General features: G+C 74.0%; 116 protein-coding genes, 1 other RNA gene, 1 pseudogene and 1 riboswitch (1 of these 119 running past the window's edge). Of the genes and pseudogenes, 67 read left to right on the top strand and 51 right to left on the bottom strand.

All coding sequences use genetic code 11. The features are described 5' to 3' along the window. Nucleotides 1-53 precede the first annotated feature (53 nt). From WCD41_RS21445 to WCD41_RS21455, 3 genes are all read right to left on the bottom strand, one after another. The gene (locus tag WCD41_RS21445; RefSeq protein ID WP_337716211.1) at nt 54-1112 is read right to left on the bottom strand and encodes a C40 family peptidase; all 1059 of its coding nucleotides are present in this window, start codon (nt 1110-1112) and stop codon (nt 54-56) included. Between the two features lie 301 nt (nt 1113-1413). Beyond that, nucleotides 1414-1713, bottom strand: coding sequence for a hypothetical protein (locus WCD41_RS21450; RefSeq protein ID WP_337716213.1), 300 nt, complete (start codon nt 1711-1713; stop codon nt 1414-1416). Between the two features lie 109 nt (nt 1714-1822). Next, complete coding sequence (locus WCD41_RS21455; protein ID WP_337716216.1) at nt 1823-3226, bottom strand: NYN domain-containing protein; 1404 nt, start codon at nt 3224-3226, stop codon at nt 1823-1825. Nucleotides 3227-3393: 167 nt separating this feature from the next. Here WCD41_RS21455 and WCD41_RS21460 point away from each other — a divergent pair, with 167 nt between their 5' ends. Further along, entirely contained in the window at nt 3394-5136 is a 1743-nt protein-coding gene (locus WCD41_RS21460; RefSeq protein WP_337716218.1) for a DEDD exonuclease domain-containing protein, read from the top strand. A 40-nt stretch (nt 5137-5176) separates the two neighbouring features. Beyond that, nucleotides 5177-5455 carry an Lrp/AsnC family transcriptional regulator gene (locus WCD41_RS21465; protein ID WP_337716219.1) on the top strand — a complete coding sequence of 93 codons (279 nt, stop codon included), beginning with the start codon at nt 5177-5179 and terminating at the stop codon, nt 5453-5455. Nucleotides 5456-5525: 70 nt separating this feature from the next. On the opposite strand, the gene trpD is transcribed toward WCD41_RS21465, so the two are convergent. Together trpD and WCD41_RS21475 are read right to left on the bottom strand one after the other, a co-directional pair. After that, on the bottom strand, nt 5526-6608 hold the full coding sequence (gene trpD / locus WCD41_RS21470; RefSeq protein WP_337716221.1) for an anthranilate phosphoribosyltransferase: 1083 nt from the start codon (nt 6606-6608) through the stop codon (nt 5526-5528). Further along, nucleotides 6605-7021, bottom strand: coding sequence for a response regulator (locus WCD41_RS21475; RefSeq protein ID WP_337716223.1), 417 nt, complete (start codon nt 7019-7021; stop codon nt 6605-6607). Before WCD41_RS21475 ends, trpD begins: the two co-directional genes overlap by 4 nt. Before the next feature lie 288 nt (nt 7022-7309). On the opposite strand from WCD41_RS21475, the gene ctaE reads away from it, so the two are divergent. From ctaE to qcrB, 4 genes are all read left to right on the top strand, one after another. Further along, nucleotides 7310-7933, top strand: coding sequence for an aa3-type cytochrome oxidase subunit III (gene ctaE, locus WCD41_RS21480; RefSeq protein WP_337716225.1), 624 nt, complete (start codon nt 7310-7312; stop codon nt 7931-7933). Between the two features lie 83 nt (nt 7934-8016). Next, nucleotides 8017-8838, top strand: a complete 822-nt coding sequence (gene qcrC, locus WCD41_RS21485; RefSeq protein WP_337716227.1) for a cytochrome bc1 complex diheme cytochrome c subunit — start codon at nt 8017-8019, stop codon at nt 8836-8838. After that, nucleotides 8835-10082 carry a cytochrome bc1 complex Rieske iron-sulfur subunit gene (gene qcrA / locus WCD41_RS21490; RefSeq protein ID WP_373695174.1) on the top strand — a complete coding sequence of 416 codons (1248 nt, stop codon included), beginning with the start codon at nt 8835-8837 and terminating at the stop codon, nt 10080-10082. Before qcrC ends, qcrA begins: the two co-directional genes overlap by 4 nt. Beyond that, on the top strand, nt 10079-11755 hold the full coding sequence (gene qcrB, locus WCD41_RS21495; RefSeq protein ID WP_337716229.1) for a cytochrome bc1 complex cytochrome b subunit: 1677 nt from the start codon (nt 10079-10081) through the stop codon (nt 11753-11755). Before qcrA ends, qcrB begins: the two co-directional genes overlap by 4 nt. A gap of 676 nt (nt 11756-12431) precedes the next feature. Here qcrB and WCD41_RS21500 read toward each other — a convergent pair. Continuing rightward, entirely contained in the window at nt 12432-12830 is a 399-nt protein-coding gene (locus WCD41_RS21500) for a cytochrome c oxidase subunit 4 (RefSeq protein ID WP_337716231.1), read from the bottom strand. Between the two features lie 40 nt (nt 12831-12870). Continuing rightward, nucleotides 12871-13815 (bottom strand): aa3-type cytochrome oxidase subunit II, encoded by a 945-nt coding sequence (ctaC, locus tag WCD41_RS21505; RefSeq protein ID WP_337716233.1) that lies wholly within the window; start codon nt 13813-13815, stop codon nt 12871-12873. 277 nt (nt 13816-14092) lie between these two features. Between ctaC and asnB the strand changes: the two genes are divergently transcribed. Both asnB and WCD41_RS21515 read left to right on the top strand, forming a co-directional pair. Continuing rightward, nucleotides 14093-16000, top strand: a complete 1908-nt coding sequence (asnB, locus tag WCD41_RS21510) for an asparagine synthase (glutamine-hydrolyzing) (protein ID WP_337716235.1) — start codon at nt 14093-14095, stop codon at nt 15998-16000. Nucleotides 16001-16090: 90 nt separating this feature from the next. Beyond that, the gene (locus WCD41_RS21515) at nt 16091-17077 is read left to right on the top strand and encodes an adenosine kinase (RefSeq protein WP_337716237.1); all 987 of its coding nucleotides are present in this window, start codon (nt 16091-16093) and stop codon (nt 17075-17077) included. A 66-nt stretch (nt 17078-17143) separates the two neighbouring features. On the opposite strand, the gene WCD41_RS21520 is transcribed toward WCD41_RS21515, so the two are convergent. Together WCD41_RS21520 and WCD41_RS21525 are read right to left on the bottom strand one after the other, a co-directional pair. Continuing rightward, a complete protein-coding gene (locus tag WCD41_RS21520) occupies nt 17144-17515 on the bottom strand; it encodes a HesB/IscA family protein (RefSeq protein ID WP_337703043.1) in 372 nt (123 codons plus the stop codon). 130 nt (nt 17516-17645) lie between these two features. Further along, the gene (locus tag WCD41_RS21525) at nt 17646-18833 is read right to left on the bottom strand and encodes a glycerate kinase family protein (RefSeq protein ID WP_337716239.1); all 1188 of its coding nucleotides are present in this window, start codon (nt 18831-18833) and stop codon (nt 17646-17648) included. Nucleotides 18834-18878: 45 nt separating this feature from the next. On the opposite strand from WCD41_RS21525, the gene WCD41_RS21530 reads away from it, so the two are divergent. From WCD41_RS21530 to WCD41_RS21545, 4 genes are read left to right on the top strand one after another with little or no spacing between them, the layout of a single operon-like run. Continuing rightward, nucleotides 18879-19535, top strand: a complete 657-nt coding sequence (locus tag WCD41_RS21530) for a DUF3043 domain-containing protein (RefSeq protein WP_337716241.1) — start codon at nt 18879-18881, stop codon at nt 19533-19535. Nucleotides 19536-19543: 8 nt separating this feature from the next. Beyond that, entirely contained in the window at nt 19544-20071 is a 528-nt protein-coding gene (gene cobU, locus WCD41_RS21535; RefSeq protein WP_337717004.1) for a bifunctional adenosylcobinamide kinase/adenosylcobinamide-phosphate guanylyltransferase, read from the top strand. A 23-nt stretch (nt 20072-20094) separates the two neighbouring features. Further along, nucleotides 20095-21093, top strand: coding sequence for a nicotinate-nucleotide--dimethylbenzimidazole phosphoribosyltransferase (locus WCD41_RS21540; protein WP_337716243.1), 999 nt, complete (start codon nt 20095-20097; stop codon nt 21091-21093). Further along, nucleotides 21090-21845, top strand: coding sequence for an adenosylcobinamide-GDP ribazoletransferase (locus WCD41_RS21545; protein WP_337716245.1), 756 nt, complete (start codon nt 21090-21092; stop codon nt 21843-21845). The genes WCD41_RS21540 and WCD41_RS21545 overlap by 4 nt, the downstream gene beginning before the upstream one ends. A 65-nt stretch (nt 21846-21910) precedes the next feature. Here the strand turns inward: WCD41_RS21545 and WCD41_RS21550 are convergent, their stop codons facing one another. Next, nucleotides 21911-23011: a branched-chain amino acid aminotransferase gene (locus WCD41_RS21550; RefSeq protein ID WP_337716247.1), complete on the bottom strand. Its 1101-nt coding sequence runs from the start codon at nt 23009-23011 to the stop codon at nt 21911-21913. A 9-nt stretch (nt 23012-23020) separates the two neighbouring features. Beyond that, complete coding sequence (locus WCD41_RS21555) at nt 23021-24370, bottom strand: PLP-dependent cysteine synthase family protein (protein WP_337716249.1); 1350 nt, start codon at nt 24368-24370, stop codon at nt 23021-23023. Between the two features lie 29 nt (nt 24371-24399). Here WCD41_RS21555 and WCD41_RS21560 point away from each other — a divergent pair, with 29 nt between their 5' ends. Then, entirely contained in the window at nt 24400-25065 is a 666-nt protein-coding gene (locus WCD41_RS21560; RefSeq protein ID WP_337716251.1) for a DUF2461 domain-containing protein, read from the top strand. A 32-nt stretch (nt 25066-25097) separates the two neighbouring features. Here the strand turns inward: WCD41_RS21560 and WCD41_RS21565 are convergent, their stop codons facing one another. Both WCD41_RS21565 and gcvT read right to left on the bottom strand, forming a co-directional pair. Then, nucleotides 25098-25586 carry a cupin domain-containing protein gene (locus WCD41_RS21565; RefSeq protein ID WP_337716253.1) on the bottom strand — a complete coding sequence of 163 codons (489 nt, stop codon included), beginning with the start codon at nt 25584-25586 and terminating at the stop codon, nt 25098-25100. Nucleotides 25587-25596: 10 nt separating this feature from the next. Next, nucleotides 25597-26718 (bottom strand): glycine cleavage system aminomethyltransferase GcvT, encoded by a 1122-nt coding sequence (gene gcvT, locus WCD41_RS21570; protein ID WP_337716255.1) that lies wholly within the window; start codon nt 26716-26718, stop codon nt 25597-25599. Between the two features lie 73 nt (nt 26719-26791). On the opposite strand from gcvT, the gene WCD41_RS21575 reads away from it, so the two are divergent. The 6 genes from WCD41_RS21575 (at nt 26792) to lipB (ending at nt 34883) form a co-directional block, all read left to right on the top strand. Further along, nucleotides 26792-28309 carry a leucyl aminopeptidase gene (locus tag WCD41_RS21575; protein WP_337716257.1) on the top strand — a complete coding sequence of 506 codons (1518 nt, stop codon included), beginning with the start codon at nt 26792-26794 and terminating at the stop codon, nt 28307-28309. Nucleotides 28310-28438: 129 nt separating this feature from the next. Then, entirely contained in the window at nt 28439-29815 is a 1377-nt protein-coding gene (gene lpdA, locus WCD41_RS21580; RefSeq protein ID WP_337716260.1) for a dihydrolipoyl dehydrogenase, read from the top strand. A gap of 33 nt (nt 29816-29848) precedes the next feature. Next, the gene (gene sucB, locus WCD41_RS21585) at nt 29849-31774 is read left to right on the top strand and encodes a 2-oxoglutarate dehydrogenase, E2 component, dihydrolipoamide succinyltransferase (RefSeq protein WP_337716262.1); all 1926 of its coding nucleotides are present in this window, start codon (nt 29849-29851) and stop codon (nt 31772-31774) included. A gap of 201 nt (nt 31775-31975) precedes the next feature. After that, nucleotides 31976-32869, top strand: coding sequence for a TIGR01777 family oxidoreductase (locus WCD41_RS21590; RefSeq protein ID WP_337716264.1), 894 nt, complete (start codon nt 31976-31978; stop codon nt 32867-32869). Continuing rightward, nucleotides 32866-34134 carry an NAD(P)/FAD-dependent oxidoreductase gene (locus tag WCD41_RS21595; RefSeq protein WP_337716266.1) on the top strand — a complete coding sequence of 423 codons (1269 nt, stop codon included), beginning with the start codon at nt 32866-32868 and terminating at the stop codon, nt 34132-34134. The genes WCD41_RS21590 and WCD41_RS21595 overlap by 4 nt, the downstream gene beginning before the upstream one ends. Beyond that, a complete protein-coding gene (gene lipB, locus WCD41_RS21600) occupies nt 34131-34883 on the top strand; it encodes a lipoyl(octanoyl) transferase LipB (RefSeq protein ID WP_337716268.1) in 753 nt (250 codons plus the stop codon). The genes WCD41_RS21595 and lipB overlap by 4 nt, the downstream gene beginning before the upstream one ends. Nucleotides 34884-34983: 100 nt before the next feature. Here the strand turns inward: lipB and WCD41_RS21605 are convergent, their stop codons facing one another. Continuing rightward, on the bottom strand, nt 34984-35631 hold the full coding sequence (locus WCD41_RS21605) for a TetR/AcrR family transcriptional regulator (RefSeq protein ID WP_337716270.1): 648 nt from the start codon (nt 35629-35631) through the stop codon (nt 34984-34986). A gap of 102 nt (nt 35632-35733) precedes the next feature. On the opposite strand from WCD41_RS21605, the gene WCD41_RS21610 reads away from it, so the two are divergent. Then, a complete protein-coding gene (locus WCD41_RS21610) occupies nt 35734-36390 on the top strand; it encodes a cysteine hydrolase family protein (RefSeq protein WP_337716273.1) in 657 nt (218 codons plus the stop codon). A 99-nt stretch (nt 36391-36489) separates the two neighbouring features. Continuing rightward, complete coding sequence (locus tag WCD41_RS21615) at nt 36490-37482, top strand: LLM class flavin-dependent oxidoreductase (RefSeq protein ID WP_337716275.1); 993 nt, start codon at nt 36490-36492, stop codon at nt 37480-37482. Between the two features lie 85 nt (nt 37483-37567). Here the strand turns inward: WCD41_RS21615 and WCD41_RS21620 are convergent, their stop codons facing one another. After that, a complete protein-coding gene (locus tag WCD41_RS21620) occupies nt 37568-38500 on the bottom strand; it encodes an LLM class F420-dependent oxidoreductase (protein ID WP_337716277.1) in 933 nt (310 codons plus the stop codon). Nucleotides 38501-38592: 92 nt separating this feature from the next. On the opposite strand from WCD41_RS21620, the gene lipA reads away from it, so the two are divergent. Continuing rightward, complete coding sequence (gene lipA / locus WCD41_RS21625) at nt 38593-39615, top strand: lipoyl synthase (RefSeq protein ID WP_337716280.1); 1023 nt, start codon at nt 38593-38595, stop codon at nt 39613-39615. A 16-nt stretch (nt 39616-39631) separates the two neighbouring features. Here lipA and WCD41_RS21630 read toward each other — a convergent pair whose 3' ends face one another. Further along, nucleotides 39632-40297, bottom strand: a complete 666-nt coding sequence (locus WCD41_RS21630) for a hypothetical protein (RefSeq protein WP_337716282.1) — start codon at nt 40295-40297, stop codon at nt 39632-39634. Between the two features lie 152 nt (nt 40298-40449). Here WCD41_RS21630 and WCD41_RS21635 point away from each other — a divergent pair, with 152 nt between their 5' ends. Then, on the top strand, nt 40450-41196 hold the full coding sequence (locus tag WCD41_RS21635) for a DUF4191 domain-containing protein (RefSeq protein WP_337716283.1): 747 nt from the start codon (nt 40450-40452) through the stop codon (nt 41194-41196). A gap of 6 nt (nt 41197-41202) precedes the next feature. On the opposite strand, the gene WCD41_RS21640 is transcribed toward WCD41_RS21635, so the two are convergent. Beyond that, nucleotides 41203-41709, bottom strand: coding sequence for an RDD family protein (locus WCD41_RS21640; RefSeq protein WP_337716285.1), 507 nt, complete (start codon nt 41707-41709; stop codon nt 41203-41205). A gap of 230 nt (nt 41710-41939) precedes the next feature. Between WCD41_RS21640 and glnA (WCD41_RS21645) the strand changes: the two genes are divergently transcribed. Continuing rightward, nucleotides 41940-43361 carry a type I glutamate--ammonia ligase gene (gene glnA / locus WCD41_RS21645; RefSeq protein WP_337716287.1) on the top strand — a complete coding sequence of 474 codons (1422 nt, stop codon included), beginning with the start codon at nt 41940-41942 and terminating at the stop codon, nt 43359-43361. Between the two features lie 71 nt (nt 43362-43432). On the opposite strand, the gene WCD41_RS21650 is transcribed toward glnA (WCD41_RS21645), so the two are convergent. Both WCD41_RS21650 and WCD41_RS21655 read right to left on the bottom strand, forming a co-directional pair. Continuing rightward, entirely contained in the window at nt 43433-43630 is a 198-nt protein-coding gene (locus WCD41_RS21650; protein ID WP_337716289.1) for a hypothetical protein, read from the bottom strand. Between the two features lie 25 nt (nt 43631-43655). Next, nucleotides 43656-44000 (bottom strand): hypothetical protein, encoded by a 345-nt coding sequence (locus tag WCD41_RS21655; protein ID WP_337716291.1) that lies wholly within the window; start codon nt 43998-44000, stop codon nt 43656-43658. 200 nt (nt 44001-44200) lie between these two features. Between WCD41_RS21655 and WCD41_RS21660 the strand changes: the two genes are divergently transcribed. Then, nucleotides 44201-45586 carry a S1 family peptidase gene (locus WCD41_RS21660; protein ID WP_337716293.1) on the top strand — a complete coding sequence of 462 codons (1386 nt, stop codon included), beginning with the start codon at nt 44201-44203 and terminating at the stop codon, nt 45584-45586. Between the two features lie 172 nt (nt 45587-45758). Here the strand turns inward: WCD41_RS21660 and WCD41_RS21665 are convergent, their stop codons facing one another. Beyond that, complete coding sequence (locus WCD41_RS21665; RefSeq protein WP_337716295.1) at nt 45759-48851, bottom strand: bifunctional [glutamine synthetase] adenylyltransferase/[glutamine synthetase]-adenylyl-L-tyrosine phosphorylase; 3093 nt, start codon at nt 48849-48851, stop codon at nt 45759-45761. Nucleotides 48852-48908: 57 nt separating this feature from the next. On the opposite strand from WCD41_RS21665, the gene WCD41_RS21670 reads away from it, so the two are divergent. Beyond that, nucleotides 48909-49118, top strand: coding sequence for a DUF4177 domain-containing protein (locus WCD41_RS21670; protein ID WP_337716298.1), 210 nt, complete (start codon nt 48909-48911; stop codon nt 49116-49118). On the opposite strand, the gene glnA (WCD41_RS21675) is transcribed toward WCD41_RS21670, so the two are convergent. After that, a complete protein-coding gene (gene glnA / locus WCD41_RS21675) occupies nt 49115-50458 on the bottom strand; it encodes a type I glutamate--ammonia ligase (RefSeq protein WP_337716300.1) in 1344 nt (447 codons plus the stop codon). The two genes, WCD41_RS21670 and glnA (WCD41_RS21675), sit on opposite strands and share 4 nt — an antisense overlap. A gap of 47 nt (nt 50459-50505) precedes the next feature. Next, a complete protein-coding gene (locus WCD41_RS21680) occupies nt 50506-52107 on the bottom strand; it encodes an alpha/beta hydrolase (protein WP_337716302.1) in 1602 nt (533 codons plus the stop codon). A gap of 197 nt (nt 52108-52304) precedes the next feature. On the opposite strand from WCD41_RS21680, the gene panB reads away from it, so the two are divergent. Both panB and WCD41_RS21690 read left to right on the top strand, forming a co-directional pair. Continuing rightward, complete coding sequence (panB, locus tag WCD41_RS21685; RefSeq protein WP_337716304.1) at nt 52305-53153, top strand: 3-methyl-2-oxobutanoate hydroxymethyltransferase; 849 nt, start codon at nt 52305-52307, stop codon at nt 53151-53153. Nucleotides 53154-53255: 102 nt separating this feature from the next. After that, complete coding sequence (locus tag WCD41_RS21690; RefSeq protein WP_337716306.1) at nt 53256-53594, top strand: DUF3140 domain-containing protein; 339 nt, start codon at nt 53256-53258, stop codon at nt 53592-53594. Nucleotides 53595-53665: 71 nt separating this feature from the next. Here the strand turns inward: WCD41_RS21690 and npdG are convergent, their stop codons facing one another. Together npdG and WCD41_RS21700 are read right to left on the bottom strand one after the other, a co-directional pair. After that, on the bottom strand, nt 53666-54370 hold the full coding sequence (gene npdG / locus WCD41_RS21695) for an NADPH-dependent F420 reductase (RefSeq protein ID WP_337716308.1): 705 nt from the start codon (nt 54368-54370) through the stop codon (nt 53666-53668). Between the two features lie 51 nt (nt 54371-54421). Continuing rightward, entirely contained in the window at nt 54422-55372 is a 951-nt protein-coding gene (locus WCD41_RS21700) for an alpha/beta hydrolase (protein WP_337716310.1), read from the bottom strand. A gap of 274 nt (nt 55373-55646) precedes the next feature. Here WCD41_RS21700 and WCD41_RS21705 point away from each other — a divergent pair, with 274 nt between their 5' ends. From WCD41_RS21705 to WCD41_RS21735, 7 genes are all read left to right on the top strand, one after another. Beyond that, complete coding sequence (locus WCD41_RS21705) at nt 55647-55952, top strand: hypothetical protein (RefSeq protein ID WP_337716312.1); 306 nt, start codon at nt 55647-55649, stop codon at nt 55950-55952. A 94-nt stretch (nt 55953-56046) separates the two neighbouring features. Then, the gene (locus WCD41_RS21710) at nt 56047-56631 is read left to right on the top strand and encodes a hypothetical protein (RefSeq protein ID WP_337716314.1); all 585 of its coding nucleotides are present in this window, start codon (nt 56047-56049) and stop codon (nt 56629-56631) included. Between the two features lie 488 nt (nt 56632-57119). Then, nucleotides 57120-58280 (top strand): alpha/beta fold hydrolase, encoded by a 1161-nt coding sequence (locus WCD41_RS21715; protein WP_337716316.1) that lies wholly within the window; start codon nt 57120-57122, stop codon nt 58278-58280. Between the two features lie 110 nt (nt 58281-58390). Then, nucleotides 58391-58840 carry a DUF6918 family protein gene (locus WCD41_RS21720; protein ID WP_337716319.1) on the top strand — a complete coding sequence of 150 codons (450 nt, stop codon included), beginning with the start codon at nt 58391-58393 and terminating at the stop codon, nt 58838-58840. Between the two features lie 92 nt (nt 58841-58932). After that, entirely contained in the window at nt 58933-59232 is a 300-nt protein-coding gene (locus WCD41_RS21725; protein ID WP_337716321.1) for an EthD family reductase, read from the top strand. A gap of 2 nt (nt 59233-59234) precedes the next feature. Next, nucleotides 59235-59822: a hypothetical protein gene (locus WCD41_RS21730; protein WP_337716323.1), complete on the top strand. Its 588-nt coding sequence runs from the start codon at nt 59235-59237 to the stop codon at nt 59820-59822. A gap of 73 nt (nt 59823-59895) precedes the next feature. Further along, entirely contained in the window at nt 59896-60525 is a 630-nt protein-coding gene (locus WCD41_RS21735) for a class I SAM-dependent methyltransferase (protein ID WP_337716324.1), read from the top strand. A 1-nt stretch (nt 60526) separates the two neighbouring features. On the opposite strand, the gene WCD41_RS21740 is transcribed toward WCD41_RS21735, so the two are convergent. Then, nucleotides 60527-61192: a biliverdin-producing heme oxygenase gene (locus tag WCD41_RS21740; RefSeq protein WP_337716326.1), complete on the bottom strand. Its 666-nt coding sequence runs from the start codon at nt 61190-61192 to the stop codon at nt 60527-60529. A gap of 122 nt (nt 61193-61314) precedes the next feature. On the opposite strand from WCD41_RS21740, the gene WCD41_RS21745 reads away from it, so the two are divergent. From WCD41_RS21745 to WCD41_RS21755, 3 genes are read left to right on the top strand one after another with little or no spacing between them, the layout of a single operon-like run. Next, nucleotides 61315-62181, top strand: a complete 867-nt coding sequence (locus WCD41_RS21745; protein ID WP_337716328.1) for an NAD-dependent epimerase/dehydratase family protein — start codon at nt 61315-61317, stop codon at nt 62179-62181. Between the two features lie 35 nt (nt 62182-62216). Further along, nucleotides 62217-62504, top strand: coding sequence for a putative quinol monooxygenase (locus WCD41_RS21750; protein ID WP_337716330.1), 288 nt, complete (start codon nt 62217-62219; stop codon nt 62502-62504). 36 nt (nt 62505-62540) lie between these two features. Beyond that, the gene (locus tag WCD41_RS21755) at nt 62541-63032 is read left to right on the top strand and encodes a pyridoxamine 5'-phosphate oxidase family protein (protein ID WP_337716332.1); all 492 of its coding nucleotides are present in this window, start codon (nt 62541-62543) and stop codon (nt 63030-63032) included. A 17-nt stretch (nt 63033-63049) separates the two neighbouring features. On the opposite strand, the gene WCD41_RS21760 is transcribed toward WCD41_RS21755, so the two are convergent. Then, nucleotides 63050-63910, bottom strand: coding sequence for a polysaccharide deacetylase family protein (locus tag WCD41_RS21760; RefSeq protein ID WP_337716334.1), 861 nt, complete (start codon nt 63908-63910; stop codon nt 63050-63052). A gap of 231 nt (nt 63911-64141) precedes the next feature. Between WCD41_RS21760 and WCD41_RS21765 the strand changes: the two genes are divergently transcribed. Genes WCD41_RS21765 through WCD41_RS21775 form a run of 3 tightly spaced genes read left to right on the top strand, consistent with a single transcriptional unit; the run spans nt 64142 to nt 65742 of the window. Beyond that, nucleotides 64142-65011, top strand: a complete 870-nt coding sequence (locus tag WCD41_RS21765; RefSeq protein ID WP_337716336.1) for an intradiol ring-cleavage dioxygenase — start codon at nt 64142-64144, stop codon at nt 65009-65011. 39 nt (nt 65012-65050) lie between these two features. After that, nucleotides 65051-65509, top strand: coding sequence for a DUF2975 domain-containing protein (locus tag WCD41_RS21770; RefSeq protein ID WP_337716338.1), 459 nt, complete (start codon nt 65051-65053; stop codon nt 65507-65509). Beyond that, nucleotides 65506-65742, top strand: coding sequence for a helix-turn-helix domain-containing protein (locus WCD41_RS21775; protein WP_337717006.1), 237 nt, complete (start codon nt 65506-65508; stop codon nt 65740-65742). Before WCD41_RS21770 ends, WCD41_RS21775 begins: the two co-directional genes overlap by 4 nt. On the opposite strand, the gene WCD41_RS21780 is transcribed toward WCD41_RS21775, so the two are convergent. The 4 genes from WCD41_RS21780 to WCD41_RS21795 all read right to left on the bottom strand — a co-directional run bounded on the left by WCD41_RS21780 (nt 65726) and on the right by WCD41_RS21795 (nt 67310). Further along, a complete protein-coding gene (locus WCD41_RS21780) occupies nt 65726-66040 on the bottom strand; it encodes a DMT family transporter (RefSeq protein ID WP_337716340.1) in 315 nt (104 codons plus the stop codon). The two genes, WCD41_RS21775 and WCD41_RS21780, sit on opposite strands and share 17 nt — an antisense overlap. A gap of 12 nt (nt 66041-66052) precedes the next feature. Further along, nucleotides 66053-66122, bottom strand: a riboswitch (guanidine-III (ykkC-III) riboswitch). Nucleotides 66123-66234: 112 nt separating this feature from the next. Continuing rightward, on the bottom strand, nt 66235-66588 hold the full coding sequence (locus WCD41_RS21785) for a VOC family protein (RefSeq protein ID WP_337716342.1): 354 nt from the start codon (nt 66586-66588) through the stop codon (nt 66235-66237). A 48-nt stretch (nt 66589-66636) separates the two neighbouring features. Continuing rightward, nucleotides 66637-66915, bottom strand: a complete 279-nt coding sequence (locus tag WCD41_RS21790; RefSeq protein WP_337716344.1) for a hypothetical protein — start codon at nt 66913-66915, stop codon at nt 66637-66639. A 122-nt stretch (nt 66916-67037) separates the two neighbouring features. Next, a complete protein-coding gene (locus WCD41_RS21795; protein WP_337716346.1) occupies nt 67038-67310 on the bottom strand; it encodes a hypothetical protein in 273 nt (90 codons plus the stop codon). Nucleotides 67311-67436: 126 nt separating this feature from the next. Here WCD41_RS21795 and WCD41_RS21800 point away from each other — a divergent pair, with 126 nt between their 5' ends. Together WCD41_RS21800 and WCD41_RS21805 are read left to right on the top strand one after the other, a co-directional pair. Continuing rightward, entirely contained in the window at nt 67437-67673 is a 237-nt protein-coding gene (locus WCD41_RS21800; protein WP_337716348.1) for a hypothetical protein, read from the top strand. A 187-nt stretch (nt 67674-67860) separates the two neighbouring features. Next, complete coding sequence (locus tag WCD41_RS21805) at nt 67861-69351, top strand: DUF222 domain-containing protein (protein ID WP_337716350.1); 1491 nt, start codon at nt 67861-67863, stop codon at nt 69349-69351. Nucleotides 69352-69359: 8 nt separating this feature from the next. Here the strand turns inward: WCD41_RS21805 and WCD41_RS21815 are convergent. Continuing rightward, nucleotides 69360-70546 (bottom strand): annotated as a pseudogene (locus WCD41_RS21815) (FAD-dependent monooxygenase). Nucleotides 70547-70611: 65 nt separating this feature from the next. Here WCD41_RS21815 and WCD41_RS21820 point away from each other — a divergent pair. Beyond that, a complete protein-coding gene (locus WCD41_RS21820; protein WP_337716354.1) occupies nt 70612-71442 on the top strand; it encodes an alpha/beta fold hydrolase in 831 nt (276 codons plus the stop codon). A 151-nt stretch (nt 71443-71593) separates the two neighbouring features. On the opposite strand, the gene rnpB is transcribed toward WCD41_RS21820, so the two are convergent. Next, nucleotides 71594-71993, bottom strand: an RNA gene (gene rnpB / locus WCD41_RS21825) — RNase P RNA component class A. A gap of 70 nt (nt 71994-72063) precedes the next feature. On the opposite strand from rnpB, the gene WCD41_RS21830 reads away from it, so the two are divergent. Together WCD41_RS21830 and WCD41_RS21835 are read left to right on the top strand one after the other, a co-directional pair. Continuing rightward, nucleotides 72064-72822 (top strand): sulfite exporter TauE/SafE family protein, encoded by a 759-nt coding sequence (locus WCD41_RS21830; protein WP_337716356.1) that lies wholly within the window; start codon nt 72064-72066, stop codon nt 72820-72822. Then, on the top strand, nt 72819-74051 hold the full coding sequence (locus WCD41_RS21835) for an ArsB/NhaD family transporter (protein WP_337716358.1): 1233 nt from the start codon (nt 72819-72821) through the stop codon (nt 74049-74051). The genes WCD41_RS21830 and WCD41_RS21835 overlap by 4 nt, the downstream gene beginning before the upstream one ends. 4 nt (nt 74052-74055) lie before the next feature. Here the strand turns inward: WCD41_RS21835 and WCD41_RS21840 are convergent, their stop codons facing one another. Both WCD41_RS21840 and WCD41_RS21845 read right to left on the bottom strand, forming a co-directional pair. Then, on the bottom strand, nt 74056-74457 hold the full coding sequence (locus WCD41_RS21840) for a nuclear transport factor 2 family protein (RefSeq protein WP_337716361.1): 402 nt from the start codon (nt 74455-74457) through the stop codon (nt 74056-74058). Nucleotides 74458-74534: 77 nt separating this feature from the next. Further along, a complete protein-coding gene (locus tag WCD41_RS21845; RefSeq protein ID WP_337716363.1) occupies nt 74535-75386 on the bottom strand; it encodes a helix-turn-helix domain-containing protein in 852 nt (283 codons plus the stop codon). Between the two features lie 101 nt (nt 75387-75487). Between WCD41_RS21845 and WCD41_RS21850 the strand changes: the two genes are divergently transcribed. After that, entirely contained in the window at nt 75488-76342 is an 855-nt protein-coding gene (locus WCD41_RS21850) for an oxidoreductase (RefSeq protein WP_337716365.1), read from the top strand. Nucleotides 76343-76393: 51 nt separating this feature from the next. Continuing rightward, complete coding sequence (locus tag WCD41_RS21855; protein WP_337716367.1) at nt 76394-77512, top strand: DUF2332 family protein; 1119 nt, start codon at nt 76394-76396, stop codon at nt 77510-77512. Here the strand turns inward: WCD41_RS21855 and WCD41_RS21860 are convergent. Beyond that, nucleotides 77418-78767: an MFS transporter gene (locus tag WCD41_RS21860; RefSeq protein ID WP_337716370.1), complete on the bottom strand. Its 1350-nt coding sequence runs from the start codon at nt 78765-78767 to the stop codon at nt 77418-77420. The two genes, WCD41_RS21855 and WCD41_RS21860, sit on opposite strands and share 95 nt — an antisense overlap. 155 nt (nt 78768-78922) lie before the next feature. On the opposite strand from WCD41_RS21860, the gene WCD41_RS21865 reads away from it, so the two are divergent. Continuing rightward, complete coding sequence (locus WCD41_RS21865) at nt 78923-79654, top strand: helix-turn-helix domain-containing protein (RefSeq protein WP_337716372.1); 732 nt, start codon at nt 78923-78925, stop codon at nt 79652-79654. 1 nt (nt 79655) lies between these two features. On the opposite strand, the gene WCD41_RS21870 is transcribed toward WCD41_RS21865, so the two are convergent. The 3 genes from WCD41_RS21870 to WCD41_RS21880 are packed head-to-tail and all read right to left on the bottom strand — an operon-like array spanning nt 79656 to nt 81885. Then, a complete protein-coding gene (locus tag WCD41_RS21870; protein WP_373695175.1) occupies nt 79656-80321 on the bottom strand; it encodes a histidine phosphatase family protein in 666 nt (221 codons plus the stop codon). Further along, entirely contained in the window at nt 80318-81052 is a 735-nt protein-coding gene (locus tag WCD41_RS21875) for a zinc ribbon domain-containing protein (protein ID WP_337716373.1), read from the bottom strand. Before WCD41_RS21875 ends, WCD41_RS21870 begins: the two co-directional genes overlap by 4 nt. Beyond that, on the bottom strand, nt 81049-81885 hold the full coding sequence (locus WCD41_RS21880) for a Nif3-like dinuclear metal center hexameric protein (protein WP_337716375.1): 837 nt from the start codon (nt 81883-81885) through the stop codon (nt 81049-81051). The genes WCD41_RS21875 and WCD41_RS21880 overlap by 4 nt, the downstream gene beginning before the upstream one ends. A gap of 166 nt (nt 81886-82051) precedes the next feature. On the opposite strand from WCD41_RS21880, the gene WCD41_RS21885 reads away from it, so the two are divergent. Genes WCD41_RS21885 through WCD41_RS21895 form a run of 3 tightly spaced genes read left to right on the top strand, consistent with a single transcriptional unit; the run spans nt 82052 to nt 84142 of the window. Continuing rightward, nucleotides 82052-82504 carry a low molecular weight protein-tyrosine-phosphatase gene (locus WCD41_RS21885; protein WP_337716378.1) on the top strand — a complete coding sequence of 151 codons (453 nt, stop codon included), beginning with the start codon at nt 82052-82054 and terminating at the stop codon, nt 82502-82504. Between the two features lie 41 nt (nt 82505-82545). Next, nucleotides 82546-83292: a fructosamine kinase family protein gene (locus WCD41_RS21890; protein ID WP_337717008.1), complete on the top strand. Its 747-nt coding sequence runs from the start codon at nt 82546-82548 to the stop codon at nt 83290-83292. Nucleotides 83293-83296: 4 nt separating this feature from the next. Continuing rightward, on the top strand, nt 83297-84142 hold the full coding sequence (locus WCD41_RS21895) for an SURF1 family cytochrome oxidase biogenesis protein (RefSeq protein WP_337716379.1): 846 nt from the start codon (nt 83297-83299) through the stop codon (nt 84140-84142). Here WCD41_RS21895 and WCD41_RS21900 read toward each other — a convergent pair. Continuing rightward, nucleotides 84127-85089, bottom strand: coding sequence for a cobalamin biosynthesis protein (locus WCD41_RS21900; protein WP_337716381.1), 963 nt, complete (start codon nt 85087-85089; stop codon nt 84127-84129). The two genes, WCD41_RS21895 and WCD41_RS21900, sit on opposite strands and share 16 nt — an antisense overlap. A gap of 150 nt (nt 85090-85239) precedes the next feature. On the opposite strand from WCD41_RS21900, the gene tenA reads away from it, so the two are divergent. Beyond that, nucleotides 85240-85896, top strand: a complete 657-nt coding sequence (gene tenA, locus WCD41_RS21905; RefSeq protein ID WP_337716383.1) for a thiaminase II — start codon at nt 85240-85242, stop codon at nt 85894-85896. Here tenA and WCD41_RS21910 read toward each other — a convergent pair. Both WCD41_RS21910 and WCD41_RS21915 read right to left on the bottom strand, forming a co-directional pair. Beyond that, nucleotides 85893-86225, bottom strand: coding sequence for a hypothetical protein (locus WCD41_RS21910; RefSeq protein ID WP_337716385.1), 333 nt, complete (start codon nt 86223-86225; stop codon nt 85893-85895). The genes tenA and WCD41_RS21910 overlap by 4 nt on opposite strands. A gap of 16 nt (nt 86226-86241) precedes the next feature. Further along, a complete protein-coding gene (locus tag WCD41_RS21915; protein WP_337716387.1) occupies nt 86242-86637 on the bottom strand; it encodes a hypothetical protein in 396 nt (131 codons plus the stop codon). 129 nt (nt 86638-86766) lie between these two features. Between WCD41_RS21915 and WCD41_RS21920 the strand changes: the two genes are divergently transcribed. Further along, nucleotides 86767-87006, top strand: a complete 240-nt coding sequence (locus WCD41_RS21920) for a hypothetical protein (RefSeq protein ID WP_337716388.1) — start codon at nt 86767-86769, stop codon at nt 87004-87006. 63 nt (nt 87007-87069) lie between these two features. After that, nucleotides 87070-87609 (top strand): GNAT family N-acetyltransferase, encoded by a 540-nt coding sequence (locus tag WCD41_RS21925; protein ID WP_337716390.1) that lies wholly within the window; start codon nt 87070-87072, stop codon nt 87607-87609. Between the two features lie 72 nt (nt 87610-87681). Here the strand turns inward: WCD41_RS21925 and WCD41_RS21930 are convergent, their stop codons facing one another. Continuing rightward, nucleotides 87682-87807, bottom strand: coding sequence for a hypothetical protein (locus WCD41_RS21930; protein ID WP_337716392.1), 126 nt, complete (start codon nt 87805-87807; stop codon nt 87682-87684). A gap of 321 nt (nt 87808-88128) precedes the next feature. Here WCD41_RS21930 and WCD41_RS21935 point away from each other — a divergent pair, with 321 nt between their 5' ends. Both WCD41_RS21935 and WCD41_RS21940 read left to right on the top strand, forming a co-directional pair. Then, the gene (locus tag WCD41_RS21935; RefSeq protein WP_337716394.1) at nt 88129-89544 is read left to right on the top strand and encodes an MFS transporter; all 1416 of its coding nucleotides are present in this window, start codon (nt 88129-88131) and stop codon (nt 89542-89544) included. A gap of 57 nt (nt 89545-89601) precedes the next feature. Then, complete coding sequence (locus WCD41_RS21940; protein ID WP_337716396.1) at nt 89602-91026, top strand: glucose-6-phosphate dehydrogenase; 1425 nt, start codon at nt 89602-89604, stop codon at nt 91024-91026. A 50-nt stretch (nt 91027-91076) separates the two neighbouring features. Here the strand turns inward: WCD41_RS21940 and WCD41_RS21945 are convergent, their stop codons facing one another. Beyond that, a complete protein-coding gene (locus tag WCD41_RS21945) occupies nt 91077-91847 on the bottom strand; it encodes a bestrophin-like domain (RefSeq protein ID WP_337716398.1) in 771 nt (256 codons plus the stop codon). A gap of 60 nt (nt 91848-91907) precedes the next feature. Continuing rightward, the gene (locus WCD41_RS21950; RefSeq protein WP_337716400.1) at nt 91908-94283 is read right to left on the bottom strand and encodes a xanthine dehydrogenase family protein molybdopterin-binding subunit; all 2376 of its coding nucleotides are present in this window, start codon (nt 94281-94283) and stop codon (nt 91908-91910) included. 138 nt (nt 94284-94421) lie between these two features. Between WCD41_RS21950 and WCD41_RS21955 the strand changes: the two genes are divergently transcribed. Then, nucleotides 94422-95330 (top strand): SCO6745 family protein, encoded by a 909-nt coding sequence (locus WCD41_RS21955; RefSeq protein ID WP_337716402.1) that lies wholly within the window; start codon nt 94422-94424, stop codon nt 95328-95330. A gap of 1 nt (nt 95331) precedes the next feature. Here WCD41_RS21955 and WCD41_RS21960 read toward each other — a convergent pair whose 3' ends face one another. Beyond that, nucleotides 95332-97374, bottom strand: coding sequence for an NAD(+) synthase (locus WCD41_RS21960; protein WP_337716404.1), 2043 nt, complete (start codon nt 97372-97374; stop codon nt 95332-95334). A gap of 66 nt (nt 97375-97440) precedes the next feature. Further along, entirely contained in the window at nt 97441-97728 is a 288-nt protein-coding gene (locus WCD41_RS21965; protein ID WP_337716406.1) for a PspC domain-containing protein, read from the bottom strand. Between the two features lie 273 nt (nt 97729-98001). Between WCD41_RS21965 and WCD41_RS21970 the strand changes: the two genes are divergently transcribed. The 3 genes from WCD41_RS21970 (at nt 98002) to WCD41_RS21980 (ending at nt 100409) form a co-directional block, all read left to right on the top strand. Continuing rightward, the gene (locus tag WCD41_RS21970) at nt 98002-98454 is read left to right on the top strand and encodes a hypothetical protein (RefSeq protein ID WP_337716407.1); all 453 of its coding nucleotides are present in this window, start codon (nt 98002-98004) and stop codon (nt 98452-98454) included. A gap of 16 nt (nt 98455-98470) precedes the next feature. Further along, nucleotides 98471-99982, top strand: a complete 1512-nt coding sequence (locus WCD41_RS21975) for a multicopper oxidase family protein (RefSeq protein ID WP_337716409.1) — start codon at nt 98471-98473, stop codon at nt 99980-99982. Between the two features lie 100 nt (nt 99983-100082). Then, nucleotides 100083-100409, top strand: a complete 327-nt coding sequence (locus WCD41_RS21980; protein ID WP_337716410.1) for a hypothetical protein — start codon at nt 100083-100085, stop codon at nt 100407-100409. Nucleotides 100410-100798: 389 nt separating this feature from the next. On the opposite strand, the gene WCD41_RS21985 is transcribed toward WCD41_RS21980, so the two are convergent. Further along, on the bottom strand, nt 100799-102316 hold the full coding sequence (locus tag WCD41_RS21985) for a serine/threonine-protein kinase (RefSeq protein WP_337716412.1): 1518 nt from the start codon (nt 102314-102316) through the stop codon (nt 100799-100801). A gap of 287 nt (nt 102317-102603) precedes the next feature. Here WCD41_RS21985 and WCD41_RS21990 point away from each other — a divergent pair, with 287 nt between their 5' ends. Then, complete coding sequence (locus tag WCD41_RS21990; RefSeq protein ID WP_337716414.1) at nt 102604-103791, top strand: fatty acid desaturase family protein; 1188 nt, start codon at nt 102604-102606, stop codon at nt 103789-103791. Between the two features lie 50 nt (nt 103792-103841). On the opposite strand, the gene WCD41_RS21995 is transcribed toward WCD41_RS21990, so the two are convergent. Together WCD41_RS21995 and WCD41_RS22000 are read right to left on the bottom strand one after the other, a co-directional pair. Further along, the gene (locus tag WCD41_RS21995; RefSeq protein ID WP_337716416.1) at nt 103842-104858 is read right to left on the bottom strand and encodes an NAD-dependent formate dehydrogenase; all 1017 of its coding nucleotides are present in this window, start codon (nt 104856-104858) and stop codon (nt 103842-103844) included. 78 nt (nt 104859-104936) lie between these two features. Next, nucleotides 104937-105449 carry a hypothetical protein gene (locus tag WCD41_RS22000; protein ID WP_337716418.1) on the bottom strand — a complete coding sequence of 171 codons (513 nt, stop codon included), beginning with the start codon at nt 105447-105449 and terminating at the stop codon, nt 104937-104939. 228 nt (nt 105450-105677) lie between these two features. Here WCD41_RS22000 and WCD41_RS22005 point away from each other — a divergent pair, with 228 nt between their 5' ends. The 5 genes from WCD41_RS22005 to WCD41_RS22025 all read left to right on the top strand — a co-directional run bounded on the left by WCD41_RS22005 (nt 105678) and on the right by WCD41_RS22025 (nt 111487). After that, nucleotides 105678-107621: a molybdopterin oxidoreductase family protein gene (locus WCD41_RS22005; RefSeq protein WP_337716420.1), complete on the top strand. Its 1944-nt coding sequence runs from the start codon at nt 105678-105680 to the stop codon at nt 107619-107621. A gap of 3 nt (nt 107622-107624) precedes the next feature. Further along, entirely contained in the window at nt 107625-109526 is a 1902-nt protein-coding gene (locus WCD41_RS22010; RefSeq protein ID WP_337716422.1) for an NAD(P)H-dependent oxidoreductase subunit E, read from the top strand. Further along, nucleotides 109523-110704 carry a 2Fe-2S iron-sulfur cluster-binding protein gene (locus WCD41_RS22015; protein ID WP_337716424.1) on the top strand — a complete coding sequence of 394 codons (1182 nt, stop codon included), beginning with the start codon at nt 109523-109525 and terminating at the stop codon, nt 110702-110704. Before WCD41_RS22010 ends, WCD41_RS22015 begins: the two co-directional genes overlap by 4 nt. Nucleotides 110705-110831: 127 nt before the next feature. After that, the gene (locus WCD41_RS22020; protein WP_337716427.1) at nt 110832-111071 is read left to right on the top strand and encodes a hypothetical protein; all 240 of its coding nucleotides are present in this window, start codon (nt 110832-110834) and stop codon (nt 111069-111071) included. Further along, nucleotides 111068-111487 carry a hypothetical protein gene (locus tag WCD41_RS22025; RefSeq protein ID WP_337716429.1) on the top strand — a complete coding sequence of 140 codons (420 nt, stop codon included), beginning with the start codon at nt 111068-111070 and terminating at the stop codon, nt 111485-111487. The genes WCD41_RS22020 and WCD41_RS22025 overlap by 4 nt, the downstream gene beginning before the upstream one ends. A 23-nt stretch (nt 111488-111510) precedes the next feature. Here the strand turns inward: WCD41_RS22025 and WCD41_RS22030 are convergent, their stop codons facing one another. Both WCD41_RS22030 and WCD41_RS22035 read right to left on the bottom strand, forming a co-directional pair. Next, nucleotides 111511-112131 carry a DUF8453 domain-containing protein gene (locus tag WCD41_RS22030; RefSeq protein ID WP_337716431.1) on the bottom strand — a complete coding sequence of 207 codons (621 nt, stop codon included), beginning with the start codon at nt 112129-112131 and terminating at the stop codon, nt 111511-111513. A gap of 87 nt (nt 112132-112218) precedes the next feature. Further along, nucleotides 112219-112496, bottom strand: the end of a protein-coding gene (locus WCD41_RS22035; protein ID WP_337716433.1) for a ferritin-like domain-containing protein. 691 nt of this gene lie beyond the right edge of the window; only the last 278 of its 969 coding nucleotides appear in the window; its start codon lies off the right edge, out of view — the gene reads right to left on this strand; its stop codon occupies nt 112219-112221.

Consider the following 112496-nt stretch of genomic DNA (forward strand, 5'->3'; position numbering starts at 1 on the left):
GTGGACCACGCCGGTGTCAATCGGGTGATCCGGACACGGTCCCGGGCACCGCCTCAGAGCACGACCCGCCGGACCCCGCTGAGGCTGGAGCGGACCTCGGAGACCTTGACGACGTCGCCGGACTGCGGCGCTTCGAGGAACTTGTTGTCGCCGACGTAGAACCCGACGTGGGTGACCGGCTCGTTGAAGAACAGCAGGTCACCGGGGCGGGCGTCGGACATCGCGACCGGGATGCCGATCAGGGCCTGCTGGCGGCTGACCCGCGGCAGCCCGACCCCGACCTGGCGGTAGGCCCACTGCACCAGCCCCGAGCAGTCGTAGGTGGACGGGCCGGTGGCGCCCCACAGGTAGGGCTTGCCCTGCTGGGTCAGCGCCACCCGCAGCGCCTCGATCGCGATCCCGGAGCCGGGGATGTTCGTCGGGAAGTCGGTGGTGCCTCCGCGGCGTAGTGCGGCCAGGGTGGCCGGGTCGGCGTCGGCGAGGGCGTCCTCGGCCGCGGCGACCTCGCGGTCGGCGTCGTCCTGGCGGCGGGCGGCGTCGTCGGCGGTGCGCTGGGCGTCGGAGGCAGAGCGTTCGGCGTCCAGGGTGCGCGCGGCCGCGTCGCGCTCGGCGTTCTCCGCGGCGGCGGTGGCGTCGAGGAAGCGCTGGACGAACGCGCGGTTCTCGGTGGAGATGGTGTCGAGCAGGGTGGTGCGCTCGAGGTAGGCCTGCGGGGACTCCGAGCCGAGCACCGCGGCCAGCGCGTCGAGCTGCCCGCCCTGGAACGCGGCACGGGAGATCGCGTCGACGTCGACGAACGCCCGGTCGCGTTCGGCCCTGGCCTCGTCGGCGACCTCGCGGGCGGCACGCTCCTCGCGACGGGTGCGCTCGGCCTCGCCGCGGCGCACCCGCAGCTGCTCCTCCGCGTCCAGCGACGCCTCCGTGGCGTCGGCCGCGCGGGCGTTGGCCTGGGCGAGGGCCGTGACGGCGTCGGAGGCTCCGGGCGGGACGATGGGGTCAGCCGCGGCGGGGGCGGCGGGCGCGAGCCCGGTCGCGAGGAGTGCCGCCGCGAGGGCGGCGACGACGGTCGCCCCGGCACCGCGTCGTGCCCGCCGCCGTCCGCCGGCACGCACGCACTCGCCACGGCACGCCCTGTCACGGGGGGACGCCACGATCTCGTCGGGTCCTCTCTGCGCTGCTCGGCGCCACCGCGCACCCGGCACGGGCGGACCTCACGGGCCACCCCGGTGCCGGACACCTCGGCCCCCGACGGCCACGGTCCGGAGCTCGCGACGGCACCGCGGGCGCCTCGCGAACGGGCGAACCCTACCGAGGCGTAACGGACGTCCCGCACCGGCCGTGGCCGCCCGGCGGGCGCCCTGGCGGCGGGCGGTCCGGCGCGCGATCCGGCGCGCTGGCGGCGCAGCCGGCGGATCACCCGACGCCCCGGGCCCGACGAGACGCCGACCGCTCCGGGGACGGGCGCGGCGGGGCCTCCGGCGCGGGCGGCACGAGCCGCAACCGCGGGATGAGCCCGTGGTCGGCCAGGACCTCGAGCGCCCGCTGCTCGACGGGCCCGAACTCGAGGGGCAGCGGCCCGCCGGGCGGGGCGTCGGACGGGCGGACCGTCCCGTCGCCGGCGGCCGGGACCGTGGGCGTGCCCAGGAGCACGCCCACGACGCAGTCGTGGCAGGCGACGTCGCGGACGGCGCAGGTGTCGCAGTCGATCAGCACGGGAGCCTCCGTGGCTCGCTCCCCGGCCGGTCCGGGGTGTTGACGCGAACGGTAGGAGCGACCCCCGACAACGCCGGGCGCGCGAGGCGCTGACCAGGTCAGATGGGCGTCAGATACGGGCCAGACGGGTCAGCAGCACGCTCGACGGGACCGGGTGGGCGCCCTGCCGGCGCACCGAGTCGACGACCGCCCGGTCCGAGGTCACGACCACCAGGGGCCGCCCCTCCGGCTCCGCCCCGACGAGCGAGCGGATGAGGTCGTCGGCGATCACGCCGGGGTCGCTGAACAGCACCCGCACGCCGCGGACCGAGTGCGTCGGCACCCCGGTGATCCCGGCCCCGTCGAACACGAGCGTCGTCTCCGCACCCGTCCGCGCGGTCAGCGGGGCGACCGCCGCGACGAGCCGCTCGCGCTGCGCGGCCAGGGACAGCTCCGGCCAGCCGGTCTTCGTGACGTTGTAGCCGTCGACGACCAGGTGCACCTCGGGCAGCGCGAGCAACCGGTCCAGCGCGGCGGGGTCGGTGACGCGGGCCTTGGGCGTCGTGCCCGAGCCGGCGCCGACGAGCTCGGCGGGCCGGGCCCCGGTGTCCCCGGCGCGCAGGCCGAGCTCCTGGCGCAGGCCCTCCGCGGCGCCCGCGACGGTGTCGACGAGCAGCGCGAGCCGGGCGTCGTCGGCACGCCGGGCGTCGACCGCGGCGCGGCGCGCGTTCGTGAGGTCGGCCGCTGCCCGTCGAGCCCGGTCCTCGGCGGCCGCCGCGTGCTCGCGCTGACGGTCGCGGTCGCGGCGCAGCTCCTCCAGCTCGGCGCGCAGGCCGCCGTCCCCCGCCTCGCGGGCGGCGCGCAGCTCGGCGGCCTCGTCCTCGGCGCGCCGGACACGGGTGCCCTGCTCGCGCAGCCGGGCGCGGAGCTTGGCGATCTCGTCACGGCTCTCCGCCGCGGCGGCGTCCACCGCGGCGCGGGCTTCGTCGCGCTCGCCCGTCAGACGGTGCACCTCGGCCTCCAGGCGCTCGACCCGTGCCAGTGCGGCGTCGCGCTCGGCGCGGGCCTTCCCGGCGTCGGCGCGCTCCCCGACGTCGCGGACCAGCCCCGACCCGTCCTCCCGCCCCTCGAGCACGGCCACGGCCGCGGCGTGCACCGGGTCGGGCGCCGGGGGCCGCCAGTCCGCGGGCCGCTCCTCGGCCCACCAGTCGACGACGAGCGTCGCGAAGCCCGTGGCGCTGCCGAGGGCGCCGAGGAGGGGCCCCGCGCCGACCCGGGCGCGCTTGGCGGGCGCGAACCGCGCGACCGGCCGGACCGGCGGCGGGAGCTCCGTGACGGGCAGGTTCCCGACGGCCACGGCGACGAGCTCGGCGACCTTGGCGCGCACCGCCTCGGGCGCGGACTCCAGCAGGCGCACCCGGACCGCGGAACGGGCGGCCGGGTCGTCGGCGTCGAGGGCGGCGTCGGGGGCGGCGTCCGGATCGTCCGGGCACGGCGCAGCCGGCTGCCCCGGCTCGGCGTCGCCCTCCCCCATGACCGGTCAGGCTAGACCCGCCCCAGGTGCCGGGGCCGCCCTCGCCGCGAGCGTGTGGCGTCGCGGACGTCCAGTGTCTGCGGTGGCCCACCGCCGACACGCGACACGCCCCGCGACGCGCCGACGCGGGCGGGGTTGTCGGGGGTCGGTCCTAGCGTCCGCCGGCGATGGACGCTCCCGCCCGTCCGGTCACCGGTCCGGACCCCCAGCTCTCGTTCGGCGAGCTCGGCACGCCGCTCTCGGCGGTCACGTTCGTCGTCGTCGACCTGGAGACCACGGGCGGGCCGCCCGACTCCGACGCCATCACCGAGATCGGGGCGGTCAAGGTCCGCGCGGGCGAGGTCGTCGGCGAGTTCGCGACGCTCGTCGACCCCGGGGTCGCGGTGCCCCCGCAGATCGTCTCGCTCACCGGGATCACCACGGCGATGGTCCGCGACGCCCCGAAGCTGCCGGCGGTGCTGGGCGCGTTCCTGGAGTTCTGCGCGGGCGCCGTCCTCGTGGCCCACAACGCCCCGTTCGACATCGGCCACCTCCGGGCGGCGTGCCGGCGCCACGGCCCGTCGTGGGCGCGGCCCGCCGTCGTCTGCACGGCGCGGCTGGGCCGCCGCGTCCTGTCCCGCGACGAGGCCCCGTCGTGCCGGCTCTCGGCCCTGGCGACGCTGTTCCACGCGCGGACACGGCCGATCCACCGGGCCCTGGACGACGCGAAGGCCACCGTCGACGTCCTGCACGGCCTGCTCGAACGCGTCGGCGGGCGGGGCGTCTCGACGCTCGAGGACCTGCTGGCCCTGCAGGTCGAGGTCAGCCCGGCCCAGCGCGCCAAGCGCCACCTCGCCGACGCCGTCCCCGAGGAGCCCGGGGTGTACCTCTTCCGCGGGCCGGGTGACGAGGTGCTCTACGTCGGCACCAGCATCGACCTGCGCCGGCGGGTGCGCTCCTACTTCACCGGCGGCGACAGGCGGGCGCGCATGAAGGAGATGATCGGCCTCGTCGAGCGGGTCGACTGGGTGGTCTGCGCGACGTCGCTCGAGGCGGAGGTCCGCGAGCTGCGCCTCCTCGCGGGGCACGCCCCCCGGTACAACCGGCGCTCGCGCTTCCCCCACCGCGGCTGGTGGGTCGCGCTGACCGACGAGCCCTTCCCCCGCCTCTCCGTCGTGCGGACGCCGCGCGCCGACGCCGTCGGGCCGTTCGGGCGCCGCGCCGACGCCGTCGCCGCCGTCCAGGCCCTGCAGGACGCGGTGCCGCTGCGCCCGTGCACCCAGCGGATCCCGGCCCGGGGCGCGTCGGGCACGCCGTGCGCGCTGTACGAGATGGACCGCTGCGCGGCCCCGTGCGCGGGGCACGTGGACGTCGAGGCCTACCGGCCCGTGGTCGTCGACGCCCGGGCCCTGGTGCGCGGGGCCGACGACGCCGGGCTGCGCAGGCTCTCCGCGACGGTCGGCGCGCTCGCGGACGCGGAACGGTTCGAGGACGCGGCCGCCCACCGTGACCGTCTGGCCGACCTGGCCGCCGCGCTGGGCCGGGTGCAGCGCCTGTCCTCGGTCGCCGCGGCGCCCGAGATGATCGCCGCGCGGCCCGACGGCGCCCGCGGCTGGGATCTCGCCGTCGTCCGGCACGGGCGCCTGGCGTCGGCGGGCCGGGCGCGGCGCGGGGTGCCGCCGATGCCGGTGGTCGAGGCCCTGGTGGCCTCCGCGGAGACGGTGATCCCGGGCGACGGGCCGCTGCGGGGCGCGCCGCCCGAGGAGGTCGCGGTGGTCACGCGGTGGCTCGAGCGACCCGGCACGCGCATGGTGCGCACCACCACGCCCTGGGCCATGCCCGCCGCGGGGGCCGGGGCGTGGGCCGACTGGGTGGGACGCGCCCGCGAGGCACGCCGCGAGCCCGCGAGGGTGCCGGGCGACTCGCCCTAGACTCCGCGGGCGACACCACCCCGAGCGACGAGGAGCACCCGTGATCACGGCCTTCGTGCTGGTCAACGCCGACGCCGACCGCATACCCGAGACCGCCCAGGCCATCGCGGACCTCGACGGCGTCGCGGAGGTCTACTCCTGCGCGGGCGACGTCGACCTCGTCGCCGTGGTCCGGGTCAAGGAGCACGAGGACCTCGCCGACGCCATCGCCGGCGGCCTGTCGAAGGTCGAGGGCGTGCAGACGACGACCACGCACATCGCCTTCCGCTCCTACTCCTCGCGCGACGACGCGTCCGCCTTCTCCGTCGGGCTGGACTGAGCGCCGGCCGACGGAGCGGCGATACGGACACTCATCGTCAGCGGAGCCACTCCGCTGACACCGCCACACGCTAGCCGCGGACGGCGTGCGCCACGGCGGACCAGCGCTCCAGCAGGGCCGCGGCCGCGCCCGAGTCGACGGCCTCGGCGGCCCGTCGCCGGCCGGCGGCGACGCCCTCGTGCAGGTCGGTCATCGCCGCCCCGCTGACGGTTTCCTCGTAGGCGGCCAGCGCGGCACCGGCGTTCAGCAGCACGGCGTCGCGGACCGGGCCGCGCTCGCCGGCGAACACCGCGCGGGCCACGCTGGCGTTGTGCGCGGCGTCCCCGCCACGCAGGTCGCCCGGCCCCGAGACGGGCACACCGAGGGTCGCCGGGTCGAGGGTCTCGACGCGCACGCCGCCGGGGCCGGCGTGCCAGATGGTGGTCGTCGTCGCGGTGGTGATCTCGTCGAGCCCGTCGTCGCCCCGCACCACGACGGCGCGGTCGCCGCGCGCGGCGAGCACCTCGGCGAGGATCGGCGCGAACCGCACGTCGGCGCACCCGATGAGCGCCGCACCGGGCCGGGCCGGGTTGGTGAGCGGGCCGAGCAGGTTGAACGCGGTGGGCACGCCGAGCTGTCCCCGGACGGGCCCGGCGTGGCGCATCGCCGGGTGGAAGACCTGGGCGAAGCAGAAGCCGATGCCGACCTCCGCGACGCACCGCGCGACGGCGTCGGGACCGAGGTCGACCGGGACGCCGAGCGCCTCGAGGACGTCCACCGACCCGCTCTGCGACGACGCCGCGCGCCCCCCGTGCTTCACCACGCGGGCCCCCGCCGCGGCCATCACCACCGAGGCCATGGTCGAGATGTTGACGGTGTGCGCGCCGTCGCCGCCGGTGCCCACGATGTCGACCACGGGCCCCGCGACGTCCACGGGCCGCGCGTGGGCGAGCATCGCGGTGGCGAGCCCGGCGATCTCCGGGGCCGTCTCCCCCTTCGCGCGCAGCGCCACGACGAAGCCGGCCACCTGCGCGGGCGACGCCTCGCCGGACATCACCTGGTCCATCGCCCACTCGGTGTCGTCCGCGGCGAGGTCGTGGCCAGCGAGCAGGCGCCCGAGCAGCCCGGGCCAGCTCGGCGCCGTCGCTGTGCTCCCGTCCGCCCGCGCGGTCACCCGCGGACGGCCGGACGCGCCCGCTCGCGCAGGACGGTGGCGACGGTCTCGGCCGCGGTCAGCGGGTCGAGCGGCTGCACGAGCACGGCGTCGGCCTGCGACCAGGTCGCGAGCCAGTGGTCGTCGCGACGGCGCACGACGACGATCACGGGCGGCGGGTCGTCGCTCTCGTTCTTGAGCTGGCGGCACACGCCCATCCCGCCGGTGGGCTGCGCCTCGCCGTCGAGCACGGCCAGGTCGATCTCGCCGGCGTCGGCCGCGCCCAGCACCTCGGCGACGTTGCCCGCCTCGACGAAGCGCAGACGCGGCAGGTCGGGCGCGGGCCGGCGCCCGACGGCCCCCGCGATCGCCTCGCGGACCTCCGGACGGTGGCTCATCACGACGACCGTGAGCGTCGGGGTCAGTGCCGTCATCGGACGCTGCACCCCGTGTCCGTGTCGAACGGTCCAGCTCCGCTGCGCTGCGTGTCCTGCATACGCCGGATGCTAGCGGGCGGCCCCGACGACGACGACCGCCTGCCGACGCACCCGCCGACCGGTACGACGACCCGACGTACGACGACGGGTAGGAGAACACGCAGGTGAGAGGCGGTGCAGGTCGGCGCGGGTGCGGGGCTCGCCGCCGGAGGGAGCGCGGGGCGACACCGCGACGACACATCGAGGCCTCGCCCCGACGGGCTGCTGTCGGCCGGAGGTGTCATCATGACGCCCGTGACGACCGCCCAGGGTGCGCCGGCGCCTTCCTTCAGCGCGAGGATTCACTCCCTCAACCGGCCCAACGTCGTGAGCGTGGGGACCATCATCTGGCTCTCGAGCGAGCTGATGTTCTTCGCCGGGCTGTTCGCCATGTACTTCGTCGCCCGGGCGAACGCGACCGAGGGCTGGCCTCCGGAGCCGACCGAGCTCGACGTCCCGTACGCGCTGGTCAACACGATCATCCTGGTGGCGTCGTCGTTCACCTGCCAGTACGGCGTGTTCGCCGCCGAGCGCGGCGACGTGTTCGGGCTGCGCCGCTGGTACGCGATCACGTTCGCGATGGGCACGATCTTCGTGCTCGGGCAGGTGCTCGAGTACCACACGCTCGTCACGGAGCACGCCACGACGATCTCGAGCAGCTCGTACGGCTCGGTCTTCTACATCACGACCGGGTTCCACGCGCTGCACGTCACGGGCGGTCTGATCGCGTTCATCCTGCTGATCGCCCGCACGTTCCTCAGTCGGTTCACGCCGGCGCAGGCGACGGCGGCGATCGTCGTCTCGTACTACTGGCACTTCGTCGACGTCGTCTGGATCGGCCTGTTCGCCGTCATCTACTTCATCCGCTGACGATGGCCGCGACACCGGACGACACCCCGCACGACCGCCAGGACCACCACCCACGGCGAGGAGAGCTCGAGGTTGGGCACCCCATGAGTGACGAGAAGCCGCGACCCGCCCGCCGGGCACGGCGCGGGTCGAAGATGCGCCGGCGCCTCTCCGGGCTGCTCGCCCTGGGCGTGGCCCTGGTGGCCGTCGGCGGCCTCTACACGGTGTTCACCCCGGAGCCGGACCAGGCGATCGCCGCCGACCCGGCCATCGTGCGCGAGGGCCAGCAGATCTACGACAACTCCTGCATCACCTGCCACGGCAGCAACCTGCAGGGCGTCGAGGGTCGCGGCCCGAGCCTCGTCGGCGTCGGCGAGGCCTCGGTCTACTACCAGGTCTCCACCGGCCGGATGCCGCTCGCGGCCCAGGGCGCGGCCGCGGAGCGCAAGCCCCCGCGCTACGACGAGGCCCAGATCGACGCCCTCGGCGCCTTCATCCAGGCCAACGGCGGCGGTCCGGTGCTGCCGGCGGACCGCGGCGAGGCCCTGCGCGGCGAGGAGCTCGGGCGCGGCGGCGAGCTGTTCCGCCTCAACTGCGCCTCCTGCCACAACTTCACCGGCCGTGGCGGCGCCCTGTCGCAGGGCAAGTTCGCGCCGAACCTCGACCCCGCGAACGAGGAGCAGATCTACGCCGCGATGCTGTCGGGGCCGGCCAACATGCCGACCTTCGCCGACTCGCAGCTCTCCCCCGAGGAGAAGCGCGACATCATCGGCTACATCAAGTCGGTCTCCAGCAACAACACCGGTGCGAACCCGGGCGGCAACGGTCTCGGCGGCTTCGGCCCGGTGCCCGAGGGCATCGTGGCGTTCTTCGTCGGCCTCGCGGCCCTCATCGGTATCTCCCTCTGGATCGGAAGCCGCCAGTGAGCACCCGTCCCGCCGACCGCGGCGCCAACGCGCCCAGCGAGCCCCACCCGTCGGACGCCACGCCGCGCATCCCGTCGGACGACGAGCTCGCGCAGATGTCCACCGACGACCTCGTCCGTCTGGGCAACCAGATCGACGACATCGAGGTCGTCTCGTCCCGCGACCGCTTCCCGGTGCCCGGCACGCGGGCCGAGAAGCGCGCCGAGCGCCAGGTCGCGGGCTGGTTCGTCCTCGCGGCGATCTCCGGGCTCGCGTTCATCGTCGCGTTCATCGCGTGGCCCTGGGAGTACCGGTCGCCCACCGAGGAGGGCGCGTGGGTCTACGCGCTCTACACGCCGATCATCGGTGTGACCTTCGGGCTCGCCGTCTTCGCGGTCGGCATGGGCGTCATCGCCTACTCCAAGAAGCTGCTGCCCGAGGACCTGACCATCCAGCAGCGCCACGACGGGCGCTCCTCCGAGGTCGACCGGCGCACCGCGGCCGCGCGGCTCGTCCAGACCGGGCAGCAGAGCGGCCTGTCCCGCCGCAAGCTGATCTACCGGTCCGTCGGCGCCGCGGGCGGCGTCCTGGGCATCGGCGTCCTCGTCGCCGCGTTCGGCGGCCTGGTGAAGAACCCGTGGAAGGAGGGGCCGAACTCGCCGCTCCTCGTCACGGACTGGAAGTCGAAGGGCGGCGAGCGGGTCTACGTCCGCAAGTTCAACGGGAACGCCCGCGACATCGTCCTCGTGCGGGCCGGCGACCTCGAGCCCGGCGCCATGGAGACGGTCTTCCCGTTCCACGCGAGCGAGGTCAAGGACCCCGCCGTGTTCGAGGAGTTCCTGCGGGCCGGTGCGACCGGTGGGCAGGCGGTCCTCAACGAGGAGGACCTCGTCGACCCCGAGCACGTCGCCGAGACCGTCCGCTCGTCCGACTCGCCGGTCATGCTGATCCGCCTGCGCCCGAACGTCGCCGTCATCAAGCGCGCGGGTCAGGAGGACTTCAACTACGGCACGCTGTTCGCCTACTCGAAGATCTGCAGCCACATGGGGTGCCCCACGTCGCTGTACGAGGACCAGACGAACCGCATCCTCTGCCCCTGCCACCAGTCGCAGTTCCAGGCGAACGAGTACGCGAAGCCGGTCTTCGGCCCGGCGACCCGTCCACTGGCGCAACTGCCGATCGCGGTGGACGATCTGGGGTATCTGTACGCACGCAGTGACTTCATCGAACCGGTGGGTCCGGCGTTCTGGGAGCGCAACTCATGAGCTCGATCACCACACCCACGCGTAAGGGTGGCGGCCTGGCGATGAAGCTCGCCGGCACCGCCGCCGACGAGGTCGACAGCCGCATCCACCCCGCGGGCGGCATCCGTCGGCAGATCAACAAGGTCTTCCCGACCCACTGGTCGTTCATGCTCGGCGAAGTCGCGATGTACAGCTTCATCGTGCTGCTGATCTCGGGCACCTGGCTGGCGATCTTCTACGACCCGTCCATGGCGGAGACCACCTACGAGGGCGTCTACCCCGGCCTCCGGGGCGTCACGGTCTCGATGGCCTACGAGTCGACCGTGAACATCTCGATGGACGTGCGCGGCGGGCTGTTCATCCGCCAGGTCCACCACTGGGCGGCGCTGCTCTTCGTCGCCGCGATGATCGCGCACATGATGCGGACGTTCTTCACCGGAGCGTTCCGCCGCCCGCGCGAGACCAACTGGATCCTCGGCGTCGTCCTGCTGCTCACGGGCATGATCGAGGGCTTCCTCGGCTACTCGCTGCCGGACGACCTGCTCTCCGGCACGGGCCTGCGCACGGGCCTGTCGGCGATCGTCATGTCGATCCCCGTCATCGGCACGTGGCTGCACTGGGCGATCCTCGGGGGCGAGTTCCCCGGGACGATCATCATCCCGCGCCTCTACATCGTCCACGTGTTCCTCCTGCCCGGGCTCATCACCGCGGTCATCGCGATCCACGTGGCGCTGGTGTGGTTCCAGAAGCACACCCAGTTCCCCGGCCCGGGGCGCACCGAGCGCAACGTGGTCGGCGTCCGCATCCTGCCGACGTTCGCGACGAAGGCCGGCGGCTTCATGGTCGTCTCGGTCGGCGCCATGGCGATGATGTCGGGCATGTTCCAGATCAACCCGATCTGGAAGCTCGGCCCGTACGACCCGACACAGGTCTCGGCCGGCTCGCAGCCCGACTGGTACATGGCGGTGTTCGACGGCGCGGTCCGGCTGTGGCCGTCGTGGGAGATGTACCTGTTCGGCCGGTACACGATCCCGGCGATCTTCTTCCCGGCCGTGATCGGGATGGGCATCCTCACCACGCTGCTGGCGCTCTACCCGATGATCGAGCGCAAGCTGACCGGCGACGAGGCCCACCACAACCTGCTGCAGCGCCCGCGCGACGTCCCCGTCCGCACCGCGACCGGCATGATGGCCATGGCCTTCTACTTCTGGCTGGTCCTGGCCTGCGGCAACGACATCTTCGCCTACACGTTCGACGTCTCCCTGAACGTGATGACGTGGATCGGGCGCATCGGCCTGCTCGTGCTGCCGCCGATCGTGTACTTCGCGACCTACCGGATCTGCCTGGGTCTCCAGCGCAGCGACCGCGAGGTCCTCGAGCACGGCATCGAGACCGGGCACATCAAGCGGCTGCCGCACGGCGAGTTCATCGAGGTGCACCAGCCCCTCGGCGGCGTCGACGAGCACGGTCACGCCGTCCCGCTCGCCTACCAGGGCGCCAAGGTGCCCAAGCGCATGAACGACCTCGGCTCGGCGGGCCAGCCCCTCAAGGGCGGCTGGTTCCGTCCCGACCCGGCCGACGAGCAGGACACCGCCCTCCACGGCGGCACCGACCCGCTCCAGGTCGAGCCGGGCGAGACCCGCGAGCTCGCGGGCCGTCCCGACGCCGGGCGTCCGCGCGACATCCAGGAGTAGCACCGAGCAGCACGACCACGACGGGCCGGGAGCGTCACCGACGCTCCCGGCCCGTCGTCGTCGTGCGCACGGCTTCCGTGCGTGGGTGGGTCGTGCGAGGAATGCGGCTTTCCTGGCGTGTGACGCCAGGATCGCCACAGCCTCGCCGGCGCGACACGCCGAGCTCGCGACGCACGGGGTGTGTCAGCGTGGCTGCCACGCTGACGTCAGACGTCAGAGAATCCGCCGGCTCGAGCGACTTCCGACGTCCCGCAGCGGCACTCCGTGATCACGCGCCGGGACCGTGGGAAGCAGCCGCAGGGGTGTCACCGTGCCTCATCGAGGCACCCGTCCTACCCGGCGCCGAGAGGCACCTTCGGCATGATCCACAGCCCTGCCGACCTGCAGAACGTGCTGCTCGTGGACGCCGCGCGCCGACGTCGCCCCGGCTCGACGGCGCGAACGCGGCGTTCGCGCGCATAGAAGCAGCGAACAGCACGTTCGCTGCACGGGGCTCCTGGGCTCCAGGGCTCCAGGGCTCCTGGGTTCCGGGGCTCGTGGGGGCGGGGTCCTCCCATGGGAGCCACACGGTCCCGAGCCCCGCAGGACGCCACTCAGCCCCGGGAACGCCTGCCCCGGACACACCGCGGCCCCGCTCCGAAAGTGCGGAGCGGGGCCGTGGGGCGAGCGGGAGGTGTCAGTGCGCCTCGGGGCCCGCGTGGTACTCGAACACCAGGCCGCAGATGGCGATGATCAGACCGATGCCGGCGAGGACGATCAGCCACCACTGCCACAGGGCGATGCCCAGGCCGGTCATGGCGGTGCCGCCGGCGACGGCGATGGGCCAATAGCTGCCCGGGCTGAAGAAGCCCAGGTCGCCGGCGCCGTCGGAGATCTCGGCCTCGGGGTTGTCCTCGGGGCGCTCCTCGAGGCGGCGGGCCACGAAGCGGAAGTACGTCCCGACGATCAGGGTGAGGCCACCGGTCAGCGTCAGGGCGACGATGCCGACCTCCTCACCGGAGAGGATCCCGTAGACGATCGCGCAGACGAAGCAGAAGACCGTGAGGATCTCGAAGATGCGGGATTCGACTCTCATCGGGTCCTCGCTCTGGGATGGGTGGGGCGGGCGCGCACGGTCACTTGACGGCGAGCTGGGACGTCGGGCTCTGGTCGTACGGCGGCGTCGTGATCGACAGCGGGGCGCACAGCTCGCCGCAGTTCATCGCCGCCAGGGCCCCGGCCGTGGTGTAGCCCTGACCGGTCTGCGGGTCGACCTGGCCGCGGAGCCTCAGGAACTGGTCGAACTGGGCCGGCGGGAGGGCGCGGACCTCGAAGTTCATCATCGAGTGGTACGCGCCGCAGAACTCGGCGCAGCGACCGACGAAGGCCCCGGGGCGCTCGATCCGGTCGATCACCCAGGTGTTCTTCTGGTCGTTCGCCTCGGGGTTCGGCATGACGTCCCGCTTGAAGAGGAACTCCGGCACCCAGAACGAGTGGATGACGTCCTGCGAGCGCTGGGTGAAGGCGATCGGGCGGTCGGTCGGCAGCACGAGCAGCGGCACCTCGGTGGTGGTGCCGACGACCGAGGCCGGCTCCCCGTTGGGCGCGCGCGTCTCGGGGTAGCTGAACTCCCAGTTCCACTGGAACCCGACGACCTCGATCTGCAGCTCGTCACCGGTGGCGCTGCGGTCGACGACGTTCTGCACGACGACGGTGAAGTAGAAGAGCACCGCGACGATGACCAGCGGCACCACCGTGAGCACCAGCTCGAGCGGCAGGTTGTACTGGAACTGACGCGGCAGGTCGGACGCGCCGGCCTTCTTGCGGTGGAAGGCGACCGTCCAGGCCGTCAGGCCCCACACGATCACGCCGACGACGAGGGCGGCGACCGCGGCCCAGGTCCACAGGGTGCGCATCTGCGTGGCCTCGGGCGTCACGCCGACGGGCCAGCCGAAGCGCAGGACCTCGTCGACGGAGCAGCCGGAGGTGGTCACGGCCACGGCGACGGCCGCCACGGCGAGGCCCACGGCCCGGCGCGCGCGACCGGTGCGGCTCCGGACCGGCGTCCCATCTCGGCGCACTGCTGGCTGCCTTCCTTCTCGGGCGGTGCTCCCCACGTCGGCGCTGGTCATGCGACCTGCCGTCGGCGTGGTGAGCGGCCCGGCGGACCCGGGCCCCGACGTCGGTGCGGAGACTAGCCGAGCCAGCCACTACGCGCTGTCGGAGGGGCGCGGCGGGTCGTCCCGACCAGCGGCCCGGGGCGTCACCGGATCGACCCCGCGGCCTCGTCATACTGGGGCCGACCCGGCTCGTCCGGGTCGGGACGGCGACCCCGCAACCGGAGGTGTCAGCGGACGCGTGTGCGGCCTGATGGGATTGATCACGCCCGGCGGTGAGGCCCCGGCCCGCGCCGGGGCGGTGCGGGAGAGCCTCACCTGCATGCGCCACCGCGGACCGGACGAGTCCGGCGAGTGGCACGACGACGACGTGGTGCTCGGGTTCAACCGGCTCTCCATCATCGACGTCGAGGGCTCGCACCAGCCGCTGACGTACGCGAGCGACCGCTACCGGATCGTGTTCAACGGCGAGATCTACAACTACCTCGAGCTGCGCGAGGAGCTGGCCCGCGACCACGGCGCGCAGTTCGTCACCGACGGCGACACCGAGGCCATCGTCGCCGCGTACGACGTCTGGGGTGCCGACGCGGTCCGCCGGCTGCGCGGGATGTTCGCGTTCCTCATCTGGGACACCCGGGAGCAGGTGCTCTTCGGCGCGCGCGACCCGTTCGGCATCAAGCCCCTCTTCGTCTCCGCCGGCCCGCACGGGGTCGCGTTCGCGAGCGAGAAGAAGAGCCTGCTCGAGCTCGCGAAGGCCCTCGGCGAGCCCACCACGGCGCCCGACCCCACCGCGCTGCAGCACTACCTGCAGCTGCAGTACGTCCCCGAGCCGCTGACGCTGCACCGCTCCATCCGCCGCGTCGAGTCCGGGACGAGCTTCACGGTCTCCCCCGGCGAGCCGATGACGGCACAGCGGTACTTCGTGCCGACGTTCGACGAGAAGCCGGTCGACGACGAGGCGCGGTTGCACGGCGAGATCACCGAGGTCCTGCGCGACTCGGTGGCCAAGCACATGCGCGCCGACGTCACCGTGGGCGCGTTCCTCTCCGGCGGCATCGACTCCACCGCCATCGCCGCGCTCGCCCGCGAGCACAACCCGGACCTCATCACCTTCACCACGGGCTTCGAGCGCGAGGGCTACTCCGAGGTCGACGTCGCCCGCGAGTCCGCCGAGGCCATCGGGGTGCGCCACGTCGTCCGCACGGTCGACGCCCAGGAGATGATGGACGCGCTGCCGCTGATCGTCTGGTACCTCGACGACCCGGTGGCCGACCCCGCGCTCGTGCCGCTGTGGTTCGTGGCGCGCGAGGCCCGCAAGCACGTCAAGGTCGTGCTGTCGGGCGAGGGCGCCGACGAGCTCTTCGGCGGCTACACGATCTACAAGGAGCCGCTCTCGCTCGCGCCGTTCGAGAAGCTGCCCGGGGCCGTGCGCAAGCTCGCCGGGGCACTCTCGACACGGCTGCCCGACGGCATGCGCGGCAAGGACCTGCTGCGCCGCGGCGCGCTCCCCCTCGAGGAGCGCTACTACGGCAACGCCCGCATCTTCCGCACCGACCAGCTCGCCGCGGTCCTGCGCGGCCACGACCCCGAGCTCTCGCACGTCGACGTCACGGCGCCCCTCTACGCCGACTCTGGCAGCTGGGACCCGGTGGCGCGGATGCAGCACGTCGACCTGTTCACGTGGCTGCGCGGCGACATCCTCGTCAAGGCCGACAAGATGACGATGGCCAACTCGCTCGAGCTGCGCGTGCCGTTCCTCGACCGCGAGGTGTTCGAGGTCGCCTCCCACCTGCCCACCGAGCAGAAGGTCGCCCACGGCACCACGAAGTACGCGCTGCGCCGGGCGATCGACGGCATCGTGCCCCCGCACGTGCTGAACCGCCGCAAGCTCGGGTTCCCGGTCCCGATCCGCCACTGGCTCGCGAACGACATGCTCGACTGGGCGCGGCAGATCGTGCGCGACTCGCAGACCGACGCGATCCTCGACAAGGCGGCCGTGCTGCGGTTGATCGACGAGCACCGAGCCGGTCCGGTCGACCACTCGCGGCGCATCTGGACACTGCTCGTGTTCATGATCTGGCACGGCATCTTCGTCGAGCAGCGCATCCGCCCGGAGATCCCCGAGCCCAACTACCCGGTGTATGCGTGAACGTGCGCCACGCAACGGTCCGGTCCCGGTCGCGCTGAGTTTCCCCTACGGTCGCCAGGTCCGGAGGACGTAGCGATACGAGAGGTAGGCATGGACGTACTGGGGATCGGCAACGCCATCGTCGACGTGCTGTTCCGCACGGACGACGACACCATCCGTGCGCACGAGCTGCCCAAGGGCGGCATGACGCTCATCGACGAGGCCCAGGCCGAGAAGCTGTACACCGAGGCCGGCGACACGACGGAGCGCTCGGGCGGCAGCGTCGCCAACACCATCGCCATCGCGGCCGCGCTCGGCGCCGACGCCGGCTACGTCGGCAAGGTCTCCGACGACCGGCTGGGCTCCTCGTTCACCGAGTCCATCCGCTCGCACGGCGTGCACTTCACGACGCCCGCGCTGTCGGGCAGCCCGGCGACGGCGCGCTGCCTGGTCATGGTGACCGCCGACGGCGAGCGCACCATGAGCACCTTCCTCGGCGCCTGCACCGCGCTGGGTCCCGACGACATCCAGCAGGACGACGTCGCCGGGTCGAAGGTCAGCCTCATCGAGGGCTACCTGGCCGACACCGAGCAGGCCCGCGCGACGATCGGCAAGGTCGTGGACGCCGCGTCCAAGAGCGAGGCCCGGGTGGGTCTGACGCTCTCGGACGCCGGCTGCGTCGAGCGCCACCGCGAGTACTTCCGCGAGCTGCTGCGGGAGAACGTCGAGATCCTGATCGCCGACGAGGACGAGGTCGCCGCGCTGGTCGGCTCCGACGACATCACCTCGTTGCTGCGCGGCCACGGTGGCAACGCCGAGGTCGTCGTCGTCACCCACGGGCCGGAGGGCTCGACGGTCTACGACGCCGACGGCACCGTCGAGCAGGTCGGCGTGCGCGAGGCCGACGAGCTCGTCGACACCACCGGCGCGGGCGACGCCTACGCCGGCGGCTTCCTCTACGGCTGGACCCGCGGGCTCGACCACGCGACCTCGGGGCGCATCGGCGCCGTCGCCGCGTCGCACGTCGTCGCCCAGCTCGGCGCCCAGCCCCCGCAGGACCTGCGCGCGAAGGTCGCCGCCGAGGTCGACGGCCTGTAGGACCCCGGACGCACGTCGGCCCCGGACCTCGTCGAGGTCCGGGGCCGTGTGTCGTCTACGGGGCGATCAGTTGAAGCTGTCGCCGCAGGCGCACGAGCCACCCGCGTTGGGGTTGTCGATCGTGAACCCCTGCTTCTCGATCGTGTCGACGAAGTCGATGACGGCACCCTGCAGGTACGGGGCGCTCATGCGGTCGACCGCGACGGTGAGGCCGTTGAAGTCGCGCTCGAGGTCGCCGTCCAGGCTGCGGTCGTCGAAGAACAGCTGGTATCGCAGGCCCGCGCAGCCACCGGGCTGCACGGCGATGCGCAGCGACATGTCGTTGCGGCCCTCCTGGTCGAGCAGGGCCTTCGCCTTCCCGGCCGCCTGGTCGGTCAGCTCGACGCCGTGCGGCTTGAGCTCGGCCTCGGTCGGCGCGGCAGGGTTCTCGACGGTCATGGTTCTCCCTTGAGCTCCCGGGACGCAGTGCACTCACCCGGCACAACTCGTCGCGGTGCCGTGTATTCCCGCGGCACCGGAGTACCCGGTCCGCGGCCTCCCACCATGCTCGCACACGTGCGGCGATGCCTCATGCGTGCGCGGGATCACCCGCGTCACCCGGTGGGCGGTTCCCCCACCGGCGGGCCACGCCCTCGGCGAGGTCCGCCAGCCGGGCCGCCGGCTCCGCGAGCGCGGCCTCGGCTGATCCGGCGTCCGCGGCCACCGAGTACGCGCCGTCCAGCCCGGCCTCGAGGGCCTCGCCCGTCGACATCTCCACCTGCCCGGCGAGGGCGATGCACGGCACGCCGTGCTCGCGGGCCCGCGCGGCGACGACCGAGACGAGCTTGCCGTGCAGCGACTGCCCGTCGAGGCGCCCCTCCCCCGTCACGACGAGGTCGGCCCGCTCCATCGCCGCGTCGAGGCCCGCGACGTCGCGGACGAGCTCGCCGCCCGGCACGCGCTCGGCGCCGAGTGCCGCCAGCGCCGCCCCGAGCCCGCCCGCCGCACCCGCGCCCGGCTGCGCGGCGAGGCCGGGGAGCCCGCACTCCTCCCCCAGCACGCCGCCCCACGCCGCGAGCGCCGCGTCGAGCGCCGCGACGGTGTCCGCGTCGGCACCCTTCTGCGGCCCGAACACGGCGGCGGCGCCCTCGGGGCCGGTGAGGACGTGGTCGACGTCCGCCGCGACGACGACCGCGACCCCCGCCAGGCGCTCCCGGACCTCGGGGAGCCCGACGAGCCGCACGACACCCGCCAGCGGACCGCCGCCGTCGGGCAGGGGGTCGCCGCGGGCGTCGAGGGCGACGGCCCCGAGCGCGGCGAGCATCCCGGCCCCGCCGTCGGTGCACGCCGACCCGCCCAGGCCGACGACGATGCGGGCCGGGCCGCGCCCGAGGGCGGCGGCGACCAGCTCCCCGACGCCCCGGCTCGTCGCGGCCGCCGCCGTGTCCGGGGTGCGCTCGGGGACGAGGTGCAGGCCGCACGCCGACGCGGACTCCACGTAGGCGGTCGAGCTCCGCCCGCCGTCCCCCGGCCCGTCGAGCTCCAGCCACGTCGCCGTCGTCGGCTCCCCCAGCGGCCCGGTGACCTCGACGTCGTGACGGGTGCCGCCGCGGGCGGTGTGCAGGACCTCCACGAACCCCGTGCCGCCGTCGGCGAGGGGCAACAGGACGGTCCGGTCGTGGGGATGGGTGCGCGCCCAGCCCTCCGCGATCGCCGTCGCGGCCTCGGCGGCGGTCAGGCTGCCGCCGAAGGAGTCGGGGGCGAGCAGTACGCGCATGCCGATCACGGTAGGGGGTCGGGCCCTTGCCCTATCCTGGTCGGCGTGAAGTTCCTGCGCCGCGGCACCGCCTCCTCCGAGTCAGCTGACGTCCCCGCGTCGGACGCGACCGAGGACCGTGAGTCCGTGGTGGTGGGCGAGCGTGTCCGCTCGCAGACCGCGGGCAAGGGCCGCCCGACGCCGTCGCGCCGCGACGCGGAGGGCAAGAAGCGCGGCCCCGTCGCGCCGGCCCCCAAGACCCAGCGCGAGGCGATCAAGCGGGCGCGCTCGCTGCGCGGCACGAAGGACGACCGCCGCCAGGCCGCCGCCGACCGCCGCAAGCGGATGATGGCCGGCGACGACGCGGTGCTCATGCCCCGCGACCGCGGCCCCGCCCGCGCCTACGCCCGCGACCTCGTCGACGGCCGGCGCAACCTCATGGGCCTGTTCATGCCGCTCGCCGTGGTCATCTTCGTGACGGTCGTCGTCCCGGTGCCGGCGGTGCAGACGGCGGGAAGCCTGGTCTGCCTGGTCATGCTCGTGATGATGGCGCTCGAGGGCGTCATGCTCGGGCGCTACGTCGTGACGCGCGTGCGGTCGAAGTTCCCCGACGAGCAGGTCGGCGGTCTGTCGTACGGCTGGTACGCCTTCACCCGCGCCACCCAGATCCGCAAGCTGCGGATGCCGGCGCCGCGGGTGGCGCGCGGCACGGCCGTCGACTGAGTGGTCGACTGATCCGCCGCGTCCTCGTCCTCGGCGGCACACGCTCGGGCAAGTCCGCCCACGCCGAGGGGATGCTCGACGCCGACGCGTCCGCCCTCTACGTGGCGACCGCGCGCGGCGTCGACCCTGCCGCCGACCCGGAGTGGGCCGACCGCGTCGCCACCCACCGGGCCCGGCGGCCCGTGGGGTGGCGCACGGTCGAGGACGCCGATCTGCCCGCCGTGCTCCGGGGCGCGCCGGACGAGCCCGTCCTCGTGGACGACCTCGCCACCTGGGTGACCGGCCTGCTCGACGACGCCGGCTGGGCCCGCGAGGCGCCGTCGGTGGCGGCCGCGCGCGCCGACCTGGTCGCCGCCGTCGCCGGGTTCGCCGGCACGCTCGTGCTGGTCTCGGCCGAGGTCGGGCTCGGCGTCGTCCCGTCGACGAGCGCGGGGCGGCGCTTCCGCGACGAGCTGGGCGCGCTGAACCAGGAGCTGGCGGCCGTCTGCGACGAGGTGTGGCTGCTGGTGGCCGGGGTGCCGCTGCGCCTGCGGTGAGACCTCTGGATACCGTCGGCGGCGTGCAGCCCGCGATCTCGAGCGCCTCGACGAACGCCGTCGCTCCGCCCGACGACACGGCACGCCGCGAGGCCCTCGCGGCGCTGCCCGGCGGCAGCTACGGGCGTCTCGAGGAGCTCGCGGCGTGGCTCGCCGCCTGCCAGGGGCGGGCGCCCGCGCGGGCCCCGCAGCGCGTGCGGGCGGTGCTCTTCGCCGCCGACCACGGGATCGCGGCCGCCGGGGTGTCCGCGCACGCCCCCGAGGAGACGGCTGCGCGGGTCGCCGCCGTCCGCGACGGCAGCGCGACGGTCTGCCGGTTCGCCGAGACCGCCGGGGCCGGGGTGCGGGTCGTCGACGTGGGGCTCGCGGTGCCCGCGCCGGGCGACGCCCGCGACGACCGGGCGGCCGTGCGGGGCGGCGGCCGCCTCGACCGGGAGGACGTGCTGACCGCCGAGCAGGCCGCCGCCGCGGTGCGCGCGGGCCGCGAGGTGGCCGACGAGGAGGTCGACGAGGGCGCCGACCTGCTGGTGGCCGGCGAGCTGGCCGTGGGCGTCAGCACCCCGACCGCGGTGCTGGCCGCGGCGATGACGGGCCGCGAGCCGGTGGCCGTCGTGGGGCGCGGCAGCGGCATCGACGACCGGGTGTGGATGGTGAAGGCCGCGGCGGTGCGCGACGGCCTGTGGCGCGCCCGCGCGGTGGGCCGCGATCCCCAGGGCCTCCTGCGCGTCACCGGCGGGGCGGACCTCGCGGCACTCGTGGGCTTCCTCGCCCAGGCGGCGCGGCGGCGGACGCCGGTGCTGCTCGACGGGGTGGCGACGGCCGTGGCCGCGCTGCTCGCCGACGCCGAGGCGCCCGGCGCGCGGGCCTGGTGGGTCGCGGGGTCGCGGTGCACCGAGCCCGCCCAGGCCCTCGCGCTCGACGTGCTCGGCCTCGAGCCGCTGCTCGACCTGCGGATGCGCGCCGGCCAGGGCACCGGCGCGCTCACGGCGGTCGGGCTGGTGCGCGCCGCCACCTCGGTGTGAGCGCCCTCCGCGCGGGGGTCGCGCTCGCGATCGCGATGTTCACGGTCGTGCCGCTCCGCGCGTCGCGGATCGACCGCCCGGCGGCGGGGGTGGCGCTGGCCGTCGTCCCGCTGGTCGGCGTCGCGCTGGGCGGCCTGCTCGGGGCGGCCGCGGCGGGCCTCGTCATTCTCGGGGCGCCCGCGCTGCTCGGCGGCCTCGTCGCCGTCGGGGTGGGGGCGCTCGCGACCCGGGGCCTGCACCTCGACGGGCTCGCCGACCTCGCCGACGGCCTCGGCAGCCACGGCGACCCCGCCCGCACGCTGGCCGTGATGCGCGACCCGGGCACCGGGGCGTTCGCGGTCGTGTGGCTGGTCGTGGTGATCGGGGTGCAGGCCGCGGCCCTGGGTGCGCTCGCCGAGCGAGGTCTGCTCGTCGCGGCCGTCGGCGGGGCGCTGGCCCTGGGGCTGGGGCGGGCGGCCTTCGCGTGGGTCGCCCGTCGGGGGGTGCCGGCGGCGTCGCCGGACGGGCTCGGCGCCCTCGTCGCCGGGACCCAGCCGGCGTGGGTCGCGCCGCTGTGGGCGGTGGTGCTCGCGGCGGGCGCGTTCCCGGTGCTGGGTTGGCGCGCCCCCGTCGCGGCGGTGCTCGCGGCGGTCGTCGTCGTGCTCGTGGCCGCCCACGCGCGCCGACGCCTCGGCGGCGTCTCGGGCGACGTGTTCGGGGCGTGCGCGGAGCTCGCCGCCACCGCCGCCCTGATCGTCCTCGCGACCGCCTGATCGGCGATTACTGGCTGGTATCCCTCGCTGAGCGAGCGATACCAGCCAGTACCCTCCTGTGACGGTCAGGCGAGCTGCGTCATCCACCCGCGGGTGTCGGGTGCCGCGCCGCGCTGGATGGCGGTGAGGCGGTCGCGCAGGCGGTGGGTCATCGGGCCGGGGGTGCCGTCGCCGATGTCGTACTGCCCGCCCTCGTGCTTGACGGTGCCCACGGGCGTGATCACCGCAGCGGTGCCGCAGGCGAACACCTCGGTGAGGTGGCCCGCGGCGACCTCCTTCTCCATCTCGTCGGTGGAGATCCGCCGCTCGCTCACCGTGGCGCCCTCCTCCTGCGCGAGCTCGAGCAGGGAGCGGCGGGTGACGCCGGGGAGCAGCGAGCCCGAGAGCTCCGGGGTGACGACCTCGACGGCGCCGGACGGGTCGGTGAACACGAAGAAGAGGTTCATGCCCCCCATCTCCTCGATCCACCGGTGCTCGAGCGCGTCGAGCCACACCACCTGGTCGCACCCCTGGGCCGACGCCTGGGCCTGGGCCGCGAGCGAGGCCGCGTAGTTGCCGCCGCACTTCGCCTCGCCGGTGCCGCCGGGCACGGCGCGGACGTAGTCGGTGGACAGCCACACGGTGACCGGGGCGAGGCCGCGCGGGAAGTAGGCGCCCGCCGGGGAGGCGATGAGCAGGTAGAGGTACTCCTCGCTGGGTCGCACGCCGAGCCCCGTCGACGACCCGATCATGAACGGGCGCAGGTACAGCGAGTCCTCGCCGCCCGCGGCCGGCACCCAGCGGTGGTCGACGGTGATGAGCTCGCGCAGCGAGCCCAGGAACAGGTCCTCGGGCAGCGGGGGCATCGCGAGCCGCTCGGCGGAGCGGGCCATCCGGTCCGCGTTGGCCGCCGGGCGGAAGGCGTGCACCGAGTCGTCGGCCCAGCGGTACGCCTTGAGCCCCTCGAAGATCGTCTGGCTGTAGTGCAGCACGACGGAGGCGGGGTCCATCGAGAGCGGCTGGTACGGGCCGACGGTGGCGTCGTGCCAGCCGCGCGCGGCGTCCCACGAGATCGTGACCATGTGGTCGGTGAAGAACTTCCCGAACCCGGGCGCGGCCAGTACCTCCGCCACACGCTCCGCGGTCGCCGGGGCGGGGTGCGGGGTGTGGGCGAAGGTCGTACTCATGAGGCCAGCCTAGACCGTGGGGGGAAGCCCCAGCGCGGAGCGCGTCACGAGCCCCGTGACCCGCCCGTCCCGCACCACCCACGCCGCGTCGGCGTCGCCGATGATCGCCCGGGCGGCCTCGACCCCCTCCCCCGCCCCGACGCTCGGCGCCGCCGGGCGCGCGTGGGTGACGACGGCGTCGCCGTCGGGCCGACCGTCGAGGTCACGGGCCGCCACGGCTCCGAGGATCTCCGACGGCGCGGCGGCCCCGGCGTCGCGGTCGCGGGACACGGGCACCGGTCCGGGGACGTCGACGAGGACCTCCCGGGCCCGGGCGACGGTCCACGACGCGCGGAGCACCGGGACGTCGACCGCCAGCACACCGACCGATCCGGGCTCCTCGTCGGTGAACCCGAGCCGGCCGAGCCAGCCGTCGTCGTAGTACTTCGAGAGGTAGGCGCGGCCCGAGTCGGGCGCGATGACCACGACGACGTCGTCGGGCCCGAGGTCGCGGGCCACGCGCAGCGCTCCGGCCACGGCCGTCGCCGACGATCCGCCCAGCAGCAGGCCCTCCTCGCGGGCCAGGCGGCGGGCGGTGAGCATCGTCGTGCGGTCGTCGACACGCACGATCTCGTCGGCGACCGCGCGGTCCCAGTTGGCCGGCCAGGGGTCGTCGACGGTGTCGGGGTGGCGGTAGTGCCCGATGGCCTCGACGTAGTACGGGCTGCCGTCCCCGCCGCCGTAGGCCGAGGTCTCCGGGTCGACGCCGACGACCCGCACCGGGCCGCGCTCCTTGAGCGCCGCCCCCGTCCCGGAGATCGTGCCGCCGGTGCCGATGCCGGCGACGAGGCACGTCACCGCGCCGCCGGTCTGCTCCCAGATCTCGGGCGCGGTGGTGTCGCGGTGGGCCTGGGGGTTGGCGGGGTTGCCGTACTGGTCGGCGAGCCACCCGCCCGGGGTCTCGGCGGCGATCCGCGCGGCGAGGTTGGTGACGTGACGCGGATCCTCGCGGGTCAGTCCGCCCGGCGTCGGCACGACCTCGGCGCCGTAGGCCCGCAGCGCCGCGATCTTCTCGGCCGCCGTGGTGTCCGGCACGACGATCACCGTGCGGTACCCCAGCACGCCGCCGACGAGCGCGAGCCCGATCCCGGTGTTGCCCGACGTGCCCTCGACGATCACCCCGCCGGCGGCCAGCGCCCCGGACCGTTCGGCGGCGCGCACCATCGCCAGCGCCGCGCGGTCCTTGACGCTGCCGCCGGCGTTCTGCCACTCGGCCTTCAGGTAGATCCGCGGCGCCAGCCCGTCGGCGAGCCTGCGCAGGCGGATCAGGGGCGTGGCACCGATGGCGTCGAGTACCGACTCGTGAACCGCTCCGGACACGGCTCGTGTCTACACGCCAGGATGGGCGCGTGACGTTCCCGGGCTTCGGCGAGGCGGTGGTCGACTTCTACGAGGGTCTCGAGGCCGACAACACCAAGGCGTACTGGACCGACAACAAGGCGGTCTACGACGAGCAGGTGCGGGCGCCGATGCTCGCGCTGCTCGCGGACCTCGAGTCGGAGTTCGGCGCGGGCAAGGTGTTCCGGCCCTACCGCGACGTGCGGTTCGCGGCCGACAAGACGCCCTACAAGGTCCAGTGCGGCGCGACCGCCGGGCCGCACTACGTGCAGGTCTCCGCCGACGGGCTGATGGCGGCGGGCGGGTACTACCGGATGACCTCGGGGCAGGTCGCCCGGTTCCGGGCGGCGGTCGACGACGAGCGCCACGGCCCCGCGCTCGAGGAGATCGTCGAGGGGCTGCGCGCCGACGGGTTCACCGTCGGCGGGGAGCGGCTGAAGTCCCGCCCCCGCGGCGTCGACCCGGAGCACCCGCGCCTGGACCTGCTGCGCCACAAGAGCCTGTTCGCCTGGTGCTCGTGGCCGCCGTCGGACGAGCTGCACGAGCCTGCGCTCGCCGACCGCGTGGCGGCCACCTGGCGCCGCCTCGCGCCGCTGGGGAAGTGGCTCGACGAGCACGTCGGCGTCGACCTCGACGACGCCGCCGAACGCCCGGGCGGCCGCCGGTCCCGTACGTGAGTGAACTTCGGGCCTATAGGCCCGAAGTTCGCTCACATGGGGACGGGCTCGTGGGGCCAGTCGCGCAGGTTGACCTGGTCGCAGGTGAGGGCGAAGGCGTCGATCTCCTCGGGCGTGGCGCCGCGGGCGAAGAGCTCCGCGAGGCCGCGGAAGTAGTGCTCCCGCGGGGCGCCGGGCACGAAGAGGATGAGGAACCGCGCGACGTCGTCGCCGACCGCGTGGAACCCGTGCACGCCGTTGACCGGCACGTGCGCGAAGTCCCCGCTGCCGAGGACCCGCCACCCCGTCCCGCTCATCACGCCGAGGCGCCCCGAGATCACCCAGAACGACTCGGAGAAGCCCTGGTGGTAGTGCGGGATCGCGCCCCACCGGCCGGGCACCGCCGCGCTCTCGAACAGCCCGAAACCGCCGCCGACGACGTCGGACGGCGCGATGAACCGCGCGGGGCCGGCCTGCTCGGCGTCGGCGCGGAAGCGGTAGACGCCGGGGCCGGCCTCGGGGAGGTCCGTCGGGAAGCTCACCGGGGCATCCTCACCGCACGTGCGAGGCCACGAAAGGTGGTTTGACGATCTCGCACTCGAGCGCCCGGCCGCGTACGTCGATGGCCACGACGTCGCCCTCGTCGAGCCCGGCCGCGGTGTCGAGCAGCGCGAGCGCGATGCCGGTCTTCAGGGTCGGCGAGAACGTGCCCGACGTGGTCTCGCCGACCTGCTCATCGCCCCGGCGCACGGCCATGTGCCCGCGCGGCACCCCGCGTCCGGTGGCCTTCAGGCCCCACGAGCGACGGCGGGGTCCGGCCGCGCGCTCGGCGGCCAGGGCCTCGCGACCCCAGAAGGCGTCCTTCTTCCAGCCCACCGCGAACCCGCAGCGCGCCTGCAGCGGCGTGATGTCCGGGCCGAGGTCCTGACCGTGCAGCGGCAGCCCCGCCTCGGTGCGCAACGTGTCCCGGGCGCCGAGGCCGGCAGGCAGGCCGCCCCGCTCGCCGACCGCGGCGGCCAGGGCGTCCCACAGCTCACCGGCGCCGTCGGCGGGGGCGATCAGCTCGTAACCGCGCTCGCCGGTGTAGCCCGTGCGGCAGACCCGCACCGGGCGTCCGGACCACTCGGCGTCGACGAACGCCATGTAGTCCTCGACGGCGGGCAGGCCGAGCGCGTCGAGCACCGCCGGCGACGACGGCCCCTGGACCGCCAGCACGACGTGGGCGTCGTGCTCGTCGGCGACCGTGACCCCGTCCGGCGCGACGTCCGCGAGCTGGCGTCCCACCCCCGCCGAGTTGGCGGCGTTGGGGACGGCGAAGACCTCGTCGGGGCCGACCAGGTAGAGGATGAGGTCGTCGATCACCCCGCCGTCGGCGGCGCAGCACAGCGTGTACTGCGCCTGCCCCGGGCCGATCCGCGCGAGGTCGTTGGTCAGGCACGCGTCGACGAAGGCCGCCGCGCCCGGGCCGCTGATGCGGACCTTGCCCAGGTGGCTGACGTCGAAGAGACCGACGGCCTCCCGGGTGGCGGTGTGCTCGGCCACCGTGCCCCCACGACCGTCACGGCTGTACTGGACGGGCATCTCCCAGCCGCCGAAGGGCGCGAACGAGGCCCCGAGGGCGACGTGACGGTCGTGCAGCGGGCTACGTCTCGGGTCGGTCACGGTGTCGGACACCCGCGGCACGGTAACCGAGCCGCTCCGGTCCTAGCATGTGATCGACACCGCCGACCTGGGGAGAAGACCCGCCGTGAGCAGCACCCCCGCCCTCGAGCTCCTCGGCGCCACGCCGGGCGCCGACACCCTCACCGACGTCGACGCGCTCGTCGTCGGCGTCCGTCCCGGTGAGGGGGGCGCGGACCCCGTCGTGGCCGGCGACTCGGCCGTCCTCGGCGACCTGGCGGGCGAGCTGCCCGGCCTCGTGGCCCTCCTCGGCGGCAGCGGGAAGGCCGAGGAGGTCACCCGGGTGCCGACGCGCGGGGCGATCGGGGCGCCGCTGGTGCTCGCCGTGGGGCTGGGCGCGGAGAGCCCCACCGGGTCGGCCGGCGAGGCGCCCGACGTCGCCGAGCAGGTCCGCCGCGCCGCCGGCGCCGCCGCGCGCGCCCTGCACGGGCACGCCGCGCACGTCGTCACCACGCTCTCGACGCTCGACCTCGCCGCGACCGTCGAGGGCACGCTGCTCGGCGACTACGCCTTCACCGACTACAAGAAGACGCCCGAGAAGGAGCCCACCGAGCTGGCCCGCCTCGGGCTCGTCGGCGACGGGGACGAGGCCACGGCCACCCGCGCGGCGACGATCGCCCGGGCGGTGCGCCACGCCCGCGACCTCGTCAACACCCCGCCCAACGACCTCTACCCCGACGCCTTCGCGCAGCGGGCGAAGGCCCTCGCCGAGGCCGCGGGCCTCACCGTCGAGATCCTCGACGAGAGCCGGCTCGCCGAGGGCGGCTTCGGCGGCGTCCTCGGCGTCGGCGGCGGGTCCTCGCGGCCGCCGCGGCTGGTCCGCCTGACCCACCGGCCCGAGAACGCGAGCAAGAAGGTCGCCCTCGTCGGCAAGGGCATCACGTTCGACACCGGCGGCATCTCGATCAAGCCGGCCGCGAACATGGACCACATGACCTCGGACATGTCCGGGGCCGCCGGCGTCGTCGCCGCCGTGTGTCTGGCCGCCGACCTCGGTCTGGACGTCGAGGTCGTCGCCACCGTGCCGATGGCCGAGAACATGCCCTCGGGCACCGCGTACCGCCCCGGCGACGTGCTGACGATGTACGGCGGCACCACCGTCGAGGTCCTCAACACCGACGCCGAGGGCCGGCTCGTGCTCGGCGACGCCATCGCGCGCGCCTGCGAGGACTCCCCCGACTACCTGCTCGAGACCTCCACGCTGACCGGCGCCCAGCTCGTCGCCCTCGGCGCGCGTACCCCCGGCGTCATGGGCACCGACGAGTTCCGCGACCGCGTCGCCGCCCACGCCGTGGCCGCGGGCGACGGCGGCTGGGCCATGCCGCTGCCCGAGGAGCTCCGCTCCGACCTCGACTCGCGCGTCGCCGACCTCGCCAACGTCACCAACCACCGCTTCGGCGGGATGCTCGTCGGCGGGATCTTCCTGCGCGAGTTCGTGGCCGACGGCGTGCCGTGGGTGCACCTCGACATCGCGGGCCCCGCGTTCAACACCGGCGGCCCGCACGGCTACACGCCCAAGGGCGGCACCGGCGTCCCCGTCCGGACCATCGCGGCGGTGCTCGACGACATCGCCCGTCGTGGCTGACAGCACGGCTGATCGGCCCCGACGTGGGTCGGGACGAAGTGGAAGGATGAGCCCCGACATCGCCTCCCCGGGGTCACCAGCCCCGGCCGGGGCCGCCGCACGCCACACGCCGACGCGGGAGTAGCAGCAGTGAGCGACACGTACGACGTCATCATCCTGGGAGCGGGTTCGGGCGGCTACGCCTGCGCGTTCCGGGCCGCCGAGCTCGGCCTGTCGGTCGCGCTGGTGGAGAAGGACAAGGTCGGCGGCACCTGTCTGCACCGCGGCTGCATCCCGACCAAGGCCCTGCTGCACGCCGCCGAGGTGGCCGACTCGGCGCGCGAGGGCGAGCAGTTCGGCGTGAAGAGCTCGCTGTCGGGCATCGACATGAGCGGCGTCAACTCCTACAAGGACAACGTCGTCGCCCGCCTCTACAAGGGCCTGCAGGGCCTGGTGAAGGCCAACAAGGTCACGCTCATCGAGGGCGCGGGCAAGCTCGTCGGGCAGGACACCGTCGAGGTCGACGGGCAGCGCTACCAGGGCCGCAACATCGTGCTGGCCTCCGGCTCGTACTCGAAGACGCTGCCCGGCCTCGAGCTGGGCGGGCGGGTGCTCACGTCCACCGAGGCCATCAACCTCGACTTCGTGCCCGAGCGGGTCGTCGTGCTCGGCGGCGGCGTCATCGGCGTCGAGTTCGCCAGCGTGTGGAAGAGCTTCGGCGCCGAGGTGACCATCGTCGAGGCGCTGCCGAACCTGGTGCCCAACGAGGACGAGTTCCTCTCCAAGCAGCTCGAGCGCCAGTTCCGCAAGCGCAAGATCGCGTTCAAGACCGGCACGAAGTTCACGGGCGTCTCGCAGACCTCCGACTCGGTGACGATCTCGCTGGAGACCGGCGAGCAGATCGAGGCCGACCTGCTGCTCGTGGCCGTCGGCCGCGGCCCGAACACCGCCGACCTCGGCTACGAGGAGAACGGCGTCACCCTCGACCGCGGCTTCGTCCCCACCAACGACCGGCTGCACACCGGCGTCGGCAACATCTACGCCGTCGGCGACATCGTGCCCGGCCTGCAGCTGGCCCACCGCGGCTTCCAGCAGGGCATCTTCGTCGCCGAGGAGATCGCCGGGCTGAACCCGCCGGTGATCGACGAGAAGGGCATCCCGCGGGTCACCTACTGCGAGCCCGAGGTCGCGTCGGTGGGGCTCACCGAGGCGCAGGCCAAGGAGCTCTACGGCGACGTGGCCACGCAGGTCTACGACCTCGCCGGCAACGGCAAGTCGCAGATCCTCAAGACCGCCGGGGCGATCAAGCTCGTCAAGGGCGGCACGGCCGCGGACGCCCCGGTGGTGGGCGTCCACATGATCGGCACGCGGATGGGCGAGCAGGTCGGCGAGGCGCAGCTGATCTACAACTGGGAGGCGCTGCCCGACGACGTCGCCAACCTGATCCACGCGCACCCCACGCAGAACGAGGCCCTCGGGGAGGCGCACCTCGCGCTCGCCGGCAAGCCGCTCCACAGCCACAGCTGACCCCGAGAAGACCGAGCGAGGAGTTCGAGCACGATGGCCCACTCCGTCCAGATGCCTGCTCTCGGGGAGAGCGTCACCGAGGGCACCATCACCCGGTGGCTCAAGCAGCAGGGTGACCACGTCGACGTCGACGAGCCCCTGCTCGAGGTGTCCACCGACAAGGTCGACACCGAGATCCCGTCGCCGGTCGCCGGCACGGTCCTCGAGCTCAAGGCCGGCGAGGACGACACCGTCGAGGTCGGCGGCGAGCTGGCCGTGATCGGCGAGGAGGGCGAGGCGACCGGTGGCGGCGCCGCGCAGGCCGCGCCGGAGCCGCAGCAGTCCGCACCCGAGCCGCAACAGTCCGCACCGGAGCCGCAGCAGTCCGAGCCGGAGCCCGCTCCTTCCCAGCCGGCGGAGCCCGCCCCGGCCGCGGCGTCCTCCGGGGGTTCCTCCGGCGGCACCACCGTCGAGATGCCCGCGCTCGGCGAGTCGGTCACCGAGGGCACGGTGACGCGCTGGCTCAAGCAGGTCGGCGACTCCGTCGACGTCGACGAGCCCCTGCTCGAGGTGTCCACCGACAAGGTCGACACCGAGATCCCGTCGCCGGTGGCCGGCACGGTCCTCGAGCTCAAGGCCGGCGAGGACGACACCGTCGAGGTCGGGGGTGCGCTCGCCGTCATCGGCGACGCGTCCCAGGCGTCCGGAGGTGCCTCGGCGGCCCCGTCCGCGCCCGCCGAGCCGGCACAGCCGAGCCAGCCGAGCCAGCCCGAGCCGTCGCAGCCGGCACCGTCGCAGCCGTCCCAGCCGAGCCAGCCGGCCCAGCCCTCTGAGCCGGTGGCCGCCTCGGGTGCCGACGACTACGTCTCCCACGAGACCGAGCAGCCGACCACGGCGAGCGGCCCCGCCAACGCGGGCGCGCTCCAGCCGCGGGAGAGCACCCCGTCGAACGGGACCTCCGCCCCGGCCGGCGAGCAGCAGACGGGCGCGCCGTACGTGACGCCGCTCGTCCGCAAGCTCGCGGCCGAGCGCGGCGTCGACCTGTCGTCGCTGACCGGCACGGGCGTCGGTGGACGCATCCGCAAGCAGGACGTCGTCAAGGCCGCCGACGAGCAGGAGCAGGCGGCGGCACCGGCGGCCGCGGCCACCCCCTCGGGCGGCTCGGGCGGCGGGACGGTGCACGGCGGCGAGGTGCAGAAGCCGTCGGCCTCCGGTGCGCGCGGCTCGTCGGGGGCGCCCGCGCCGGACACCTCCGGGCTGCGTGGCACGACGCAGAAGATGTCGCGGCGCCGGCAGACGATCGCGAAGCGCATGGTGGAGTCGCTGCAGGTCTCCGCCCAGCTCACGACCGTCGTGGAGGCCGACGTCACGCGCATCGCCCGCCTGCGCGACCGCGTCAAGGGCGAGTTCCAGAAGCGTGAGGGCGTCAAGCTCTCGTTCCTGCCGTTCATGGCGCTGGCCACGGTCGAGGCCCTGAAGGCCCACCCCGCGGTGAACGCCTCGATCGACACCGAGAAGAGCGAGGTCACCTACCACGGCGCCGAGCACCTGGGCATCGCGGTGGACTCGCCGGCCGGCCTGATCGTGCCGGTGATCCACGACGCCGGGGACCTCAACCTGGCCGGCCTCGCCCGCAAGATCTCCGACGTGGCCGAGCGGACGCGCACGAACAAGATCACGCCGGACGAGCTCTCGGGCGGCACGTTCACGATCACCAACACCGGCTCGCGCGGCGCGCTGATCGACACGCCGATCATCAACCAGCCCCAGGTCGGCATCCTGGGCACGGGCGCCGTCGTCAAGAAGCCGGTCGTGCTGCAGGACGACTCGGGCGGCGACGTCATCGCGGTCCGGTCGACGGCGTACCTGTGCCTGTCGTACGACCACCGGATCGTCGACGGCGCCGACGCGGCCCGCTTCCTCACCACGGTGAAGGAGCGCCTCGAGGGCGGCGCCTTCGAGGGCGAGCTGGGGCTGTAGCGCGCACCGCCCCGTTCTGACCGAAGGGCACCTTCGCTCGATCCATCCGAGCGAAGGTGCCCTTCGATCGTTCCGGAGTGATCGGCGAGGTTCCGGCGGTCGGCGCCCCTCGCCCGTCTATCCGAGCGAAGGTGCCCTTCGCTCACCACGGACCGACGGCCCCGGGTCGCGGCGGGCCGGACACTCCGCGACGATCACCCCATGCGCGTCGTCATCGCCGGGTCCTCCGGGCTCATCGGCTCCGCCCTGGTCCCCCGCCTGCGGGAAGGCGGCCACGACGTCGTCCGCCTGGTGCGGCGGACCCCGCAGGCGCCCGACGAGCGGGGCTGGGACCCCGCGGCCGGTCACGTCGCGCCGGGCGCCCTGGAGGGTGCCGACGCCGTGGTCAACCTGTGCGGCGCGGGCATCGGCGACAAGCGCTGGACCGGGGCGCGCAAGCAGGAGCTGCGCGACAGCCGCATGATCCCCACCGACGTGCTCGCCCGGGCCGTCGCCGAGCACGGGATCCCGACGATGATCAGCGGGTCGGCGGTCGGCTGGTACGGCGACACCGGCGCGATGGCCGTCGACGAGACCTCGCGCCGCGGCCAGGGGTTCCTCGCCGACCTGTGTCGCGACTGGGAGGCGGCCACCGCCCCGGCGTCCGAGGCCGGCGCCCGGGTCGTGCTGGTGCGCACCGGGCTCGTGCTCTCGCCCTCGGGCGGGCTGATGGGGCGGATCAAGCCGCTGTTCCAGTTCGGGCTCGGCGGGCGGCTGGGGTCCGGGTCGCAGTTCTGGCCGTGGATCTCCCTGGACGACGAGGTCGGCGCGATCGTGTTCGCGCTCGAGCACGACACCGTGGTCGGCCCGATGAACGCGACCGGGCCGGACCCGGTGAGCAACGACGAGTTCACCCGCGTCCTGTCCGCGCAGATGCACCGCCCCGCCCCGTGGGTCGTGCCGGGGATCGCGATGCGCACGGTGCTCGGGGAGTTCGCCGACGAGGGCGTGCTGGTCAGCCAGCGGGTGATGCCCGCGGTGCTCGAGCGCGAGGGCTTCACGTTCCGCCACGGCACGCTCACCGAGGCGCTGTCGGCCGTCCTCGACGGCTCATGACCGGCCTGCCCGACGCCGTCGACGTCGTCGTGGTCGGCGCCGGGCTCGCGGGGCTGCGGGCGGCGCAGACGGTCGCGCGGGCGGGGCGCTCGGTGGTCGTCTGCGAGGCGGGCGACGGGGTCGGCGGCCGGGTGCGCACCGACGTCGTCGACGGCTTCCTCGTCGACCGCGGGTTCCAGATCCTCAACACGTCCTACCCGGCGCTGCGGGCCGCCGTCGATCTCGACGCCCTCGACCTGCGCCGTTTCGTGCCGGGCGCGGCGGTCCGCGACGCCGACGGGCGCCTGCACCGCCTCGCCGACCCGCGCCGCGTCCCGACCTGGGCGCCGCGTACCGCGCTCGACGCCCTGCTCGGGCCCGGCGACAAGGCCCGGATCGGGGCGGTGACACTGCGGTCGCTGCTGGTGCCGCCATCGCGCCAGGCCCAGGCCGCGGAGCGCTCCACCGCCGACGAGCTGGCGCGCTGGGGCCTCGGCGGCACACCGACCGACACCTTCCTGCGGCCCTTCCTCGCCGGGGTGCTCGGCGACCGCGACCTGGAGACCTCGTCGCGGGTGTTCTCGTTGTTCTGGCGCAGCTTCGCGCTCGGCGACCTGACGCTGCCCTCGCGCGGCATCGGTGCGGTGCCCGCGCAGCTCGCGGCCCGCCTGCCGGCCGGGACCGTGCACCTCGACACACCCGCCGAGCAGGTCACCCCGGGCGTGGTGCGGACCCCGCGGGGCGCCGTCCGCGCCGGAGCGGTGATCGTCGCGACCGAGGGCCCGTCGGCGTCGGCGCTGCTCGCCGGGCGCGTCCCGCCGCCGCGCTCGTTCGCGCTGACCACCCGGTACCACGTCGTGACCGAGCCGCCGACGCGCCAGGCGCTGCTGCACCTCGACGGGGCCGGAGGGCCGGTCGTCAACACCGTCGTGCTCACCGCGGCCGCACCGTCCTACTCCCCCGACCACCGCCACCTCGTCGCGAGCACCGTCCTCGGCGTCGAGCCTCTGCCCGAGCCGGAGCTGCGGGGCGAGCTGGCGCGGATCTGGGGCACGCCGGTCGGGGCGTGGGACGAGCTCGCGACCGTGCGCATCCCCCACGCCCTGCCCGCGGCGGTGCCGCCCACGCCGGCGGGGCTGCGCCGGCCGGTGGACGTGGGTGACGGCCTCTTCGTCGCCGGCGACCACCGGGACACCCCCTCGACCCAGGGTGCGCTGGTCAGCGGGCGGCGGACGGCACAGGAGGCCCTGCGCCACCTCGCGAGCGGGGTAGCGTCGCGGGCGTGAGTCGCTCCAGTCGCGCCGCCGGCGAGCCCGTCGAGGTCCACGAGCTCGGCACCGTGGACTACCTCGAGGCGTGGGATCGCCAGCGCACGTTCGCCGACGCCCGCGTGGCCGGCACCGGCGGGGACGTCCTGCTGCTGCTCGAGCACCCGTCGGTCTACACCGCGGGACGCCGGACGCTGCCCGAGGAGAAGCCGCTCGACGGTACGCCGGTGATCGACGTCGACCGCGGCGGGAAGATCACCTGGCACGGCCCGGGCCAGCTCGTCGGCTACCCGATCATCCGGCTCGCCGAGCCCGTCGACGTCGTCGAGCACGTGCGGCGTCTCGAGCAGGCGCTGATCGCCGTCTGCGACGGCTACGGCCTGACGGTCGGGCGCATCGACGGTCGCAGTGGCGTCTGGCTGCCCGCCGACGACCGGGGCCCCGCGCGCAAGATCGCCGCGATCGGCGTGCGCGTGGCCCGCGGGGTGACGCTGCACGGGTTCGCGCTCAACGCCGACCCGGACCTCGCCGCGTTCGGGGCGATCGTGCCGTGCGGCATCCGCGACGCGGGCGTCACGAGCCTGACCGCCGAGCTCGGGCGCCACGTGGGTGTCGACGAGGTCCGCGACGACGTCCGCGAGGCCGTGCTGGCGGCGCTCGACGGCACGCTGGAGATCACCGACCGGTCGCTGCCGGTGCCCGCGGGCGCCGAGGCGCAGGACGTCACCGTCGGCGGCCTGACCGTGCGTGTGGGCGCCGCTCGCTGAGTGTCAGCGGAGTGGCTCCGCAGACGTTGAGTGTCCGTAGCTCCACCCTGATCACGCGTCGCCGGCCGGCGCGACCTGGTCCCGCACCACGGACGCCGGGTCAGGGGTCGAGCAGGAGCCGGGTCAGGCTGTCGGTGAGCCACGCCTGGAAGTCGTCCGCGCTCCAGCCGTGCTCGACGGTCAGCAGCGCGAACGTGCTCGGGTTCGCCATTGCCGAGTAGGTCGCCCCGGCCTGCTCGGCGGTCAGGCCGGCGCGGATCGGGCCCCGGGCGAGCAGCATGTCGATGTACACCGCCTGGACCTCGCGCCGCCGGGCGCGATCCCGGCGTTGCAGCTCCGCCGCGCCGGGGTCGACGGCGGCCGCGAGTGCGAGGATGTGCTGGACCGGAGCGGTGCGTTCGAGCAAGGTCCTGGAGAACTCCGCGAGCAGCCGGACCTGCTCCCGATGGTCGGCGCAGTCGCGGATCACCGCGATCGCGGGCAGCTCGAGGATGTCGAGCCCCTGGTCGTTGCCGACCACCGCGGGTTCCAACACCGCGTTCAGGACACCCGCCTTGTTCCGGAAGCGGGAGTAGACCGTCTCGACCGCGACATCGGCCCGGTCGGCGATCGCGGTGATCGTGGTGGCGGCGTACCCCGGGTCGCCGAACAGCTCGGTCGCGGCCCCCACGATCCGGTCGCGGGTCTCGGCGGCTTGCTGCTCTCTCCGGGTACGCGGTGGGCGCTGCCCCTTGACCGGCGGTGCCATCTCAATACAGTAGCACTGTATTGAGACAGTATCGCTGCACGGGGTGACGCGGCCGCTGATCGACGGCCCCGCCGGGCAGCACGAATCCTCAGGGAGGCACCCATGTCCGACCTCGTCCCGCCCCGGAGCGAGCTCGTGATCGACCCCACGCGCACGGCCGTCGTCAACGTGGACGTGCAGCGATGCTTCGTGGAGAACACTCCACTGGCCGCCCCCGACGGACCGGACGTGCTCCGTCGGATCAACGAGCTCGTCGGCGCCTGTCGCGCGGCGGGAGCTCTCGTCGTGCACACCCGCAGCTGGATGCGTCCGGACCGGACCGACGTCGGGGCGGTCATGGACCGGCTCGTGCCGCCCTTCATCGTCGCGCTCTACACCGCCGGTGCCGAGAGCGCCGAACTGCACCCGGACCTCGACGTCGACGAGCGCGACATCGTGCTCGACAAGCCCCGCTACGGCGCCTTTCACGCCACCGAGCTCGAACTGGTGCTGCGCCATCGCGGTATCGACACGGTGATCGTCACGGGGATCGCCACCTCGATCTGCTGCGAGACCACGGCCCGGGAGGCCGCCGTCCGCGACTTCCACGTCCTCTTCGCCGACGACGCCACCGGCACCCAGGACATGGCCGGGGTCGACGCCGCCACGCTGCACCGCGCGACCTGCGCGAGCCTGAGCATGGTCTTCGCACGCATCGTCTCCACCGACGAGGTCATCCGGACCGTGAGCGACGACGCCAGGGCACTCGCCGCCCGGTAGCCGCCCCCCGAGCCAGCCCTCCCCCGGCGGCGCCTTGACACGCCCGACACGGCGACGCGACGGTGATCGCGATCACACCGTCGTCGCGAGGAGATCGCCGTGGACGTATCCGTCGCCTTCCCGACCGCGCTGAGCTCGCCCGACGACATCGCCCTCGCCGAGGAGCTCGGCTACGCCCGGGCCTGGGTCTACGACACGCCGCAGCAGAGCCCCGACGTCTGGATGACCCTCGCGCTCGCGGCCGAGCGCACCGAGCGGATCGGGCTCGGGCCGGGCGTGCTCGTCCCCACGCTGCGCCATCCGATGACCAACGCCGCCGCCACCGCGACCCTCGCCGCGCTCGCGCCGGGACGTGTCGCCGTCGCGTTCGGCACCGGGTTCACCGGGCGGCGCGCGATGGGCTACCGCGCGATCCCGTGGTCGTTCATGGATGCCTACATCCGCACCTACCGCGCCCTGCTGCGCGGCGAGGTCGTCGAGTGGGAGGGCGCGCAGATGCAGATGCTGCACCCCGACGGGCACGCGCCCGCCCGGCCCGTCGACGTCCCCGTGCTGGTCGGTGCGCTCGGCCCCAAGGGTGACGCCGTGGCGCGCGAGCTCGGCGACGGGCTGTACGTCACCCTCGCGCAGCCGGAGTTCATGACGGCGTACTCCTGGGTGCCGTACCTGGCGTGGGGCACGGTGCTCGACGAGGACGAGGCCCAGGACTCCGAGCACGCGAAGGTCGCCGCGGGGCCCGGCTGGGCGCTGGCGTACCACGGCGCCTACGAGTTCGGCGGGCCCGACGCGGTCCGCGAGCTGGTCGGCGGCGACGCCTGGATGGACACCGTCGAGAAGGCCCCCGAGGGCCGCCGGCACCTCGCCGTCCACGTCGGGCACTGCGTGGAGCTCAACGACGCCGACCGCGCCGCCTGGGACGCCGGGGGGCACGCGATGCTGCGGGACGCGACGCTCAGCGGGACGGGCGGCGAGGTCCGGGACCGGCTGGACCAGCTCGCCGAGCAGGGCGTCACCGAGATCGTCTTCCAGCCGTGCGGGCCCGACACCCGCCGCGAGCTCGAACGCTTCCACGACGCCGCGACCTCGCGCTGAGCCGGCGCGTGGGAGTGGAGATACGGACACTCAACGTCTGCGGAGCCCCTCTCGGCGTGCTCCCCTCGATGCTGACACGGCGACGCTAGAGCTGCGGGACGACCTCGGACGCGACGAGGTCGAGGTGGTCGAGATCCGAGAGGTCCAGCACCTGCAGGTAGAGCCGGCCCAGACCCGCCCGCTCGGTGAAGGTGCCGATCTTGTCGACGAGCTCGGCCGGGGTGCCCGCGATGCCGCTGGCGCGCAGCTCGCCCGGGTCGCGGCCGATGGCGGCGGCACGGCGGGCGACCTCGGCGTCGTCGCGCCCGGCGCACAGCACCTGGGCGCTCGAGCGGGCCAGCGTCGCCGGGTCGCGGCCCAGCTCGCGGCAGGCGGCCTCGACGCGCTCCTGTCCGGCGACGACGTCGTCGAGGCCCGCGAAGGGCATGTTGAACTCGTCGGCGAAGGCCGCGGCGAGCCGGGGCGTGCGGCGGGGCCCGTTGCCGCCGACGATGATCGGCGGGTGGGGGGTCTGCGCCGGCTTGGGCAGGCCCGGGCTGTCGTCGAACGTGTAGTGCTCGCCGTGGTGGGTGAACTTCACGCCCACCGGCGTCCGCCACGACCCCGTGAGGATCTCCAGCTGCTCGGTGAGGATCGAGAACCGCTCGGGCAGCGGCGGGAACGGGATGCCGTAGGCGCGGTGCTCGGCCTCGTACCACCCGGTGCCGATCCCGAGCTCGACGCGCCCGCCCGACATCTGGTCGACCTGCGCCACGGTGACGCCGAGCGGACCGGGGAGCCGGAAGGTGGCCGCGCTCATGAGCGTGCCGAGCCGGATGGTGCGGGTCTCGCGGGCCAGTGCGGCGAGGGTCACCCACGCGTCGGTCGGCCCCGGCAGGCCGTTCGCCTCGCCCATGGCCAGGTAGTGGTCGGAGCGGAAGAAGGCGTCGAACCCGGCGTCCTCGGACGCCCGCGCCACGCGGAGCAGGTCATCGTACGACGCGCCCTGCTGCGGCTCGGTGAAGATCCGGAGGTCCACACGATCAGGGTAGTCATCTCGTCACGTCCCGAACCGTCCCCCCGGGTCTCGTCCGGCGGACGGCGTACACCGAGCGGCGTAGGCTCGCGCTCGTGACGGTCGCCCCCGAAGGACGGAAGATGTTGCGGCTCGAGGTCCGCAACGCCCAGACGCCCATCGAGCGCAAGCCGGAGTGGATCCGCACGCGCGTGGCCACCGGACCGAACTTCACCGAGCTCAAGGGCCTGGTGAAGGGCTCGGGCCTCGCCACGGTGTGCGAGGAGGCCGGCTGCCCCAACATCTTCGAGTGCTGGGAGGACCGCGAGGCCACCTTCCTCATCGGCGGCGAGCAGTGCACCCGCCGGTGCGACTTCTGCCAGATCGACACCGGCAAGCCCTCCCCGCTCGACACCCTCGAGCCGCGCAAGGTCGCCGAGTCGGTCCGCCAGATGGGTCTGCGGTACTCCACGATCACCGGCGTCGCCCGCGACGACCTCGACGACGGCGGCTCCTGGCTCTACGCCGAGACCGTGCGGCAGGTGCACGAGCTCAACCCGGGCACCGGCGTCGAGCTGCTCATCCCCGACTTCGACGGTCGTCCCGACCAGCTCAGGCCGGTCTTCGACGCGGCGCCCGAGGTGCTCGCGCACAACCTCGAGACCGTCCCGCGCATCTTCCGCCGCATCCGGCCGGGGTTCCGCTACGAGCGCTCCCTCGACGTCATCCGCCAGGCGCGCGCCGCCGGGCTGGTGACCAAGTCGAACCTCATCCTCGGCATGGGCGAGACCCCCGAGGAGGTCACCGCCGCGATGCGCGACCTCGTCGACGCCGGGTGCGAGCTGCTCACGCTCACCCAGTACCTGCGCCCGAGCGTGCGCCACCACCCCGTGGAGCGCTGGGTCAAGCCCGAGGAGTTCGTCGAGCACCGCGACGCCGCGCTCGCCATGGGGTTCCCCGGCGTGATGGCCGGCCCGCTCGTGCGCTCGTCCTACCGGGCGGGGCGTCTCTACGCGCAGGCCAAGCTGGCCCGCGGCGAGGAGCTGCCCGCGGGCATGGCCGAGCTCGCCGAGGAGGGCCCCGCCCGCCAGGAGGTCGGCGAGGTGCTGGCCCGCGCGCGGCACTCCGAGGCCGGCTAGATCCGGCTGGCTCCGGCTAGCTCCGACGGCGGGACCAGCACACCCCGGCGAGCACGAGGGACCACAGCCACGCCGCCGCGGTGAACGGCACGATGACCGCGAAGTCGACGATCACCGCGCCGGTCAGCCAGCCGAGCCCGGCCGCGAGTCCCACCGGGCCGAGCCATCGCGGGAAGCGACGGTCGAGGGCCAGGGTCAGTCCGTGCAGCGCGATCGCCGCGCCGAGCAGCGCCTGCGCGGTGAACGCGACCGCGCCGAGCACGATCATGGCGGCGGCCGTCCGCTCGACGACGAGAGCGGCCGGCACCGCGCCGGCGACGAGCTCCGCGGCCGGGACGGCCAGCCAGGCGTGCAGGCCGAAGTAGACCGCGAACACCGCGGTCGCGACCGTCATGGTCAGCGCCGCGACCCGTCCGACGTCACCGGCCGGGCGGGGTCCGGCCCCGCGTGCGAGCGCGTTGAGGCAGGCGGCCCAGAGCACGATCGCGGCGACGGCGAGCAGGTGCACCGGGCGCCAGCTCGGGCGCTCGGCGATCCATCGCAGGGTCAGCTCGGCCGACTCGATGGGCGGGTTGCCGTGCACGGCGGTCGGCACGATCGTCGCGACGACGGCGAGCACCAGACCCGCGGGGATCCACCGTCCCGTGCTCGCCGGGGCCGGGGGTGCTTCGACGTTCGACATGACCGTGAGCGTCGTCACCGGGCCCGCACCGGACATCCGGGACGACCCCGACATCTCCCCCGAGACCTTCGGCGCCCCGTACGTCGGTGGGCCGACGTCGGGGCGCCCGCCAGAGGCGAACCGTGACGTGCCCGTAGGGCAGAATGTCGGCCATGGCGAAGCAGGGCTCCGGCGCGGCGAGCAAGGAAGAGAAGAAGGCCGCCAAGCAGGCCGCGAAGGTGGCGCGCCGCGAGCGCTTCAGCCAGATCTGGCAGGCGTTCCAGATGCAGCGCCGCGAGGACAAGCTGCTGCTCCCGTTGATGATCGGCGCGGTCGTGGTCACCGCGCTCGTGCTGTTCGGCATCGGCCTGCTGATCGGCCAGCAGTGGTTCCTTCTGCCGACCGGCATCCTGCTCGGCGTCCTCCTCGCAGTGATCATCTTCGGGCGTCGGGTGCAGAAGAACGTCTACTCCAAGGCCACCGGCCAGCCCGGCGCGGCCGGCTGGGCGCTCGACAACATGCGCGGCCAGTGGCGCGTCACCCAGGCCGTCGCGGGCACCACCCAGCTCGACGCCGTCCACCGCGTGATCGGCCGGCCGGGCGTCGTGCTCGTCGCCGAGGGCGCGCCGCACCGCACCAAGAGCCTGGTCAGCCAGGAGAAGAAGCGCGTCTCGCGCATCATCGGCCAGGTGCCGATCTACGAGGTCTCCGTCGGCGAGGAGGAGGGCCAGGTGCCCCTGGCCAAGCTGCAGCGCCACATGACGAAGCTGCCGCGCAACATCGACAAGTCCCAGATGGACACCGTCGAGAAGCGCCTCGCCGCGCTCGCCAACCGGAGCGGGCCCGCCGTACCCAAGGGCCCGATGCCGCGCAACGCCCAGCAGCTCAAGGGCATGCAGCGCACGGCCCGCCGCCGCTAGGGCGAGTCAGCGGACCTTCACCACCACCGTCCGGCTCACGCGGTCCTGGATGCCGCGCGAGTCGCGGTCGACGATGAGCGCCGGGATCACGAAGAACAGCGACGCCGTGCGCACCACCGTCCAGAGCAGGCCGACACCCGGGCGCTCGGGACGGTCGAGCCGCACGATGCGCAGGCCCAGCAGGACCATGGCGGGCGTCGCGCCGACCACCGCCACCGGCACGATCATGAGGATCGCCCAGGTCAGCAGGCTCCAGTTCTGCGGGAGCGCCGGGTAGGTGAACAGCCCGGCCAGCACGCCCGCGAGCACCGCGTCGAGCAGGAACTGGGCACCGCGCCGACCGAGCGTCGCGACCGAGCCGGGCCCGTCCTCGGGCAGCCCGAAGCGCTCGCCGGGGTAGCCCTCCTCGGTGATCTCCGGTGGCGGTGTGCGCTGCGTCTCGGGCGCCTGCGGCGTGACCGCCGCCCGCCCCTCACCGCTCGAGCCCTCGAGCCATTCCCGAAACCACGCCACCGTGACAGGCTACGGCGGCCGAGCGCGGGGGCAGTGAGTCGCCGCACGACCACCCAGCGCTCGTTAACTGCTGTGAAACATGCCGGTGACGGCCGAGCAACAGCGTCGACCTAGCGTCAGGATCACCAGGATCGGTCACGGTCGACCCACCCGATCAGTGGGTACCGTGCGACCCGCTGACGACACCGACCCCCGTCGTCCCCGGCAAGCGTGTGAAGGAGCCACCGAGGGTGTTCAACAACCAGGACGAGGTCTTCAAGTACATCTCCGACGAGGGGGTGAAGTACGTCGACGTCCGTTTCTGCGACCTGCCGGGGCAGATGCAGCACTTCACCGTGCCGGCGTCGGAGTTCAGCGAGGACGTGTTCACCACCGGCCTCGCCTTCGACGGCTCGTCGATCACCGGCTTCCAGAGCATCAACGAGTCGGACATGACGCTGCTGCCCGACGTGGCGACGTCGCGGATCGACCCGTTCCGGGCGCAGAAGACGCTGAACGTCAACTTCTTCGTGCACGACCCGCTGACCCTCGAGGCCTACAGCCGCGACCCGCGCAACGTCGCCCGCAAGGCCGAGAAGTTCCTCTCGACCGTCGACGTCGCCGACACGTGCTTCTTCGGCCCCGAGGCCGAGTTCTACATCTTCGACTCGGTCCGCTACGAGTCGAAGGCGAACGGCACCTCCTACGAGGTCGACTCGATCGAGGGCCACTGGAACACCGGCCGCGACGAGGTCGGCGGCAACAAGGGCTACAAGGTCAGCATGAAGGGCGGGTACTTCCCCGTCGAGCCGACCGACCAGAGCTCCGACCTGCGCGCCGCCATCGGCACCAACCTCATCAACTCCGGCTTCGAGCTCGAGAAGCTGCACCACGAGGTCGGCACCGGCGGCCAGGCCGAGATCAACTACAAGTTCAACACGCTGCTGCACGCCGCGGACGACCTGCAGCTGTTCAAGTACATCGTCAAGAACACGGCGTGGCAGGCGGGCAAGACCGTCACCTTCATGCCGAAGCCGCTCGCCGGCGACAACGGCTCGGGCATGCACTGCCACCAGTCGCTGTTCAAGGGCGGCGAGCCCCTGTTCTACGACGCCAACGGCTACGCGGGCCTGTCGGACCTGGGCCGCCACTACATCGGCGGCATCCTGCACCACGCCCCGAGCCTGGTCGCGTTCACCAACGCCACCGCGAACTCGTACCACCGCCTGGTGCCCGGGTTCGAGGCCCCGATCAACCTGGTCTACTCGAACCGCAACCGCTCGGCGTGCGTCCGCATCCCGATCACCGGCGACAACCCGAAGGCCAAGCGCCTCGAGTTCCGCTGCCCCGACTCGTCGGGCAACCCGTACCTGTCCTTCGCGGCCATGATGATGGCCGGCCTCGACGGCATCCGGAACAAGATCGAGCCGCCGACGCCGGTCGACAAGGACCTCTACGAGCTGCCCCCGGAGGAGGCCGCCGAGATCGCGCAGGTCCCGGCCAGCCTCGACGCGGCGATCAACAACCTCGAGGCCGACCACGACTACCTGCTCGAGGGCGGCGTGTTCACCTCGGACCTCATCGAGAAGTGGATCGAGCTCAAGCGCGACGACGTCACGGGCCTGCGACTGCGTCCGCACCCGTACGAGTTCGAGCTGTACTACAACTGCTGAGCCCCTGAGCAGCACACGGCCCGGTCACCCCTCGCGGGTGGCCGGGCCGTCGTGCTGTTCCGGCCGTGCGCTCAGCCCGTCTGCTTGCGCACCCGCAGCACCGCGAGGGTGACGAGCACGATGCCGACGACCCCGAGGGCGAAGAGCACGATCCCGGGCACCGGGTTCGGCGTGAACGTGAAGAGGAGGCCGGCGACCAGGAGCACGGCGCTGATCACCCAGCCGATCACACAGCCGCGCATCGTGGTGAGACCGAGAGCCGAGAACATGCCCGCCATGCTGGCACGGAACCCGTCACCGCCTGGGTGGCCCGTCGTGTGATCTCTTGTCCGGCACGTCGTCGCGCGGGGACAGGGCGGCCGCCACGACGTACTGGTAGACGTAGCGGATCTCCTCGCCCCGCCGCACGGGCAGGCACACCCAGCCCACCCACTCCCCCGTCGTCGTGCGCCGCCAGGCCAGCAGCTCGCCGGGGACGCGGCTCTGGAGGTCGACGCCCTCGGGCATCGGGCGGACGGGCCGCTCCTGCGGGCGCGGGTAGGCGATCGCGAGGTCGACCCAGACCCGCTTGACCTCGTCGCGCTGCAGCGCGCCGGAGCGGTCGTTGCGGCGCTGCGCCGGACCCCGTTCATCGAACACGTGTTCGATGGTCGGTGATGGAGCCTCGACACGCCACCCACACGGCCGTGCGTGTCCCCGAACGCGGTGCACCTCACGCGCCCGGGGAAACCCCTGCCCGGACCGGGTAGCTCTACGCATACCGGACACGGCTGCGCTTCGTAGTTTCGGTGTCACCGCAGGTCAGACCCGCGGCCGACACACGAGAGAAGCGAGCCCCCATGACTCGACCGTGGTCCTCCGTGCTCGCCGGCGTCGTCGCCGGCTCTGCCCTCCTCCTCACCGCAGCCCCGGCCCTCGCCACGACCCCCGCGGAACCGGCGTACCCCCGCGAGCGCGTCGTCGCCGAGGTATTGCCCGCCGTCACCTACCTCGAGACCCGCAGCGAGGCAGTCGTCCGCGAACGGGGCTCCGGTCGCGAGATCGGGACCGTGTCGGTCACCGGCTCCTGCTCGGGCGTCGTGGTGTCGAACGACGGCCACATCGCGACCGCCGGTCACTGCGTGCACCCCGACGACATCCGCAACGCCATGGCCCGCGACCTCGCCGAGCGCCTCGAGGCCCGCGGCGTCGGCCCGCGCGACCGGCTCTACGCGTTCATCCTCATCCGCTACGAGTTCGAGGGGCGCACCCCCGGCAGCCCGATCGACCGCACGGTGACCGCCGTGCGCGCCGACAGCTCCTCCGGCGCCGGGACGCGGATGCCCGCGCGGATCGTCGACGCCGAGCCGAACCGCCGGGGCGACGTGGCGCTGCTCGACGTCGACGCCACCGACCTGCCCGCCGTCACCCTCGCCCCGGCCGGCGACCTGACGCCCGGCACCCCGGTCACCACCGTCGGCTACCCCGCCGACCGGGACCGGGCCCTCGACCCGAGCCGCGAGCCGAGCTGGAAGGACGGCACGGTGAGCTCCGTCCAGGCACGCGGCGGTATCCCGTTCGTGGAGGTCAGCGCCGCGATGGCTCCAGGGATGAGCGGAGGGCCGGCCGTCGACGGCCGTGGCCGGGTGATCGGGCTGAACAGCATGGGGCTCGACGAGTCCGGCTCGTTCAACTTCGTCGCCCCCACCTCGACGCTGAGCACGATGCTCGACCGCCACGGCGTGCGGACCGGGCCCGGCCCGGTCGACCTCGCCTACCGCGCCGGCCTCGACCACCGTGTGAGCGGGGAGAACGCCGACGCCGTCGCCGCCTTCCGCGAGACCCTGCGCCTCCGGCCCGACCACGGCCGGGCCCAGGAGCAGCTGCAGCTCGCCGAGGCCGCCTACCTCGCCGACGGCGACGCGAGCGAGCGGCCGGCGATGGTGTGGGGCGTCGCCGGCGGGGCGGTCCTGCTGCTCCTCGTGGCCACGACCGTCACCGTGATCGTCGTCCGACGCCGTCGCCGGGCAGCGGATCCGGTGGGTCCCCAGTACCCGATCGGGCCGCAGTACCCGATGGGTCCGCCCACCGGCCCGCTCCCGCCGGCGACATGGCCCTACGGCCCGCCCCCGCAGGGCACCTATCCCCAGGCCCCGCAGCCCCCGGTCGTGTCGCCGTTCGGTCCCCCGGCCCCGCGGACCCCGGCGCACGAGGAGCCGCCGTCGCGGACCGACACCGTCTGCTGAAGATCACCAGGTCGACAAGCACCCCGAGGACGCTCCTCGGGGTGCTTTTCGGCCTGCTGATCTCCCGTGCGGGCGTGGTAGCGAGTGATCAACGGGGACTTCGCGCGCGTAGAAGCAGCGAACCGCCCGTTCGCTGCGAAAGGGGCGCGTCGCTGCACCAGAGCACGCTGCCTCAGTCCACGAGGTAGAAGATCCGGTCGACGACCCCGCGGGCGCGCCGGGTGACGCGGCGGTACTCGTCGAGGAACTCCCCCGGGTCGTCGTCCGGGTCGTGGCCCAGGGCCGAGGCGACGGCGGCGAGGTCGCGCCCCGAGCGCGGGACCTCGTCGGTGGGGCGACCCCGGACGAGGGTGGCGGCGCCCCGGGCGTGGGTGGCCATCGTCCAGCCGGCGGCGAGCTCGTCGGCGTCGCCCGGCGCGATCAGCCCCGCCTCGGCGGCCGCACCGAGCGCCCCGAGCGTCGAGGGCGTCCGCAGCGCCGCCACGGCGCCGGCGTGCTGGAGCTGCAGCAGCTGCACGGTCCACTCGACGTCGGAGAGCCCGCCGGTGCCGAGCTTGGTGTGCAGGGCCTTGTCGGCGCGCCGGGGCATGCGCTCGTTGTCGACACGCGCCTTGATCCGGCGGATCTCGCGGGCCTTCTGGTCGGGCAGGCCGTCGGCGGGGTACCGGTACGGGTCGATCACCTCGACGAACGCGGCGCCGAGGTCGTCGTCGCCGGCGACGGGGCGGGCGCGCAGCAGCGCCTGGAACTCCCAGGTGTCGGCGAGCTTCGCGTAGTACTGGCGGTAGGAGTCGAGGGTGCGCACGAGCGGGCCGCTCTTGCCCTCGGGGCGCAGCTTGGTGTCGACCTCGAGCGGCGGGTCCGGGCTCGGGGCGCCGAGGGCCGACACGGTCGCCTCGGCGACGGCCTTGGCGTAGCGCACGGCCTCGGCGTCGTCGACGCCCTCGGCCGGCTCGCACACGAACAGCACGTCCGCGTCCGACGAGTAGCCCAGCTCGGCGCCGCCGAGCCGTCCCATCCCGATGACGGCGATCCGCGCCGGGGCCGGGCCGTCGCCGGCGTGACCGCGCTCCGCGGCGTCGAGGGCGGCCTGGAGCACGCTCACCCAGATGCTCGAGAGCGCCTCGCAGACGGCGGTCACGTCGAGCAGGCCGAGCAGGTCGGCGCACGCCACGCGCACCAGCTCGATGCGGCGCATGGAGCGGCCCACCTGGCCGGCCGAGTCGGGGTCGGTGTGGCGGGCGACGGCGCGGCGCAGGGAGGCGGCGACGTCCTCGGGCCGGCGGGCGACGAGGTCGGCGTTCGGCCCGTCGCCGGCGAGCAGCCGCAGCACCTCGGGCGTGCGCGGCATCATCTCGGCGACCCAGCGCGAGGTGCCCAGCACGCGCATCAGCCGCTCGGCGGCGACGCCCTCGTCGCGCAGGTAGCCGAGGAACCACGGGGTGTCGGCGAGCGCCTCGGACACCTTGCGGTAGGCGAGCAGGCCGTGGTCGGGGTCGGCGGAGTGGCCGAGCTCGTCGAGCAGCACCGGCAGCAGCGCGCGCTGGATGCGGCTCGCGCGGCTGACCCCGCTGGTGAGCGCCTGCAGGTGCCCGAGCGCGCCCTGCGGCGAGGTCCAGCCCAGCGCCTTGAGCCGGCGCATCGCCGACTCGGAGGTGAGCACGAGGTCCTCGCCCGGCACGCGGGCCACCGACTCGAGCAGCGGGCGGTAGAAGAGCTTCTCGTGCAGGCGCCGCACGCGCACCGTGTGCCGCGAGCGCTCGTGCTGCAGCACGCCGACCGCGTCCCGGGTGCCGTCGGGGCGGAGCTTGGCCGCGCGGGCGAGCCAGCGCAGGCCGGTGGTGTCGTCGTCGGGCGGGAAGAGGTGGGTACGGCGCATCTTCTGCAGCTGCACGCGGTGCTCGAGCAGGCGCAGGAAGCGGTACGACGCCGCGAGGTTGGCGGCGTCGTCACGCCCGACGTAGCCGCCGTCGGCGAGCGCGGCCAGCGCCTCGAGCGTGTTCTGGCTGCGGATCGTCTCGTCACCGCGCCCGTGCACCATCTGCAGCAGCTGCACGGCGAACTCGACGTCGCGCAGCCCGCCGCGGCCGAGCTTGAGCTCGCGGTCGGCGTGCTCGGCGCGGATGTGGTCGACGACCCGGCGGCGCATCGCGCGGACGTCGGGGACGAAGTCGTCACGGTCGGCGGCGCTCCACACCATGGGGGCGAGCGCCTCGCAGTACTCGCGCGCCAGGGCGTCGTCACCCGCCACGGGCCGGGCCTTGAGCAGCGCCTGGAACTCCCAGGTCTTCGCCCAGCGCTCGTAGTAGCTGACGTGCCCCTCGAGCGTCCGAACCAGGGCGCCCTGCCGCCCCTCGGGACGCAGGTTGGCGTCGACCTCGAGGAACGCCTCGGTGGCGACGCGCATCATCGTCGAGGCGAGCCGGGTGGCGACGTCCGTCGGGCCCTCGGCGACGAAGATGACGTCGATGTCGCTGACGTAGTTGAGCTCGCGCCCGCCGCACTTGCCCATGCCGATCACGGCGAGCCGGCACGGCAGCGGGTCGTCGGGCCGGCGGTCGTCCCGGCTCCCGAGCGCGTCGGCGATGGTCGCGTCGGCCACCGCGAGCGAGGCCCGCAGCCCGGCCGCAGCGAGGTCGGCGAGCTGGGCGGCGACGACCTCCACCGGCACGACGGGCAGGTCCGGCTCGCACACCGACTGCAGGTCGGCCGCGGCCAGCGCCAGCACCTCGTCGCGGTAGGCCAGGCGCAGCGCCCCGATCCCCTCGGGCTCGAGCACGTTCGCCCGCGGCGGCCCGTCGCCGGCGCGCTCGGCGCCCACCGCGTCGAGCAGCGTGCGCGTCCGGTCGTCGAGGTCCGGGAGCAGGGAGGCGTCGTACGTGCGCCCCGGGGTGCTCTCGGTGCGCAGCGAGCGCCACCGGTCCGGGTGGGCGACGAGGTGGTCGCCCAGCGCCGTCGAGCCGCCGAGGACGCCGAGCAGCCGCCCGCGCAGGCCCTGGTCGGTGCGCAGCGCCTCGGCCAGGGCCGACCACTCCTGCTCCCCCAGGGCCTCGCGCACGCGCTCGACGGCGAGCAGCGCGAGGTCCGGGTCGGGGCTGCGGGCCAGGGCCCAGACGACGAGCTCGTTGCCCTCGACGGGGGCGTCACCGTCCCACCAGCCCAGCGCCGCGAGCCGGTGGCCCGCGTCCGGGTCGGTGAGGCCGAGCCGGGCCGGTGCACGTCCCGTGCGGTCGCGGCGGGGGGTCGCCATGGCGGGCTCGGTCATGGTTCCAGGATTCCAGCTCGAGCCGTCACGGGCGCGACCGCTGGCAGGATCGATGGCATGCAGCGCTTCGAGTACAAGGTCGTGCAGCTCCGCGAGAGCCTCATGGGTGGGAAGCTCTCGGACAGCAAGCTCGAGAAGGTCCTGAACGGCGAGGCCGCCGACGGCTGGCAGCTCAAGACGATCACGAGCGCGGACGTCAAGGGGCGGATGGGCCCCGGCGGGGTGGACGGCCTGCTGGTGACCTTCGAGCGTCCCGTGGGGAGCTAGAGGGTCGGCAGGTACGTCGCCAGCTCGTAGGGCGTGACGTTGCGGCGGTAGGCGTCCCACTCCGCGCGCTTGTTGCGCAGGAAGAAGTCGAAGACGTGCTCGCCGAGGATCTCGGCCATGAGCTCGGAGCGCTCCATCGCCGCGAGGGCGCCGTCGAGGTTCTGGGGCAGCGTCTCGTAGCCCATCGCCCGGCGCTCGTTCTCCGAGAGCATCCAGACGTTGTCCTCGGCCGCCGGCGGCAGCTCGTAGCCCTCGGCCACGCCCTGCAGGCCGGCCCCGAGGATCACCGCGTACGCGAGGTAGGGGTTGGCCGCGGTGTCGATGGTGCGCACCTCGACGCGGCGCGACGACGCCTTGCCCGGCGAGTACATCGGCACGCGGACCAGCGCCGAGCGGTTGGCGTGGCCCCAGCAGACGGTGGTCGGGGCCTCGCCGCCGACGATCAGGCGCTTGTAGGAGTTGACGAACTGGTTCGTCACCGCGGAGATCTCGCGGGCGTGGCGCAGGATGCCCGCCACGAACGCCTTGCCGGTCTTCGAGAGCTCGTAGGGCTCGGCGGCGTCGTGGAACGCGTTCTGGTCGCCCTCGAACAGGCTGATGTGGGTGTGCATCGCCGAGCCCGCGTGCTCGGTGAACGGCTTGGGCATGAAGGACGCGCGCACCCCCTGGGTGATCGCGACCTCCTTGACGATGTAGCGGAAGGTCATGATGTTGTCCGCCATCGTCAGGGCGTCGGCGTAGCGCAGGTCGATCTCCTGCTGGCCGGGACCGCCCTCGTGGTGGCTGAACTCCACCGAGATGCCCATCGCCTCGAGCGACTCGATGCACCGCCGCCGGAAGTGCGGCGCGGCGTCGTGGCTCGCCTGGTCGAAGTAGCCGCCGGTGTCGGCCGGGACCGGCGGCGTGCCGTCGCCCGGCAGGTCGCGCAGCAGGTAGAACTCGATCTCGGGGTGCACGTAGCAGGTGAACCCCGCCTCGGCGGCCCGCGAGAGCCCGCGGCGCAGCACGTGGCGCGGGTCGGCCCACGACGGCGAGCCGTCGGGCATGGTGATGTCGCAGAACATCCGCGCCGAGTAGTGCCCGCCGCCCGCGGTCTCCCAGGGCAGCACCTGGAACGTCGCCGGGTCCGGCTTCGCGACCATGTCCGACTCGTAGACCCGCGCGAAGCCCTCGATCGCCGAGCCGTCGAACCCGATGCCCTCGGCGAACGCGCCCTCGAGCTCGGCCGGCGCGACGGCCACCGACTTCAGGTAACCGAGCACGTCGGTGAACCACAGCCGCACGAAGCGGATGTCGCGTTCCTCCAGCGTGCGCAGGACGAACTCCTGCTGGCGATCCATGGCCCGACCCTAAGTGCGCGGTGTGACGCCCGGAAGCCGGGGATGGGTCACGTTGCGGGGCACGTCGCGTTCGGCGGCGCCGGCGTCCCGTCGATCAGGTAGCGCGTGGCGATGTCGTCGACGCACGAGGAGTTCTGGAACACCGCCGTGTGCTCGTCGCCGACCTTCGTCAGCAGTGACCCGTTCAGCGCCCGGGCCAGCTCGACGCCCGCCTGGTACGGCGTCGCGGGGTCGCCGGTGGTGGACACGACCAGCGGCGGCGCGAGGCCCGGGACCTGCGGGAGGTGCGGCTGGCTGGTCGGCGGCACCGGCCAGAACGCGCAGCTGTCGCGGGCCGCGGAGACCCCGCGCCCGCTGTCGAGGAACGGCGCCGCCTGGTTGTAGGCCTCGGCGCGGGCCCGCGACTGCTCCGGGTCGGTGACGCGCGGGTCGTCGACGCAGCGGATCGCCTCGAAGGCGTCCTGCGACGCGGCGTACGTGCCGTCCGGGTTCCGCTCGTAGTACTCGTCGGCGAGGGTCATGAGCTGACCGCCCTGACGGGCGCGCAGGTCGGCCAGCGCCCGGCTCAGGCGCGGCCAGTAGGCCTCGACGTAGAGCGCGTTGATCGTCCCCTGCTGGGCGTCGGCGTAGGACAGCACGCGGCCGTCCGCGAGCGGCAGCGGCGCGTCGATCAGCGGGCGGGTCAGCTGCTGGTAGGCCGCCGTGGTCTGCGCCGGGTCCTGGCCGAGGGGGCAGTTCGGGCGGGTGGTGCAGTCGCGGGCGAAGGCGTCGAACGCCCCCTGGAACCCGCGACCCTGCTCGATGAGCTCGGTGGTCGGGTCCTGGTCGGGGTCGAGCGCGCCGTCGAGGATCATCGCCCGGACGTTCTGCGGGAACTGCTCGGCGTAGGTCGACCCGATCCGGGTGCCGTACGAGAAGCCCAGGTAGCTCAGCCGGGCGTCGCCGAGGGTCGCGCGCAGGACGTCCATGTCGCGGGCGACGTCGCGGGTCCCGACATTCGCGAGCACGTCGACCCCGGTGCGCTGGGCGCAGCGGTCGACGGTCGCGCGCTCCTCGGTCTCGGTCTGCGCGACGCCGGCCGGCGACGGGTCGGTGTCGTCGTCGCGGCGGTCGGCGTCGCGCTCGGGACCCTCGAGGCAGCGGATGGGCGGCTCGCTCGCCCCGACCCCGCGGGGGTCGAAGCCGACGACGTCGAACCGGCGCCCCACCTCGGTGCGGGCGAGCGACGTCGACAGGTACGCCGCGGTCTGGATCCCCGACGCCCCGGGCCCGCCCGGGTTGATGACGAGCGAGCCGATGCGCTGCGGCGAGTCGGGCGCGGCGTGGCGCAGCACCGCGATCGTGCCCGTGCGCCCGCCGGGCTGGGCGTAGTCGAGCGGCACCTCCATGCGCGCGCACTGCAGCGCGGGGTCCGCGTAGATCTGGCGGTCCTCGTCCGTGGCCGCGAACGGCGCGCACGGCCCCCAGGCCAGCTGCTGGCCGTAGAAGCGCTCGAGCCCGGGCGGGGCACTGGCCGCCGGGTCGGGGACCGCGACGCCGGGGACCACCTGCGCGCACCCGCCGAGCACGACGGCCACCGCCCCGAGGGCGACGGCGGCGAGGGTGCTGGTCCGGCGGCTCCGTCGGCTCCGGAGGGTGAGGGCGCGCACGGCGGCCACCATCCCACGCGGTCCGTGATCGTCCGGTGACGGGCTCCCGCGCATCGGGGCCCGTCGCTGCGACGACCCTGTGAGTCTGGTCCCAGCGGGCGGCCGACCCGCGCGGGCGGTGCCACCGTGTGCTCATCCACCCCGACGACCCGGGGACCCGCCGCCCTCGGCGGGCCTCGAGGCAAGGACGGACGACGATGACGTCACCCCAGGGTCCTGTGTCGACCTCTTCCGGGCGCCCGAAGCGCACCCGCGTGCACCACCTCCAGGAGATGAAGGCCCGCGGCGAGCGCTGGCCGATGCTCACCGCGTACGACGTGAACACCGCGCGGATCTTCGACGAGGCGGGTGTCCCCGTCCTGCTCGTCGGCGACTCGGCCGGCAACACCGTGCTGGGCTACGACTCGACCGTGCCGGTGACCACCGAGGAGCTGTTGATCCTCACCCGCGCCGTGGTGCGCGGCGCCCCGCACGCCCTGGTCGTCGCCGACCTGCCCTTCGGCAGCTACCAGGTCTCGGTCGAGCAGGCCGTGACGACCGCCGTCGAGTTCATGAAGTCCGGCGGCGCCCACGCGGTGAAGCTCGAGGGCGGCGCCCACTACGCCGACCGGATCCAGGCGATCGTCGACGCCGGCATCCCGGTCATGGCGCACCTCGGCTTCACCCCGCAGAGCGAGCACGCCCTCGGCGGCTACCGCGTCCAGGGCCGCGGGGAGGACGCGGCGGAGAAGCTGATCGCCGACGCCCGCGCGGTCACCGAGGCCGGCGCCTTCGCGGTCGTGCTGGAGATGGTGCCCGCCCACGTCGCCAAGCGGGTCACCGCGGAGATCGCCGTCCCGACCGTCGGGATCGGTGCGGGCCCGGAGTGCGACGCCCAGGTGCTCGTGTGGACGGACATGGTCGGGCTCTCCGACCCGGCCCGGCGCACCCCGAAGTTCGTGAAGCGCTACGCCGACATGGGCTCGGTCCTCGCGGATGCCGCGACCAGCTACGCCCGCGAGGTCCGCGAGGGCGTCTTCCCCGGGCCCGAGCACTCGTTCGACTAGGTGCGCCTGCGGCGCACGTGAGCACTTTCGCGTGCTGGAGCACGCGAAAGTGCTCACATGGCGTGAGCCACGCCGTGTGCGCCCGAGCGGGTAGCCCGCGCCATGGCCGAGAAGAGCAGCGACCAGATCCGCTCCGAGTTCGACGACGTCGTGACCATGGGCTCGAAGGAGCTGCAGGAGTGGCTCGGGACCGACGAGTCGCAGTCGGTGGGTCAGTCGTCGGGCGAGGGCGAGGAGTCGACGGGCCACGTCATGGGCCGGCGCATCGTCGAGATCCTCGAGAAGAACAAGGGCGACCTCGACGACGACGACCTCGCGGCCATGAAGAAGGTCCACGGGTACGTCGAGCGACACCGGAAGCAGGAGCCGTCCCAGGAGGACATCACGACCTCGAAGTGGCGCTACTCGCTCATGAACTGGGGCCACGACCCGCTGAAGTGAGGTGCGCTCCGCGCACGTGAGCACTTTCGCGTGCTGGAGCACGCGAAAGTGCTCACATGGCCGGAGGCCACCTAGTCCAGGTCGGTGATCTTGATGCCGGCGTGGACCTTGTAGCGGCGGTTGATCGCGATGAGGTTCGCGGTCAGGCACTCCACCTGGTAGGCGTTGCGCAGCCGTCCGCCGTAGATCCCGCGCACGCCGGGGATGGCGTCGGCGAGGGCCCGCACGACGTCGGTGGCCTCGCGGTCGTCGCCGAGCACCAGCACGTCGCAGTCGACCCGCGGCTGCTCGAGGTCGGCGAGCAGGACCGCCGAGACGTTGTGGAACGCCGCGGTCACACGGGTCTCGGGCAGCAGCTGCTCGGCCTGCTGGGCGACGCTGCCCTCCTCGACCGGCAGCGGGTAGGGGCCCTTCTTGTCGAACCCGATCGGGTTGACGCAGTCGATCAGGATCTTGCCCTGGAGGGGCTGGGCGAGGCCCTTGAGCGTCTCGGCGTGCGACTCCCACGGGATCGCGGCGAGCACGATGTCGGCCTCGGCGGCGCAGGTCGCGTTGTCGGTGCCGCGGACGTGGTCGACCCCGGTCGCCTCGCGGTACTCCTGCGCGGAGTTCTCGGCGCGCTCGGCGGCGCGCGAGCCGATGATGACCTCGACGCCGGCGGCGGCCCAGCGCAGCGCCAGGCCCTTGCCCTGGTTGCCGGTGCCACCCAGGACCCCGACGGTCCACGCGGTCGGGTCGATGGCCTCCCCGGAGGACGAGGACGACGGTGCACTCACGGGGGACGCTCCCTGCCACGAACGGTCAGATCGGACTGGTTCCTACCACGGTCAGCGCGTGAGCAGCTGGGCGAGCTCGGCGTGCAGCGCGGTCACGGCGGCATCGGCGGCGGGCACCGCGGCGGTGAACCCGTAGAAGCCGTGCACCAGCGCCGGGTGCTCACGACGGCGCGCCTCCACACCCGCGGCGGCGAGCGCGTCGGCGAAGGCGTGCCCGGCGTCACGCAGCGGGTCGTAGCCTGCGGTCGCCACGATCGTCGCCGGGAACCCGGCCAGCGACGGCGCTCGCAGCGGCGAGAGCCGCACGTCGCCGCGCGGGTCGTGCCCCGCGAGGTAGTGCTTCGAGCAGGCCTTCACGTCGGCCGCCGTGAGCCAGTAGCCCTCGGCGTTCTCGGCCACCGAGGGGTAGCGCCCCTCGAAGTCCGGCGGCGGGTAGACGAGCAGGCACGCGGCGGGCGCCCGGCCCTCGTCGCGCAGCGTCAGCGCGGTGACGGCGGCGAGATTGGCGCCGGCACTGTCGCCCACGAGGGCGTAGCGGGTTCCGTCCGCGGTCAGCGCCCGCACGGCGGCGAGCGTGTCCTCCAGCGGCACCGGGAACGGGTGCTCGGGCGCCGGGCGGTAGTCGACGGCCGCCACGACGGCGCCCAGGTCGTCGGCCAGCCGGGCGGCCACCGCGTCGTAGGCGTCGCCGTCCCCGAGCACCCAGCCGCCGCCGTGGACGAACACGACGAGGGCGTCGGTCGCCGGGGCCGACGGGCGGTGCACCCGGACCGCGACCCCGCCGACCTCGCGCACCTCCGGCGCGCGTGGTGGGAGCCCCGCCGCGTCGGTCAGCTGCGCCGCGAAGCGGGCCCGCGCGGCGGGGATCCCGTCGGTGGTGCCGGGCGTCGTCCCGGCGAACATCGCGGGCTCGCCCGCCCACCGGTCGAGCAGGGCGCGCACGCCCGCATCGAGGGGCGCGCGGGAGGTGTCCGCGTCGTGACCGTCGGGTACGGCGTTCATCGGCGTCACCCTAGGATGCGGCCGAGGTTCACCTGCTCAGGTCACTGCCGCCATCCGGGTGACACAAGGATGATGGTCGGCGACGACGGGGACCCGCCGTTGCCGAATCGATACCGAACGGCGGGGAACCTTCCGGGCCGCACAGGCGTCATCCCGGTGTCGATCCCCGCGACGCCCCGGAGCTCCCCGGCCACCCCGGCCGCGAGCACCGGCGCGGTCCCCCGACGTGCCCCGCTGGACCCTCACTCACGACCCCGAAGGACCGACGCTCGCGATGGCTCTCCCCTGGCCGAACACCGCCCCGACCCTGCCCCGCCCCGTCCCCGCGGCCACCCGCCCCGCGCCCACCGGTCTCGTCGACCGCGTGGGCACGGCCGCGCGCCGCAGTCCCCGGCTCGTGCGCCTGGGCGCCCTCGCGACCAACCCGCTCACCGCGCTGATCGTGATGCTGCTCGGCCTCGCCCTGCTGTTCGTCCTGCCCCTGGTCGGGCTGCCGTTCGTCGCCGTCGTCGTCCTGCCGGCGGTGATCTACCACCTGCGCCCCGAGCGCCGCACCGCGCTGCGCCGCCCCCTGGGCTGATCCGCTGATCGGCGCACACCGGGTCCCACCGACGGCCCCGCTCCCCGCGAGGGAGCGGGGCCGTCGGCGTCCCGGGCCAGGGAGCCCCGCCTGCGTGCGTCAGCCGGCGTCGCCCGACGGGGTCGTGGTCCCGCCGCCGGACGGCGCGGACGACGCGAGCGGCGAGCTGGGCTGGGACGTGGGCTGGGACGAGGGCTGGGACGTGGGCTGGGACGACGACGGTGTCGTGGGCTCCGGCGACGAGGTCGGGGCACTCGACGACGGCGTGCTGCTGCTCGCTGCCGTCGTCCCCGGGCTCGTCGACCCGGGCGGGGTCGTGCCGGGCGAGGTCGTGCCGGGCGAGGTCGTCGGGCGACCGGTCCCCGACGGACGCGAGGGTCGCTCGCCGCCGCGCACCACCGGTGCCGGACGCGGGCCGGCGTCGGGCACGCGGACCACGACGGGCCCCGGCGCGGAGCTCCCCGCCGCGGGGGCGGCCGCGGCCGGCGGCGGGGCCGGGAGGGGCTGGCGGTCGGCGCGCAGGTCCAGGTCGGCGACGGTCGGGCTGATCGTCGTCGACGACGGGAGCACCGGCGCGGCCGCGACGGGCGTCGCCGCCGCCCACGGCAGGGGGCTCTCGAGCTCGTGCACCGCGCTCGGCATCCCGATGGCCGTCGAGGCCTGGGTCGTCGTCTGGTAGACCGCCGTCGTCAGCGACGCCGCGCCCATGATCCCGACGCCGAGCCCCGCCGCGATCCGGGTGCGCCGACCGTGCCGGTCCGGCCGCGGCGCCACCGGCAGGTCGCAGGGCGTCTCGGCGACCGGCTCCGGCGCCGGCGCCGGCGTCTCGGGCTCCCACAGGGTCACGACGCGTCGTCTCCTCGTCCCTCGGCAGCCCGGCTCGGTGCGTCCCCGCGACGGTCCGCGGAGTGCGCCACGCCGCCCCGGGCGAAGATCCCGGGGCGGCGCCACCCGGTCCAACGCGGCAGAGGTGTGACGGTGGTTCTGACGATCGGGCGGACCCGTCGCGGCGCGGACGGCCCAACGCCGTCACCCCGTTCCCCGCGCGTGAGCAGGCCGAATGCCGCCACGGGCGCCGCCATCGTGTGACTCGGAGTGATCGGGCATCACGACGCGTGAGTGATCGGCCCGCCCACGGACGCACGGACGGCCCTAGCATCAGCGCGCGTGAGCGCCGCACCGCAGCCCGATGACACCGCCGCCACGGGCACCGACGCCGCCGCGCCGGCGGCCCGGGGCGGGCTGCCCGCCCTCGCCGGGCTGGCCGGCCTCCCGACGCAGACCGTCGCGCGGGCGTGGGGCAACGTCCGCGACTGGGCGACCCACGGCCATCTCGCCGACACGCGCCGCATGCCGCGGCTGCCGATCCATCTCGGCGACGGCTACACGGTGCACCGCTACGAGCCGACCGCGCCGGTCGACCCGGCGCTCGCCCCGCTCCTGCTGGTGCCACCGCTCGGGGCCCCGGACTTCGCGTTCGACCTGCGCCGCGGCGCGAGCCTCGTCGAGGACCTCCTCGCCACCGGGCGGGAGATCTTCATCGTCACCTACGATGCGACCGGCCGCGCCGCCGGGCGCCGCGGCCTGGAGCTCTGGGTCGACGAGATCGTGCCGGCCGCCCTCTTCGCGATCGCGGACCGGCACGCCGACCAGCCCGTCCACCTGGCGGGCTGGAGCCTCGGCGGGCTGTTCACCCTGCTGGCGGCCGCGAGCGGCGTGTCGGGCGCGCCCATCCGCTCGGTCACGGCGTTCGCCTCGCCCGTCGACGTCTCCGCCGTGCCCCTCGTGGCGCCGTTCCGGTCGGTCGCGGAGTACACGGGCGGGCGGGTCTTCTCGGCGGCCTACCGCACGCTCGGCTCGTTCCCGGCGACGGCGGTGAAGTGGGCGTTCCAGCTGACCAGCGTCGAGCGGTACCTGACCAAGCCGGTGACCCTCGCGACCCACCTCGACGACCGCGAGCTGCTCGAGCAGATCGAGGCCGTCGACACGCTCATGGCCAACATGACCGCCTACCCCGGGCGGGCGTTCGGGCAGCTCTACCACCACGTGATCCGGGGCAACGACCTCGCGCAGGACGAGCTCCGCCTCGCCGGGCGGCCGGTGCGGCTGGCCGACGTCGACGTCCCCGTACTGCTGATCGCGGGGGCCGACGACGTGATCGCCCCGGTCGCGGCCGTCGAGCGCGCCACCGAGCTGCTCACGGCCTCCCCCGACCTGCGCTTCGTCGTCCGCCCGGGCGGGCACCTCGGCGTCCTCGCCGGCCGCCGCGCGCGGGAGAACTCCTGGAGCGACCTCCAGGCGTTCCTCGCCGACCACGACCGGGAGTGAGCCGCGGGCCCGAATCACACGGGTGTGGTTCGCGGGCCCCTGCCGGAGATCCCCCTCCGCACCTCCCGTACGGTCGGCGCCGCTCCCCTGCTCCCCGAGGAAGGACACCGATGGCCGAGACGCTCAAGGCTCGCCTTCTCGACTCCGACCGTCGCAGCGCCGTGATCGACGACCTGCAGGGCCTCGTCGACTCCGAGGTCGCGAACAAGAGCGGTCTGTCCGGCGGCGTGGTCAAGACGGGCTACGCCGGCGTGAAGAAGGTCAAGCCGGGCATCGTCCGCGAGGCCCTCGACAAGATGCTCGACGAGTTCGTCGACCAGCTCGAGCCCTTCTGGACCACCTACACCACCGAGGCCGCCGGCGACTTCGGCACCTTCCTCGGCACCCGCCCGCAGGAGGCCTCCGAGGCGCTCCTCGCGGTCACCGACCGCCGCGCGGAGAGCAGCAGCCGCGCCGCGATCACCTCGATCTACGGCAAGCTGCGCCCGAAGGCGCAGGAGAACGTCATCGAGGCCCTGCCCGGCCTCGGCGCCGTGATCGAGAAGCACGCCCGGGGCTGAACCTCCCCCGCTCCCCCACGACGGCCCCGGCCGCTGCGGACTGTGCGAACAGACCGTGGCTCCGGGGCCGTCGTTCGTGGTGGAGTGATCCAGTGCACATCCTCACCGTCCTGTACCACCACCCCGACGACCCGGCCGCGTTCGACAAGTACTACCGCGCGACGCACGTGCCCCTGGGTGCCGCGATCCCGGACGTCCGGTCCTTCACCTACCGGAACACGGTCTCGCTGGACGAGAACCCGCCGCCGTACCACCTGATCGCCGAGCTCGCCTTCGACTCCCTCGAGGCCCTCCAGGGCGCGCTGGCCTCGGAGGCCGGTCAGGCCGCGGTCGCCGACGTGCCGAACTTCGCCACGGGCGGGGTCACGATGTTCGTCGCCGTCGACGATTGACCGTGGTCCTCCGTCGCGCCGCCGCCCTCGTCGTCCTCCTGCTGACGCTGGGCGGCTGCGCGGCGCTCGGGGAGACCCTCGCGCTGAGCGGGCGTCTCGCCGACGACGGGTTCGCGGACCCGACGGTGTCGGCGAGCGCGGGCACCGGAGGCGACCAGGTCGTCGTCCGCAGCACCGGCCACGCCCGCCTCGCCCCGGACGCGGCGGTCGGGCGCGCCGTGGAGATCACCTGGCGGACGTTCCCGCGTCGCCTCGACGGGATCACGGCCTCGGTCGGCGGGCGGTCGGCGTCGGCCACCGCCGCCGAGCTGACGGCCCGCCTGGGCCCCCGCGACCCGGCCCTGGACGCCGCCGGCCTCGGCGGCGACGTCCGCTCGGGCTTCCGATCGGCGGCGATCGCGGTCGGCGTCGTCGGACTGGTGATCGCCGTCGTGGTCACGGTGATCGTGGTCGTCCTCGTCCGGAGGTCGCGTCGACAACGCACCGCGGTGGGGCCGCCCGGACCGCCCGGGCCGCCACCGTGGGGACCGCCGGGGCCGCCGCCGGCGTGGGGCCCCCCGCCCGGACGCCCGCCCCGGCGCGGCCCTTGACCTCGAGCGACGTTCAGGTCGGAAGCTCGACACCAGCGACGACCACGTCGGCGGCACGAGCCCGGAGGTCCCCATGTCCACACCCGCCCCGTCACGCTTCCAGGACGCCTACCTCACCGGCGAACCGCCGTGGATCATCGGCGAGCCGCAGCCCGCGGTGGCCGCCGCCGAGGCCGAGGGCCTGATCCGGGGTCGCGTGCTCGACCTCGGCTGCGGCACGGGCGAGCACACCGTCCTGCTCGCCGCCCGCGGCTACGAGGTGGTCGGCGCCGACTCCGCGCCGGCCGCGCTCGACCGCGCCCGCGCCGTCGCGGCCGGGCACGACGTCGCCCCGGCGTTCGTCGTGGCCGACGCGCTGCACCCGGACGCCCTGCGCGATTTCGACACCGTCCTCGACAGCGCGCTCTTCCACATCTTCGACGACGGCGACCAGGCCCGGTACGCCGACGCCCTGCGCGACGTCGTCGTCGACGGCGGCCGCGTCGTGCTGCTCGGCCTCGCCCCCGGACCCGCGTTCGGGCCGGAGGTCACCGACGAGCAGATCCGCACGGCGTTCTCCCGTCCCGGCTGGGCGGTCGAGGACCTGCGCGAGAGCACCTACCGCGGCCGCGTCCCCGACATGGAGCAGGCCGAGAAGCTGCGCGTGCCCGTCGGCGGGCACGTCGACCTGCCGGCGTGGCTCGCGGTCGCCCGCCGCGTGTGAGCTACGCGGCCAGGTGCTCCGGCGGCACGGTGTCGGCCAGCTCCACGAGCATCGCGATGTTGAGCTCGAAGGCGTGGCACGCCTCGTCGGCGATCCGGGCGCGCTCGACGTCGTCCCAGGCCGCGGCGTCGAGCAGCGCGCGGTAGCGGGTGCGGAACGGTGGCACCGGACCGAGCGTCGAGAAGTCGTAGAACCGCGCCCCGTCGCCGACGACGCCGTAGGTGCGCTCCAGCAGCACCCGCACCGCCTGCCCGCCGGCGAGGTCGCCAAGGTAGCGCGTGTAGTGGTGGGCGACCCAGCCACCGGGCCAGTCGGCCACGGTCGCGCGGATGCGGTCCGCGTAGGCCGCGGTGGTGGGCAGCGGCGTGAGGTCCGAGGCCCAGCCGGCGCCGCGCAGGAACGCGAGGTCGGCGGCGATGGCGTCGCGGCGGCGCAGCGCGTCGACGGCGAAGCCGCCCACGACGGGATGGCCGGCCAGCCGGTCGGCGCCGTCCTCGAGCGCGCTGTACACGTGCCAGTACTGGACGACGAGCGTCGCGTAGTCGTCGAGCGGGAGGCGCCCGCCGAGCAGGGCGCCCATGTACGTCGAGTGGTGCGCGCGCTCGTGCGCCGCGGCCGTCGCCCGGCGCAGGCTCTGGGAGAAGGGCTGGTGCTCGCTGACGCTCACGGTCACGGTCCGCCTCCGAGGTGTCGCCGGGTGTCGCCGGTTCCCGTGACGACAGTAGGGTCCACGCCGGAGTAAGGCTAGCCTCACTTCGACGGGCGAGCGGGCCTTGCGAGGCTGACCGCATGCGGGTCGCGGTGACGGGAGCCGGCGGTTTCGTCGGGCGGGCGGTGGTGTCGGCACTGCTCGCGGCCGGGCACGAGGCCGTGGGCGTGACGCGGTCCGGGTCGGCCGTCGCCGGGGCCGCGACCCGCGCCGCCGCGCTCGACCGTCCCGATCAGGTGACGGCGGCCCTGGGCGACGTGGACGCCGTCTGCCACCTCGCGGCCGTCGTGCGGGTGCGCGACTCGCGCGCCGACCCGCTGGGGACCTGGCGCACCAACCTCGGCGGCACCCTCGCCGTGCTCGACGCCGTGCCGCCGGGGGCGCGTGTCGTCCTGGCCTCGACCGCGGCGCTCGGGGCCGGCGATCCCCCGCCGGAGCACCCGTACGGCGCCTCCAAGCTCGCCGCCGAGGTGGCCCTGGGTGAGGTGGCGACGACCGGGGCGATCGGCGCGGTGTCGCTGCGGTTGGCGAACGTCGCGGGTCCCGGCGACCGCGACCCCACGCGCCTGATCCCGGCGATCCTGGCCGCGGCGGCGGGCCGGACGGGCGAGTTCGTGGTCAACGGCGACGGGTCGGCCGTGCGGGACCTGCTGCACGTGGCCGACGCCGCCACGGCGTTCGTCGCAGCGCTGGGGGCGGCGGACCCCGGGACGTTCTCCGTCGTACCGGTCGGGTCGGGACGGCCGGTCGCGATCCGGGAGGTCCTCGACGCGGTCGGGCGCGTCACCGGCCGCCCGGTGCCGGTGGGCCACCGCGAGGCGGCCGCGGAGGCGCCCGCGGTCAGGGTCGACCCGTCCCGGGCGCGCGACGAGCTGGGCTGGACGCCGCGGTGGTCGACGATCGAGCAGATCGTGCGCGACGCGTGGGACGACCTCGATGAGTCCTGATACCGTACCGACAACTTCCACTGAAGGAGTCGAACATGGTGATCGTCGCCGGACACCTCCAAGTCGATCCCACCGAGCGCGAGGCCTACCTCGCGGGGTGCGTGGGCGTCGTCGACCAGGCCCGTGCCGCGGAGGGCTGTCTCGACTTCGCGATCAGCGCCGACCTCCTCGACGCGGGCCGGATCAACGTCTTCGAGCGCTGGGCCTCACAGGAGGCCGTCGAGGCCTTCCGCGGCAGCGGGCCGAGCGACGAGCAGGGCGCGGCGATGCTGGGGGCCGAGGTCGCGGAGTACGACGTGGCGGGCGTCCGCAGCCTGACCTGACCGCCGTTGTCGGGGGGCACCTCTAGCGTCCGGTCCATGGCTCACTGGACCGACTTCGCCGCGGCCGCACCCCGCATCGCCGAGGTCTTCACGCGCCGGCACGCGGCCACCGGCAGTCTCTGCATGCTCGGCACGCTGCGGCCCGACGGGTTCCCGCGCATCAGCCCGATGGAGCCGCGGTTCCTCGAGGGCGATCTCTGGATCGTGGGCATGCCGGACACCGCCAAGTTCGCGGACCTGCGGGCCGATCCACGGTTCGCGCTGCACACCGCGACGGTCGACACCCAGGTCAGCGACGGCGATGCCAAGCTCTGGGGGCGGGTCGAGGACGTCCGCGACGAGGCGCTGCACCAGCGCTTCGCCGAGGCCGTCTACGAGGAGATCGGCCTCGATCTGCGCGGGCAGCGGTTCGACCAGTTCCTGCGTGCCGACGTCGTCGGGGCGGCGTCGGTCGCGGTCGGCGACGAGCACATGGACGTCACCACGTGGCGCGAGGGCGGGCAGGAGACGGTCGTGCGCAAGCACTGAGCTCCCGAGCCGGCGCCTCAGCTCGGGAAGACGAACTCGTAGCCCTGGTCCTTGAGCCACGGCACGAGCTGGCGCACGGCCTCGATCGTCTGCTCGCGCGGCCCACCGCCGTCGTGGAAGAGCACCACGGCGCCTGGGTGCGTCGACTGCTGGACGCTCGCGACGATCGCCCCCGTGCCGGGCTGGGTCCAGTCGAGGGTGTCCACCGACCAGCCCAGCGGGCGCATGCCGGTCTGCGCGGCGACCTGGTCGAGCTCGGGCGACCAGCGGCCCTCGGGGGCGCGGAAGTAGTCGATCGTCTCGGGCGGGTCGATCACCGTCGACAGCGAGCCCCGGCTCCGGTGCAGCTGCTCGCTCATGAGGTCCTGGGCGTTCGCCCCCACGGTGGCGTCGTGGGTCATGGTGTGGTCGCACAGGCGGTGCCCCTCGGCGACCACGCGCGCGACGATGTCGCGGTGCGCCAGCGCCTGGTTGCCGATCATGCAGAAGGTCGCCTTGACGCCGTTCTCGGCGAGGATGTCGAGCACCTCGGGCGTGTACTGCGGGGTCGGCCCGTCGTCGAACGTCAGCGCCACCGCGGGCCGCTCGGTGCTCGTGTCGGTCACCGTCAGCAGCGAGGGCGTGATCGCGGGCCGGGCCATGCCGGGCATGCCGCGCGCGGGGGCGTCGGCCCCGGACCGCGCCGGGAGGCCCGCCGGGGCGGCCGCGACGGCGGGCGCGGGGCCCGTGGCCAGCACCTGCCGGGCCCCGACGTCACTGAGCACCACGATCGTCACGCCAGTCATCAGCGCGACCGTCGTCAGCAACCCGGCCCACCGGTAGATGTAGGGCGGGCTGAGTATCTGGCGCAGGATGACGCGCTGCCGAGGGGTGAGCATCAGCCTCAACCGTCCCATCAGTCACAGGAACCACACGCGTCACAGCGTGGAACACCATAGAGGTTTCGCTCAATGACCCGGAAGCGACCCTCTACCTCTGATCGAGTGAACGTGTGCCCGGCATGTCGCAAGCGACGGACACAGGCCCCGACCAGCGTCGCCACACCCACCACCCATCCCGATGACGTGGCATGTCCTCGACGACGGCCGAGCGAGGTGTACGGAGGACCCGTGGAACGCGAGACCCATCAGGGACGGCCCCTCCCCCGGCCGGGGCACGACCTCGAGGACCAGGGGCTGGGCTTCGACCTCGGCACGCTCGACCGGCGCGGCCTGCTGCGCGTGCTCGGCCTCGGCGCGGTCGCCGTCGGGGTGGCGGCGTGCGGTAGCCCGCCGGCGGCGTCGGCGCCGACGACGAGCCCGGGCGAGATCCCCGACGAGACGGCCGGCCCGTACCCGGGCGACGGGTCGAACGGCGCGAACGTGCTCACGCAGAGCGGGATCGTCCGCAGCGACATCCGCTCCAGCTTCGGCGGTCCCACGGGCGTTGCCGAGGGCGTGCCCATGACCCTCGAGCTCACGGTCGCCGACCTCGCCCGGAACGGCGTGCCCTTCACCGGCGCCGCGGTCTACGTGTGGCACTGCAACCGTGACGGCGAGTACTCCCTCTACACCGACGCGATCGCGGGCGAGAACTACCTGCGGGGCGTGCAGATCGCCGACGCCCGGGGTCGCGTCCGCTTCACCAGCATCGTGCCGGCCTGCTACGCGGGACGGTGGCCGCACGTCCACTTCGAGGTCTACCCCGAGGCCGGGAGCATCACCGACGCCGCCAACGCCCTCGCGACCTCGCAGGTCGCCCTGCCCGAGGACACGTGCCGGCAGGTCTACGGGCAGCCCGGCTACGAGCAGTCCGTCACCAACCTCGCCGACGTCACCCTCGCCTCCGACAACGTGTTCTCCGACGACGGCGGCGCGAGCCAGCTCGCCACCGTCAGCGGGGACGTCGCGCGCGGCTACACCGTCGTGCTGCCCGTCCGCGTCGACACCCGGACGACACCGTCGGCAGGTGGCCCCGGCGGCGGCCGACCACCGCGATGAGCTATTGACTATCGATAGATATCCGTCGACGATCGATTCATGAGTCCGGTCGTCATCCTCGCGCTGCGGGTCCTGCTCGTGCTCGTCGGGCTCGGTGCCGCCGGCGTCCAGGTCACGATCGTCGTCGCCGTGGCCACCAGCGGCGGAGTGGTGGCGACGGTCGCCGTCTACGCGGTGCTCGGCGTCGTCGCGCTCGCCGCGCTGGAGGTCGGGCTGGTCGCGCTGTGGGTGCTGCTGGCGATGGTGCGCCGCGGCGCGATCTTCGACGACGGCGCGTTCCGCTGGGTCCGCATCGTCACCGTGGCCGGGCTCGCCGCCGCGCTCCCCGTCGCCGCCGTCTGCGTGCACTACGGCGAGCTCGACGACGCACCGGGCCTCGTGCTGATCGGCGGCGGCGTCGCGGTCGCCGGCGCGGTCTACACCCTGCTGATGATGGTCATGCGCGGCCTGCTCCAGAACGCGACCGTGCTGCGCCGCGAGCTCGACGAGGTCGTCTGATGATCGTCGTCGACATCGACGTCATGCTCGCGCGCCGCAAGATGTCGGTCGCCGAGTTCGCCGAGGCGGTGGGGATCACCCCGGCGAACGTCGCCGTGCTCAAGAACGGCCGCGCGAAGGCGGTCCGCTTCACGACGCTCGACGCCGTCTGCCGGGTGCTGGCGTGCCAGCCCGGCGACATCCTGCGGTGGGTGCCCGACGAGGAGCTCGCCGAGGTCAGTGCAGCGCCTTGAGCCCCACGACGCCGCCCACGATGGCGAGCAGGAAGACGACCTTGAGCGCTGACACCGGCTCCTCGCCCGTCGCCATCGCGTAGGCGACGGTCAGGGCCGCGCCGATGCCGACCCACACCGCGTACGCGGTGCCCGTCGGCAGGGTGCGCATCGCCCACGCCAGGCCGATCATGCTGAGCACGAGCCCGACCACGAAGACCACCGAGGGAACCAGCCGGCTGAAGCCGGCGGCCTTCCCGAGAGCGGTCGCCCAGACCGCCTCCATGACCCCGGACAGCACCAGCACGATCCACGCCATGACGACCTCACCAGGTCGCCGTCTTGTCGTGGTCTGGGTACGGCGCCGCTCGTCCAGGAACCCCGATCGACCGGGGCACGGCATCACGATCTCAGGTGCACCGCGGTCCGGGCCAGGTGAGGCTGGTCTCCGGGGAGCTCAGCGCGGCTCGAGGAGGCAGAACTCGTTGCCCCTCGAGGTCCCGGCCGCCGAGGCTAGTCCCGGTGCTGGAGGATGTTGAGCACGTTGCCGTCGGGAGCACGGACGAAGAAGCGGCGCACGCCCCACGGCTCCGTCGTGAGCGGGTGGACGATCTCGAAGCCGCGCCGGCGGGCCTCGTCGTGGGCCGCCTCGACGTCGTCGACGGCGATCGACGCCACCGGGTCCTCGGGGGCCGTCGCGTCGCGGGTGACGAGCTGGAGATTCGCGCCGGACTCCGGCGACGAGAAGCGGGTCACCCAGTCCATGCCGATGCTCTCGTCGGTCAGGCCGAGGTAGCCGGCGTAGAACTCCCGCGCGGCCGAGATGTCGGGCACGCGCAGGTCGGTGTGGATGCGGGTGACGCGCACCGACCCAGTGTCGGGGCATGCCGCCTCCGTGACCAGCGGCCAGGCTTCTCAGGCCTCCGCCTGCACGGCGTAGACCTGCACCGAGTCGACGGTGATCGGGTCGTCGGGCCCGGCGCCCGAGGCCATGCCCGCCACGGCCTGCTCGGCGAGCTCCTGGGAGCTGTACGTCAGCAGGGCGAAACCCTTCGTCTCCGCGTCCCCGAACCACGTCCCCTTGATGAACCCGGGCCGTTGTTTGCTCCGGGGGACGACCTGCTCGGTGAGCATGCGCTGCGCCTCGTCCGCACGGCCCGGCTTGAGGCTCACAGCGATGTGGATCACGTACATCGGCACTCCCGAGGTGGAGCGGGACCACTCCTGCGCGGTCCGGCCCTCCACGGTCGCAGACCGAACGCCCCGGAGCCGCCCGCTCGCCACACCGGGCGGGAACTACGTAGGTGGCCGGACGGTCAGGGCGTCGCGCTGCGCTCCGCACCCGGCCTCTCCGCGGCGTCCCCGACGCCGTTCCCCGGTCGCGGCGCCGCCCGCTGCTGACGTCGCAGACGTCGACCGGTCACGGCGAGACAGACCAGTGCGGCGGTCGCGAGGACGACGGGGAACCATCCCTGCCACCGCGACGGGTCGTCGATGGCGTCGGCCCAGGTCCAGCCCACGAGCCCGGCGACCAGCACGGCCCCCGCCGTGAGCCAGACACGCAACGACCGCACGGTGCCGTGATCCATGCGCTCGAGCGTGACCGTCGTGTCCGCTCTTGGCCAGCCGGGTGGCGGACGTCGACCACGATCGGGGGACGACCCTCGCCCGACCCAAGGAACGTTCAGCACGAGGGGTGGGACAGGATCGCCTACGTGGACGAAGTGGAGACCGAGCAGGTCGTCACGCTGACACTGAGGAGTGGGGTGGTCATCGAACAGCGCATGCTCAACTCGGACTTCAGGACCACGACGAGCGAGATCACCGACTCGTGGACCGACGAGGAGTCGGTGCACCGGTACGTGATCTTCGGACACTCGATCGTCAGGACGTCCGAGATCGCGTCGGTCAGCTGGGGAGGCCTCGTACGTCGCGAGAGCGCCCACGATTGATCGATCTCGGGCCCTTCGACCTCCACACCTCAGGCCGGAGGGGCCCGGCTGAGGCACGGAGTGTCTCAGCCTGGCGGCCACGCTGACGTTCAACGTCAGAAAAGCGCGACGATCACGACGCCTACCGGACCGATCGCGGGTGACGTCGGTGTCGCGGGTGTCGCCGATGTGCGGTAGACTCGAACACGTGAGCGAACAGGTGGGTGCGGCGGAGCGGGCACTGCTCGCCCGTACCCGCGCCCGCTTCGCGGCCCGGGGGGTGGAGCACTACCGGCTGCTCGAGGATGTGGCCGAGCTCGACCGTGCCGGGGTGGCCGACCGGACCGGGGACCGGCTGACCGAGCGGCTGGTGGAGAACCTCGCCCGCTGCGACCGCCGGGAAGCGACCCGGCTGGTCGACGAGGCCCGCGACCTGATCCCGCGGGTCGCGGTCAGCGGGGAGACGCCGCCGCCGCGGCTGCCGCACACCGCGGCCGCCCTGGCCGAGGGCGCGGTCGGTGAGGCGCACATCGTCATCATCCGCCGGACCATGACCCGCATCGACAAGCTCGAGCACCTCACCCCGGAGGTGGTGGCCGAGGCCGAGCAGTCATTGGCGGAGAAGGCGCGGGCGCTGTCCCCGGCCGGGTTGACCCGGGCCGCGCAGCGGCTGCTGGCCCACCTCGACCCCGACGGCGCCGCCCCCACCCCGGGCGAGGACGGCCCGGACACCGTGCAGCTGCTGCGCCACCGCAACGGCACCATGGACCTGCGCGCCCGCCTCAGCGACGTCATCGCCGCCACGATGATCGACGACGGGTTCGAGGTCATGTCGCGCCCCGCCGGGCCCGACGACCACCGCGACGTGGCCGTGCGCCGCGCCGAAGCGCTCAAAGAGCTCTTCGCCCACGCCTTCGGCCCCGGCGGGCTGATCACCGACACCCGCCGCGAAGGCCAGCCCGACCAGCCGGGCAACGGTGAGCCGGCCGGTGGGCCCGACCCCGAACCCCCCGCCGAGCCGGCCGCCGAACCCGGCGCCGAACCGACCGAGTCGGCCGAGCCGACCGACGAGCCGACCGACGAGCCGACCGACGAGCCGACCGACGGTCAGCAGGCACTGATCCCCGCGCCCCGCCGCTCCAGCGACGCACGCCCCGACGGCGCCAACACCGGCCGGCCCGCCACAGCAACCGCGGCAGAGGCAGGAGCGGGGCGGGCGCTGATCACGGTCACCATCGACCACGACTGGCTACGCCGCGCCGTCGGGCACGGGGTCCTCGACGACCAGCACCCCATCGACGCCGCCACCCTGCGGCGGCTGGCCTGCGACGCCGACATCATCCCGATCGTGCTCGGCACCCGCTCCGAACCCCTCGACATCGGACGTCGCTCCCGCACCGTCCCCGACGCCCTGCGCCGCGCGCTCACCGTCCGCGACCAGGGCTGCGCGTTCCCCGGCTGCACCCGACGACCGCGGCGCTGCCACGCCCACCACATCAGATTCTGGGGCCACGGCGGCCCCACCCAGATCGACAACCTCGTACTGCTCTGCACGCATCACCACCAGCAGATCCACCACGCCGGCTGGCAGATCGAGATGATCGACCGGCGGCCCTGGTTCACCCCGCCACCCTGGATCGACCCCACCCAGCAGCCACGCCCCGGCGGCCCCGCACCACCCCTCCCCGCCGCGGCATAGGCCGTCACCTATGTCCGGGACGAAGCCCGGGAGTCCGGCACGCCGGCGTAGTCGGGCAGGTCGATGCCGTTGATCGCGCGCTCGATCACCGCCATGTCCCACTCGGAGGGGTCCACGTTCGCGCCGGGGATCCGGCTCTCGGCGTTCCACCGGCCGATGGTCTGGTTGGCCTCGACGAACGAGCGCATCCGTTTGTCGTAGGCGGCGAACCCGGCCTCCGGGTTCCAGCCGGCGGCAGCCAGCTCCCCGGCCAGGACGTACGCGCCGACCAGAGCGAGCCCGGTGCCCTGCCCGGACATCGGCGACGAGCTGAACGCCGCGTCGCCGAGCAGCCCCACGCGCCCGGTCGACCAGCGGCCCATCAGCACCTGGGCGACCTGGTCGAGGTAGAAGTCCGGGGTGTCATCGAGGTAGGCGAGGATCCGCGGGGTCTGCCAGCCCAGGCCTCCATCCGCTCGCGCAGCAGGCGTTTCTGAGCGGCGACGTCGCGGTGGTCGAAGCCGACGTCGGGCGAGGGGAAGGAGAACATCGCCATCGCCCGCGTCGCGTCCTGGATGGGCCGCAGGCCGGCCGACCGCCCGGTGCCCGGCTCCTGGCAGTCGATCAACCAGCTGTCCAGCTCGAACTCGTTGGGCACGCTGTAGAAGGCCAGCACGTGCCCGAGGTGACGGACGAACTCCTCGTGCGGCCCGAACGCCATCGCCCGCAGCGAGGAGTGCAGCCCGTCCGCCCCGATCACCAGGTCGAAACGCCGCCGGTTGCCGCCCTCGAAGGTCACGTCGACGCCGTCGGCATCTTGGGTGATCTCGGCGATGCGGTCGCCGAAGACGTACTCGACGCCGTCCCGCGTGTCGTCGTACAGGACCCGGGACAGGTCCCCGCGAAGGATCTCGATGTCCGAGATGAACCCGTCGCCGCCGTCGTCCTCCGCGCGGTAGGTCTCGAGCACGTTCCCGTCGACGTCGACGGTGTACGCGCCGGCGGTCGGCGTGCGGGCCGCGCGCACCGGGGCGTCGAGCCCCATCCGGACGATGACGTCCTTGGCCACCCCGCGCGCGTCTACCGCCTGCCCGCCCGGGCGCAGGCCGGGTGCCCGCTCGACCACCGTCACCTCGGCCCCGCGCCGGTGCAGCCAGTGGGCCAGCGCCGGCCCCGCGATGCTCGCCCCCGCCACCAAGACCTTCGTCCCGCTCACCGTGCCCCCCTCACCCGTCGGATGCGGTCCGGATCGTAGGTGGTCGCGGTCACTAGCCTCGTGGCGTGGAGCCCTCCCGCAGCGGTCACCTGCCGATCAACGGCCTCCAGCTGTACTACGAGGTGTACGGCGATCTCGGGGTTGTGCCCCTGCTGCTCGTTCCCGGGGCCTTCCTCTCCACCACCTCGATGGAGCGGTGGGTCGCGACGTTCGCCCCCGCGCGTCCGGTCATCGTGTTCGACCAGCAGGGACACGGCCGCACGCCGGACACGCCGCGCCCGATGTCGTACGAGCAGTTCGGCGACGACGCCGCGGAACTGCTGCGCGCGCTCGAGGTCGAGCATTGCGACGTGATGGGCTACTCGCAGGGCGGTGCCGTCGGGCTCCAGCTGGCGCTGCGGCACCCGGAACTCGTGCGAAGGCTGGTCGTGCTGTCCGCGACCTACCGCCCGGACGGCTGGTACCCGTCGGTCCCCCGTGCGATCGAGGGCGTCAGGGGCGAGCTCTTCGCGGACACGCCGATCGGCGAGGCCTTCCGCCGCCACACTCCCGACCCCGGGGCGTTCGACGCGTACGTCGAGAAGATGAAGGTGCTGGGCATCGAGGACCACCACATCAGCGACGAGCAGATGCACTCGATCCCGGCCCCGACGATGGTGATCGTGGGCGACGCGGACGGCCTGCGGCCCGAGCACGCCGTGGCGATGTTCGCGCTGCGCGGCGGTGGCGACGAGGAGGCCGCGGCGACGGGTGAGCTCTCGGAGACGCCCAGGGCGAGGCTCGTCGTCCTGCCGGCGACGTCGCACATCTCGATCTTCGCAGCGGTGCCGGTCCTCGCGCCGATGATCACGGACTTCCTGGACGACGCGCCCCCGGCCGCGGCGTCGCTCTGGTGAACGCGTGGGGCGGAGAGCAGGCCTGGGGCGTGTCCGACGTGTCGGAGCCGCTTCATCGCCGTCTCGGTGACGATCCATGTCAGATGTGACAGCGATCGTCACCCAGACCGCGATCGCGACGGGCGACTCTGCAGGCCGGAGGCTGCGGGGGCGGACGAGTCGGCCTGTAAGCCGGATCCTGTGCCCACGTCCCTCGCGGGCGCGTGGGTGGCGACCATCCATCTCGGCCCGCCGTTGCCGGCGGGCTCCAGCGGTCTACCCGCAGGTCTCGGGCGGGCAGCCCTCGGACGACCTGCGCGGCCGGTCCTCGCGGACCGACCTTCTTGACCTTGCTCCGGGTGGGGTTTACCGAGCCGTCCTGGTCACCCAGGACGCTGGTGGTCTCTTACACCACCGTTTCACCCTCACCACCGAGCGGGACCCGGTGGCGGTCTGTTCTCTGTGGCACTGTCCCGCGGGTCACCCCGGGTTGCTGTTGGCAACCACCCTGCCCTGTGGAGTCCGGACTTTCCTCGACGGGGATCACCCGCCGCGGTCGCCCGGCCGACTCGTCCGCGTCGACGATGGTACCGACCCGTGTCCCCAGGACACGGGTCGGCACGACCGTTAGCGTCGCGCACCGTGTCGGACCCGTCGGTGCTCCAGATCGTGCTGCTGGCCGCGCTGGGTCTCCTCGCCGGCGCGGTCAACGCCGTGGCGGGTGGCGGGTCGCTCATCGTCTTCCCCGCCCTGCTCACGGTCGGCCTGCCGCCGCTGCCGGCGAACGTCACCAACTCCGTCGCGCAGTGGCCGGGCTACGCCGGGTCGACGGTCAACGCCCGCAACGACCTGCGAGGCCAGCGACGACGAGCCGTCAGCACCAGCCTCGTGGCCGCCCTCGGCGCCGCGCTCGGCTGCGCCCTGCTGCTGATCCTCCCCCAGTCGGTCTTCGACGCCGTCGTGCCGATCCTCGTGCTGCTCGCGAGCCTCACCCTCGGCGCCCAGCCCTGGATCAAGAAGTGGACGGGCCGCGCGGAGCGCACCGCCGACAACCCGAAGGTCCTGCTCCCGACGATCTTCGTCGCCGCGGTCTACGGCGGCTACTTCGGCGGCGCGCTGGGCGTCGTCCTCATCGCCGTGCTCTCACTGCTCGCCCACGACACCCTGCAGCGGCTCAACGCCCTCAAGGTCCTGCTCTCGCTGGTGACGAGCACGGTGACCGTGGTGCTGTTCGCGCTCTTCGCCCCCGTCGACTGGCTCGCGGTGCTGCTGCTCGCGCCGACCACGCTCGTCGGCGGCTTCCTCGGCATGGCCGTCGCCAAGAAGATGCCCGACGGCGTGCTGCGCTGGAGCGTCGTCGTGCTCGGTGTCGCGGTGGCGATCTACCTGTTCCTGCGGTGACCGCCCTCGCCGTCGCGCTGCTGGCGGTCGTCCTCGTCGTCGCGGTCACGCGCCCGCGGGGCCTCCCGGAAGCGGCCGCCGCCGTGCCCGCCGCGGCGATCGTCCTCGTCACGGGTCTCCTGGCGACCGACAAGGCCTGGGACGAGGTCCGCGAGCTCGGTCCGACCGTCGGCTTCCTCGCCGCCGTGCTCGTGCTGGCGCACCTCGCCGACGCCGAGGGCGTGTTCCGCTGGGCCGGGGGCCTGCTCGCCCACCACTCGCGGCACCGGCCGCGGCGCCTGTTCGTGCTGGTGGTCCTGGCCGCCACCCTGACGACCACCGTCCTGAGCCTCGACGCCACCGTGGTGCTGCTGACCCCGGTCGTCCTCCACACCGCGCGGCGCATCGGCGCCCGCCCGGCCCCGCACGCCTTCGCCTGCGCCCACCTCGCGAACAGCGGTTCGCTGCTGCTGCCCGTCGCCAACCTGACCAACCTGCTGGCACTGCAGGCGAGCGGCCTGACGTTCCTCGGCTTCGCGGCGCTGATGCTGCTGCCGCAGCTCGCGGTGCTCCTCGTCGAGTACGTCGGGCTGCGGCTGACGTTCCGCGACGACCTCGCCGCGCCCGCCGACGCGGACGGTCCCGACGAGGAGGAGGCCTCGGTCCCCCGCGTCGCGCTCGTGGTGCTGGCGGCGACGCTGCTCGGCTTCGCGGCCGCCTCGCCGCTGGGGATCGAGCCGGTGTGGGTCGCGGTGGCCGGTGCCGTGGTCCTCGCCGTGCGCACCCTGATCACCCGTCGCACGCGGGTCCGGGACGTCGTCGCCGCGGCCTCGCCGCTGTTCTGCCTGTTCGTGCTGGCGCTCGGCGTGGTCGTGGCCGCCGTCACCGACCGGGGCCTCGGCGCGCTGGTCGCCGCCCTGCTCCCGACCGGCACCTCGTTCACGGCGCTGCTCGGGCTGGCGGCGATCGCGGCCGTGCTCGCGAACGTCGTCAACAACCTGCCGGCGACGCTGATCCTGCTCGCCGCGCTCGGCCCGTCGCCGGCGGTGGGCGCCGTGCTCGCCGTGCTCATCGGCGTCAACGTCGGGCCGAACCTCACCCCGGTCGGTTCGCTGGCCACCCTGCTCTGGCGGCGCGTGCTCGCCGACCGCGGGGTGCCGGCCCCGCTCGGGACGTTCACGGTCGCGGGCCTCGCGACCGTGCCCGCGGCCGTCCTCGCCGGGACGGCCGCGCTGGCGCTGGTGGTGTGAGCGGTCAGCTCACGACGGCGGCGAACTGAGCGGTGTCGGTGAACTGCTCGACCCGGATCGCCCGGCCGTCGCGCACCTCCCAGACGTGGGCCCCGCGGGCCACCACGGACCGACCGGTGGCGCGGTAGGTCCCGCGGTAGGTCACGACCCCGACCACGGCGTCGCCGTCGGCCAGCACGCGCTCGAGGTCCACGACGAACCCGTCCCACTCGGCCCCGACGCGCGCGAAGATGCCCTCGAGCACGGCCTGCGGGCCCTCGTAGGTGCCGCCGTAGAGCCCGCCGGCGGACTCTGTCCACACCACGTCGTCGGCGAGGAAGCCGAGGACGGCGGGGATGTCACCCCGCCCGAAGTCCTCGTAGGCACCGCGGACGAGGGCGGCGTTGTCGGTGGCGACGGAGCTCATGGCGGTTCTCCCGGTCGGTGTCGCGGCTCGTGGGGCCGAGCCTGGACCGGTCCGGGCGGCCCGGGCAGTACGGAGAGCTACGTATTGACGGTTCCCATCGCCTGGGTCCCGACGGCGGCGAGCAGGTCGAGCCGGCTGCGGGCGTCGCTGCCGGGCGCGGGGGTGAACACGAGCAGGCGCAGGTCGTCCTCGGCGGTGGTGAGGGTGTCGCAGTCGATCACGACGTCACCGACATCGGGGTGCACCACGGTCTTGCGGCTCTGCTGGTGGCCCGCGACGACCCCGGAGTCCCACAGCGCCACGAACTCCGCGCTCGTGGCGGAGAGGTCGGCGATCAGCGCGGCCAGGTCGGGGTCCTCCGGATAGCGGCTGGTGCTGCCGCGCAGGTCCGCGACGAGCGAGCGCACGAGCACGTCGCGCTCCTCCGGGGTGTGCTGCACGCGCGCGTGGGTGTGGCCCTCGGTGAACTGCTTCCACAGGGTGTTGCGCTCGCGGTCGGACAGCCCGCTCGGGTCGCCCATGAGCGCCGCGTAGAGCGGGTTCCAGGAGATGAGCGTCCAGGTCACGTCGAGCAGGGCGACGGGGTGGTCGTGCAGCGCGTCGACGATCCGGCGCACGCCCGCGGGGATGCGCCGCGAGATCCGTCCCCGGTCGGCGGCGTGCCCGGCGAGGCGGAAGAGGTGGGCCTGCTCGTGGTCGGAGAGGCGCAGTGCCCGGGCCAGGGCGGCGCACACCTGCGCCGACGGGGTGCGGGTGCGGCCCTGCTCGAGGCGCACGACGTAGTCGATGGAGATGCCGGCCAGCAGCGCGAGCTCCTCGCGGCGCAGGCCGGGCGCGCGGCGCGGGGCGTTGACCGCCATCCCGACCTCGGCGGGGTCGGTGCGGTCACGCCAGGTCCGCAGGGACGCCGCCAGCTCACCGGTGCTCACGGCCCCGATCATCCGCCGGAACCGCACCCGCTGGGGGGTACGGGATGTACCAGGACGATCCTTCGCTCCCCGCGGTGTCGCGGACGGGTCACCATGGCGGCATGACCACATCGGAGCTGACCGACCGCCTCGCCCTCGCCGACGACCTCGTCCTCACGCGCATGGGGTACGGCGCCATGCAGCTCGCCGGTCCGCACGTCATGGGGCCGCCGCGCGACCGCGGCGAGGCGATCGCCGTCCTGCGCGAGGCCGTCGACCGGGGCGTCACGCACCTCGACACCGCCGACTTCTACGGCCCGTTCGTCGTCAACGAGATCATCAAGGAGGCCCTGCACCCCTACCCGGCGGACCTCCGCATCGTCACCAAGGTCGGCTGCCGGCGCGGCGACGACGGCGCGTGGAACCTCGACACCTCGCCCGAGGAGCTGACCCGCGAGGTGCACGAGAACCTCGGCCGGCTCGGCGTCGAGGCCCTCGACGTCGTCAACCTGCGGGTCTCCGACGACCCCGACGAGTCCCTCGCCGAGGCTTTCGGCGCGCTGGCCGAGCTGCGCGAGCAGGGCCTGATCCGTCACCTCGGGGTCAGCAACGTCTCCCCCGCCCAGCTCGCCGAGGCCCGCGAGGTCGCGCCCGTCGTCTGCGTGCAGAACCACTACAACCTGGTGCACCGCACCGACGACGACCTCGTCGACCACTGCGCGGCCGAGGGGATCGCGTACACCTCGTTCTTCCCGCTCGGGGGCTTCTCGCCGCTGCAGTCGGACACGCTCTCCCACGTCGCCGAGCGCGTGGATGCCACCCCGCAGCAGACCGCGCTGGCCTGGCTGCTGCAGCGCTCGCCGACGATGCTCCTCATCCCGGGCACGTCGTCGCGGACGCACCTGCGCGAGAACCTCGCCGCGGCGGACCTGGTGCTCCCGGCGGACGCGGTCGCGGAGCTCGACGCGATCGCCTGAGTCGAGAGCGCTGAGTTGAGGTCGGGGCCGCGGCTCGGCAGGCTCATGGTCGTGACGGCTGCCGACGTGGAGGCACGCGCGCGCGTGCGGGAGCAGGCCCAGGGGATCGCCGCGGGCTGGTCGGGGCCGGACGCGCCCCCGACCTGGGCGTTGACCGCGGAGCTCTTCCGGGCGATCTCCGAGGAGCCCGTGCTGCTCGAGCTCGCCGCGGCGATCCCGCTGGACCGCCTGCCGCCGCTGCTGCTCAGCGCCGCGGTGCGCGCGCTCGTCGCGCGCCGGGAGCCGGAGCCCCTGGTGGGCTACTTCCCGGTCCCGGGCGGCGGCCAGCCGGACCTGGACGAGGGGTTCCGCCCGGCCCTCGTGGCGTTCGCCCGCGAGCACGGCGGGGAGCTCGCGCAGCTCTGCGTCGAGCACCGCTACCAGATGAACGAGGTCGCGCGGAGCGCGGACGTGGTGGCCGCCCTGAGCCGCCTCGACCCCGATCGCCCGATCGCCCTGGTCGACCTGGGCACGGGCGCCGGGCTCGGTCTGCACCTCGACCGCTACCGGTACGACTTCGGCGGCCGGACCCTCGGCCCCGAGGACGCGGTGCTCACCATCACCCCGGAGCTGCGCGGGTCTCCGGCCCCGCTGCCCGCGCGGCTGCCCCCGATCGCCGCACGGCTCGGCGTCGACGTCGAGCCGCTCGACCTCTCCGACCGGCGTGTGCACGACTGGCTGGCCGCCTGCATCCCGCCGGAGACCTCGGCGGTCGACCGCTTCGCCGCCGCGTCGGAGGTCGCGCGGACGCACCCGGCGACGACCGTGCGGGCCGACCTGGCCGAGGACCTCCCCGCCCTGTGCGCGCGGATGCCCGACGAGGCCGTGCTGGTGCTGGTCGACACCTACGTCACCGTCTTCCTCACCGACGAGCAGCGGGCGCGGTTCCGCCGGGACCTGGCGGAGCTGGGCCGCGACGTCGAGTGGATCTCGGTCGATCCCCTGGTCCCGCTCGGTGTCGAGGGCCGCGAGAGCACCCAGTACCTGCGGGTCCCGCCGCGGGCGCTCGAGGCGACCCGCGCGGGCGTCACCGGGGTCATCGGGCACCTGTCGGTGCGTCCGGACGGGTCGTCGTCCGGAGAAGTGCTGGGTCTGGCCCATCCGGGTGGGGCGTGGCTGGAGTGGTGGTGACGCCGTCGAGCCGGTCCAGCCCGCGGAAGGCCGGCGCGAGCAGCGCCAGCACCACCGCGACGCCGACCGCTCCCGCGAGCACGAGCCCGGCGACCGGCAGCCCGGCCCCGGCGGCCACAGCGGCGATCGGGGCGTTGGTGAGGGCCGGCGCGGCGAGCGTGACCGTGTTCTGCGCGCCGAGGACGCGCCCGCGCATGGCGTCCGGCGTGGCCTCGACGATGATCACGCCGAGCAGGGCGGCCGCCGGGGCGTAGGTGAGCCCGACGAACGCGGCGCCGCCGAGCACGACCCACGGCGACACCATGCTCCCGACCGCGGCGAAGCCGACGAGGGTGCCGACCATCCCGATGACGAACCACGTCCGCCGCGTCAGCCGCCGCGCGGCGGCGGCGTAGACCGCGGAGCCGGCGATGCTGCCGCCCGCGATCCCGGAGAGCGTCAGGCCGGTCAGCGACGCGAGGCCCTCGCCGGAGAAGTAGGCGGGCATGAGCGTGCTCTGCAGCGCACCGAGCACCGCGGCGAGCACCGACGTGAGCAGGGTGGCGCCCAGCACCAGCCGGTGGCGGGCGAGAAAGCGCCAGGCGTCGACCAGGTCGACCACGGCACGGCGGACGGAGCCGGCGACGCCCGGCCCGCCCGGGGACGTCCGCGCGGCCACCGCGCCGGCCCGCGGGTCGAGGACCATGGCCGTCAGCGCGGCGAGCAGGCTCGTCGTGGCGGTCACCAGCAGCACCAGCGGCGTCAGGCCGAGCACGGCGACGAGCAGCCCGCCGAGGCCCGGGCCCGCGAGGACGAGGACGTTGCCGACGGTCTCGCGGGTGGCGACGAGCCGGTCGAGCGCTCCCGGCCCGCCCGGCCCGAGGCGCGCCAGGGCGGGCAGCAGCGTCTCCCGCGCGGTCATGCCGGGCACCCGGATCACCGCGCCGAGCACGCCGAGCACCAGGAACCAGCCCATGTCGAGGCCGACGAGGGCGTCGACGACCGGGAGGGCGGCCACCGTGGCCGCGGCCAGCAGATCGCCGACGATCGAGACCCACCGCCGGTCGATCCGGTCGACGACCAGTCCGGACACCAGGCCGGCGACGGCCGCCGCGGTGGTGGTGGCGGTGGCGAGGACGCCGGCCGCCAGGACGTCACCGGTGCGGGCCAGCACGATCAGTGGCAGGACCACCGAGGCGATGCCCTGCCCGAGCAGCGACAGCCCGTACGAGGCGAAGAAGATCGTGCTGCTGGCGCGGGTCCGGTCGCCGGTCATCGCGTTCCCTCCCTCGGACGGTGTCGAGGGACAGGGCGCACCCGGCCGCCGGGGCACACTCAAGGAGACGGTCGCGTGATCCGGATCACGCTTGACCATGACGCAGCGGCACGGTCTCCACTGGTGGGGACGCCGCCGACCAGGAGGACCGATCCATGGCGTGGAGCACGCGCGAGCTGGCCGAGCTCACGGGGACGACGCTGCGCGCGGTGCGGCACTACCACGAGGTCGGGCTGCTGGCCGAGCCCGAACGCCGGTCCAACGGCTACAAGCAGTACGGCGTGGCCCACCTCGTCCGCGTCCTGCGGATCAAGCGGCTGACGGACCTGGGCTTCGGGCTCTCGCAGATCGCGGAGATGGGCGACGCCGACGATCATCCCGAGGAGGCCCTGCGCACCCTCGACGCCGAGCTCGCGGCCACGATCGAACGGCTGCAGCGGGCGCGCATCGAGCTGGGGCTGATCCTCACCCAGGCCGCGCCCACCGACCTGCCGCCCGAGCTGGCGGCGGCCGCGAAGAAGGCCGAGCTCTCCGAGGCCGACCGGTCCTTCTCGGTGGTGATGAGCCGGGTGCTCGGGTCACAGAGCCTGCAGGCGTACGCGGAGCTGCTCCAGAACGCGCCCACCGACCCGGTGTTCCAGGAGTTCGACGACCTGACCGCCGACGCGGACGAGGACATGCGCCGCGACCTCGCCGAGCGGATGGCCGCCCCGACCCGTGCCGTGCGCGCCGTGCACCCCGTGCCGGACGTGGGTGAGGACAGCCCGCTCGGCCGGCGGCGCGCCGGGGAGACGATGGGCAAGGCGCTGCGCGAGCTCTACAGCACCGCGCAGATCGACGTCCTGATCCGGCTGGAGAAGGAGATCGAGAAGCTGGGGCCGCCGTGAGCTACGCGAGGTAGGACGTGTCGTTCACCAGCCGCACCGAGGCCCCGCCGTCGGGCCAGAACTCGACGACCGACAGGCACGCCAGGTCGAGGTGCAGCCGGTAGAGCATCGCCGGCCCGGCGTCGAGGGCACGGCGCAGGATCAGCTTGATCGGCGTGACGTGGCTGACGACCACCACCGTCTGCCCCGGGAAGCGGCGCAGCAGGTCGTCGAGCGCCGCGTACACGCGTCCGGCGACGAGGTCGAAGCTCTCGCCCTGCGGCGGGCTGACGGCGCTGTCGCCGAGCCAGGCCCGGTGGACCTCCGGGTCTCGTGCCGAGGCCTCGGCGAACGTCAGCCCCTCCCACGTGCCGAAGTCGGTCTCGGTCAGCCGGTCGTCGACGGTGACGCCCAGCCCCAGGACCCCGGCGACGGGCTCGGCGGTCTGGCGCGCGCGCATCAGCGGTGAGCTGATGACGGCGCGGATCGGGCTGTCCGCGGCGACGTGGCGCGCGGCGAGCGCGGTCGCCGCGGCCGCGGCCTGCTCCAGCCCCTCGCGGGTGAGCTCGGGGTTGCCGCGCCCGGAGTAGCGGCGCTCCACCGACAGCGGGCTCTGCCCGTGGCGCAGCAGCAGCACGCGGGTCGGCGGGGTGCTCCCGCGTCCCGTCCACGACCCCGCGGTGCTCACTTGCTCTTCTCCGTGCGCACGACGATGGCCCCGCACTGCTCGCAGCGCACGACGTCGTCGGGGGCCGCCGCGGCGACGTCGCGCAGCTCGCTGCGGTCCATCTCCAGGCGGCAGGCGCCGCACCGGCCGCCGACCAGCTCGCCCGCGCCGGTGCCCGACCGGGCGCGGAGCTGGTCGTAGAGGCCGACGAGGTCCGCGGGCAGGTCCTTGGCGACCTCGGTCCGCTCGGCGCCGCGGCGCTCCTCGAGGACGTCGAGGTCGCCCAGCACGCCGTCGCGGCGCTCGACGGCGTCGGCGAGCGCGGTCTCGGCCCTGTCGAGCTCGGCCTGCTCGTGGGCGAGGTCGGTCTCCGCGGCGTCGTGGCGCTCCATGACCTCGAGCTGCTCGTCCTCGAGGACGCCGCGGCGGCGGGCGAGGGTGTCGAGCTCGTGCGACAGGTCGGTCATCTGCTTGGCCGACACGCTGCCGGAGTCCATGAGCCCGCGGTCACGGTCCTCGCGCGTGCGGACCTGCGTGACCTCCTGCTCGAGCTTCGCCACCTCGCGGCCCAGGTCGCTCACCGACGTCCTCGCGCGGACCACGGCGTCGCGGTGGCCTTGCACCGTCGTCTCCGCCTCCTCCACCGCCGTCGCCTCGGGCAGCGTGCGGCGGCGGTACTGCGCCCGGGCGAGCTCGGCGTCGAGCCCGGCCAGCTCGAGCAGGCGGCGCTGGGCGGTCGGGTCGGCCTTCATGCGTTCACGGCTCCTGACGGCTGGCCGACGGTCCACGCGTCGGTGCGGGTGGTGGACACGGTGATCTCGAGGCCCGGCGCGGCCCGCGCGAGGACGTCCGCGGCCTGCCCGCACCACGGGTGCTCGGAGGCCCAGTGCGCGACGTCGACGAGGGCGGGGGCGCCGGGCTCGGCGAGGTGGTCGGTGGCGGGGTGGTGGCGCAGGTCGGCGGTGACGTAGACGTCGACCCCGGCCGCGCGGGCGAGGTGGAGCATCGAGTCGCCGGCGCCGCCCGAGACGGCGACCCTGCTGACCGTCCTCGTGGGGTCGCCGCCCGCCCGGACGCCCCAGGCGGTCGCGGGCAGGGCGTCGGCGACCCGCTGGGCGAACGCCTCGAGGGTCTCCGGCGCGGCGAGCGTGCCGATCCGCCCGATCCCGACCGTGCCGTCGCCCTCGGGGGCGAGCGGCCGCTCGACGGTGACGCCGAGCGCGGCGGCCAGCGCGTCCGAGACACCGGGGTCCGCCGCGTCGGCGTTGGTGTGCGCGGTGAACAGGGCGGTGCCGGCGCGGATGAGCCGGTGGATCGCCGAGCCCTTGGGCGCCGTCGTCGCCACGGCGTGCACCCCGCGCAGCAGCAGGGGGTGGTGGGTGACGAGCAGGTCGACGTCGCCGTCCACGGCCTCCTCGATCACCGCCGGCAGCGGGTCGACAGCGACGAGGACCCGGCGCACCGGGGCGGTCGGGTCGCCGACCGCGAGCCCCACCGCGTCCCAGTCGTGCGCCAGCGCCGGCGGGTACGCGGCCTCGAGGGCGGCGACGGCGTCGGCGACGGTCACGGGGGCGGCGGGGGTCATGGCGGTCCATTCTGCCCACCGCCGCTGAGGAGATGGCCGTGGTGCCCCGGTGCGGGCGCGCGCGGCCGGTCGCCTCCTGGTTCGCAGCGAACGCGCTGTTCGCTGCTTCTACGCGTCCGAAGTCCCCGTTCGCGGCGCTCGACCCGACGCGCGGGATCATGGCGCCGTGTTCGTGGTCTTCATCTGTTCGGGCAACATCTGCCGCTCGCCGGTCGCCGAGAAGGTCTTCCGCGCCCGGCTGGCCGAGGCCGGGCTGGCCGACACGGTGACCGTCGCGAGCGCCGGGATCGGGTCGTGGCACGCCGGCGAGCCCATGGACCGGCGCGCGGCGGCCAGCCTCCGGGAGCGCGGCTACGACACCCGGCACACCGCGCAGCAGGTCGACGACGAGCTCCTCGGCGCCGACCTGCTCGTCGCCGCCACCCACGACCACGTCCGCGACCTCCTCGCCGCCGGCGCCGACCCGTCCCGGGTGGTGCTGCTGCGCGCGTTCGACCCCGACGCGCCCGAGGGCGCCGAGGTCCCCGACCCGTACTACGGCGGTCCGGACGGGTTCACCGACGTCATCGACATGATCGAGGCCGCGATGCCGGAGCTCGTCGAGCGGGTGCGGCGGTGACCGTCGAGGCGCTGCTGGCCGGCGCCGGGCGCGGGGTCTCCATGACCACGCTCGACGACGGCACCGAGGTCGTCGTCAAGGGCGGGGCGCCGTCGGCGATCGCGGCCGAGGCGGCCGGGCTGCGCTGGCTCGCGGAGCCCGGCGTCGTCGGGGTGCCGGAGGTGCTCGGGGAGACCGAGGGCCGCATGGTGTCGACGCGGGTGCCGTCGGGCCGCGCCGACCGCGCGTCCGCCGAGGCGTTCGGCTGCGGTCTGGCCGCGCTGCACGCCGCCGGGGCGCCCGCGTTCGGCTCGCCGCCGCCCGGCGGGCCCGTGCACGCGTGGATCGGCGAGGCGCGGATGGACAACGAGACCGGCGAGCACTGGCCGGCCTGGTACGCCGAGCACCGCGTCCTCCCCCACGCCCGGCGCGCCCTCGGACCCGACGAGCTCGCGCTGGTCGAGCGGGCGTGCGCGCGGTTCGACGCCGTCGCGGGCCCGCCGGAGCCGCCCGCGCGCCTGCACGGGGACCTGTGGACGGGCAACGTGCTGTGGTCCGGCGGGCAGGGCTGGGTGATCGATCCGGCCGCGCACGGCGGGCACCGCGAGACCGACCTCGCCATGCTCGCGCTCTTCGGCGCACCGCAGCTGGAGACGATCCTCGCCGCGTACGACGAGGCCGCGCCGCTGGCCGAGGGCTGGCGCGACCGTGTCGGGCTGCACCAGCTCTGGCCGCTGCTGGTGCACGCCGAGCTGTTCGGGGGCGGGTACGCGCGGCAGGCCCTCGCGGTGTGCGAGCGGATAACCTGACGTCGTGCGGTTCCTGCTGAAACCCGGGTGGATCGCACTGACGCTCGTCGTGGCCGCGTTCGCGTTCGCCTGCTACTACCTGCTCGCCCCGTGGCAGTTCCACCGCAGCGACCAGCGCGACGGCGACAACGCGGCGCTCACCCGCGCGGTCGCGACCGCACCGGTGCCGCGCGGCGAGGTCGTCGCTCCCGGTGCGACGCCCGGCGAGGACGTGGCGTGGCGCCAGGTCACCGTCACCGGCACCTACCGACCCGAGGGCGAGGTCCTCGTCCGGTTGCGCAGCATCGAGGGGCACCCGGCGAGCGAGGTCATGACCCCGCTGGCCACCACCACCGGCGAGACGGTGCTCGTGGACCGCGGGTACGTGCGCACCGACGACCGCGGGGCGCTCCCGCCGATCCCGCCTCCACCGCCGAGGGTGGTGACGGTGAGCGGGTACCAGCGTCTCGACGAGGGCGCGCCGAGCCGGCCCGCGCTCGTCGCCGACGGGCAGCGGCAGGTCTACGCGGCCGACGCGGCCACGATCGCCGCCACCGGCGGGGTGGCGACGAGCCCCGGGTACGTGCAGCTGCTGCCGGCCCAGCCCGGGGTGCTCACCGCCGTCCCCCTCCCGCCGCCCGACCCGAACCCGTCGTACTCCTACGCCTGGCAGTGGCTGATCTTCGGGCTGATGGCCATCGGGGCGTGGATCTACTTCGCGCGGCTGGAGTACCGCCGCGAGCACGGGCTCGAGCCGCGGCCCCGCGACGACCAGGACCCCCGCGACGCCGCCGACGGCAGCCACTGGGACGCGCGGGCGTCGTCGAGCGCCACGGAGGAGAAGCTCGCGGACCGCTACGGCCGCCGCTGAGCTGCCGACACCCCGACGGCCAGCACGGCCGTCGCGAGACCCACCGCGCGGGAGAGGCGCACGGCGCGCGGGAGGTCGGCGACCGCCGGGGTGCGGCCGTCGCCGAGCAAGGGGCGGTCCTGGACGCCGTACGGGTACACGGTGCGCCCGCCGAGCCGCAGGCCGAGCGCGCCCGCGAACGACGCCTCGACCGGCCCGGCGTTGGGGCTGGGGTGCGCGGGAGCGTCGCGCCGCCAGATGCGCCAGGCGTCGGCCGGGCGACCCCCGACCAGGGGCGCGCACGCCGCCGTGACCAGCGCCGAGACGCGCGCGGGCACGACGCCGGCGACGTCGTCGGCGCGGGCCGCGGCCCAGCCGAAGTGCCGGTACCGCGCCGAGCGGTGCCCGACCATGGCGTCGAGGGTGTTGACGGCGCGGTGACCGAGCAGGCCCGGGATCCCGGCGACCGCGCCCCACACCAGCGGCGCGACCACGGCGTCGGCGGTGTTCTCGGCGACGGACTCCAGGGCCGCGCGCGCCAGGCCGTCCGGGTCGAGCGCCGACGGGTCGCGCCCGCACAGGTGGGGCAGGCGCTCCCGGGCCGCGTCGACGTCGCCGGCGCCCAGCGAGGCCGCCATCGCCGCGCCCTCCCCCGCGAGCGACGTCCCACCGAGCACGGTCCACGTCGCCGCGGCGGTCAGCAGGGTGCGCGCGAGCGGGTGGCGGACGCGCTCGGCGAGCACCCCCACGCCCACCGCGCCGCCGACGAGCACCGCGGCGTACGCGACGCCCGGGGCGCGCCGGTCGGCCCACCAGCGCCGCTCGAGGGCGGCGGCCACGGACCCGAACGCCGCGACAGGGTGACCGCGGCGCGGGTCGCCGAGCACGGCGTCGGCGAGCACCCCGAGGGCGAGGCCCGCGGCGCGCGCGAGCGGCACGTCCGGCAGCCGCCGAGCCCTGTGGATCATGCGGAACGTGCCCCTCGTCGCGCGGCACCGGCGTTCCGGCGAGGGGCGCCCCCCGCCGGTCTCTCCGACCGAAGGTGCCCTTCGCTCGAAACCGGGGGGCGCGCGATCACCCCGCGATGATCTCACCCCGACCGTGACAGGGTCGCCGGCGTGGGATTCAGCGATGACCTCTGGGCCGCGGGCGCCGGGATCTACGACCGCGTCCGCGAGCACCCCTTCCTCACCGGCCTGGCTGACGGCACGCTGCCGCACGCCGCGTTCCGGCACTTCGTCGTGCAGGACGCCCACTACCTGCGCGGCTACGCCCGGGCGCTCGCGGTCCTCGCGGCACGGGCGCCCACCGAGGCCGACACGGTGATGTTCGCCCAGCACGCCGCCGGGGCGATCGCGGCCGAGCAGGACATGCACGCCGGGCTCGCCGAGGCGCTCGGGATCAGCGGGACCGCCGACCTCCCGGTCGCGCCCACCACCACCGCCTACACCAGCTACCTGCTCGCGACCTGCCACGGCGGCTCGTTCGCCGAGGGGCTCGGCGCGGTGCTGCCGTGCTACTGGATCTACGCGCGGGTCGGCGAGGCGCTGCTCGAGGCCTCCTCTCCCGACCCGCTCTACGCCCGCTGGATCGCGATGTACGGCGGCGAGGAGTTCCAGGCGGTCGTCGACGCGGTGCTCGCGCTGACCGACCGCGTCGGGCCGCCGCTGGGCGACGTCGAGCGCGGACGCGTCCGGGAGCACTACGTGACGACGTGCCGCTACGAGTGGATGTTCTGGGACGCCGCGTGGCGTCAGGAGGACTGGCCGGTCTAGCCCGACGGTTCGGCGGGCCGCCGCAGCACGAACCGGGTCTCGACGACGTGCGGCGCCGCGCCCGGCGCGCGTCCCGGGGCGCTGGGGACGAGCGCGCCCTGCGGGCCGGCGAGGGCGACGAGCTCCCAGCCCTGCTGGCCCAGCCGGTTGAGCTGCTCGGCGTACACCCGGGCCCAGGCCACCCGGTACGGGCGGTACTCCTCGAGGATCAGCTCGTCGGAGGGGCCGATGGCGTAGATCTGCCACTCGGCGCTCGCCCCGCCCGAGGCGTCCTCGGCCAGACCCACCGCGGAGATCTCCAGCGTCGCGTACTCCCAGGCGCCGGCCACGCGCCGACCCTAACGCTCAGGACGCGCGCCGACTCCCGCCCCGGCGGTGCTCCGGGAAGGGCCGGGACTGCGCGACGGCGCGGGCGGTCTCGCTCGCCCGCGCGGTGCGCGCGGTGCGGGCGCGGCGCACCGCCGAGGCGCGCCCCGTCGAGGAACGCCCCGCCGACGAACGCCCCGCCGCGCCGGCGCGGTCGGCGGCTGCGGTGCCGAGCGTCGTGACCGTGCGCCCCGAGCCCGGCGGCGTCGCGCCGGGCGCGTCGCCGGTGAGCAGGAATCCGGCCAGCTTGGTGAGCACGCCGGCCACGATGAGCGCGGGCCCCACCACCCAGGCGCCGGGCATGCCGAGCGCCAGCACCGCGATCCCGGCCCCGAGGAGGACCAGGCCGCCGAAGAGGAGGAGAGCCGACCGCACGAGGAACAACGCTACGTGGTCATTTCGCGACCAGCAGTCGGCCGATCGGGGCAACCAGGTGCGCGTGGTGGCGGTGACGATCGCGCGACGGGGTCGTAGGGTGTGCCAGTCGCGCGTCAGGAGGGGCACATGGAGTTCGTCGTCCGGTACGTCAACGGCCCGTTGCAGGGCATCGGGTCGATCACGCAGCCCGACGACGCCGGTGAGGAGCCGCCGCTGCTCCAGCGCATCCCGCTGCCCAGCGGGGAGCACGGCCTGCGCCGCACGGTGTCCGACATGGCGGGCGGCGGGCAGACCGCCATCTACGAGCGCACCGGCTACAACGAGCCCGCCGGCGAGTGGGAGTTCACGCTGATCCGCGTCGAGTAGGCCGGGAAGGCCGCCCCACCGCGACCTCGTGGCGGCGGGCGGTCATGGTCCAGAATCACGGTCGTGACCACGGATCCCGCCGCCCCCACCGGCGTGCTGCGTCCCGCCGCCGCGCAGGACGCGGAGCGGGTCGCGGCGATCTTCGCCGGCTACGTCCTGCAGTCGATCGCGACGTTCGTCGAGGAGCCCCCGTCCGACGAGCACTGGCGCACGCGCATCGCCGCCGCCGGTCCGACGCTGCCGTTCCTCGTCGCCGAGGTGGACGGTGAGGTCGAGGGCTTCGCCTACACCGCGCCGTTCCGTCCGCACGCCGCATACCGGTACACGGTCGAGGACTCGATCTACATCGCGCCCGAGGCGGCCGGCCGCGGCCTGGGCTCGCGCCTCCTGGCGGGCCTGCTCGACGCCCTGCACGGCACCGAGATCCGGCAGGTCGTCGCGGTGATCGCCGCGATCGCCGGCTCCCGCCACGACACCCCGTCGATCGTCCTGCACCGCCGCCTCGGATTCGTCGAGGTCGGACGGATGCCGTCGGTGGGCAACAAGAACGGGCAGTGGGCGGACACCGTGCTCATGCAGGCGGACCTCCGTCCCGGGGGCTGATCAGCCCCGCACGACGACGAACGGGCCGCCCCGCCGGTGCGGGACGGCCCGTCGTGACGTCGGGTCGGGCGGTCAGGCCTGGACGGCCACCGCGGCCGGGCGGCGGGCCCAGTTCCGCTGCGCGTGGCGTACGAGGACGCCCGCCACTCCGACGCCCGCTCCGGCGCTCACGATCATGCCGACGAACACTGCAGCCATGACGGCTCCTCCTCACCACGTGCACGCGCCGCGGCCGGTGCCCGGGTCCGGATGACCCGACCGGCCCGCGTGCGCTTGCGAACGGTGGGTGCTGACTGCACCCACAAGGAGAGACGCACGGCTAGGGGGTGGTGTTCCATCGCGTCCGGCCATGACGCAATGACCCCACTCACAGCGACCGCACGCGTTCACCCTGTGTCCCCCACCCGTCCCCAGTAGTGTCCGACGAGCCAGCGAAAGTAAACGGGCGTTAACGACTTTCGGGTCGTTTCCGTCAAATCGGACGCACTGCGATCCCGTCGGGGGCGAGGGGAGAACACCATGACGCAAACCGAATCGGGTGACGCAGGCGGAGTGCCCGACGGCGTCACCGTCACCGACACCGGCACCATGAAGCGCGCGGTCGGCGCGGCGGCCGTCGGCAACATCACCGAGTGGTTCGACTTCGGCGTCTACGCCTACCTGGCGACCACCATCGAGGAGAACTTCTTCCCGCCCGACAACCCGACGCTCGCCCAGATCGGCGTGTTCGCCGGTTTCGCGGTGTCGTTCCTGGTGCGCCCGCTCGGCGGCCTGTTCTTCGGACCGCTCGGCGACCGCATCGGTCGCACCAGGGTCCTCTCCATCACCGTCATCATGATGGCGGTCGGGACGTTCCTGCTCGGCTTCATCCCGCCGTACGAGTCGATCGGCATCTGGGCGCCGATCCTGCTCGTGCTCTGCCGCGTCGTGCAGGGCTTCTCCACCGGCGGCGAGTACGCGGGGGCGATGACGTTCATCGCCGAGTACTCCCCCGACCGGCGCCGCGGATTCTTCGGCAGTTTCCTGGAATGCGGGACGTTCATCGGCTACGCGCTCGGCGCGACCGTCGCGACCGTCATCCCGCTGGTCTCCACGGAGGAGTTCGCGTCGACCTGGGCGTGGCGCATCCCGTTCTTCATCGCCCTGCCGCTGGGCATCGTCGGTGTCTACCTGCGCGTGAAGCTCGAGGAGACGCCGTCCTTCCAGACGCTGCTCTCGGAGTCCGAGGAACGCGAGGGGCAACAGGCCGGGGCGGGGCTCAAAGAGCTGTTCGGGACGTACTGGCCCGCGATGCTCGCCGCGGGCGGCCTCGTCGTGGCCTGGAACATCCCGAACTACATGCTCACCAGCTACATGCCGACCTACCTCGAGGACAACGTCTCGGTGGTCGGCGGCACCCCGATCGACAGCACGACGTCCCAGTGGCTGCAGATCGCCGTCCTGTGGGTCGCGGTGTTCATCATCCCGTTCCTGGGCCGTCTGTCCGACCGCGTGGGCCGGAAGCCGGTCCTGTGGGCCGGCTCGATCGGGACCGTCGCGCTCGCCTTCCCGATGATCCTGGTGCTCAAGAGCGGCTCGGTGCCGCTGGTGGGCGTCGGCCTCGCCGTCATGGGCCTGCTGCTGATCCTCTTCTCGGCGACCTGCCCGTCGACGCTGCCGGCGCTGTTCCCGACCGAGATCCGCTACGGCGGGCTGGCGATCTCGTTCAACATCTTCGTGTCGGCCTTCGCCGGGACGACCTCACTGATCATGACGGCGGTCGTGCTCGGGACGGGCTGGGCGTACTGGCCCGCGGTCTACCTGGTCTTCGCGGGGCTGGTCGGTGCGGCCGTCCTGCTGAAGCTGCGCGAGACGGCGGGCCAGCCGCTGCCGGGCTCCAACCCGGCCGTGTCCACCGAGCAGGAGGCGCGCGAGCTGGTGGCGTCGCGTCGCTGAGCCACGACGGTGGGTCGCCGGGTGTCGGGCCCCCCGGATCACGGGCACGATGCGCTGGTGCCCGAATCCTCACAGGCCACCCCCGGCCCCACCGTCTTCGTCCTGTTCGGCGCCACCGGCGACCTGGCCAAGCGCCTGGTCCTGCCGTCGTTCTTCCGCCTCGTGCAGGAGAAGCTCCTCCCCGACGACTGGCGTCTGATCGGCAACGGCCGCCGCACCAAGACCGACGACGAGTTCCGTGACGAGGTCCGCGAGGCCCTGGAGCAGTTCGGTGGCCTGCGGCCCGAGGACGGGCCCTGGGACGAGTTCGCCGCGGGTCTGCGCTTCGCCGGCGGCGGGTTCACCGCGGACGACCCGGGCGAGCTGCTGGACCGGATCGCCGAGGCCCGCGGCGAGATCGGCGAGGACGCCCAGCTCGTCCACTACCTGGGCCTGCCGCCGACCACGTTCGGCGACTACACCCGCGCCCTCGGGGCCCAGGGCCTCGCCACGGGCTCGCGTGTCGTCTACGAGAAGCCCTTCGGCACGTCGCTCGAGAGCTTCCGCGAGCTCGACCGGGTGGTGCACGAGGTCCTCGACGAGTCGCAGGTCTTCCGCATCGACCACTTCCTCGGCAAGGAGGCGACCCAGGAGCTGCGCGCGCTGCGCTTCGCCAACGGCCTGTTCGGCAGCTCGTGGGACCGCCACCACGTCGCCGCGGTGGAGATCGACGTCCCGGAGACCCTCGACGTCGCCGACCGCGCCGAGTTCTACGACGCCACCGGCGCCGTGCTCGACATGCTGGTCACCCACCTGTTCCAGGTGGCCGCCGAGGTCGCCATGGACCCGCCGGCGACGTTCCGCGCCGACGACGTCGCCGCCGCCCGCGACGAGGCCGTACGACACTTCCGGCCGTTGCAGCGCGACGAGGTCGTGCGGGGCCAGTTCGAGGGCTACCGCGACCTCGACCACGTCGCCGACGACTCCACCACCGAGACCTTCGTGGCCGCCCGGCTGTGGATCGACACCGACCGCTGGCGCGGCGTGCCGTTCCTGCTGCGCACCGGCAAGCGGATGGCCGAGAGCCACCAGAAGGTCAACCTGGTCTTCCGGGACCCGGAGAACGGGCCGGTCGACGAGCGCGACCTCCCGACCCGGGGCAACGTGCTGTGCTTCGACCTCGCCGGCGACGGCGCGCTCGCGCTGTCGATGAACGTCAAGACGCCCGGGGCGTCGTCGGACCTCGGCACGACGTGGACGCAGATCCCGCTCGACACCCTGTCCGGGGGCGACCCGCTGCCGCCGTACGTGCGGCTGATCCACGACGTGCTCACCGGCGACCGCGCCCTGTTCACCCGCCCCGACGGTCTCGAGGACGTCTGGACGGCCGCGGCCGAGGTGCTCGACGACGACCGCGCGCCCGAGTCGTACGCGCCCGGCTCCTGGGGCCCCGAGGCAGCCCTGCGCCTCGCCGACCCCGTCGGCTGGGTGCTCCCCGACTAGTCCGTCCGGCCTATGTGAGCGATCTTCGGTGCTATCGCACCGAAGATCGCTCACATGGGGCGGACCTGCAGCAACAGGTCGGGGTCGATCGCGAAGTACCCGGCGAACGGGGCCGCCTGGGCGCAGAGCAGCGTCAGGGCGAGCGCCATCGCCGTCGCGAGCAGCGCGAGGGACACCGCGGCGCGCCGCAGGCGGTCGGCGTGGATGCAGCCCATGGCGGCGAGCGTCGTCAGCGCGACGAGGTAGAGCGCCGTCAGCCGCAGCGGGTCGATCGCCGACCCGCTGAGCACGAGGCGGGTGCGCCGCGACTCCAGGGCCTGGTCGACCGCGGTCACGAGGCGGTCCTGGGCCACCCGCTGCCCCTCGGTCTGCACCGGCAGCGACAGGACGACCGACTGCACGCCGACGAGCCGCGCGGGCGCGACGGTCAGCGTGGCGTCGCCGTCGGCCATCTCCGGCCACTCGTCGGCCACGTACTCGTCGATCTGCTCGGCGAGCAGCCGCCGGACCTCGGGGCGCTGTGCCGGGAAGGCCCCCATCAGCAGGTCGACGTCGCGCAGCGCGCTCGCCTCCCGGCTCACGGCCGCGGCGGCGTCGTCGCGGTCGGCCCAGACGTCGGCGACGAGGAACCCGACGAGCAGGCCGAAGATCAGCCCCAGCGGGGAGAGCAGGCCCGGGCTCAGCGGACCCAGGGACTCGCCGTGACCCGACCGACGCGCGGTCCAGAGCCCGGCGAGGACCAGCGCCGCAGCCAGGTAGACCGCGGCGAAGACCACCAGAACCAATACCGGCAGCGGGGCGTGCCCCAACCACGCGACCATCGCCGCAGAGTATGTGAGCGGAATTCCCGGTCATAGCCGGGAATTCCGCTCACATGGGGGTCAGTGCTGCGGACCCGGCTCGCCGGCGTACTCCGGACCGGCGGTGGGGCGGTTGCCCGGGTCGTTCGCGGAGACGCCCTGGATCGCGCGCCACACCGTCTCCGGGGTCAGCGGCATGTCGACGTGCTTCACGCCCAGGTGCGAGAGCGCGTCGATGACGGCGTTGTGCACGGCCGGCGTCGAGCCGATCGTCCCGGACTCCCCGATGCCCTTGGCCCCGAGCGGGTTGAGCGGGGTCGGCGTCTCGGTGTTGGTGGCCTCGTAGGTGATGAGGTCCGCGGCCGAGGGGATGACGTACGAGGCGAGGTTGCCCGACGTCGGGTTGCCGTCCTCGTCGTAGGTGACGCGCTCGTAGAGGGCCTGCGAGATGCCCTGCGCGATGCCGCCGTGCTGCTGCCCGGTGACGAGCATCGGGTTGAGGATGCGGCCGCAGTCGTCGACGGCGATGTGACGGCGCAGCTTCACCATGCCGGTGTCGAGGTCGACGTCCACCACGGAGATGTGCGAGCCGAACGGGAAGCTCGACTGGCCCTGGGTGAAGTCGAGCTCCTCGAGCAGCTGCTTGCCGCCGACACCCGGGTCGTAGCCCGAGCCGTCCTCCGACGCCGTCGCGACCTGCGCCCAGCTCACCTGGGTGTCCGCGATGCCCTTGACGCCGAACCCGCCGTCGACCAGCTCGATGTCGTCGGGCGAGGCCTCCAGCATGTGCGCGGCGATCTCGCGGGCCCGCGACACGAGCTGCTCCGAGGCGGTCCAGATCGCGCTGCCGCCGGTCTGCAGCGACCGCGAGCCCGCCGTGCCTGCGCCGCTGCGCACCAGCTCGGTGTCGGACTGGACGAGGCGCACCTTGTCCATGGGCACCTGCAGGATCTGCGAGGCGATGTGGGTGAACGCCGTCTCGTGGCCCTGGCCGTGGGCGCTGGTGCCGGCCTTGACGGTGAACGTGCCGTCCGGGTGGGCCTGCGCGGAGCCGAACTCGACGTCGAGCCCGAGCGGCGCGGTGACCTCCACGTAGGAGGCGACGCCGATGCCCATCGCGACGCGCGAGCCCTCGGCGCGGCGCTGCTGCTGCTCGGCGAGCAGCGCGTCGTAGCCCGCCGCCTCCCTGGCCGCGTCGAGCGCCTTGGCGTGCTCGGCGTTGTCGTACTGGGCGCCGGTGATGCTGGTCATCGGGAACTTGTCGGGCGCGAGGAAGTTCTTGCGCCGCATCTCCAGCGGGTCGACGCCGATCTCGTCGGCGGCGATGTCGATGATCCGCTCGAGCATCTGCGTGGCCTCGGGCCGCCCGGCGCCGCGGTAGGCCCCGACCTGCGTGGTGTTGGTGGCGACGGCCTTCCACGTGAAGTCGATGGCCGGGATGTCGTAGACGCCCTGCGCCATCAGCTGGGTCAGGCTGGGCAGGATCGTCCCGAGCACCGGGTAGGCGCCGGCGTCACCGATGGCCGTGGCACGGAGACCGACGATCGTGCCGTCGTTCTTGACGCCCATCTCGACGTACTGGACCTGGGCGCGCCCGTGGACCATCGAGAGCATGTTCTCGGACCGGGTCTCGGTCCAGCGGACCGGCTTGCCGAGGGTGCGCGCCGCGGCGCCGACGATGCCCCACTCCTGGTAGGCGTGCATCTTCGGCCCGAACCCGCCGCCCACGCGCGGGGCGATGACGTGGACGTTCGCGCCCTCGACGCCGAGGTCGCCCGCGATCGCGTCCCGCGCGCCGTGGGGGCCCTGGCTCGAGACGTACATCTTGATCTTGCCGGCCTCGCCGGGGATCGCCACGCAGCCGTTGGGCTCCATCGGCACGCCGGCGAGCTTCTGGTTGTAGAAGGTGTGCTGCACGACGGTGTCGGCGGAGTCGAAGATGCCCGCGACCTCACCGGTGCCCGCACCCGCGACGAGGTTCGACTCGAGCTCGTCGAACAGCTTCGGGGCACCGTCGGCCAGCGCGGCCTCGATGTCGGTGACGGCGGGCAGCGGCTCGATGTCGGCGAACACGGTCTCGGAGGCGTCGAGGGCCTGGCCGGCCGTCTGCGCGACGACGACCGCGACGATGTCGCCGACGAAGCGCACCTTGCCGCGCGCGAAGGCGGGGCGGTTCATGGCGTCCGGCACGACACCGGGCAGGCCGGGACGGTCGTTGATGTCCAGCTCGCCGTCGACGTAGACCGCCACGACGCCGGGCATCGAGCGGGCCTCGTCGGCGTCGATGCCCGTGATCGTCCCGTGCGCGATGGGCGAGCGGACGAAGACCGCGTGGAGGGAGCCCTCCACCGGGAGGTCGGCGGTGTAGTCCTCGGCACCCCGGATCAGGCCGTCGTCCTCGGTGCGCTTGACCGAGTTACCGAAGATCGAGGTGGAACGGGTGGGGGTGATGGTCATGCGGGGTCCTCCAGTGGTGCCCGTGCCGGCACGGTCAGAAGATCAGACCTTCGCCCGCACGTCGAGTCGGCATTCGGCCCACCGGAAACCGCCCGTCGAGCTGGACGTGAGTCCGGTCACGGACAACGATTGTGCACCATGGACTTCGACGAGGCCCGTTCCGTGTTCTGCCGGCCCCGGACGGGCCCGGTCGCCGCGGACCCGGGGGCCACGACCCCGGCCCGCCGGCTGCGGGACGCCATCGAGCCGCTGGCCATGGTGACGGTGTGGAGCGACCCGGCCGCCGACGAGAGCGCCGCGGCCGGGCTCGACTTCCTCGGCGGCTACGTCGGCGGCCGCGCGTCCGCCCTCGGCGACGTCCCGGGCACCGTGGTCGCCGCGGCGTTCGCCGTGTTCGAGCCCGGCCTCGTCGGCGGTCTGTGGGACCAGGCCCGGACGAGCTGCCCGGTCGCGGACCTGGCCGCGATGCGCGAGCGCGCCGGCGCCGCCGCGCTGCGCTCGGTGCTGGACGACGTCGACGAGGCCGGGATCGACGCCGTCGCCGCCACGCTGCGCGCCGCGCTCGCTCCGGCCGACCTCATGGGACGGCCCCTCGTCGCGGGGATGACCGCGCGGCAATGGCCGCAGGACGTCCACGGCCGGCTGTGGCACGCGACCACGCTCGTGCGGGAGCACCGCGGCGACTCCCACGTCGCCGCGTGCGTGGCCGCCGGGCTCGACGGCATCGAGGCGAACATCCTCACCGAGCTGCGGGTCGGCTTCGCGCTGCTCGAGTACACCGCGACGCGCGGGTGGCCCCAGGAGGCCATGGACGCCGCGATCGCCCGCCTGCGCGGGCGCGGCCTCCTCGACGGCGAGGCCCTCTCCGCCGCGGGACGCCGGGCCCGCGACGGGATCGAGGAGGCCACCGACGCCGCCCAGCAGCCCCTCGTCGACGCCCTCGGCGCGGATCTCGACGGGCTGGTGGACACCCTGGGCACCTGGTCGGAGGCCGTCGTCGCCCGCGGATGGTTCCCGCCCGACCCGTACAAGCGGGCCGCCGGGTAGCTCAGGGCTCCGGGACGTTCTGCTCGATCTCCTGCAGCCAGATCGTCGCCGACGAGTCCGACGGGGCCCGCCAGTCACCGCGCGGCGAGAGCGACCCGCCGGCGACGACCTTCGGCCCGTTGGGCATGGCCGAGCGCTTGAACTGCGCGAAGCCGAAGAAGCGTTGCGCGAACACCTGCAGCCAGCGTCGGATCTCGGCGAGGTCGTACGCGCGGCGGTCGGCGTCCGGGTAGCCGGGCGGCCAGGTGCCCACGTCGAGGTCGTGCCACGCGTGCCAGGACAGGAACGCGATGCGCGAGGGCCGGAAGCCGTGGCGCAGCACGTAGAAGAGGGTGAAGTCCTGCAGGTCGTACGGCCCGATCTTCTGCTCGCTCGACTGGATCTCCTCCTCGGAGTCGGCCGGCACGAGCTCGGGGCTGATCTCGGTGTCGAGGACGTCCTGGAGCACCGTGGCCACGTCGTCGTCGAACTGCCGCGAGCTGATCACCCAGCGGATCAGGTGCTGGATCAGCGTCTTCGGCACCCCGGTGTTCACAGTGTAGTGCGACATCTGGTCGCCGACGCCGTAGGTGGACCACCCGAGCGCCGCCTCGGAGAGGTCGCCGGTGCCCAGCACGATCCCGCCCCGCTGGTTCGCCGCGCGGAACAGGTAGTCGGTGCGCAGGCCGGCCTGGACGTTCTCGAACGTCACGTCGTACTGCGGCTCGCCCTGGGAGAAGGGGTGGTCCAGGTTCTTGAGCATCAGCCGCGCGGTCTCGGTGATGTCGATCGTCTCGAACGTGACGCCCAGGGCCTCGGCGAGGCGCTGCGCGTTCGACTTGGTCCGCTCGCCGGTGGCGAAGCCGGGCAGCGTGAACGCCAGGATGTCCGAGCGCGGGCGGCCGGCACGGTCCAGCGCGCGGGCGGCGACGATCAGCGCGTGGGTGGAGTCGAGCCCGCCCGACACCCCGATGACGATCTTCGGTCCGCCGATCGCCCGCAGGCGCTGCTCGAGGCCCGCGACCTGGATGTTGTAGGCCTCGAAGCAGTCCTGCTCGAGGCGTGCCGGGTCCGACGGCACGAACGGGAAGCGCTCGACCTCGCGGCGCAGCCCGATGTCGCCGGTCGGCGGGACCAGGGCGAACCCGAGGGTGCGGAACTCGCGCCCGTGCTGACGGCGGTTGTCGTCGAACGTGCCCATCCGCAGGCGCTCCGAGCGCAGCAGGCGCAGGTCGACGTCGGCGACGGCGTGGCGCTCACCCGAGGGGAACCGCTCGGTCTCCGCGAGCAGCACCCCGTTCTCGTGGATGCTCGTCTGCCCGTCCCAGGACACCTCGGTGGTCGACTCGCCCTCGCCCGCCGCGGCGTAGACATAGGCCGCCGAGCAGCGCGCGGACGCCGACTTCGCCAGCAGCTGGCGGTCGTCCGCGCGGCCCACCGTGATCGGGCTGCCGGAGACGTTCGCCAGCACCGTCGCCCCCGCCAGCGCCGCCTCCGCGCTCGGCGGGATCGGCACGAACATGTCCTCGCAGACCTCGACGTGCAGCACGAGACCGTCGACGTCGGTCGCCGCGAAGAGCAGGTCCGCGCCGAACGGCACGTCGGCGCCGAGCAGACGGGTCGTCCCGCCCTCCCCCGCCCCCGAGGCGGCCTGGCGCGGCTCGTAGAACTCGCGGTAGTTCGGCAGGTAGGTCTTGGGCACGACGCCGAGCACCCGCCCGCCGTGCACCACGACCGCGCAGTTGTACAGCCGGTGCCGGTGGCGCAGTGGCGCGCCGACCACGAGCACGGGCGTGAGGTCCGCCGACGCCGCGACCACCTCGCCCAGGGCGTCGACCACGGCGTCGAGGAGCGTGTCCTGCATCAGCAGGTCCTCGATCGAGTAGCCCGAGAGCGTCAGCTCGGGGAAGACGACGAGCCCGGCGCCGTCGTCGTGGCACTCCCGCGCCACCGCCAGGAGTGAGGACGCGTTGGCCGCCGGATCGGCGATCGAGGTCCGCAGGGTCGCCGCGGCGACCCGGACGAAGCCCTGGTGGTACACCGAGGTGAAGGGCGGGGTGGGCATCGGCAGGTTTCCTCCGGGCACGGCGACGCGGGCGAGCGTAGATCGCCCGCCCGCTCGCCGCCGGGGTCACACGGTGCTCGGGGAGACGTCCTCCTCCGGCACCAGCGCCCAGGCGGCCAGGTAGGCGATCAGACCCACGAGGTGCCCGAACACGGCCAGGAGTACCGCGAGCACGCGGACGAGAGTGACGTCGAGCCCGGTGCGGGCGGCGATGCCGCCGCAGACGCCGGCGATCCACCGGTCGTGGACGCTGCGGCGGAAGCCGAACGTCGACCGGGACGGCTCGGGGCTGCTCGGCTCGGAACTGCCCACCTCGGGGCTCGTCGGGTGCGGGGTGTTCTCCGGTGTGGTCATGGCGTCGAGCCTGCCGCCGTGGAGCGCCCGCGCCCTCCGGGTCGACCCCCGGTCCGACCCTGGTTCCCCACCCCGATCCCGCCGGGGGCGACCCCGACCGTGACGGATCGTCACGATCCAGGTCCCGTCACCCGTCTAGTCATTCCTTCGGACTAGTGGAGCGCTCCGGATATGACTTATCGTGACCGACACCACTGGGACTCCGGTGGACCACCACCACGAAGTGCGGGCAGCCCGGACGCGACCCGGCGATCCCGCGGGAAGGGGTCGGCCGTGCGCACGACCTATCGGGTTCTGGCCTGGATCCTCGCCGTCGAGGTGGTCGTCCAGGCGGCAGCCATCGCGTGGGCCCTGTTCGGCCTGTCCGCCTGGATCGAGAGCGGCGGGGTGCTCGACGCGGCCGCGATGCAGGCCGAGCCCCAGTTCGACGGGGTCGTCGGCTTCATGGTCCACGGGCTGAACGGGACGATGATCGTCCCGGCCGTCGCCCTGCTCCTGCTCGTGGTCTCGTTCTTCGCGAGGCTCACGCGGGGCGTGGCGTTCGCCGCCGCCCTGTTCCTCATGGTCGTCGCGCAGGTCCTGCTCGGGATGTTCGCGCACGCGATCCCGTCGCTCGGCATGCTCCACGGCGCGCTCGCCCTCGCCATCCTCGTCACCGCCGTCATGTCCGCCCGGCTCACCCCCGCGCAGCGCCCGGTCGAGGCCCCCTCCGCCGCGGTCGTCTGAGCGGCGGGTCGAGCTGATGCTGCGAGCGCGGCGACGGTCATGGCGCCTCGGGCGTTCCTGGCGCACCCGGGCCGGCGGCCCGCGACGCCGGGCCCTGATCGCCGTCGTCGCCGCGCTCGTGGTCATCGCCCCGATCGCCTGGATGTGGATCGACAGCCAGATGCCCTCGAGCTACTCGGTCGAGGACATGGGCACGCCCGACCTCGGTGGCGGCCCCGGGATGGACCACGCCGGGATGGCGGGCATGACCGGCACCGCGGTCGACCAGCTCCGCGAGCCCCCGGGACCCGCGGACGTCGACGTCACCCTCACGGCCCGCGCCGGCCGGGTCACGCTCCCGTCCGGGCGCGTCGTCGACGGCTACACCCTCAACGGCACCACCCCCGGGCCGGAGATCCGCGCGGTCCAGGGGCAGATGGTGCAGGTGCGCCTCGTCAACGAGAACGTGGCCGAGGGCGTCACCCTGCACTGGCACGGCTACGACGTGCCGGCCGGCGACGACGGCGTCGCCGGGGTGACCCAGGACGCGGTCGGCCCCGGCGGTTCCTTCGTCTACCGGTTCCGCGCCGACCAGGTCGGCACGTTCTGGTACCACTCGCACCAGGTGGCCGACCCCCAGGTGAAGGGCGGGCTGTTCGGCGCCCTGGTGGTCACCCCGCGGGACGGCCTCGGCGACACGGCCGACGTGACCGTGATGACCCACAACTACGCGGGCCGCCGCACCGTGAACGGCCTCGAGGGCGACGTCCCGGCCGCCGGTGCACCCGGGCAGCGGGTGCGCGTCCGCGTCGTCAACACCGACAACGGGCCGGTCCAGGTCTGGGTCGGCGGCGCGCCGTACCGCCTCGCCGCCCTCGACGGCACGGACGTCAACGGCCCGACACCGTCGACCGACTCCCTGCCGGTGACCGCCGGCGGGCGCGCCGACCTGGAGATCGACCTCCCCGCCGACGGCGCGGGCGTGCGCGTCGAGCTCGGCGGCGCGTCCGCGGTGACCTTCGGGCGTCCGCTGCCCCCGACCCCCCGGCCGGCCGGCGAGCTCGACCCGCTGCGCTACGGCAGCCCGGCGGCGCTGCCCTTCGACCCCGCGGCCGCGGACCGGCGGTTCGACTACGTCATCGGCCGGCGTCTCGGGTTCCTCGACGGGACCCCGGGCATGTGGTGGACGGTGAACGGCCACCTGTGGCCCGACGTGCCGATGTACGTGGTGCGCGAGGGCGACGTCGTGCGGATGCACATCGAGAACGGCAGCGGCGAGCTGCACCCGATGCACCTGCACGGCCACCACGCCGTGGTGCTCGCCCGTGACGGCGTCCCCGCCACCGGCAGCCCGTGGTGGTCGGACAGCCTCGACGTCCAGGACGGCCACAGCTACGACATCGCGTTCGTGGCCGACAACCCCGGGCTCTGGATGGACCACTGCCACAACCTCGCGCACCCGTCCGAGGGGCTGATGGCCCACCTCATGTACGAGGGCGTGACGACGCCGTACCGCGTGGGTGGCGACCCCCACAACGACCCGGAGTGACCCCGGAGTGACGAGCCGCCGGACCGCGGGGATACTCGTCGGTAACCGATGCGGCCCCACCCCCCGCCATGTCCCCGGGGCCGCCGCGAGGTGACCCCCGATGACTGCCCCGACCGCACAGGCCGCACCGGCCGCTCCCTGGCTGTTGCCCCACGCCACCGCGTGCGCCGAGGCCGTGGCGACGGCGCTCGACCTGCTCGACGGCGACGAGGTGGAGACGCTGCCCGACGCGGCCGGCGACGGGTTCACCCTGAAGGTCCACGCGGACCCGCCGCGCGCCGTCCGCGCGCTGCACTGGTCGACGGCGCGCGGGTGGGACGTGACGGCCGACCCCGCGCTGCGCCGTCCGCCGCGCTGGCGACCGCTCGCGGTCGAGGCCGACGCCGACCCGATCGTGCTGTGCGAGGTGCTGCGCCGCGGCACCTGAGGGCCCGCGTCGGCGACCACGTCACGGGTCCACGCCGGTGCGGGCCCCTCGTCCGCACCGGCGGTCCCGTACTCGGAACGTACCGGGCGGTCCGCTCCCCGTGAAGGCGGATCAGCACGTCGCGGGCGCTCGGCACCCGGACGTACGCACAATGACGTACAGCGCTCGGTCGGTGTCCGCCCGTAGCCTCGGTGATCGTCCCCGCCACCGAGGACGCACGGGAGGCGTGATGCGCGACCGGATGACCGACCGCCTGATCCAGGAGCCGCGCATTCGGCGCAACGTGCGTCCACGCCCGGCGCCGAGCGAGCCCCCGGCCGACGACCGGTCCGTGCCGACGCCGCGGGTCCCCCCGCGCGACGAGCGGCCGGAGGAGCGGGCGAGCTGACTCAGCGGTCGTGACCGCGGGCCCGCCCGCGGGGGCGGTCGTCGTCCCGGTCGTCGTCCCGGTCGGACCGCGCCTGGGCGCGCCACCGCTCGAACCAGCGTTCCCAGTTGGCCGCGGCGCGGTCGGCGCTGTCGCGCGTGCGCCGCGTGGACGTGGAGGACGAGGCCACTTCCTCGACGTCGTCGGCGGTGGTGGTGCGCGTGCTGCGCGGGGCCGTGGTGGTCGGTGGGCCCGCCGGGATCACCGGGGGCGCGGCCACGGGCACCGGGAACGGCGCCGGCGGCGCGGCCGTCTCCGGCGCCGCGACCGGCGTCGGGTCGGACGTCGCGTTCGCGGCGGCCACGATCCCCGCCGCACCCAGGACGCCGACCAGGCCGGCGCCGACCGCGGCGACCCGGCGCGCGGGCCGCCGGGTGCGCAGCGAGCGGACGAGGCCGGGCGCCGGCGCGGGCGTCACCACGCGCGTGCGGCGGGGCGCCGACGGGGCGTCACCGCGGCCCGGCAGCAGCAGCGGTCCCGTGTGCGCCTCGTCCGGGCCGGGGCCCGGGGCCGGCGTCGGGGTGTCCCGCTCCGGCGGGGCCGTCCCGGAGCCGGTCCCCAGCAGGTCCGACCGGACGGCCGCGGCGGCGCCTGCCGTGCGCCCGCCCGCGCCCGCGACGACCTCGTGGCCCGCGAGCATCCGGGCCGCCCGAGCGGCGTCGGGACGACGGGCCGGGTCGTGGTCGAGCAGCGCCCGCAGCACCGGGGTCAGGTCGCCCGCACGCCGGGCCGGCGCCACGACGCCCGTCGCGACGCGGGAGAGCACCTCGAGCGCGTTGCCGCCGTCGCCGGCCGGCGGGGCGCCCTCGAGGGTCGCGTAGAGGGTGGCGCCGAGGGAGAAGACGTCGGCGGCCGCGGTCGCCGGGCCACCCCGGGCGAGCTCGGGGGCCATGTAGTGGGGCGTGCCGGCGACCAGCTGGTCGGCTGTGCCGGGGTCGGTGTCGACGACGGCGATGCCGAAGTCGGTGACCGTGACCGCGTCACCGGCGCCGATCATGATGTTGGCCGGCTTCACGTCGCGGTGCACGATCCCGCGCTCGTGCATGGCGGCGAGGCCCTCGGCGATCTGCGCGCCGATGGCCGCGACCCGCACCGGCGGCAGAGGGCCCTCGCGGTCGAGGAGGTCGGCGAGCGACGGGGCCGCGACGTACTCCATGACGAGGCAGACCTCGCCGTCGAGGTCGGTCATGTCGAAGATCGCGGCGAGCCGGGGGTGGTGCAGCCGCGCCGCGACGCGGCCCTCGCGGTGGGCCCGGTCGCGGATCTGGCGGGCCCGCTCCGCGTCGAGCGCGCGCCCGCCGTGCAGTCGCTTGATCGCGACGTCGCGGTCGAGCAGCTCGTCGTGGGCCCGCCAGACGGAGCCCGAGCCGCCGCGCCCCACGGGGGCGAGCAGGAGGTAGCGCCCGGCGACCAGGCGACCGGGCTCGATGGTGGCCCGGCCGTCCCCGAGGGCGCTCGGCACCGAGGTCGGCGTCGACATGCCCCTCCCTTCTGCTCCGTGACCACCTATCGCGGGCCGTGACCATTCCGTTACCGAAATCTCGCACGGATCGTCCGGACCCCCCGATCGGGTGGGCCCGCATCCTCGCCCGGCAGCCGGGACCGTCCGCACCCGACCCGCCGCCGGTCGCTGTGACGCAGGCCATCAGCGCTGCGGTGCCCGGGGACACAGCGACCAGGGGCCCGCTCGGCGACTGGAGTCGGTACCGTCGGTACCGAGTACTTCAGGTACCGAACGGCTCCCCCGACGCGGAAAGGAACCCCACCGTGGCCATCTCGGACATCAAGGAGTTCACGCACCTGAGCGAGGCCGACGTCGCGGCCATCGGGCGTGAGTTCGACGCGATCCGCCGCGAGGTCGAGGCCTCTCGCGGCGAGGACGACGCCGCCTACATCCGCGGCGTCATCAAGCTCCAGCGCCGGCTCGAGATCGGCGGGCGCGTCGCGCTCGTCGGCAGCATCCTGCCGCCGCTGTGGATCGCCGGCACCGCCGCCCTGGCCGCCTCCAAGATCATCGAGAACATGGAGATCGGCCACAACGTCATGCACGGCCAGTGGGACTGGATGAACGACCCGGAGATCCACTCGGCACAGTGGGAGTGGGACAACGTCTGCCCGGCCGAGCAGTGGAAGCACTCCCACAACTACCTGCACCACACCTATACGAACGTCATCGGCAAGGACAAGGACGTCGGGTACGAGATCCTGCGCGTCCGGTCCGATCAGCCGTGGCACCCCTACTACCTGGGCCAGCCGCTCTACAACGCGCTGCTGATGTTCCTGTTCCAGTGGGGCGTCGCCCTGCACGACCTCGACATCGAGGGCGCCGCCAAGATGGACGCCGACCCCGAGGAGATGAAGGCCAAGCTGCGTCAGATCGGCCGCAAGGCCGGCAAGCAGGCGCTGAAGGACTACGTGGCGTTCCCCGCGCTGTCCGGCCCGTTCTTCCCGGCCACCATCGCCGCCAACGTCACGGCGAACCTCATCCGCAACGTGTGGTCGTACGCGATCATCTTCTGCGGTCACTTCCCCGACGGCGCGGAGGTGTTCACGGAGGAGGAGCTCGAGGGCGAGACGTGGGGCGAGTGGTACCTGCGCCAGCTGCTCGGCTCGGCGAACTTCACCGGCGGGAGGCTCATGCACCTCATGAGCGGCAACCTCGGCTACCAGATCGAGCACCACCTGTTCCCCGACCTGCCGTCGAACCGGTACCCGGAGATCGCGGAGAAGGTCCGGGACATCTGCGCCCACTGGGACCTGCCCTACACGACCGGCCCGTTCCCGCGGCAGTTCTGGCAGTCGACCCGCTCGATCTGGAAGCTCTCACTGCCGGTGGCGGGCGAGCTCAAGCGGTTCGTCGACCGTCTGACCGGGCGCGAGAAGCCGGTCGCCGCCGACGTCCCGGCCCCCCGCCACGAGACCGGGCCCCGCGTCGAGCAGCCGGTCGCGGCCTGACCCCATGTGAGCGAACTTCGGGGCTATAGCCCCGAAGTTCGCTCACATAGCTAGGCGGCCGGGTCGACGACGAGGAAGTCCGCGGGCACCGGGCGGCCGTCGAGGTGGGCGTCGAGCATCTCCCGTACACCCTCGGCGATACGGTCCTGGGCCTCGAGCGTCATCCCCGAGCAGTGGATCGTCATGGCCTCGGAGCCCGCGGGCAGCGAGCGCCACGGGTGGTCGGCCGGCGCGGGCTGGGGGTACCAGGTGTCGCCGGCGTAGCCCGCGAGGTGCCCGGACTCGAGCGCCTCGACCAGGGCGTCCCGGTCGACGATCGCGCCGCGCGCGGTGTTGACGAGCCAGGAGCCCGGCTTCATGGCCCTGAGGCGCTCGGGACCGAACAGCGCCTGGCTCCCCTCCATGAGGGGCAGCGCGAGGCAGATGACGTCGCAGCGCTCGACGAGGGTGTCGAGGCGGGCGTAGCGCACGCCCAGCGAGGCCTCCTCGCCGGCGGAGCGGCGGTGGTTGGCGTAGTAGAGCATCTCGACGTCGAAGCCCTTGAGCCGCAGCGCGGTGCGGGCCCCGATCGCGCCGAGGCCCACGATCCCGACGGTCTTGCCCTCGAGGTCGTGCGACGGCGCGACGACCTTGGCGACGTCCCAGCCGCCGTTGCGGGCCTCCTCGTGTGCCGGCACGAAGTTCCGCACCAGCGCGAGGATCTGCAGCACGTTGTGCTCGGCGACGCTGACGACGTTGCTGCCGGTGACCTCGGCGACGGTGACCCCGTGCTGCTGCGCGGCCTCGGGATCGGTGTGGTCGGAGCCGATGCCCGCGGTGACGACCAGCTTCAACGACGTCTTCGCCAGCCGGTCGCCGTCGAGGTAGACCGGCCAGAAGGGCGTCGTGATCAGCACCTCGGCGTCGGTGAGCTCCTCGTCGAGACCGTCGCCGGTGTCGGAGGTGGTGACGAGCTCGTGGCCGCGGGAGGTGAGGTGCTCCCGCAGGCCCAGCGCGTTGTCGGCGCTCGCCGGGACGTCGGCCTCGGCGGCGTCGGACGGCGGGTAGGACACATAGACGACCTTCATGCGGTCGGCTACCCCGCCGCCGACGCCGCGGACACCGGGTGTGACGTCAGCCGGGGTGCGTGACGCCGCCGCTCCTTGTCAGCGCAGGGACGCGATCCTGTCGAGCACCGTCTTGCGGTTCTTGGTCCGCCGCTCGTAGGCGTCGACCTTGCCGAGGTCGGTGGTCGAGAGCCCGTCGAGCGCCTTGACCGCGTCGGCCGCGTTGAGGTCGTCGTAGTCCTTGATCGGCAGGTCGTCCTCCACGGAGACCGCGCCCTTGGCCTCCCCCTCGGCGGTGGCGACGCCGGGCACCTCGCGGGCCCGGTCGGCGGCGGCCCCGGCCGCGCCCCCGATGCCGGAGCCGAGACGCTGCAGCAGCGCGGGGAACGCCTGCGCCAGCTCCCGGGTGAACTGGGCCTGGGCGCGGGCGAACGCCTGCACCCACTCGGCGGTGCGGTTCCCGGCCGCCTCCTCGGCCTGCGCGACGTTCTCGAGGAGCTCCTTGTAGGCGCGCAGCGACTCCTCACCGCCCTCGCGGGCCCGGCTCACGATCTGCTCGTTCAGGCTGCGCACCTGCTCGACCACCTGCTCGACCCTCGGATTGCCCGCCATCGCTCCTCCTCGTCCCGTGCCGCGCCGTCGCTGCGCCACACCGTCGGCTGCCTCTCGTTTCCCGGACAGACCCGTCCCCCAAACAGGCGAGCGGATGGGACGTTCCAGACGGCCGGGACACCGGCGCGAAACCTTGTTTCCCTCCGCGAAATGCGTGTGTGACGCGCCTCCCAACGGCACTTACGATGGTGAGGACGGCGACACCCCGTCGAGTTGGGAGCAGCGAACATGCGACGCAAGCCACGCCACGTCCGTCTGACGGAGCCCCTCGTCCGGGAGGACGGCGAGCTCCGGCCGGCGAGCTGGGACGAGGCGCTCGAGCGCGCCGCCGCCGGACTACGCGGCGTGTCGCCCGACGCGTTCGGCATGTTCAGCTGCTCGAAGGCCACCAACGAGATGAACTACACCGCGCAGAAGTTCACGCGGGTGGTGATGGGCAGCAACAACGTCGACAGCTGCAACCGCACTTGACACGCTCCCAGTGTCGTCGGTCTGACGACGGTGTTCGGTGCCGGCGGCGGCACCTCCGCCTACGTGGAGGCGGAACACGCCGACCTGATCGTGCTGTGGGGCTCCAACGCGCGTGAGACCCACCCGATCTTCTTCCACCACGTCCTGCAGGGGCTCCGCAACGGCGCCCGCATGTACTCGGTCGACCCGCGCCACACCTCGACCGCCCACTGGGCCGACTCGTGGCTCGGTCTCGACGTCGGCACGGACATCGCGCTGGCCAACGCGATCGGGCGCGAGATCATCCACGCGGGCCTGGTGAACCACGCGTTCGTCGACCGGTCGACCTCCGGTTTCGACGACTACGTCGCGGCCGTCGAGCCCTACACGCTCGAGCGCGCCGAGGAGATCACCGGCGTGCCCGCGGCGTCGATCAAGGAGCTGGCGCACGCCTACGCGCGGGCCGACCGCGCGCAGATCTGCTGGACGCTCGGGATCACCGAGCACCACAACGCGGCGGACTACGTGTTCGCCCTGATCAACCTGGCGCTGCTCACCGGGCACGTCGGCCGGTACGGCTCGGGGCTGGTGCCGCTGCGCGGGCAGAACAACGTGCAGGGCGGCGGCGACATGGGCTCGATCCCCGCCAAGCTGCCCGGCGGTTACGACCTCGGCGACGACGACGCCCGCCACCGCTTCGAGACGGCCTGGTCGACGCCCGAGCACCCGGTGACGCTCTCGGCCGAGCCGGGCATGCACCTCTCGCAGATGTTCGAGGCCATGGAACGCGGCGAGCTGCGCGCGCTCTACTGCATCGGCGAGAACCCGGCCGAGTCCGAGGCCAACGCCACCCACGCGCGACACATGCTCGAGGGACTCGACTGCCTGATCGTGCAGGACATCTTCCGCACGGCCACCGCCGAGCTCGCCGACGTCGTCTTCCCGGCGACGGCCGACTGGTGCGAGTACGAGGGCACGGTCACCAACTCCGAGCGGCGCGTGCAGCGGGTGCGCAAGGCGATCGACCCCCCCGGCCGGGCGCGTCCGGACACCCACATCATCAGCGCCCTGGCCGACCGGCTCGGGCACGCCTGGGGCGAGCCGACGGCCGAGGAGGTCTGGGACGAGCTGCGCTCGGTCTCGCTGAACTGGCACGCCGGCATGAGCTACGCGCGCCTCGACGCGCTCGGCGGCATCCAGTGGCCCTGCCCGTCGCTCGACCACCCGGGCACGCCGCTCATGCACGCCCGGCTCTGGGCCGACACCGCCGAGGAGCGGGGCCGCCCGGCCCCGTTCACGCCGGTGGAGCACGTCGCGCCCGTCGACGCCCTCGACGCCGAGTTCCCCATCCGCCTGACCACCGTGCGGGTGCTCGACGCCTACAACTCCGGCGTGCAGACCGGGGGCTACGCCTCCCCCCTGCGCCGCCGCGAGTCGTTGCGCATCGACGCCACGGACGCCGAACGTCTCGGCATCGCCGACGGCGAACGGGTCCGGGTGGTCTCGCGGCGCGGCGCCGTCGAGGCGCCGATCGCCGTCGACCCGTCACTGCGCCCGGGGCTGGCCTCGTTCACGCCCCACTTCACCGAGGAGGTGGACGTCAACGTGCTGACCAACGACGCCTGGGACCCCAAGTCGGGGACCTCGGAGTTCAAGGCGACGGCGGTCCGAGTCGAGAAATTGTCCGAGCGCGCCCCCGCACTGCCGGTGGCAGGAAGCTGACGGATGGATCTGCACCTCTCGAAGGCCGAACCCTCCACGCTCGAGCAGGAGACGATCGACGCGGCGTTCGGCGTCCTCGTGGGCCCGTCGAGCCGGGAGGACCGGCCGACGCGCTCGCACCACGCGGGCCACGACGCCCGCGCCCGCCGGCACCTCCTGCTGCCGGTGCTGCACGCGGTGCACGACGCCGTCGGCTGGATCTCCGAGGGCGCGCTCAACCACGTCGCGCGGACGCTCTCGGTGCCGCCGGCGGAGATCTACGGGGTCGCGACCTTCTACGCGATGTTCGCCGTCGAGCCCCGCGCGCCGCGGGTCGTGCACGTCTGTGACGACGTGGCGTGCGGCCCGTACGGCGGCGAGGAGATCATCACCGCGCTCACCGACGACCTCGGTCCCGAGGGGTCCGGCGACCAGGTCTGCTGGGTGCGCAGCCCCTGCCTCGGCCTGTGCGAGCGGGCTCCGGCGGTGCTCCACCAGCGCGCCGCCGAGCCGGACCTGAGCCAGGCGCCGACCACGCCGGACGCGGTCGTCGCGGCGGCGCGGTCGGACGATCCCGCGGCCGCGGACACCGCCGACGCCGTCTTCGCCGACACGCGGGTCAGCGTGCCGCAGTCGGGCCCCGGCGCCCGGCTCCCGAGCGGGCGCCCCCTGCGCCTGCTGGGCCGCATCGGCGTCGTCGACCCCGAGAGCCTCGACGACTACCGCGCGCACGGCGGGTACGGCGCCCTGCGGCGGGCGATCGAGTTCGGCCCGACGCGGGTCATCACCGAGCTCGAGGACTCCTCGCTGATGGGGCGCGGCGGTGCCGCGTTCCCGACCGGCGTGAAGTGGAAGGGCGTCGCCGGCGCCCCCGAGCGGCCGCACTACCTGGTGTGCAACGCCGACGAGTCCGAGCCCGGCACCTTCAAGGACCGCGTGCTCATGGAGCACGACCCGTTCGGGCTGATCGAGGCCATGACGATCGCCGGCTACGTCACCGGCTCCCGCACCGGCTACCTCTACATCCGCGGTGAGTACCCGCTCGCGACCCGGCGTCTGCAGCACGCGATCGAGGCCGCCCGCGCCCGCGGGTACCTCGGCGAGGACGTCATGGGCGAGGGCTTCGCCTTCGACATCGAGCTGCGCCGCGGCGCCGGGGCCTACATCTGCGGCGAGGAGACCGCGCTGCTCGAATCGATCGAGGGCTTCCGCGGCGAGCCGCGCAACAAGCCCCCGTTCCCGAGCGTCGCCGGCCTGTTCGGCAAGCCGACGGCGATCAACAACGTCGAGACCCTCTACAACGTGCTCGGCGTCCTCGACATCGGCGGTCAGGCGTTCGCCGAGATCGGCGGCGGGCGCTCCACGGGCACCAAGCTCTTCTGCGTGGCCGGGGCGGTCGGGACGCCCGGGGTCTACGAGGTCGAGTTCGGTGCGACGCTGCGCGAGCTGCTCGACCTCGCCGGTGGCCTGCGGGGCGACCTGCGCACGGTGCTGCTGGGCGGCGCCGCGGGCGGGTTCGTGATGCCCGCGGACCTCGACGTGCCGCTCACCCTCGAGGGCACCCGCGAGATCGGGGCCACGCTGGGGTCCGGGGTCGTCCTCGTGTTCGACTCCCACGCCGACCTCACCGGCACGCTGCGCCGGATCGCGGCGTTCTTCCGCGACGAGTCGTGCGGGCAGTGCGTGCCGTGCCGCGTCGGCACCGTGCGCCAGGAGGAGGCCCTGGCGCGCCTGGAGCGCGACGCGCCGATCGGCTCGCGCGAGACGGAGATCGCGCTGCTCGACGACCTGGCCCGCGTCATGCGGGACGCCTCGATCTGCGGCCTGGGCCAGACCGCTCCCGCGGCGATCGCCTCGGCCCTGCAGCTGGGCCTGCTCGACCGGCCCGCCGGCCGGTCACCCAATGGGAAGGTGCCCACCTCATGACCACGACGGGCAAGGGACCGGCCGGGCCGGGGGGCGGGTCGAGCGCGCCCACCGACGAGCCGGTGGACGGGCCGACCGAGGCGTCGGGCGGGGCGGCCGTGACGACGGCCCCGGTGGAGACCGGTCCGCCGCCGGGTGAGGGCACCGACGGCGACACCGACGTCCCCGCGCCGGTCGGGCCCACCGTCATCGACCCGGTGGCGCCCGAACGCCGCACCGAGGAGCGCCTGGGCTCCGGCCCGGTGATGCTCGGGCAGATCCGCCGCCGCGTGACGGTGAGCCTCGACGGGCGCGAGGTGCGCGTGCCCGAGGGCACGACGATCCTCGGGGCGCTGCACGAGGAAGGCACCCCGGAGCAGGCGGACACGCCGACGCTGTGCTGGGCGCCGAACATGGACCCGATCAACGCCTGTCGCGTCTGCGTCGTCGAGGTCGAGGGGTCGCGCACGCTCGTGCCATCGTGCGCGCGGAAGTGCGAGGACGGCATGGAGGTCCGCACCGACACCGAGAAGGTGCGGCACAGCCGCAGGATGGTGCTCGAGCTGCTGACCTCGTCGGTGGACATGGACCGGGCGAGCGCGGACGTCCAGCGCTGGATCGGCGACTACGGCGTCGACACCGCCCGCTACGGGCCCCCCGCCGCACCGGCCGCGGCCGGCGAGCGCGACCGTCGCCACCCGGGGCACCACCACGCGCCGGACGGGGCCACGGCGGCCACCGTCGCGCAGCCCGTCAAGGTCGACAACGACCTCTACGTGCGGGACTACTCGCGCTGCATCATGTGCTACAAGTGCGTCAACGCCTGCGGCACCGACGCGCAGTTCACGTTCGCGATCGCCGCGGCCGGGCGGGGGTTCGACGCCCGCATCGCCACGGAGTTCGACGCCCCGCTGCCCGAGTCGGCGTGCGTCTACTGCGGCAACTGCATCGGCGTCTGCCCCACCGGTGCCCTGGTCTCGGTCCGCGAGCACGAGCTGCGCGAGGCCGACGACTGGCACCCCGAGGAGGAGACCGTCACGACGACGATCTGCTCGTTCTGCGGCGTGGGGTGCAACCTCGAGCTCCACGTCCAGCAGAACGAGATCGTCAACGTGACGAGCCCCGCCGACCACTCGGTGACCCACGGGCACCTGTGCATCAAGGGGCGCTTCGGTTTCCAGCACGTGCAGAACTTCTGAGCCGACCAGACCTCTCACCGAGAGCGAACGGCCGAACACGCAGGGCCATGGGTCGCCAACCCCGTGGCGGACCTTCTCGGGCGGGTACCGGGCTGATGGGCTGTGCACCACCGAGTAGGGAGTCATCGTGGCTGTGTCGGCAGGTAGGTCGCAGAGAGACAAGAAGGACCGCACCGACGAGGTGGTGGACGGTCTGCACCAGCTGGTCGCGGCCGGGCGGATCGAGGACGTCGAGGCCGTGCTGACCACGCTGATCGAGAGCGAGCCGGCCGGTGAGCCGTCGGTCGAGGAGCGCGAGACGCGGTCCTACGCCGAGGGCATGCGGGACGGTCTCGCGCTCGCGCGGCGGGCGCAGGAGCAGGCGTGACGGCAGCAACCGCAGCGGCGGCCCCGACGGCCCCGACGGCCCCGGCGGCCACGACCACGCCCCCGGCGGCCCCCACCACCGGGCAGCGCCTGGAACGGATCGCGGTCGCCCTGATCGACCGGCTCGCCGCGGCGGCCGTCGACAAGGTCGACGAGCTCGCCGACCGGCTGCAGGACTTCGCGCAGAACCCCGGCGGCATCGGGATGACCGCGATGGTGCGCGCGGGGCTGGCGAAGATGCAGGGCAAGAACCCCGTCTGGGCCGCCATCACGGGCGCGGTCTCGGCCATGAGCACCACCACGAAGATCCTTCTCGGGCTGCTGCTGATCCTGGTGGCGGTGCTCTCGCCCGTGGCGATCCTCGTGCTCGCCATCGTGCTGATCATCGCGGGGATCGTGGGCGCGGTCAGCGGCTGACGCACCGGCCGGGGCGCGCCCGCTCACGTGCCCTCGGCGGCCGCAGCGGCCGGGGCGGTGGCCCGGGCCGTGTCCCCACTCGTCGTCTCGGTGACCTCGCCGGCCTGGTCGTGCGCGTGCTGCGCCGGCCGGGCCGGGGCACGCAGACCCTCGTAGATGGCGGGCTGGATGTCCCAGCTGTTCCAGTACCGGGCGCCGGGCAGGTCGGTGTACTCCACGGAGACCTGGAAGTCCTCGCCGTCGAGGCCGTTCGTGCGCAGGAAGGCCATCTGGTCGTCGAGGTCGTCCCAGAAGCACGTGATGCGGGCGCCCGGCGAGAGCGACGTCAGCCCGATGGTGAACACCGGGAGACCGGAGATCTCGACGCCGTCGGAACTCTCGATCGGTCGCGAGAACACGAAGCTGATGTTCTTGGCCGGCCCCTGGCCGACGTTCTCGACGGCGAGGCTGAGCGCCCGGGTGGCGTGGTCGAACTCGTCGTGGACCGCGACGACGGGGCGCCCGCCGGCGAGGAACTCCTGGCGCACCTCACGCACCGACTCACGGGCGGCCCGGAGCTGGAACCAGATGACCACGATGAAGGCGGCGTACAGCACGGGCGAGAGCGTCTGCGCGACGCTCGTGATCACCTGGAGCGCGGGCACGGTGCCTCCCTGGCGACACTGCTCACGACACACGTCCGCGGGCCGACCGGCGCACCGGGCGACCCGCGGGACGAGGGGACGGTCCGCTCAGCGGATGCCGACGACCTCCTGGGCCAGCGCGGCGTGGCGCGTCTGGGCCGCGGAGACGACACCGGAGCGGTTCTTGTTCGCCTCTTCGTAGACGATGACCTTGTTGAGGTCCTCGACCTCGTCGAGCTGCTTGACCTTCGCGACGACGTCGCTCACGCCGAGCGCGTCGTAGTCACGGATCGGCAGCTCGGAGGCGTGCAGGGCGCCGAGGCGCGTGCGGGCCTCGTGCAGGACCTGCGCGGCGTCGGTCGCGCCTTCGCGACGGCTGACCTGCT

It is taken from the genome of Actinomycetospora aeridis, from assembly GCF_037400275.1.
Taxonomy (GTDB): domain Bacteria; phylum Actinomycetota; class Actinomycetes; order Mycobacteriales; family Pseudonocardiaceae; genus Actinomycetospora; species Actinomycetospora aeridis.

Coding starts and splice junctions, on each gene's coding strand:
- WCD41_RS21455 (WP_337716216.1), bottom strand. CDS start 3,226: ATGGGGGAGGGCGACGCCGAGCCGGGGCAGCCGGCTGCGCCGTGCCCG.
- WCD41_RS21460 (WP_337716218.1), top strand. CDS start 3,394: ATGGACGCTCCCGCCCGTCCGGTCACCGGTCCGGACCCCCAGCTCTCG.
- WCD41_RS21475 (WP_337716223.1), bottom strand. CDS start 7,021: ATGACGGCACTGACCCCGACGCTCACGGTCGTCGTGATGAGCCACCGT.
- ctaE (WP_337716225.1), top strand. CDS start 7,310: ATGACGCCCGTGACGACCGCCCAGGGTGCGCCGGCGCCTTCCTTCAGC.
- qcrC (WP_337716227.1), top strand. CDS start 8,017: ATGAGTGACGAGAAGCCGCGACCCGCCCGCCGGGCACGGCGCGGGTCG.
- qcrB (WP_337716229.1), top strand. CDS start 10,079: ATGAGCTCGATCACCACACCCACGCGTAAGGGTGGCGGCCTGGCGATG.
- WCD41_RS21500 (WP_337716231.1), bottom strand. CDS start 12,830: ATGAGAGTCGAATCCCGCATCTTCGAGATCCTCACGGTCTTCTGCTTC.
- WCD41_RS21515 (WP_337716237.1), top strand. CDS start 16,091: ATGGACGTACTGGGGATCGGCAACGCCATCGTCGACGTGCTGTTCCGC.
- WCD41_RS21520 (WP_337703043.1), bottom strand. CDS start 17,515: ATGACCGTCGAGAACCCTGCCGCGCCGACCGAGGCCGAGCTCAAGCCG.
- WCD41_RS21525 (WP_337716239.1), bottom strand. CDS start 18,833: ATGCGCGTACTGCTCGCCCCCGACTCCTTCGGCGGCAGCCTGACCGCC.
- WCD41_RS21550 (WP_337716247.1), bottom strand. CDS start 23,011: ATGAGTACGACCTTCGCCCACACCCCGCACCCCGCCCCGGCGACCGCG.
- sucB (WP_337716262.1), top strand. CDS start 29,849: ATGGCCCACTCCGTCCAGATGCCTGCTCTCGGGGAGAGCGTCACCGAG.
- WCD41_RS21590 (WP_337716264.1), top strand. CDS start 31,976: ATGCGCGTCGTCATCGCCGGGTCCTCCGGGCTCATCGGCTCCGCCCTG.
- WCD41_RS21595 (WP_337716266.1), top strand. CDS start 32,866: ATGACCGGCCTGCCCGACGCCGTCGACGTCGTCGTGGTCGGCGCCGGG.
- WCD41_RS21605 (WP_337716270.1), bottom strand. CDS start 35,631: ATGGCACCGCCGGTCAAGGGGCAGCGCCCACCGCGTACCCGGAGAGAG.
- WCD41_RS21610 (WP_337716273.1), top strand. CDS start 35,734: ATGTCCGACCTCGTCCCGCCCCGGAGCGAGCTCGTGATCGACCCCACG.
- WCD41_RS21630 (WP_337716282.1), bottom strand. CDS start 40,297: ATGTCGAACGTCGAAGCACCCCCGGCCCCGGCGAGCACGGGACGGTGG.
- WCD41_RS21635 (WP_337716283.1), top strand. CDS start 40,450: ATGGCGAAGCAGGGCTCCGGCGCGGCGAGCAAGGAAGAGAAGAAGGCC.
- WCD41_RS21650 (WP_337716289.1), bottom strand. CDS start 43,630: ATGTTCTCGGCTCTCGGTCTCACCACGATGCGCGGCTGTGTGATCGGC.
- WCD41_RS21660 (WP_337716293.1), top strand. CDS start 44,201: ATGACTCGACCGTGGTCCTCCGTGCTCGCCGGCGTCGTCGCCGGCTCT.
- WCD41_RS21665 (WP_337716295.1), bottom strand. CDS start 48,851: ATGACCGAGCCCGCCATGGCGACCCCCCGCCGCGACCGCACGGGACGT.
- WCD41_RS21670 (WP_337716298.1), top strand. CDS start 48,909: ATGCAGCGCTTCGAGTACAAGGTCGTGCAGCTCCGCGAGAGCCTCATG.
- glnA (WP_337716300.1), bottom strand. CDS start 50,458: ATGGATCGCCAGCAGGAGTTCGTCCTGCGCACGCTGGAGGAACGCGAC.
- panB (WP_337716304.1), top strand. CDS start 52,305: ATGACGTCACCCCAGGGTCCTGTGTCGACCTCTTCCGGGCGCCCGAAG.
- WCD41_RS21690 (WP_337716306.1), top strand. CDS start 53,256: ATGGCCGAGAAGAGCAGCGACCAGATCCGCTCCGAGTTCGACGACGTC.
- WCD41_RS21700 (WP_337716310.1), bottom strand. CDS start 55,372: ATGAACGCCGTACCCGACGGTCACGACGCGGACACCTCCCGCGCGCCC.
- WCD41_RS21705 (WP_337716312.1), top strand. CDS start 55,647: ATGGCTCTCCCCTGGCCGAACACCGCCCCGACCCTGCCCCGCCCCGTC.
- WCD41_RS21720 (WP_337716319.1), top strand. CDS start 58,391: ATGGCCGAGACGCTCAAGGCTCGCCTTCTCGACTCCGACCGTCGCAGC.
- WCD41_RS21735 (WP_337716324.1), top strand. CDS start 59,896: ATGTCCACACCCGCCCCGTCACGCTTCCAGGACGCCTACCTCACCGGC.
- WCD41_RS21745 (WP_337716328.1), top strand. CDS start 61,315: ATGCGGGTCGCGGTGACGGGAGCCGGCGGTTTCGTCGGGCGGGCGGTG.
- WCD41_RS21750 (WP_337716330.1), top strand. CDS start 62,217: ATGGTGATCGTCGCCGGACACCTCCAAGTCGATCCCACCGAGCGCGAG.
- WCD41_RS21755 (WP_337716332.1), top strand. CDS start 62,541: ATGGCTCACTGGACCGACTTCGCCGCGGCCGCACCCCGCATCGCCGAG.
- WCD41_RS21760 (WP_337716334.1), bottom strand. CDS start 63,910: ATGCTCACCCCTCGGCAGCGCGTCATCCTGCGCCAGATACTCAGCCCG.
- WCD41_RS21770 (WP_337716338.1), top strand. CDS start 65,051: ATGAGTCCGGTCGTCATCCTCGCGCTGCGGGTCCTGCTCGTGCTCGTC.
- WCD41_RS21780 (WP_337716340.1), bottom strand. CDS start 66,040: ATGGCGTGGATCGTGCTGGTGCTGTCCGGGGTCATGGAGGCGGTCTGG.
- WCD41_RS21790 (WP_337716344.1), bottom strand. CDS start 66,915: ATGTACGTGATCCACATCGCTGTGAGCCTCAAGCCGGGCCGTGCGGAC.
- WCD41_RS21795 (WP_337716346.1), bottom strand. CDS start 67,310: ATGGATCACGGCACCGTGCGGTCGTTGCGTGTCTGGCTCACGGCGGGG.
- WCD41_RS21840 (WP_337716361.1), bottom strand. CDS start 74,457: ATGAGCTCCGTCGCCACCGACAACGCCGCCCTCGTCCGCGGTGCCTAC.
- WCD41_RS21850 (WP_337716365.1), top strand. CDS start 75,488: ATGACCACATCGGAGCTGACCGACCGCCTCGCCCTCGCCGACGACCTC.
- WCD41_RS21860 (WP_337716370.1), bottom strand. CDS start 78,767: ATGACCGGCGACCGGACCCGCGCCAGCAGCACGATCTTCTTCGCCTCG.
- WCD41_RS21865 (WP_337716372.1), top strand. CDS start 78,923: ATGGCGTGGAGCACGCGCGAGCTGGCCGAGCTCACGGGGACGACGCTG.
- WCD41_RS21875 (WP_337716373.1), bottom strand. CDS start 81,052: ATGAAGGCCGACCCGACCGCCCAGCGCCGCCTGCTCGAGCTGGCCGGG.
- WCD41_RS21880 (WP_337716375.1), bottom strand. CDS start 81,885: ATGACCCCCGCCGCCCCCGTGACCGTCGCCGACGCCGTCGCCGCCCTC.
- WCD41_RS21890 (WP_337717008.1), top strand. CDS start 82,546: ATGACCACGCTCGACGACGGCACCGAGGTCGTCGTCAAGGGCGGGGCG.
- WCD41_RS21900 (WP_337716381.1), bottom strand. CDS start 85,089: ATGATCCACAGGGCTCGGCGGCTGCCGGACGTGCCGCTCGCGCGCGCC.
- WCD41_RS21920 (WP_337716388.1), top strand. CDS start 86,767: ATGGAGTTCGTCGTCCGGTACGTCAACGGCCCGTTGCAGGGCATCGGG.
- WCD41_RS21930 (WP_337716392.1), bottom strand. CDS start 87,807: ATGGCTGCAGTGTTCGTCGGCATGATCGTGAGCGCCGGAGCGGGCGTC.
- WCD41_RS21935 (WP_337716394.1), top strand. CDS start 88,129: ATGACGCAAACCGAATCGGGTGACGCAGGCGGAGTGCCCGACGGCGTC.
- WCD41_RS21945 (WP_337716398.1), bottom strand. CDS start 91,847: ATGGTCGCGTGGTTGGGGCACGCCCCGCTGCCGGTATTGGTTCTGGTG.
- WCD41_RS21950 (WP_337716400.1), bottom strand. CDS start 94,283: ATGACCATCACCCCCACCCGTTCCACCTCGATCTTCGGTAACTCGGTC.
- WCD41_RS21955 (WP_337716402.1), top strand. CDS start 94,422: ATGGACTTCGACGAGGCCCGTTCCGTGTTCTGCCGGCCCCGGACGGGC.
- WCD41_RS21960 (WP_337716404.1), bottom strand. CDS start 97,374: ATGCCCACCCCGCCCTTCACCTCGGTGTACCACCAGGGCTTCGTCCGG.
- WCD41_RS21965 (WP_337716406.1), bottom strand. CDS start 97,728: ATGACCACACCGGAGAACACCCCGCACCCGACGAGCCCCGAGGTGGGC.
- WCD41_RS21975 (WP_337716409.1), top strand. CDS start 98,471: ATGCTGCGAGCGCGGCGACGGTCATGGCGCCTCGGGCGTTCCTGGCGC.
- WCD41_RS21980 (WP_337716410.1), top strand. CDS start 100,083: ATGACTGCCCCGACCGCACAGGCCGCACCGGCCGCTCCCTGGCTGTTG.
- WCD41_RS21985 (WP_337716412.1), bottom strand. CDS start 102,316: ATGTCGACGCCGACCTCGGTGCCGAGCGCCCTCGGGGACGGCCGGGCC.
- WCD41_RS21995 (WP_337716416.1), bottom strand. CDS start 104,858: ATGAAGGTCGTCTATGTGTCCTACCCGCCGTCCGACGCCGCCGAGGCC.
- WCD41_RS22000 (WP_337716418.1), bottom strand. CDS start 105,449: ATGGCGGGCAATCCGAGGGTCGAGCAGGTGGTCGAGCAGGTGCGCAGC.
- WCD41_RS22010 (WP_337716422.1), top strand. CDS start 107,625: ATGGATCTGCACCTCTCGAAGGCCGAACCCTCCACGCTCGAGCAGGAG.
- WCD41_RS22015 (WP_337716424.1), top strand. CDS start 109,523: ATGACCACGACGGGCAAGGGACCGGCCGGGCCGGGGGGCGGGTCGAGC.